General features: G+C 54.0%; 109 protein-coding genes, 2 tRNA genes, 2 pseudogenes and 1 riboswitch (2 of these 114 running past the window's edge). Of the genes and pseudogenes, 66 read left to right on the forward strand and 47 right to left on the reverse strand.

What is annotated here, in order from left to right; all coding sequences use genetic code 11:
• The 4 genes from mukB to ACLHV9_RS08200 form a co-directional block, all read left to right on the forward strand.
• Positions 1-3,841: the 3' portion of a chromosome partition protein MukB gene (gene mukB, locus ACLHV9_RS08185; RefSeq protein ID WP_108090341.1), read on the forward strand. The gene continues 611 nt to the left of window position 1, outside the view; only the last 3,841 of its 4,452 coding nucleotides appear in the window; its start codon lies off the left edge, out of view; it ends in the stop codon at positions 3,839-3,841.
• Between the two features lie 178 nt (positions 3,842-4,019).
• Complete coding sequence (gene ldtD, locus ACLHV9_RS08190; RefSeq protein WP_108090340.1) at positions 4,020-5,843, forward strand: L,D-transpeptidase; 1,824 nt, start codon at positions 4,020-4,022, stop codon at positions 5,841-5,843.
• 175 nt (positions 5,844-6,018) lie between these two features.
• Entirely contained in the window at positions 6,019-6,570 is a 552-nt protein-coding gene (locus ACLHV9_RS08195) for a YcbK family protein (protein ID WP_028019233.1), read from the forward strand.
• Between the two features lie 20 nt (positions 6,571-6,590).
• Positions 6,591-7,238: an MBL fold metallo-hydrolase gene (locus ACLHV9_RS08200; protein ID WP_025755996.1), complete on the forward strand. Its 648-nt coding sequence runs from the start codon at positions 6,591-6,593 to the stop codon at positions 7,236-7,238.
• 48 nt (positions 7,239-7,286) lie between these two features.
• On the opposite strand, the gene aspC is transcribed toward ACLHV9_RS08200, so the two are convergent.
• From aspC to pncB, 6 genes and pseudogenes are all read right to left on the reverse strand, one after another.
• Positions 7,287-8,477 (reverse strand): aspartate transaminase, encoded by a 1,191-nt coding sequence (gene aspC, locus ACLHV9_RS08205; protein WP_008499949.1) that lies wholly within the window; start codon positions 8,475-8,477, stop codon positions 7,287-7,289.
• Between the two features lie 184 nt (positions 8,478-8,661).
• A pseudogene (locus ACLHV9_RS08210) lies at positions 8,662-8,961 on the reverse strand (porin); the annotation flags it as partial.
• Positions 8,962-9,104: 143 nt separating this feature from the next.
• A complete protein-coding gene (locus tag ACLHV9_RS08215) occupies positions 9,105-10,085 on the reverse strand; it encodes an IS5-like element ISKpn26 family transposase (protein ID WP_407220155.1) in 981 nt (326 codons plus the stop codon).
• 55 nt (positions 10,086-10,140) lie between these two features.
• A pseudogene (locus ACLHV9_RS08220) lies at positions 10,141-11,022 on the reverse strand (porin); the annotation flags it as partial.
• Between the two features lie 605 nt (positions 11,023-11,627).
• Positions 11,628-13,028, reverse strand: coding sequence for an asparagine--tRNA ligase (gene asnS, locus ACLHV9_RS08225; protein ID WP_028019231.1), 1,401 nt, complete (start codon positions 13,026-13,028; stop codon positions 11,628-11,630).
• Positions 13,029-13,194: 166 nt separating this feature from the next.
• Entirely contained in the window at positions 13,195-14,397 is a 1,203-nt protein-coding gene (gene pncB / locus ACLHV9_RS08230) for a nicotinate phosphoribosyltransferase (RefSeq protein WP_049005483.1), read from the reverse strand.
• A 254-nt stretch (positions 14,398-14,651) separates the two neighbouring features.
• Here pncB and pepN point away from each other — a divergent pair, with 254 nt between their 5' ends.
• Positions 14,652-17,264: an aminopeptidase N gene (gene pepN, locus ACLHV9_RS08235; protein ID WP_108090339.1), complete on the forward strand. Its 2,613-nt coding sequence runs from the start codon at positions 14,652-14,654 to the stop codon at positions 17,262-17,264.
• Positions 17,265-17,313: 49 nt separating this feature from the next.
• Here the strand turns inward: pepN and ssuB are convergent, their stop codons facing one another.
• From ssuB to ssuE, 5 genes are read right to left on the reverse strand one after another with little or no spacing between them, the layout of a single operon-like run.
• Positions 17,314-18,084, reverse strand: coding sequence for an aliphatic sulfonates ABC transporter ATP-binding protein (gene ssuB / locus ACLHV9_RS08240; RefSeq protein ID WP_028019228.1), 771 nt, complete (start codon positions 18,082-18,084; stop codon positions 17,314-17,316).
• Complete coding sequence (ssuC, locus tag ACLHV9_RS08245; protein ID WP_108090338.1) at positions 18,081-18,872, reverse strand: aliphatic sulfonate ABC transporter permease SsuC; 792 nt, start codon at positions 18,870-18,872, stop codon at positions 18,081-18,083. The genes ssuB and ssuC overlap by 4 nt, the downstream gene beginning before the upstream one ends.
• A 9-nt stretch (positions 18,873-18,881) precedes the next feature.
• Entirely contained in the window at positions 18,882-20,027 is a 1,146-nt protein-coding gene (gene ssuD / locus ACLHV9_RS08250; protein WP_108090337.1) for an FMNH2-dependent alkanesulfonate monooxygenase, read from the reverse strand.
• Positions 20,024-20,986, reverse strand: coding sequence for a sulfonate ABC transporter substrate-binding protein (locus ACLHV9_RS08255; protein ID WP_108090336.1), 963 nt, complete (start codon positions 20,984-20,986; stop codon positions 20,024-20,026). The genes ssuD and ACLHV9_RS08255 overlap by 4 nt, the downstream gene beginning before the upstream one ends.
• A complete protein-coding gene (gene ssuE, locus ACLHV9_RS08260) occupies positions 20,979-21,554 on the reverse strand; it encodes an NADPH-dependent FMN reductase (protein WP_108090335.1) in 576 nt (191 codons plus the stop codon). The genes ACLHV9_RS08255 and ssuE overlap by 8 nt, the downstream gene beginning before the upstream one ends.
• Before the next feature lie 248 nt (positions 21,555-21,802).
• On the opposite strand from ssuE, the gene pyrD reads away from it, so the two are divergent.
• Together pyrD and zapC are read left to right on the forward strand one after the other, a co-directional pair.
• Entirely contained in the window at positions 21,803-22,813 is a 1,011-nt protein-coding gene (gene pyrD, locus ACLHV9_RS08265; protein WP_108090334.1) for a quinone-dependent dihydroorotate dehydrogenase, read from the forward strand.
• 165 nt (positions 22,814-22,978) lie between these two features.
• Entirely contained in the window at positions 22,979-23,521 is a 543-nt protein-coding gene (gene zapC / locus ACLHV9_RS08270) for a cell division protein ZapC (RefSeq protein WP_028019222.1), read from the forward strand.
• On the opposite strand, the gene ACLHV9_RS08275 is transcribed toward zapC, so the two are convergent.
• Positions 23,518-24,627, reverse strand: a complete 1,110-nt coding sequence (locus tag ACLHV9_RS08275) for a YcbX family protein (protein WP_108090333.1) — start codon at positions 24,625-24,627, stop codon at positions 23,518-23,520. The genes zapC and ACLHV9_RS08275 overlap by 4 nt on opposite strands.
• 98 nt (positions 24,628-24,725) lie before the next feature.
• Between ACLHV9_RS08275 and rlmKL the strand changes: the two genes are divergently transcribed.
• The 6 genes from rlmKL to rmf all read left to right on the forward strand — a co-directional run bounded on the left by rlmKL (position 24,726) and on the right by rmf (position 32,652).
• Entirely contained in the window at positions 24,726-26,834 is a 2,109-nt protein-coding gene (rlmKL, locus tag ACLHV9_RS08280) for a bifunctional 23S rRNA (guanine(2069)-N(7))-methyltransferase RlmK/23S rRNA (guanine(2445)-N(2))-methyltransferase RlmL (RefSeq protein WP_108090332.1), read from the forward strand.
• 12 nt (positions 26,835-26,846) lie between these two features.
• Entirely contained in the window at positions 26,847-28,754 is a 1,908-nt protein-coding gene (locus tag ACLHV9_RS08285; protein ID WP_028019219.1) for an ABC transporter ATP-binding protein, read from the forward strand.
• 13 nt (positions 28,755-28,767) lie between these two features.
• The gene (pqiA, locus tag ACLHV9_RS08290; RefSeq protein ID WP_028019218.1) at positions 28,768-30,021 is read left to right on the forward strand and encodes a membrane integrity-associated transporter subunit PqiA; all 1,254 of its coding nucleotides are present in this window, start codon (positions 28,768-28,770) and stop codon (positions 30,019-30,021) included.
• A gap of 4 nt (positions 30,022-30,025) precedes the next feature.
• Positions 30,026-31,666 carry an intermembrane transport protein PqiB gene (gene pqiB / locus ACLHV9_RS08295; RefSeq protein WP_028019217.1) on the forward strand — a complete coding sequence of 547 codons (1,641 nt, stop codon included), beginning with the start codon at positions 30,026-30,028 and terminating at the stop codon, positions 31,664-31,666.
• The gene (gene pqiC, locus ACLHV9_RS08300; RefSeq protein WP_028019216.1) at positions 31,663-32,229 is read left to right on the forward strand and encodes a membrane integrity-associated transporter subunit PqiC; all 567 of its coding nucleotides are present in this window, start codon (positions 31,663-31,665) and stop codon (positions 32,227-32,229) included. Before pqiB ends, pqiC begins: the two co-directional genes overlap by 4 nt.
• A gap of 255 nt (positions 32,230-32,484) precedes the next feature.
• A complete protein-coding gene (gene rmf, locus ACLHV9_RS08305; protein ID WP_013097261.1) occupies positions 32,485-32,652 on the forward strand; it encodes a ribosome modulation factor in 168 nt (55 codons plus the stop codon).
• Between the two features lie 71 nt (positions 32,653-32,723).
• On the opposite strand, the gene fabA is transcribed toward rmf, so the two are convergent.
• Positions 32,724-33,242 (reverse strand): 3-hydroxyacyl-[acyl-carrier-protein] dehydratase FabA, encoded by a 519-nt coding sequence (gene fabA / locus ACLHV9_RS08310; RefSeq protein WP_008499931.1) that lies wholly within the window; start codon positions 33,240-33,242, stop codon positions 32,724-32,726.
• A 68-nt stretch (positions 33,243-33,310) separates the two neighbouring features.
• Complete coding sequence (locus tag ACLHV9_RS08315) at positions 33,311-35,071, reverse strand: Lon protease family protein (RefSeq protein WP_108090331.1); 1,761 nt, start codon at positions 35,069-35,071, stop codon at positions 33,311-33,313.
• Between the two features lie 185 nt (positions 35,072-35,256).
• Here ACLHV9_RS08315 and matP point away from each other — a divergent pair, with 185 nt between their 5' ends.
• Complete coding sequence (gene matP, locus ACLHV9_RS08320) at positions 35,257-35,709, forward strand: macrodomain Ter protein MatP (protein ID WP_008499929.1); 453 nt, start codon at positions 35,257-35,259, stop codon at positions 35,707-35,709.
• A gap of 63 nt (positions 35,710-35,772) precedes the next feature.
• On the opposite strand, the gene ompA is transcribed toward matP, so the two are convergent.
• Positions 35,773-36,828 carry a porin OmpA gene (gene ompA / locus ACLHV9_RS08325; protein ID WP_108090330.1) on the reverse strand — a complete coding sequence of 352 codons (1,056 nt, stop codon included), beginning with the start codon at positions 36,826-36,828 and terminating at the stop codon, positions 35,773-35,775.
• Between the two features lie 352 nt (positions 36,829-37,180).
• Positions 37,181-37,690, reverse strand: coding sequence for an SOS-induced cell division inhibitor SulA (sulA, locus tag ACLHV9_RS08330; RefSeq protein ID WP_028019212.1), 510 nt, complete (start codon positions 37,688-37,690; stop codon positions 37,181-37,183).
• Positions 37,691-37,906: 216 nt separating this feature from the next.
• Between sulA and ACLHV9_RS08335 the strand changes: the two genes are divergently transcribed.
• Entirely contained in the window at positions 37,907-38,533 is a 627-nt protein-coding gene (locus ACLHV9_RS08335; protein ID WP_028019211.1) for a TfoX/Sxy family DNA transformation protein, read from the forward strand.
• On the opposite strand, the gene yccS is transcribed toward ACLHV9_RS08335, so the two are convergent.
• The gene (gene yccS / locus ACLHV9_RS08340) at positions 38,490-40,652 is read right to left on the reverse strand and encodes a YccS family putative transporter (protein ID WP_028019210.1); all 2,163 of its coding nucleotides are present in this window, start codon (positions 40,650-40,652) and stop codon (positions 38,490-38,492) included. The genes ACLHV9_RS08335 and yccS overlap by 44 nt on opposite strands.
• 19 nt (positions 40,653-40,671) lie before the next feature.
• Positions 40,672-41,118 carry a YccF domain-containing protein gene (locus ACLHV9_RS08345; RefSeq protein ID WP_023335159.1) on the reverse strand — a complete coding sequence of 149 codons (447 nt, stop codon included), beginning with the start codon at positions 41,116-41,118 and terminating at the stop codon, positions 40,672-40,674.
• 123 nt (positions 41,119-41,241) lie between these two features.
• Between ACLHV9_RS08345 and helD the strand changes: the two genes are divergently transcribed.
• A complete protein-coding gene (helD, locus tag ACLHV9_RS08350; protein WP_134707404.1) occupies positions 41,242-43,296 on the forward strand; it encodes a DNA helicase IV in 2,055 nt (684 codons plus the stop codon).
• 58 nt (positions 43,297-43,354) lie between these two features.
• On the opposite strand, the gene mgsA is transcribed toward helD, so the two are convergent.
• Positions 43,355-43,813 carry a methylglyoxal synthase gene (gene mgsA / locus ACLHV9_RS08355; protein ID WP_049006707.1) on the reverse strand — a complete coding sequence of 153 codons (459 nt, stop codon included), beginning with the start codon at positions 43,811-43,813 and terminating at the stop codon, positions 43,355-43,357.
• 80 nt (positions 43,814-43,893) lie between these two features.
• A complete protein-coding gene (gene csgI / locus ACLHV9_RS08360) occupies positions 43,894-44,556 on the reverse strand; it encodes a curli synthesis inhibitor (protein ID WP_028019207.1) in 663 nt (220 codons plus the stop codon).
• Between the two features lie 173 nt (positions 44,557-44,729).
• On the opposite strand from csgI, the gene ACLHV9_RS08365 reads away from it, so the two are divergent.
• On the forward strand, positions 44,730-45,143 hold the full coding sequence (locus ACLHV9_RS08365) for a CoA-binding protein (protein ID WP_407220371.1): 414 nt from the start codon (positions 44,730-44,732) through the stop codon (positions 45,141-45,143).
• A 36-nt stretch (positions 45,144-45,179) separates the two neighbouring features.
• Here the strand turns inward: ACLHV9_RS08365 and hspQ are convergent, their stop codons facing one another.
• Positions 45,180-45,497: a heat shock protein HspQ gene (gene hspQ / locus ACLHV9_RS08370; RefSeq protein ID WP_008499919.1), complete on the reverse strand. Its 318-nt coding sequence runs from the start codon at positions 45,495-45,497 to the stop codon at positions 45,180-45,182.
• 60 nt (positions 45,498-45,557) lie between these two features.
• The gene (gene rlmI / locus ACLHV9_RS08375) at positions 45,558-46,748 is read right to left on the reverse strand and encodes a 23S rRNA (cytosine(1962)-C(5))-methyltransferase RlmI (protein ID WP_407220372.1); all 1,191 of its coding nucleotides are present in this window, start codon (positions 46,746-46,748) and stop codon (positions 45,558-45,560) included.
• A gap of 173 nt (positions 46,749-46,921) precedes the next feature.
• Here rlmI and ACLHV9_RS08380 point away from each other — a divergent pair, with 173 nt between their 5' ends.
• The 3 genes from ACLHV9_RS08380 to yccX are packed head-to-tail and all read left to right on the forward strand — an operon-like array spanning position 46,922 to position 48,571.
• On the forward strand, positions 46,922-47,479 hold the full coding sequence (locus ACLHV9_RS08380) for a kinase inhibitor (protein WP_049006713.1): 558 nt from the start codon (positions 46,922-46,924) through the stop codon (positions 47,477-47,479).
• 10 nt (positions 47,480-47,489) lie between these two features.
• Positions 47,490-48,278 (forward strand): AraC family transcriptional regulator, encoded by a 789-nt coding sequence (locus ACLHV9_RS08385; protein WP_108090326.1) that lies wholly within the window; start codon positions 47,490-47,492, stop codon positions 48,276-48,278.
• Between the two features lie 11 nt (positions 48,279-48,289).
• Positions 48,290-48,571: an acylphosphatase gene (gene yccX / locus ACLHV9_RS08390; protein ID WP_108090325.1), complete on the forward strand. Its 282-nt coding sequence runs from the start codon at positions 48,290-48,292 to the stop codon at positions 48,569-48,571.
• Here the strand turns inward: yccX and tusE are convergent.
• On the reverse strand, positions 48,568-48,897 hold the full coding sequence (tusE, locus tag ACLHV9_RS08395) for a sulfurtransferase TusE (RefSeq protein WP_028019201.1): 330 nt from the start codon (positions 48,895-48,897) through the stop codon (positions 48,568-48,570). The genes yccX and tusE overlap by 4 nt on opposite strands.
• 87 nt (positions 48,898-48,984) lie before the next feature.
• Positions 48,985-49,644: an FtsH protease modulator YccA gene (gene yccA, locus ACLHV9_RS08400; protein ID WP_023335168.1), complete on the reverse strand. Its 660-nt coding sequence runs from the start codon at positions 49,642-49,644 to the stop codon at positions 48,985-48,987.
• A 268-nt stretch (positions 49,645-49,912) separates the two neighbouring features.
• Here yccA and ACLHV9_RS08405 point away from each other — a divergent pair, with 268 nt between their 5' ends.
• The 3 genes from ACLHV9_RS08405 (at position 49,913) to ACLHV9_RS08415 (ending at position 52,307) form a co-directional block, all read left to right on the forward strand.
• Positions 49,913-51,541, forward strand: coding sequence for an ABC transporter substrate-binding protein (locus tag ACLHV9_RS08405; RefSeq protein ID WP_407220373.1), 1,629 nt, complete (start codon positions 49,913-49,915; stop codon positions 51,539-51,541).
• A gap of 130 nt (positions 51,542-51,671) precedes the next feature.
• Positions 51,672-51,759: transfer RNA gene (locus tag ACLHV9_RS08410), tRNA-Ser, on the forward strand.
• A gap of 290 nt (positions 51,760-52,049) precedes the next feature.
• Complete coding sequence (locus ACLHV9_RS08415) at positions 52,050-52,307, forward strand: YjhX family toxin (protein WP_028019199.1); 258 nt, start codon at positions 52,050-52,052, stop codon at positions 52,305-52,307.
• Between the two features lie 44 nt (positions 52,308-52,351).
• Here ACLHV9_RS08415 and ACLHV9_RS08420 read toward each other — a convergent pair whose 3' ends face one another.
• The 5 genes from ACLHV9_RS08420 to ACLHV9_RS08440 form a co-directional block, all read right to left on the reverse strand.
• Positions 52,352-53,188: an alpha/beta fold hydrolase gene (locus ACLHV9_RS08420; RefSeq protein WP_028019198.1), complete on the reverse strand. Its 837-nt coding sequence runs from the start codon at positions 53,186-53,188 to the stop codon at positions 52,352-52,354.
• 249 nt (positions 53,189-53,437) lie between these two features.
• On the reverse strand, positions 53,438-53,656 hold the full coding sequence (locus tag ACLHV9_RS08425) for an acyl carrier protein (protein ID WP_008499867.1): 219 nt from the start codon (positions 53,654-53,656) through the stop codon (positions 53,438-53,440).
• Between the two features lie 17 nt (positions 53,657-53,673).
• A complete protein-coding gene (locus ACLHV9_RS08430; RefSeq protein WP_407220374.1) occupies positions 53,674-55,107 on the reverse strand; it encodes an AMP-binding protein in 1,434 nt (477 codons plus the stop codon).
• Positions 55,104-56,222: an MBOAT family O-acyltransferase gene (locus tag ACLHV9_RS08435; RefSeq protein ID WP_407221175.1), complete on the reverse strand. Its 1,119-nt coding sequence runs from the start codon at positions 56,220-56,222 to the stop codon at positions 55,104-55,106. Before ACLHV9_RS08435 ends, ACLHV9_RS08430 begins: the two co-directional genes overlap by 4 nt.
• Positions 56,223-56,350: 128 nt before the next feature.
• Positions 56,351-57,487: a D-alanyl-lipoteichoic acid biosynthesis protein DltD gene (locus ACLHV9_RS08440; protein WP_028019195.1), complete on the reverse strand. Its 1,137-nt coding sequence runs from the start codon at positions 57,485-57,487 to the stop codon at positions 56,351-56,353.
• Between the two features lie 279 nt (positions 57,488-57,766).
• Between ACLHV9_RS08440 and ACLHV9_RS08445 the strand changes: the two genes are divergently transcribed.
• Positions 57,767-57,854, forward strand: a tRNA-Ser gene (locus ACLHV9_RS08445).
• 542 nt (positions 57,855-58,396) lie between these two features.
• On the opposite strand, the gene ACLHV9_RS08450 is transcribed toward ACLHV9_RS08445, so the two are convergent.
• Complete coding sequence (locus ACLHV9_RS08450; protein WP_176691071.1) at positions 58,397-59,056, reverse strand: Crp/Fnr family transcriptional regulator; 660 nt, start codon at positions 59,054-59,056, stop codon at positions 58,397-58,399.
• A gap of 714 nt (positions 59,057-59,770) precedes the next feature.
• Between ACLHV9_RS08450 and ACLHV9_RS08455 the strand changes: the two genes are divergently transcribed.
• From ACLHV9_RS08455 to ACLHV9_RS08505, 11 genes are all read left to right on the forward strand, one after another.
• Positions 59,771-60,334 (forward strand): fimbrial protein, encoded by a 564-nt coding sequence (locus ACLHV9_RS08455; protein WP_108090319.1) that lies wholly within the window; start codon positions 59,771-59,773, stop codon positions 60,332-60,334.
• 55 nt (positions 60,335-60,389) lie between these two features.
• Positions 60,390-61,121, forward strand: coding sequence for a molecular chaperone (locus ACLHV9_RS08460; RefSeq protein WP_238934090.1), 732 nt, complete (start codon positions 60,390-60,392; stop codon positions 61,119-61,121).
• 64 nt (positions 61,122-61,185) lie between these two features.
• Positions 61,186-63,714 (forward strand): fimbria/pilus outer membrane usher protein, encoded by a 2,529-nt coding sequence (locus ACLHV9_RS08465; protein ID WP_256125018.1) that lies wholly within the window; start codon positions 61,186-61,188, stop codon positions 63,712-63,714.
• The gene (locus ACLHV9_RS08470; RefSeq protein WP_256125017.1) at positions 63,711-63,842 is read left to right on the forward strand and encodes a hypothetical protein; all 132 of its coding nucleotides are present in this window, start codon (positions 63,711-63,713) and stop codon (positions 63,840-63,842) included. Before ACLHV9_RS08465 ends, ACLHV9_RS08470 begins: the two co-directional genes overlap by 4 nt.
• A 103-nt stretch (positions 63,843-63,945) precedes the next feature.
• A complete protein-coding gene (locus tag ACLHV9_RS08475; RefSeq protein WP_108090318.1) occupies positions 63,946-65,025 on the forward strand; it encodes a fimbrial protein in 1,080 nt (359 codons plus the stop codon).
• A 107-nt stretch (positions 65,026-65,132) separates the two neighbouring features.
• Complete coding sequence (locus ACLHV9_RS08480; RefSeq protein ID WP_133175281.1) at positions 65,133-66,251, forward strand: fimbrial protein; 1,119 nt, start codon at positions 65,133-65,135, stop codon at positions 66,249-66,251.
• Between the two features lie 36 nt (positions 66,252-66,287).
• Entirely contained in the window at positions 66,288-67,052 is a 765-nt protein-coding gene (locus tag ACLHV9_RS08485) for an EAL domain-containing protein (protein ID WP_108090317.1), read from the forward strand.
• Positions 67,053-67,062: 10 nt separating this feature from the next.
• The gene (locus ACLHV9_RS08490) at positions 67,063-67,647 is read left to right on the forward strand and encodes a hypothetical protein (protein ID WP_108090316.1); all 585 of its coding nucleotides are present in this window, start codon (positions 67,063-67,065) and stop codon (positions 67,645-67,647) included.
• A gap of 136 nt (positions 67,648-67,783) precedes the next feature.
• The gene (locus ACLHV9_RS08495; protein ID WP_108090315.1) at positions 67,784-68,659 is read left to right on the forward strand and encodes a transcriptional regulator; all 876 of its coding nucleotides are present in this window, start codon (positions 67,784-67,786) and stop codon (positions 68,657-68,659) included.
• Entirely contained in the window at positions 68,649-69,140 is a 492-nt protein-coding gene (locus ACLHV9_RS08500; RefSeq protein WP_108090314.1) for a hypothetical protein, read from the forward strand. The genes ACLHV9_RS08495 and ACLHV9_RS08500 overlap by 11 nt, the downstream gene beginning before the upstream one ends.
• 598 nt (positions 69,141-69,738) lie before the next feature.
• Positions 69,739-70,644, forward strand: coding sequence for a LysR substrate-binding domain-containing protein (locus ACLHV9_RS08505; RefSeq protein ID WP_049008330.1), 906 nt, complete (start codon positions 69,739-69,741; stop codon positions 70,642-70,644).
• Between the two features lie 47 nt (positions 70,645-70,691).
• Here the strand turns inward: ACLHV9_RS08505 and cobO are convergent, their stop codons facing one another.
• The 10 genes from cobO to glmS form a co-directional block, all read right to left on the reverse strand.
• A complete protein-coding gene (gene cobO / locus ACLHV9_RS08510; RefSeq protein WP_108090313.1) occupies positions 70,692-71,294 on the reverse strand; it encodes a cob(I)yrinic acid a,c-diamide adenosyltransferase in 603 nt (200 codons plus the stop codon).
• Positions 71,295-71,303: 9 nt separating this feature from the next.
• Positions 71,304-72,959 (reverse strand): class I fumarate hydratase, encoded by a 1,656-nt coding sequence (locus ACLHV9_RS08515; protein ID WP_407221176.1) that lies wholly within the window; start codon positions 72,957-72,959, stop codon positions 71,304-71,306.
• Between the two features lie 79 nt (positions 72,960-73,038).
• Entirely contained in the window at positions 73,039-74,040 is a 1,002-nt protein-coding gene (gene glsA, locus ACLHV9_RS08520; RefSeq protein WP_108090311.1) for a glutaminase A, read from the reverse strand.
• Between the two features lie 54 nt (positions 74,041-74,094).
• On the reverse strand, positions 74,095-75,387 hold the full coding sequence (locus ACLHV9_RS08525; protein WP_049008338.1) for a dicarboxylate/amino acid:cation symporter: 1,293 nt from the start codon (positions 75,385-75,387) through the stop codon (positions 74,095-74,097).
• Between the two features lie 165 nt (positions 75,388-75,552).
• Positions 75,553-75,870 carry a DUF4387 domain-containing protein gene (locus ACLHV9_RS08530; protein WP_108090310.1) on the reverse strand — a complete coding sequence of 106 codons (318 nt, stop codon included), beginning with the start codon at positions 75,868-75,870 and terminating at the stop codon, positions 75,553-75,555.
• The gene (locus ACLHV9_RS08535; protein WP_108090309.1) at positions 75,867-77,237 is read right to left on the reverse strand and encodes an acyclic terpene utilization AtuA family protein; all 1,371 of its coding nucleotides are present in this window, start codon (positions 77,235-77,237) and stop codon (positions 75,867-75,869) included. Before ACLHV9_RS08535 ends, ACLHV9_RS08530 begins: the two co-directional genes overlap by 4 nt.
• A 3-nt stretch (positions 77,238-77,240) precedes the next feature.
• Entirely contained in the window at positions 77,241-78,482 is a 1,242-nt protein-coding gene (locus ACLHV9_RS08540; protein WP_028019187.1) for a methylaspartate ammonia-lyase, read from the reverse strand.
• Positions 78,482-79,927 carry a methylaspartate mutase subunit E gene (locus tag ACLHV9_RS08545; RefSeq protein WP_028019186.1) on the reverse strand — a complete coding sequence of 482 codons (1,446 nt, stop codon included), beginning with the start codon at positions 79,925-79,927 and terminating at the stop codon, positions 78,482-78,484. Before ACLHV9_RS08545 ends, ACLHV9_RS08540 begins: the two co-directional genes overlap by 1 nt.
• 18 nt (positions 79,928-79,945) lie before the next feature.
• On the reverse strand, positions 79,946-81,334 hold the full coding sequence (glmL, locus tag ACLHV9_RS08550; protein WP_407220375.1) for a methylaspartate mutase accessory protein GlmL: 1,389 nt from the start codon (positions 81,332-81,334) through the stop codon (positions 79,946-79,948).
• Positions 81,334-81,783: a methylaspartate mutase subunit S gene (glmS, locus tag ACLHV9_RS08555; protein WP_028019184.1), complete on the reverse strand. Its 450-nt coding sequence runs from the start codon at positions 81,781-81,783 to the stop codon at positions 81,334-81,336. Before glmS ends, glmL begins: the two co-directional genes overlap by 1 nt.
• Positions 81,784-81,868: 85 nt before the next feature.
• Between glmS and ACLHV9_RS08560 the strand changes: the two genes are divergently transcribed.
• From ACLHV9_RS08560 to ACLHV9_RS08575, 4 genes are all read left to right on the forward strand, one after another.
• Positions 81,869-82,000 (forward strand): hypothetical protein, encoded by a 132-nt coding sequence (locus ACLHV9_RS08560; protein ID WP_255660306.1) that lies wholly within the window; start codon positions 81,869-81,871, stop codon positions 81,998-82,000.
• Positions 82,001-82,302: 302 nt separating this feature from the next.
• On the forward strand, positions 82,303-83,073 hold the full coding sequence (gene cobA / locus ACLHV9_RS08565; RefSeq protein ID WP_108090307.1) for a uroporphyrinogen-III C-methyltransferase: 771 nt from the start codon (positions 82,303-82,305) through the stop codon (positions 83,071-83,073).
• A 38-nt stretch (positions 83,074-83,111) separates the two neighbouring features.
• A complete protein-coding gene (cobD, locus tag ACLHV9_RS08570; protein WP_108090306.1) occupies positions 83,112-84,182 on the forward strand; it encodes a threonine-phosphate decarboxylase CobD in 1,071 nt (356 codons plus the stop codon).
• 3 nt (positions 84,183-84,185) lie between these two features.
• Positions 84,186-84,833, forward strand: a complete 648-nt coding sequence (locus ACLHV9_RS08575) for a bifunctional precorrin-2 dehydrogenase/sirohydrochlorin ferrochelatase (protein WP_108090305.1) — start codon at positions 84,186-84,188, stop codon at positions 84,831-84,833.
• Here ACLHV9_RS08575 and ACLHV9_RS08580 read toward each other — a convergent pair.
• Complete coding sequence (locus ACLHV9_RS08580) at positions 84,825-85,691, reverse strand: L-threonine kinase (protein WP_108090304.1); 867 nt, start codon at positions 85,689-85,691, stop codon at positions 84,825-84,827. The two genes, ACLHV9_RS08575 and ACLHV9_RS08580, sit on opposite strands and share 9 nt — an antisense overlap.
• Before the next feature lie 452 nt (positions 85,692-86,143).
• A riboswitch (cobalamin riboswitch) is annotated at positions 86,144-86,319 on the forward strand.
• Positions 86,320-86,418: 99 nt separating this feature from the next.
• On the opposite strand from ACLHV9_RS08580, the gene ACLHV9_RS08585 reads away from it, so the two are divergent.
• From ACLHV9_RS08585 to cobT, 21 genes are read left to right on the forward strand one after another with little or no spacing between them, the layout of a single operon-like run.
• Positions 86,419-87,798, forward strand: a complete 1,380-nt coding sequence (locus ACLHV9_RS08585; RefSeq protein ID WP_108090303.1) for a cobyrinate a,c-diamide synthase — start codon at positions 86,419-86,421, stop codon at positions 87,796-87,798.
• The gene (gene cbiB, locus ACLHV9_RS08590) at positions 87,795-88,754 is read left to right on the forward strand and encodes an adenosylcobinamide-phosphate synthase CbiB (RefSeq protein ID WP_108090302.1); all 960 of its coding nucleotides are present in this window, start codon (positions 87,795-87,797) and stop codon (positions 88,752-88,754) included. Before ACLHV9_RS08585 ends, cbiB begins: the two co-directional genes overlap by 4 nt.
• Positions 88,755-88,766: 12 nt before the next feature.
• Positions 88,767-89,399, forward strand: a complete 633-nt coding sequence (locus ACLHV9_RS08595) for a cobalt-precorrin-8 methylmutase (protein ID WP_049008368.1) — start codon at positions 88,767-88,769, stop codon at positions 89,397-89,399.
• Positions 89,396-90,535 carry a cobalt-precorrin-5B (C(1))-methyltransferase CbiD gene (gene cbiD, locus ACLHV9_RS08600; RefSeq protein ID WP_108090301.1) on the forward strand — a complete coding sequence of 380 codons (1,140 nt, stop codon included), beginning with the start codon at positions 89,396-89,398 and terminating at the stop codon, positions 90,533-90,535. The genes ACLHV9_RS08595 and cbiD overlap by 4 nt, the downstream gene beginning before the upstream one ends.
• Positions 90,529-91,134 (forward strand): cobalt-precorrin-7 (C(5))-methyltransferase, encoded by a 606-nt coding sequence (locus tag ACLHV9_RS08605; RefSeq protein WP_108090300.1) that lies wholly within the window; start codon positions 90,529-90,531, stop codon positions 91,132-91,134. Before cbiD ends, ACLHV9_RS08605 begins: the two co-directional genes overlap by 7 nt.
• Entirely contained in the window at positions 91,124-91,693 is a 570-nt protein-coding gene (locus ACLHV9_RS08610) for a decarboxylating cobalt-precorrin-6B (C(15))-methyltransferase (protein WP_108090299.1), read from the forward strand. Before ACLHV9_RS08605 ends, ACLHV9_RS08610 begins: the two co-directional genes overlap by 11 nt.
• Positions 91,686-92,459, forward strand: a complete 774-nt coding sequence (locus ACLHV9_RS08615) for a cobalt-precorrin-4 methyltransferase (RefSeq protein ID WP_108090298.1) — start codon at positions 91,686-91,688, stop codon at positions 92,457-92,459. Before ACLHV9_RS08610 ends, ACLHV9_RS08615 begins: the two co-directional genes overlap by 8 nt.
• Complete coding sequence (gene cbiG, locus ACLHV9_RS08620; protein ID WP_108090297.1) at positions 92,440-93,495, forward strand: cobalt-precorrin 5A hydrolase; 1,056 nt, start codon at positions 92,440-92,442, stop codon at positions 93,493-93,495. Before ACLHV9_RS08615 ends, cbiG begins: the two co-directional genes overlap by 20 nt.
• Positions 93,495-94,220, forward strand: a complete 726-nt coding sequence (locus ACLHV9_RS08625; RefSeq protein ID WP_108090296.1) for a precorrin-3B C(17)-methyltransferase — start codon at positions 93,495-93,497, stop codon at positions 94,218-94,220. The genes cbiG and ACLHV9_RS08625 overlap by 1 nt, the downstream gene beginning before the upstream one ends.
• Positions 94,217-95,002: a cobalt-precorrin-6A reductase gene (locus ACLHV9_RS08630; RefSeq protein ID WP_108090295.1), complete on the forward strand. Its 786-nt coding sequence runs from the start codon at positions 94,217-94,219 to the stop codon at positions 95,000-95,002. Before ACLHV9_RS08625 ends, ACLHV9_RS08630 begins: the two co-directional genes overlap by 4 nt.
• Positions 95,003-95,012: 10 nt before the next feature.
• Positions 95,013-95,807, forward strand: a complete 795-nt coding sequence (cbiK, locus tag ACLHV9_RS08635; RefSeq protein ID WP_108090294.1) for a sirohydrochlorin cobaltochelatase — start codon at positions 95,013-95,015, stop codon at positions 95,805-95,807.
• Positions 95,804-96,517 (forward strand): cobalt-factor II C(20)-methyltransferase, encoded by a 714-nt coding sequence (locus ACLHV9_RS08640; RefSeq protein ID WP_108090293.1) that lies wholly within the window; start codon positions 95,804-95,806, stop codon positions 96,515-96,517. Before cbiK ends, ACLHV9_RS08640 begins: the two co-directional genes overlap by 4 nt.
• Entirely contained in the window at positions 96,514-97,251 is a 738-nt protein-coding gene (gene cbiM / locus ACLHV9_RS08645) for a cobalt ECF transporter S component CbiM (RefSeq protein ID WP_108090292.1), read from the forward strand. The genes ACLHV9_RS08640 and cbiM overlap by 4 nt, the downstream gene beginning before the upstream one ends.
• A 1-nt stretch (position 97,252) precedes the next feature.
• Entirely contained in the window at positions 97,253-97,534 is a 282-nt protein-coding gene (locus ACLHV9_RS08650) for an energy-coupling factor ABC transporter substrate-binding protein (RefSeq protein WP_108090291.1), read from the forward strand.
• Positions 97,521-98,198, forward strand: coding sequence for an energy-coupling factor ABC transporter transmembrane protein (locus ACLHV9_RS08655; protein WP_108090290.1), 678 nt, complete (start codon positions 97,521-97,523; stop codon positions 98,196-98,198). The genes ACLHV9_RS08650 and ACLHV9_RS08655 overlap by 14 nt, the downstream gene beginning before the upstream one ends.
• Positions 98,199-98,209: 11 nt before the next feature.
• Complete coding sequence (locus tag ACLHV9_RS08660) at positions 98,210-99,028, forward strand: energy-coupling factor ABC transporter ATP-binding protein (protein WP_108090289.1); 819 nt, start codon at positions 98,210-98,212, stop codon at positions 99,026-99,028.
• Positions 99,025-100,548: a cobyric acid synthase gene (locus tag ACLHV9_RS08665; RefSeq protein ID WP_108090288.1), complete on the forward strand. Its 1,524-nt coding sequence runs from the start codon at positions 99,025-99,027 to the stop codon at positions 100,546-100,548. Before ACLHV9_RS08660 ends, ACLHV9_RS08665 begins: the two co-directional genes overlap by 4 nt.
• The gene (gene cobU / locus ACLHV9_RS08670; protein WP_407220376.1) at positions 100,545-101,096 is read left to right on the forward strand and encodes a bifunctional adenosylcobinamide kinase/adenosylcobinamide-phosphate guanylyltransferase; all 552 of its coding nucleotides are present in this window, start codon (positions 100,545-100,547) and stop codon (positions 101,094-101,096) included. Before ACLHV9_RS08665 ends, cobU begins: the two co-directional genes overlap by 4 nt.
• Complete coding sequence (gene cobS / locus ACLHV9_RS08675; RefSeq protein ID WP_407220377.1) at positions 101,087-101,845, forward strand: adenosylcobinamide-GDP ribazoletransferase; 759 nt, start codon at positions 101,087-101,089, stop codon at positions 101,843-101,845. Before cobU ends, cobS begins: the two co-directional genes overlap by 10 nt.
• Before the next feature lie 3 nt (positions 101,846-101,848).
• Positions 101,849-102,457: an alpha-ribazole phosphatase gene (gene cobC, locus ACLHV9_RS08680; protein ID WP_028019162.1), complete on the forward strand. Its 609-nt coding sequence runs from the start codon at positions 101,849-101,851 to the stop codon at positions 102,455-102,457.
• A gap of 10 nt (positions 102,458-102,467) precedes the next feature.
• Positions 102,468-103,523, forward strand: coding sequence for a nicotinate-nucleotide--dimethylbenzimidazole phosphoribosyltransferase (cobT, locus tag ACLHV9_RS08685; protein WP_108090285.1), 1,056 nt, complete (start codon positions 102,468-102,470; stop codon positions 103,521-103,523).
• A 113-nt stretch (positions 103,524-103,636) separates the two neighbouring features.
• On the opposite strand, the gene ACLHV9_RS08690 is transcribed toward cobT, so the two are convergent.
• Complete coding sequence (locus tag ACLHV9_RS08690) at positions 103,637-104,494, reverse strand: AraC family transcriptional regulator (RefSeq protein ID WP_108090284.1); 858 nt, start codon at positions 104,492-104,494, stop codon at positions 103,637-103,639.
• Between the two features lie 228 nt (positions 104,495-104,722).
• Between ACLHV9_RS08690 and ACLHV9_RS08695 the strand changes: the two genes are divergently transcribed.
• Genes ACLHV9_RS08695 through ACLHV9_RS08710 form a run of 4 tightly spaced genes read left to right on the forward strand, consistent with a single transcriptional unit; the run spans position 104,723 to position 109,637 of the window.
• On the forward strand, positions 104,723-106,561 hold the full coding sequence (locus ACLHV9_RS08695) for a DUF2264 domain-containing protein (protein ID WP_108090283.1): 1,839 nt from the start codon (positions 104,723-104,725) through the stop codon (positions 106,559-106,561).
• Positions 106,558-107,838, forward strand: a complete 1,281-nt coding sequence (locus tag ACLHV9_RS08700; protein WP_108090282.1) for an oligosaccharide MFS transporter — start codon at positions 106,558-106,560, stop codon at positions 107,836-107,838. The genes ACLHV9_RS08695 and ACLHV9_RS08700 overlap by 4 nt, the downstream gene beginning before the upstream one ends.
• Positions 107,839-107,851: 13 nt before the next feature.
• Entirely contained in the window at positions 107,852-109,042 is a 1,191-nt protein-coding gene (locus ACLHV9_RS08705; protein ID WP_108090281.1) for a glycoside hydrolase family 88 protein, read from the forward strand.
• Positions 109,043-109,064: 22 nt separating this feature from the next.
• Entirely contained in the window at positions 109,065-109,637 is a 573-nt protein-coding gene (locus ACLHV9_RS08710; protein ID WP_108090280.1) for a DJ-1/PfpI family protein, read from the forward strand.
• Between the two features lie 37 nt (positions 109,638-109,674).
• On the opposite strand, the gene ACLHV9_RS08715 is transcribed toward ACLHV9_RS08710, so the two are convergent.
• From ACLHV9_RS08715 to hpxO, 3 genes are read right to left on the reverse strand one after another with little or no spacing between them, the layout of a single operon-like run.
• Positions 109,675-110,610: a PDR/VanB family oxidoreductase gene (locus ACLHV9_RS08715; RefSeq protein ID WP_134707505.1), complete on the reverse strand. Its 936-nt coding sequence runs from the start codon at positions 110,608-110,610 to the stop codon at positions 109,675-109,677.
• An 11-nt stretch (positions 110,611-110,621) separates the two neighbouring features.
• Positions 110,622-111,656, reverse strand: a complete 1,035-nt coding sequence (hpxD, locus tag ACLHV9_RS08720) for a molybdenum cofactor-independent xanthine hydroxylase subunit HpxD (RefSeq protein ID WP_108090278.1) — start codon at positions 111,654-111,656, stop codon at positions 110,622-110,624.
• A gap of 17 nt (positions 111,657-111,673) precedes the next feature.
• Positions 111,674-112,828: an FAD-dependent urate hydroxylase HpxO gene (gene hpxO, locus ACLHV9_RS08725; RefSeq protein WP_108090277.1), complete on the reverse strand. Its 1,155-nt coding sequence runs from the start codon at positions 112,826-112,828 to the stop codon at positions 111,674-111,676.
• Positions 112,829-112,997: 169 nt separating this feature from the next.
• Between hpxO and uraD the strand changes: the two genes are divergently transcribed.
• Positions 112,998-113,498, forward strand: a complete 501-nt coding sequence (gene uraD, locus ACLHV9_RS08730; RefSeq protein WP_028019152.1) for a 2-oxo-4-hydroxy-4-carboxy-5-ureidoimidazoline decarboxylase — start codon at positions 112,998-113,000, stop codon at positions 113,496-113,498.
• A complete protein-coding gene (uraH, locus tag ACLHV9_RS08735; RefSeq protein ID WP_028019151.1) occupies positions 113,495-113,818 on the forward strand; it encodes a hydroxyisourate hydrolase in 324 nt (107 codons plus the stop codon). The genes uraD and uraH overlap by 4 nt, the downstream gene beginning before the upstream one ends.
• Here the strand turns inward: uraH and guaD are convergent.
• Together guaD and ACLHV9_RS08745 are read right to left on the reverse strand one after the other, a co-directional pair.
• Positions 113,798-115,114: a guanine deaminase gene (gene guaD, locus ACLHV9_RS08740; RefSeq protein ID WP_108090276.1), complete on the reverse strand. Its 1,317-nt coding sequence runs from the start codon at positions 115,112-115,114 to the stop codon at positions 113,798-113,800. The genes uraH and guaD overlap by 21 nt on opposite strands.
• Before the next feature lie 102 nt (positions 115,115-115,216).
• Positions 115,217-115,343, reverse strand: the final stretch of a protein-coding gene (locus ACLHV9_RS08745; RefSeq protein WP_108090275.1) for an NCS1 family nucleobase:cation symporter-1. 1,370 nt of this gene lie beyond the right edge of the window; 127 of the gene's 1,497 nt are visible here — the last part of the coding sequence; its start codon lies off the right edge, out of view; it ends in the stop codon at positions 115,217-115,219.

The raw sequence follows: 115,343 nt of genomic DNA on the forward strand, positions 1-115,343 counted from the left end.
GCTGTACGGTGGTATCTCCAGCGCCATTACCCGCTCGCTGCGAGACTACCTGCTGCCGGAAAACAGCGGCGTGCGTAAGGCCTTCCAGGATATGGAAGCCGCACTGCGTGAAAACCGCATGACGCTGGAAGCGATTCGCGTTACCCAGTCTGACCGCGACCTGTTTAAACACCTGATCAGCGAAGCTACTAACTACGTGGCTGCGGACTACATGCGTCACGCCAACGAGCGCCGCGTGCATCTCGATCAGGCATTAGAGTACCGTCGCGAGCTGTTTACCTCCCGTAAACAGCTGGTGGCCGAGCAGTACAAGCACGTCGAAATGGCACGCGAGCTGGGCGAGCACACCGGTGCTGAGGGCGATCTGGAAGCGGATTACCAGGCCGCCAGCGATCACCTGAATCTGGTGCAGACCGCACTGCGCCAGCAGGAGAAAATCGAACGCTACGAAGCGGACCTCGATGAGCTGCAAATTCGTCTCGAAGAACAGAATGAAGTGGTGGCTGAAGCTGCCGACATGCAGGAAGAGAATGAAGCCCGCGCTGAAGCCGCCGAACTGGAAGTCGATGAGCTGAAAAGCCAGCTTGCTGATTATCAGCAGGCGCTGGATGTGCAGCAGACGCGTGCAATTCAATACACCCAGGCATTGCAGGCGTTACAGCGTGCAAAAGAGCTGTGCCACCTGCCTGATCTGACACCAGAAAGCGCTGATGAGTGGCTGGATACCTTCCAGGCTAAAGAGCAGGAAGCAACCGAGAAGCTGCTCTCTCTCGAACAGAAAATGAGCGTCGCGCAAACGGCACACAGCCAGTTTGAACAAGCTTATCAGTTGGTGGTGGCGATTAACGGTCCGCTGGCGCGCAATGAAGCATGGGACATCGCCCGCGAATTGCTGCGCGACGGCGTGAACCAGCGACATCTGGCCGAGCAGATGCAGCCACTGCGTATGCGTCTGAACGAGCTGGAACAGCGCTTGCGCGAGCAACAGGAAGCGGAGCGTCTGCTGGCGGAGTTCTGCAAGCGTCAGGGTAAAAATTACGATATCGACGATCTCGAGGCTCTGCATCAGGAGCTGGAAGCGCGTATCGCCGCACTCTCCGACACCGTCTCCAGCGCCAGTGAACAGCGTATGACCCTGCGTCAGGAGATGGAGCAGCTTCAGTCTCGCTCTCAAACTCTGTTGCAGCGTGCGCCTGTCTGGCTGGCGGCGCAAAGCAGCCTGAACCAGATCAGCGAGCAGTGCGGCGAAGAGTTTACATCCAGCCAGGAAGTGACCGAATACCTGCAGCAACTGCTGGAGCGCGAGCGCGAGGCCATTGTTGAGCGTGATGAAGTGGGCGCGCGTAAGCGTGACGTTGATGAAGAGATTGAACGCTTAAGCCAGCCGGGTGGTGCGGAAGATCCGCGTCTGAATACCCTGGCTGAACGTTTCGGCGGTGTGCTGTTGTCCGAGATTTACGACGATGTCGGACTGGACGATGCCCCGTACTTCTCAGCACTCTATGGCCCATCGCGTAACGCGATTGTGGTGCCGGATTTGTCGCTGGTTTCCGAGCAGCTTGCTGGTCTGGAAGATTGCCCGGAAGATCTCTACCTGATCGAAGGGGATCCGCAGTCGTTCGATGACAGCGTCTTCAGTGTCGACGAATTGGAAAAAGCGGTGGTGGTGAAAATCGCTGACCGTCAGTGGCGTTATTCCCGCTTCCCTGAGCTGCCTCTGTTTGGTCGCGCTGCACGTGAAAGCCGCATTGAAAGTTTGCACGCCGAGCGAGAAACGTTGTCTGAACGTTTTGCGACGTTGTCGTTTGACGTGCAGAAAACCCAGCGCCTGCACCAGGCATTTAGCCGCTTTATCGGCAGCCACCTGGGCGTGGCGTTTGATGCTGACCCGGAAGCGGAAATCCGTAAGCTCAATACCCGTCGTGGTGAACTGGAACGCGCCATTGCCAGTCATGAAAATGACAACCAGCAGAGCCGTGTTCAGTTCGAACAAGCGAAAGAGGGCGTTGCTGCTCTTAACCGCATTTTGCCACGCCTGAATCTGCTGGCGGATGAAACCCTGGCCGACCGTGTGGATGAGATCCAGGAACGTCTTGATGAAGCCCAGGAAGCTGCGCGTTTCATTCAGCAGCATGGTAATCAACTGGCGAAGCTGGAGTCGGTTGTCTCTGTTCTGCAGAGTGACCCGGAACAGTTTGAGCAGTTAAAAGAAGACTATGCCTGGTCGCAACAGGTGCAGCGCGAAGCGCGTCAGCAGGCATTTGCCCTGACGGAAGTCGTGCAGCGTCGTGCACATTTCGGCTACTCCGATTCGGCTGAAATGCTGAGCGGCAACAGCGACCTGAATGAAAAGCTGCGTCAGCGTCTTGAGCAGGCTGAAGCGGAACGTACGCGTGCTCGCGAAGCGATGCGTAGCCACTCGGCACAGCTGAACCAGTACAACCAGGTGCTGGCCTCGCTGAAAAGCTCCTTCGACACCAAGAAAGAGCTGTTAAACGACCTGCAGAAAGAGCTTCAGGACATCGGCGTTCGTGCCGACAGCGGTGCAGAAGAACGGGCGCGTATTCGCCGTGACGAACTGCATTCCCAGCTCAGTAATAACCGCGCACGCCGCAATCAGCTGGAAAAAGCGCTGACCTTCTGCGAAGCAGAAATGGATAACCTGACGCGTCGCCTGCGTAAACTGGAACGCGACTACCATGAAATGCGCGAGCAGGTCGTGACCGCGAAAGCGGGCTGGTGCGCGGTAATGCGGATGGTGAAAGACAACAACGTTGAGCGCCGTCTGCACCGTCGCGAGCTGGCGTATCTCTCTGCCGATGAACTGCGCTCTATGTCGGATAAGGCGTTGGGTGCGCTGCGTCTGGCGGTCGCGGACAACGAGCACCTGCGCGATGTACTGCGCATGTCAGAGGATCCGAAACGTCCTGAGCGTAAAATTCAGTTCTTTGTGGCCGTTTATCAGCACCTGCGTGAACGTATTCGTCAGGATATCATTCGTACCGACGATCCGGTCGAAGCCATCGAACAGATGGAAATTGAGCTGGGTCGTCTGACGGAAGAACTGACCTCCCGTGAGCAGAAGCTGGCGATCAGCTCTCGCAGCGTGGCGAATATCATCCGCAAAACCATTCAGCGCGAGCAGAACCGTATTCGTCAGTTGAACCAGGGTCTGCAGAGCGTATCGTTTGGCCAGGTAAACAGCGTGCGTCTTAACGTCAATGTGCGTGAAGCCCACTCGACGCTGCTGGAAGTGCTCTCAGAGCAGCACGAACAGCATCAGGATCTGTTCAATAGCAACCGTCTGACCTTCTCTGAAGCCCTGGCGAAGCTGTATCAGCGTCTGAACCCGCAGATTGATATGGGGCAACGCACGCCGCAAACCATCGGTGAAGAGCTGCTGGATTACCGTAACTATCTGGAAATGGAAGTTGAGGTTAACCGTGGTTCCGACGGCTGGCTGCGTGCGGAATCGGGGGCGCTCTCTACGGGTGAAGCAATTGGTACCGGGATGTCCATTCTGGTGATGGTGGTACAGAGCTGGGAAGATGAAGCACGCCGCCTGCGCGGCAAAGACATCTCCCCATGTCGACTGCTGTTCCTGGATGAAGCGGCGCGTCTTGATGCCCGCTCTATTGCTACGCTGTTTGAGCTTTGCGAGCGTCTTGATATGCAGCTCATCATTGCGGCACCGGAAAACATCAGTCCTGAAAAAGGGACCACCTATAAGCTGGTGCGTAAGGTGTTCCAGAACAGCGAACACGTTCACGTTGTTGGGCTGCGTGGTTTTGCCCCTCAGCCGCCAGAGTCATTACCGGAAACCACGGCGGACGCTTCCTGAAGCGTCTCCTGATCAGGAGCGGCGCATTGGCGCCGCTTTTTTTTTAAACTTAACTTGTGCTTAGGGCTGCGTTATCTTTAAACTTCTTTACATAAGGTAAGGCAACTGATTTGCCGTCTACCTATAATAGAAGAAAGCCCCACCGTGATGGGCATGTCGTGAAAACAGGGGGCAAGGGATGTTGCTAAAGAAAAAATGTGGTCGTCAGCTGTCTGCGCTCAGCTTATGCCTGGCAGTGATGTTTGCTCCGCTGTTAACCGCTCAGGCCGATGAGCCTGAAATTGTGCCGACTGACAGCTCCGCAACGACAGGCGCACAGCCAACGTCGTTGTCTCAACCGCTGGAACAGTCACCTGCAACGGCTATTATGGCCGGTATTAAGCCGTTGCCCGAAGGCATTGACGTCGACTCTCTCCGTCAGCAGCTACACGCTGGGCTGCCTTCAGGGTACACACCTGTCTATATCAATCAGCTCACTCTGCTCTATGCTGCCCGCGATATGAAACCGATGTGGGACAACCGTGACGCAGTACGTGCCTTTCAGCAACAGCTTGCGGAAGTGGCGATTGCCGGGTTCCAGCCTCAGTTTACAGCGTGGGTTGAGCTGTTAACCGATCCTGCAGTCACCGGGCAAGCGCGGGACGTGGTGCTTTCTGATGCGATGATGGGCTACCTGCAGTTTGTGGCAGGTATTCCGGTCAATGGCAACCGCTGGTTGTACAGCGACAAGCCGTATAAGCTGGCAACGCCGGCGCTGTCGGTGATTAATCAGTGGCAGTTGGCCCTCGATAATGGCGATCTACCCCGCTTTATAGCCAGTCTTGCGCCAGCGCATCCGCAATATGCCACCCTGCACCAGTCGCTTCTTGAACTGGTGGGGGATTCGCGTCCGTGGCCGCAAATGCGTGGCAGTGCGACACTGCGTCCGGGGCAGTGGAGCAGCGATGTTCCTGCCCTGCGTGAGATCCTAAAGCGTTCCGGTATTCTGGACGGTGGGCCAAAGATTGCACTGCCCGGCGATGATCCGCAAAACGTCGTGGTCAGTCCATCAGCCTCTGTGAAAGAGAAGAAAGCGGTGGTCGTGAGCGCCAAACCGGCGGCTTACGATCGCGAACTGGTTGCGGCAGTTAAACAATTCCAGGCCGCTCAGGGGCTGGGGGCCGATGGCGTCATCGGCCAGACGACGCGTGACTGGCTGAACGTATCACCTGCGCAGCGGGCAGGGGTGCTGGCGCTGAATATCCAGCGTTTGCGCTTACTGCCGGGAACGCTCTCTACCGGGATCATGGTTAACATTCCTGCGTATTCGCTGGTCTATTACCAGAACGGTAGTGAAGTACTGGCGTCGCGCGTGATTGTCGGACGTCCCGATCGTAAAACACCGATGATGAGTAGTGCGTTGAATAACGTGGTGGTTAACCCACCGTGGAACGTACCGCCGACCCTGGCGCGCAAAGATATTCTGCCTAAAGTCTGGAACGATCCGGGTTATCTGGAACGTCATGGCTACACGGTTATGCGGGGATGGAACAGCAAAGAGGCAATCGATCCGTACATGGTCGACTGGTCGACGATTACGGCGTCTAATTTACCGTTCCGCTTCCAGCAAGCTCCAGGGGCGCATAACTCGTTGGGACGCTACAAATTCAATATGCCGAGTTCAGAAGCTATCTATCTGCACGATACGCCGAACCACAACCTGTTCCAGAAAGATACTCGCGCCCTGAGTTCTGGCTGTGTGCGCGTGAACAAAGCCTCAGAGCTTGCCAATATGCTGTTGCAGGATGCGGGCTGGAACGATACGCGTATTTCTGACGCCCTGAAACAGGGGGATACGCGGTACGTTAATATTCGACACAATATTCCGGTCAATCTTTACTATCTGACCGCGTTTGTTGGCGAAGACGGGCGTACTCAGTATCGTACAGATATTTACAATTATGATCTCATCGCGCGATCCGGCGCACAAATTTTGCCAAAAGCTGAACAATTAATCAGGTAAATGAAGCAGTTCGGGAGAAATGATTGTCGTAAGTTATGGTGAATAAGGGGCAATATCGCTGAAAGCCGCGTATTCACTGGGGTTGGGCGCCTTGACGTACCCGGTTTTGCCAGTTAAGGTGCCCTTCGTGCGCTAAGCATATTACGATAAACATTGACCTGTAGACCTGATTATCATGGACAAATTTGACGCTAATCGCCGCAAACTGCTGGCGTTAGGTGGTGTTGCGCTCGGCGCAGCGGCCATCTTGCCGACGCCAGCATTTGCCACCCTCTCGACACCTCGTCCGCGAGTTTTAACGCTCAACAATCTCCATACCGGTGAGTCGCTAAAAGCGGAATTCTTCGATGGCAGAGGCTATATTCAGGATGAATTAGCAAGACTTAACCACTTTTTCCGTGATTACCGCGCGAATAAAATAAAAGCCATCGATCCAGGACTGTTTGATCAGCTTTTCCGCCTTCAGGGCCTGCTGGGTACCAGCAAGCCGGTGCAGCTTATTTCTGGTTATCGCTCAATTGATACTAATAATGAACTGCGCGCCCATAGCCGTGGGGTAGCCAAAAAAAGCTACCACACCAGGGGACAGGCAATGGATTTCCACATTGAAGGCGTTTCGTTAGCCAATATTCGCAAAGCTGCGTTATCTATGCGTGCAGGTGGTGTAGGATATTACCCCAGCAGCAACTTTGTGCATATTGATACCGGTCCAGTTCGGCACTGGTAATAACGAAACACAGGAGCAGTATGAACTATCGTATTATTCCGGTTACGGCGTTCTCCCAGAATTGTTCATTAATCTGGTGTGAACAAACCAAACTGGCCGCGCTTGTCGATCCCGGCGGCGACGCTGAGAAGATCAAACAGGAAGTTGCAGATAGCGGTGTGACGCTGATGCAGATATTACTGACGCATGGTCACCTTGACCATGTCGGCGCAGCGGCGGAACTGGCACAGCACTATGGTGTGCCGGTGATCGGTCCGGAAAAAGAAGATGAGTTCTGGCTGCAGGGTTTGCCAGCCCAAAGTCGCATGTTTGGCCTTGATGAGTGTCAACCTCTGACACCCGATCGCTGGCTGAACGAGGGAGAGCGCGTTAACGTAGGGAATGTGACTTTACAGGTGTTGCATTGTCCTGGGCATACGCCAGGCCATATCGTCTTCTTTGATGACCAGTCTCGTCTGCTGATTTCCGGCGATGTGATTTTCAAAGGCGGCGTAGGACGCAGCGATTTTCCGCGTGGTGACCACGGGCAACTGATTCAGTCGATAAAACAGAAGTTATTGCCGCTGGGTGATGACGTGACGTTTATCCCTGGACACGGTCCGATGTCGACGCTGGGCTATGAACGGCTCCATAACCCGTTCCTTCAGGATGAAATGCCTGTCTGGTAACCCGAATAAAAAAAGCCTGCATAACGCAGGCTTTTTTATGGGCGCAAATTACAGTACAGCGACAATCGCTTCGCACAGTGGCGCCATGTTGTCAGGCGTCATGCCTGCTACGTTCACGCGGCCAGACGCCACGGCGTACACACCGAACTCTTCACGCAGACGCAGAACCTGCTCTTTGGTCAGGCCGCTGAAAGAGAACATGCCGTTCTGTTTGATGATAAAGCTGAAGTCGCGGTCCGCGCCTTTCTCAGCCAGGGTGTTCACAAACAGCAGGCGCATGCGCTGAATACGCTGACGCATGTCATTCAGCTCTTGTTCCCAGATGGCGCGCAGCGCATCGTTGCTCAGGATAGTGGCAACAACAGACGCACCGTGTGCTGGTGGGTTAGAGTAGTTAGCACGGATAACCGATTTCATCTGGCTGAACGCACGATCGACGGTCTCGTCGTTTGCAGCGACCAGCGTACAAGCACCTACACGCTCATTGTACAGACCGAAGTTCTTGGAATAAGAGCTTGCGACAATCAGTTCCTGATGCACGGCTGCGAACGCGCGCAGGCCTTCTGCATCTTCTTCCAGACCACGGGCGAAGCCCTGGTAGGCAAAGTCAAACAGCGGCAGCCAGCCTTTTTCTACGGACAACTTCGCCAGATGTTCCCACTGCTCAAGCGTCGGATCGATACCGGTTGGGTTATGGCAGCAACCGTGGAACAGCACCACGTCACCTGCCTGTGCTTCGCTCAGGCTCGCCAGCAGACCGTCAAAGTCGAGAGAGTGGTTTGCTGCGTCGTAGTAAGCGTATTCACGCACTTCCAGACCCGCAGAGTTAAAGACGCTCTTGTGGTTCGGCCAGCTTGGGTTGCTTACCCAGACACGCTTAACAGAGGTGTTTTTCGCAAGGAAATCCGCCGCCACGCGCAGCGCACCGGTACCGCCAGGGGTCTGTGCTGTACGGGCACGTTTGTCACTCACAATTGCGCTGCCTTTACCGAACAGCAACTCCTGGGTGCAGCGACCAAATTCAGGGATACCATCAATACCGAGGTAGTTTTTGGTGGTTTCGTTTTCCAGCAGATACTGCTCAGCTTTTTTTACGCTGGTCAGTACCGGAGTTTTGCCGGTTTCATCTTTATATACACCAATACCCAGGTTGATTTTGCCAGGGCGGTCGTCGGCACGAAACAGATCGGCCAGACCCAGAATAGGGTCGGCAGGAGCGGCGGTAATGTTCTCAAACATGACGAAGTTCCATTGTGATTACAGAAGTGAAATCCGCTATCAGGTTAACGGTAGATTTACAAAATGCCAACCGTTTGCGACGAAAAGCGTGCGGCTTTTCAAAAGTCGCCATTATTTTCTGTCAGGCATAAAAAAACAGGGCCGAAGCCCTGTTCATTAAGCATATAACAAAGTGGTGTACTGATTAGAACTGGTAAACGATACCAACTGCTGCCTGATCGTCTGTTGCCAGTTTGGCAGATTCAGAGTAATCGTTGTCGTTCAGCAGGTTGAATTTGTACGCAGCGTACACGTTCATGTTCTTGTTGAAGTAGTACCAGGTACCGAGTTCGATGTATTTCACCAGGTCAGCATCGCCACCGTTGAAGGTTCCACGTGCTTTCAGGTCCTTACCTTTAGACTGGACGTAGCCCAGGGATGGACGCAGACCGAAGTCGAATTGGTACTGAACAACAGCTTCGATGTTCTGGGTTTTGTTAGGGAAGGTGCGAATAAGCAGGTCATTTCTTCCCAAGCTGACTCGCTGATTAAAATTTCGCGGATCTGGGCCGATTTTTTTCCCGCAAACACATCGAATCAGCCTATTTAGGCTATTTTTTCCACCATTTCTGGCGTTATTTCCGGTTTTTACTGAGATCTCTCCCACTGACGTATCATTTGGTCCACCCGAAACAGGTTGGCCAGGGTGAATAACATCGCCAGTTGGTTATCGTTTTTCAGCAGCCCCTTGTATCTGGCTTTCACGAAGCCGAACTGCCGCTTGATGATGCGAAACGGGTGCTCCACCCTGGCACGGATGCTGGCTTTCATGTATTCGATGTTGATGGCCGTTTTGTTCTTGCGCGGATGCTGCTTCAAGGTTTTTACCTTGCCGGGACGCTCGGCGATCAGCCAGTCCACATCCACCTCGGCCAGCTCCTCGCGCTGTGGCGCTCCCTGGTAGCCGGCATCGGCTGAGACAAATTGCTCCTCTCCATGAAGCAGATTACCCAGCTGATTGAGGTCATGCTCGTTGGCCGCGGTGGTGACCAGGCTGTGGGTCAGGCCACTCTTGGCATCGACACCAATGTGGGCCTTCATGCCAAAGTGCCACTGATTGCCTTTCTTGGTCTGATGCATCTCCGGATCGCGTTGCTGCTCTTTGTTCTTGGTAGAGTTGGGTGCCTCAATGATGGTGGCATCCACCAAAGTGCCTTGGGTCATCATGACGCCTGCTTCGGCCAGCCAGCGATTGATGGTCTTGAACAATTGACGGGCCAGTTGATGCTGCTCGAGCAGGTGGCGGAAATTCATGATGGTGGTGCGATCCGGCAGGGCGCTATCCAGGGATAATCGGGCAAACAGGCGCATGGAGGCGATTTCGTACAGGGCATCTTCCATGGCACCGTCGCTCAGGTTGTACCAATGCTGCATGCAGTGAATACGCAGCATGGTCTCCAGCGGATAGGGCCGTCGGCCATTGCCCGCCTTGGGATAAAACGGCTCGATGACAGCGGTCATATTCTGCCATGGCAGAATCTGCTCCATGCGGGAGAGGAAAATCTCTTTTCGGGTCTGACGGCGCTTAGTGCTGAATTCACTATCGGCGAAGGTGAGTTGATGGCTCATGATGTCCCTCTGGGATGCGCTCCGGATGAATATGATGATCTCATATCAGGAACTTGTTCGCACCTTCCTTAGCGAAGTTGTTATCAGCTTCACGAGTCATGTTAGTGGTTTCAGCATACTGAACTGCTGCGTAGATGTTGTTCGCATCGTATTTCGCTGCAGTAGACCATGCTTCTGCACGATCGCCGCCGGCGCTTGCCCAATCAGCGGAGTTGCCAGCAGCAACCTGCTCGTTGGTGCGGTCAGCAGTTTCATAACCCGCTGCCAGTGCGAAGCCTTCACCCAGTTCGTACTGAACAGAGGAGCTGAAGCCATCACCGTTACCTTTAGCGCCGTTACCACCACGACCCACGTTGATCAACTGACCATCGGCGGTGTAAGTTGCAGCGACAGCGTTGCTGCGCTCGTTTTTACCCTGATACTGAAGGGCGAAGCTCAGGCCATCAACCAGACCGAAGAAGTTCTTGTTACGGTAGGTCAGCAGGCCAGAAGCACGACCGTTCATGAAGTTATCAGTCGCAACCCAAGAGTCGCCACCCCATTCAACCAGCATATCGGTATATGCTGCCGCGTCATAGATAGCGCCATAGTTACGGCCGTAGTCCAGAGAGCCCGCGTCACCGAAGTTCAGACCAGCAAATGCCAGACGGGTTTTAGTACCCTGAGAACCTTCTGCGTTGGACGCGTCCATGTTGTATTCCCACTGACCGTAACCAGTGATCTGGTCGTTGATCTGGGTTTCACCTTTGAAGCCGATACGGGCGTAGGTGGTATCTTCGTTGCTGGTGTCACCGTTGGTGGTCCAGATGTGTTCACCTACAGCTTTACCGTAGAAGTCCAGCTTGTTAGCGTTTTTGTTGTAGATTTCTGCAGCGTTAGCTGCACCAGCTACCAGCAGAGCAGGGATAACCACTGCCAGAATATTGCGCTTCATCATTATTTATTACCCTCATTGGTTTTTTTATGACACTCGCCACTGCCGTCAATAAATTCTGTCAATAAATATTTCCGGAACTATTGATGAGAGTTTGGTGTCTTTATGTATCTGACAGGCATCTTTCCATTCACCGAAGCGTTTCGCTAGCCTGAAAGTGCTACAATTCTCAAGATTAAGTAACCGAAAGAAAATATGTGTAACTAAATGTGTATTTTTCGGAACTTTGTGAACCACCTCAAACTTCAGAACTCCCTGGCGAATTAAGCGGCAGTGTTTATCCTATATATATGAATTCCTTATGATTAATTTGGATAAAGGCAATTCATATAAACAGAGGCTAAACGACTTGTTTTTTCTTATGATGCAAAAAAGACATCCGGATGGCTAAAAAAATGGTTGAAATTTGTGCTATTGCTTGAGGATGTAATAATCGCAATAAGAATGGAGTTTGTTTTTTGTGGCTGGATATTTCACGGAAACAATACGTAACAGGTAGCGGTTGTGACGGGGTGATGGTTTAAAAATGCTGACTTTACGCTGACGTAAACTGACAATGCAGAATAAAATAATGGCCAGCATTCGCTGGCCATTGACGTTTTTGTGGATTAGAAGCTAGCGTTACGTGGTGTGCGAGGGAACGGAATAACATCACGTACGTTCTGAACACCGGTCACGTAGGCGATCAGACGCTCGAAGCCCAGACCAAAACCAGCGTGCGGTACGGTACCGTAACGACGCAGATCGCGGTACCAGCTGTAGTCAGCCGGGTTGAGACCCATCTCTTCCATGCGCGCGTCAAGTACGTCGAGACGCTCTTCACGCTGAGAACCGCCGATGATTTCACCAATGCCCGGCGCCAGTACGTCCATCGCTGCAACGGTTTTACCGTCTTCGTTAAGGCGCATATAGAAGGCCTTAATGTCTTTCGGGTAGTTTTTCACGACAACCGGTGCTTTGAAATGTTTCTCGGCCAGATAGCGTTCATGCTCAGACGCCAGGTCAACGCCCCAGTAAACCGGGTTCTCGAACGTCTCACCGCATTTCTCAAGGATCGCTACCGCGTCGGTGTAATCCACCTGTGCAAAGTCAGCGGAAACGAAACGCTCCAGACGCGCTACAGCATCGCTGTCTACGCGCTCGGCGAAGAATTTCATGTCGTCAGGACGCTCTTCCAGCACCGCTTTGAACACATACTTCAGCATCGCTTCCGCCAGGCCGGCAACATCGTCCAGGTTGGCGAACGCCACCTCAGGCTCCAGCATCCAGAATTCTGCCAGGTGACGGCTGGTGTTGGAGTTTTCGGCACGGAAGGTAGGGCCAAAGGTGTAGATTTTAGACAGCGCGCAGGCGTACGTTTCGCCGTTGAGCTGACCGGATACGGTCAGGAAAGCCTCTTTGCCGAAGAAGTCTTTGTCATAGTCCACTTTACCTTCTGGCGTACGCGGCAGGTTTTCCATGTCCAGCGTCGAAACACGGAACATTTCACCTGCACCTTCTGTATCAGAAGCAGTAATTAGCGGGGTAGACACCCAGAAATAACCTTGTTCGTCGAAGAAGCGATGCAGCGCCTGGGCCAGCGTATGACGCACACGCGCCACTGCACCAATCAGGTTGGTACGCGGGCGCAAGTGAGCGACTTCGCGCAGATACTCAATGCTGTGACGTTTGGCCGCCATTGGATAAGTATCCGGATCTTCAACCCAGCCGGTCACTTCGATTGCGGATGCCTGAATTTCGAAACTCTGGCCCTGGCCCGGTGATGCCACAACCACGCCGGTAACGATAACGGAACAACCCGTCGTCAGATGCAGAACGTCATCATTGTAATTGGGCAGAGAATTATTAATGACGGCCTGTACAGGATCAAAGCAGGAACCGTCATAGACGGCAAGGAAGGAGATGCCAGCTTTAGAATCTCGGCGGGTACGCACCCATCCGCGCACGGTGACTTCCTGGTCAACGGCGACACGGCCCTGGAGTACGTCGGCTACAGGCACAACGCTCATAATATTCTCTCTGTTAATAGTCGGAAAAAATAGACACTTGTCCACCCTTATGGGGGGATATCTATGTTACCTGCCATCTGCCATCAGACAAGTAAATTTCGCAGTCAAAAGAGAAGAATTGAGAAATAAATAAGGTGAGGGGAGCCATGAAGGCTCCCGTAAGCGTTTAGCTGGCTTTTTTAATCTGTGGGAGATCGAACGCTTTGCGCAATGCGCGGACAAACGCTTTGTCATGGCAGATGGTTTTACCCGGGCTATCGGAGAGCTTAGCCACCGGCTTGCCGTTACATTCCACCAGTTTTATAACAATATTCAGCGGTTTCACCTGAGGGATGTCACAGGTCAAACGGGTACCAATCCCGAAGCTCAGGTTAACCCGGGTGTTGAACTGGCGATAGAGCTCAACCGCTTTCGGCAGGTCAAGATTATCGGAGAAGACCAGAACCTTGCTCATTGGATCAATACCCAGCTTTTCATAGTGGGCAATGGCTTTCTCACCCCATTCAACCGGATCACCGGAATCATGGCGTAACCCCTGGTAACGCTCAGCGAACTCGGGACCAAAATCGCGCAGGAAGGCATCCATCGTAATACAGTCGGTGAGGGCGATCCCCAGTTGATTTGGGTACTCCTCTAGCCATGCGGCCAGTGCTGCACGCTGGCTGTTCGCCAGGTCTGGGCTTATCTGCTGATGCGCCTGGAACCATTCATGCGCCTGGGTGCCCATAGGCGTGAGATTAAGGCGACGGGCCAGATCGTAGTTGCTGGTGCCCACAAACCACGGTTCCTGCTGCAGACGCTTAACGATGGCCTCCTGAACGTCGCGAGAGAAACGGCGACGGGTGCCAAAGTCCATCAGGCGGAAGCGGGACATATCCAGCCCTTCGGTCAGCGTGGTGAAGCCCGCGAGCTTGGTTTCCAGCGCTGCGACCGCCTGTTCAACACCGGTTTCCGGCGAGCGGTAGCGGTGGGCCAGTTCACTGATCACCGCCAGAAGCGGCACTTCCCACATGATCACTTCACGCCACGGGCCTTCGAGACGAATATCCAGCTTACCATTATCGTTAAGTACAGTGACCTGCTCTGGCTTATAGCGGAAGTCGCGCAGCCAGTTCAGGTAGTCAGCTTTGAAGAAAGGCAGGCCTGAAAGCCACTGATATTCATCGTCCTGCAACGTCAGATGCTGCATAGCATCGACCTGTTCACGAATAGCGTCTGCGTAGATACCGAGCAAGTCGTCGCCACGGCAGCGGAATTCGGCCGCGACATGAACGTCATAGTAATGGTGGAAAACGGCTTGCTGCATATGCAGTTTATACGCGTCAGTATCCAGCAACGTATGCAGAACAGGAGAAACGAATTGAGTCATAGGTGCGCAGTAGCATCCTCTCACAGGAGCGTTTAGTACAATAAACAACTCCGGAGTATACCTTGTTTAGTGATTTATTGAACCCCGATCACAACATAAGCGCGTTTTATGGTCGAGGGCATTTTGTGCCCCGTGTTATATAAATGTAGCAAAAAAGGGTTTTGTACCTGAAAAGATGAACATTCTGCGTAGCGCGTTTTACACAACAGGAATATATTGAAACGTTACTCGACAAACGATGCATAAGGTTTTCTATGACACAACAGCCACAAGCCAAATACCGCCACGACTACCGTGCGCCGGAATACCTGATTAGCGATATCGATCTGACTTTTGACCTGGATGCCACTAAAACCGTTGTGACGGCGGTAAGCCAGGTGACGCGCCACAGTGCGACTGCTGTGCCACTGCGTCTTGATGGTGAAGACCTGACGCTGGTCTCCCTGCATATTAATGATGAAGCCTGGTCTGACTATAAAGAAGAAAACAACCAGCTGGTGATCGACAACCTGCCGGAACACTTTACGCTGCGCATCGTGAATGAAATCAGCCCGGCCGCTAACACGGCGCTGGAAGGACTTTACCAGTCTGGTGTGGCGCTGTGCACTCAGTGTGAAGCGGAAGGTTTCCGTCACATCACCTGGTATCTCGATCGCCCGGATGTGCTGGCACGCTTCACAACGAAAATTATCGCCGATAAAACGCTCTACCCATTCCTGCTCTCCAACGGTAATCGTGTGGGCGAAGGCGAACTGGAGAACGGCCGTCACTGGGTGCAATGGCAGGATCCGTTCCCGAAACCATGCTATCTGTTTGCGCTGGTGGCGGGTGATTTCGACGTGTTGCGCGATACCTTTAAAACACGCTCCGGCCGCGAAGTGGCACTAGAGCTGTTTGTTGACCGTGGCAACCTGGACCGTGCTCCGTGGGCGATGACGTCGCTTATCAACTCCATGAAGTGGGACGAAGAGCGCTTTGGTCTCGAATATGATCTCGACATCTATATGATCGTGGCTGTCGATTTCTTCAACATGGGCGCGATGGAGAATAAGGGTCTTAACATCTTTAACTCCAAATACGTGCTGGCGCGCACCGATACCGCTACCGATAAAGATTATCTCGATATCGAACGCGTTATCGGTCACGAATATTTCCACAACTGGACGGGTAACCGCGTCACCTGCCGCGACTGGTTCCAGTTGAGTCTGAAAGAGGGACTGACCGTCTTCCGTGACCAGGAGTTCAGCTCCGATCTGGGTTCTCGTGCGGTTAACCGCATCAACAACGTGCGTACTATGCGCGGCCTGCAGTTTGCGGAAGATGCCAGCCCAATGGCGCACCCGATCCGCCCGGATAAAGTCATTGAGATGAACAACTTCTACACCCTGACGGTGTATGAAAAAGGTTCTGAAATTATCCGCATGATCCACACTCTGCTGGGTGAAGAGAACTTCCAGAAAGGCATGCAACTCTACTTCGAGCGTCATGACGGCAGCGCGGCCACTTGCGACGATTTTGTGCAGGCGATGGAAGATGCTTCCAATGTGGATCTCTCTCACTTCCGCCTCTGGTACAGCCAGGCCGGTACGCCGATTGTCACCGTCAAAGACGATTACAACCCGGAAACCGAGCAGTACACCCTGACCATCAGCCAGCGCACGCCGCCGACAGCGGAGCAGGAAGAGAAACATCCGCTTCACATTCCGTTCAGCATTGAACTGTATGATAACGAAGGCAAAGTCATTCCTCTCCAGAAGGACGGCCACCCGGTACACCACGTGCTGAATGTGACCCAGGCAGAGCAGACCTTCATCTTCGACAACGTTTACTTCCAGCCGGTCCCTGCGCTGCTGTGTGAGTTCTCTGCACCAGTGAAACTGGAGTATAAATGGAGCGATCAGCAGTTGACGTTCCTGATGCGTCACGCGCGCAACGACTTCTCCCGTTGGGATGCCGCGCAAAGTCTGCTGGCGACCTACATTAAGCTCAACGTAAACCGTCATCAGCAGGGCCAGCCGCTGTCGCTGCCTGCCCATGTGGCTGACGCGTTCCGCGCGGTCCTGCTGGATGAGAAGATTGACCCGGCGCTGGCCGCTGAAATTCTGACCCTGCCGTCAGCGACTGAAATCGCCGAGTTGTTTGACATCATCGACCCAATTGCCATCGTCGCGGTGCGTGAAGCGTTGACCCGTACGCTGGCTGCAGAACTGGCCGATGAGTTCCTGGCGATTTATAACGCCAATAAACTTGATACTTATCGCGTAGAGCACGCGGACATCGGTAAACGTTCTCTGCGTAATACCTGCCTGCGCTATCTGGCGTTTGGTGAGGCTGAGTTGGCGAACACGCTGGTAAGCAAGCAGTATCATGAAGCGGATAACATGACTGACGCGCTGGCTGCCCTGGCTGCAAGCGTCGCCGCCGAACTGCCGTGCCGTGATGCGCTGATGCAGGAGTATGACGACAAGTGGCATCAGGATGGCCTGGTGATGGACAAATGGTTCATCCTGCAGGCGACCAGCCCGGCGCAAGACGCGCTCAGCAAAGTACGCAGCCTGCTGAAGCACCGTTCGTTTACCATGAGCAACCCGAACCGCGTACGTTCCCTGATTGGCGCGTTTGCCAGCAGCAACCCGGCCGCATTCCACGCCGAAGACGGCAGCGGTTATGAGTTCATGGTAGAAATGCTGACCGAGCTGAACAGCCGTAACCCGCAGGTGGCATCACGTCTGATCGAGCCGCTTATCCGTCTGAAGCGCTACGATGCTAAGCGCCAGGCGAAAATGCGTGCCGCGCTTGAGCAGCTGAAAGGACTGGAAAACCTGTCTGGCGATCTGTACGAGAAGATTGCTAAAGCGTTAGCGTAATAAAAGATAACCCTCCCTCTCCCTGCGGGAGAGGGTCGGGGTGAGGGCATCAGGCATTAGCCTTAGCTCGCTGTAACTCCGTGCCCCCGCGCTTCATCACCCGATCCAGCACTTCTGCCTCCAGCTCCGCCAGTCTTGCCGAACCTACGCGGCGAGGGCGCGCAATATCCACCGTCAGATCCAGACCCATTTTTCCTTCTTCTATTAACAGCACGCGATCGGCCATCGCTACCGCTTCAGACACGTCATGCGTCACCAGTAGCACCGTAAAGCCATGCTTCTGCCACAGGGATCCAATCAAATCCTGCATTTCGATTCGTGTCAGGGCGTCGAGTGCGCCGAGCGGCTCATCAAGCAACAACAGACCCGGACGATGGATTAACGCCCGCGCCAGTGCAACGCGCTGCTTCTGCCCACCTGACAGCGCCGCAGGCCATTCATCCGCGCGATTTTCCAGCCCTACGGCGGCAAGCGCCTGGCGGGCCTCCTCTCGCCAGTTGCCTTTAAGCCCCAGCCCGACGTTATCAATGACTGTTTTCCAGGGCAGCAGGCGCGCATCCTGAAACATCATGCGGGTGTCGTTCTGAATCTTTGCCAGCGGCGTTGTACCGGCAAGAATTTCACCGCCGTTTGGGGCCTCCAGTCCAGCTAACAGGCGCAACAGCGTGCTCTTACCGCCGCCGCTACGCCCGACAACGGCTACGAATTGTCCGGCAGGAATGTGCAGATCCAGCGCATTCAGAATGGTGTTTTCGCCGTAGCGTTTGGTCACGCCGTTCAGCAGTAACGGCGTCCCCTGGTTCAGTCGGGCTGTATTCATGCTTTCGCCTCCTGAAGGGAATAGGCCGGGTTCCAGCGCAGCCAGCTGCGTTCCAGCCACTGGGCGCTGACATCGGCGAGTTTGCCGAGCAGGGCATAAAGGATGATCGCGACTACCACCACGTCCGTTTGCAGGAATTCGCGAGCGTTCATCGCCAGATAACCGATGCCAGAGTTGGCCGAGATGGTCTCAGCCACTATCAACGTTAGCCACATCAGGCCGAGCGCAAAACGCACCCCCACCATAATGGAGGGCAGGGCACCCGGCAGAATCACGTGGGTAAAGAGGGCGAAACCCGATAAACCATAGCTGCGTGCCATCTCGACCAGACCGCGATCGATATTGCGGATCCCATGCCAGGTATTGATGTAAATCGGGAACAGGGTGCCCAGCGCGACGAGAAATATTTTGGCGCTCTCATCAATACCAAACCACAAAATCACCAGCGGGATCAGCGCCAGATGCGGCACGTTGCGCAGCATCTGAATGGAGGTATCCAGCAGCCGCTCGCCCCAGCGTGAAAGACCGCTGATCAAACCCAGAATCAGGCCGATGCTGCCGCCGATGGAAAACCCAATCACGGCGCGCCAGGAGCTGATCGCCAGATGTTGCCACAGCTCTCCGCTGACGCTCAGCGACCAGAACGCTTCGATAACGCCCATAGGTGCGGGCAGAATGCGGCTCGACAGCCAGCCGGTGGACGACGCGAGCTGCCAGACGGCCACGATACCGACGGGCAAAAACCACGGCGCGGCGCGCAGGAGCCATTTTTGTGAGATGGCAGACATGGTCACTCCTTAGCTTTGTGCGGCTTTTCGTGGAATAAATTCATTCGCCACGGCTTCGCCCTGAAGCTGGAGCGGTTGCGGCTGAGGAATTTCCGGGATGGCGACATCCAGATGCGGGAACAACAGCTCGCCCACTTTGTACGCCTCTTCGAGATGCGGATAACCGGAGAGAATAAAGCTGTCGATGCCCAGGTCAGCGTATTCATTAATACGGGCTGCCACGGTCGCACCGTCGCCAACCAGCGCCGTGCCCGCACCGCCGCGAACCAGACCGACACCCGCCCACAGGTTTGGGCTGATCTCCAGGTTCTCGCGCTTGCCGTTGTGCAGGGATGCCATCCGGTGCTGCCCGACGGAATCGGTTTTGGCAAATGCAGCCTGTGCTTTCGCGATGGTGGCATCATCCAGATGGGAGATGAGACGATCGGCCGCCTGCCAGGCTTCTTCGTTGGTCTCACGCACAATCACATGCAGGCGGATACCGAAGCGTACCTTGCGGCCATGGGCGGCCGCTTTAGCGCGTACCTGGGCTATTTTTTCTTTCACCAGCTCTGGCGGCTCGCCCCAGGTCAGATAGAGATCAACCTGCTCTGCCGCCAGGTCCTGCGCCACGTCCGATGACCCGCCAAAATAGAGAGGAGGGCGTGGCTGTTGGACTGGTGGGAAGTAGAGTTTCGCGCCACGAACGTGAATATGTTTACCTTCGAACGTCACGGTTTCACCTTCCAGCAGACGTCGCCAGACGCGGGTGAATTCGGCGGAGGCTTCATAGCGCTCAGTGTGATCGAGGAACACGCCGTCGCCCGCCAGCTCCTGCGGATCGCTGCCCGTCACCAGGTTAAACAGGGCGCGTCCGTTAGACAGTCTGTCCAGGGTTGCCGCCTGACGCGCCGCCACGGTGGGGGAGATAACGCTCGGACGCAAGGCCACCAGAAACTTCAGACGCTGGGTGACCGGGATCATCGACGCGGCGACCAGCCAGGCATCTTCACACGAGCGTCCGGTCGGGATCAGTACGCCAGTGAAACCAATTCTGTCCGCTGCCTGTGCAATCTGCTGCAGGTAGCCATGGTCAACCGGGCGTGAACCCTCTTCCGTACCAAGATAGTGGCCATCACCATGGGTGGGTAAAAACCAGAAAAGATTCAGACTCATGATTTTGTTCCTTCTTTACCGGCGGGCTGCCAGATACGTTCGCGAATAGTGACCTGTTTTGGCACCAGGTGGTTTTGATAGAAGAGGTCAGCCGTTTGTTGCTGAAGTGCGGCGACGTGCGCGTCTACGGGCGTGATGGTGGTCGGTGGACGGTGGTTGAGATAGCTCGCGATCACCGGCTCAGGTAAGCCCATGGTTTTCGCCAGCAGGGTAATGCTCTCCTGACGCTGGCTTTGAGTCAGTGCATCCGCCTGAGTAAAGGTATCAAGAACCTCTTGCACAAAGGCGCCGTTCTTTTCCGCATAAGGGCGAGCAGCCAGATAGAACGAGCCGGTCTGTTTAAGCGTGGTGCCATCTTTTAGCACCCGTACACCGCCCTGCAGTAATGCGGCGGAATAGTACGGATCCCAGATGGCCCAGGCATCAACGTTCTTCTGCTGGAACGCGGCGCGCGCGTCGGCAGGCGTCAGGTAAACGGGCTGAATGTCGGTAAACTTGAGTCCGGCCTCTTGCAGAGCACGCAGCAGCAGGTTGTGTGAGCTGGAGCCTTTCTGGAAAGCAACTTTATGCCCTTTAAGGTCGGCGACGTTTTTAATGTCGCTATTTTCAGGTACCAGAATCACTTCGGCCTTCGGTTTGGGCGGTTCAACACCTACATAGAGCAGGTCTGCTCCCGCGGCCTGGGCGAATATCGGCGGGATATCGCCTGTACTGCCCAGATCAATACTGCCCACGTTCAGCGCTTCCAGCATCTGAGGACCAGCCGGGAACTCAACCCAGGAGAATTTTGTGTCCGGGAAGCGTTTTTCCAGAAGCTGGTGGCTTTTTGCCAGCACCATGCTGACGCTGCCTTTCTGGTAGCCAATGCGTAAGCTTTCTGGTGACGTTTGCCCGGCATGGGCCAGCGACGTCAGCGCCATCAGTCCGGCTAGTCCAATATGGGTTAAGGTTTTAAACATGTGCAACTCCTTGCGGATGACCAAAAGCAGGTGCCTGGATATCCCTGCGATGCAGGGCATGCCAGAAGGTTTCCAGGGCGTTATCGAGGCGGGTTTGCAGATTCGGTGTAAAGTGCGGTTTATGTTGATAGTCGATGATCTGGGAGTCGTCCGCGAACACACCGTGGAGGATCTCCTGTGCTTTCAGTGCGTTCAGCACCGGCTTCAGGGCATAATCCACCGCCAGTAAATGCGCCACCGTACCGCCCGTTGCCAGAGGCAGCACCACTTTGCCATCCAGCGCACGTTCAGGGAGCAGGTCAAGCAGGGTTTTCAGTGCCCCGGAAAAAGAGGCTTTATAAATGGGGGTCGCCACGATTAACCCATCAGCGCCTTTAAGCTGCTCCGTCAGGGTGTGAAGCGCCGGGCTGTCAAAACGGGCATAGAGCAAATCTTCAGGTTCGAAGTTATGCAGGTTCCAGTGGCACACTTCCACATCCAGGGCATTAAGTTTTTCACGGGCATATTCCAGCAGGGCGCTGGAGCGTGAAGGGAATCGTGGACTTCCGGCCAGAGTAATGACGCGCATACGTTCTCCTTATAACCAATTGTTTGCTTTTATCTAACATTCATAACAATTTTCAGGAGTGTGACACTGAGCGGTTATTCCACTAAATGATTTATCTGCAATTTAAATGCGAAAAAGTGAATAAGAAATGAGCCGGGAGGTAAACGATTGCGTTTTACGCTGATTTTTTGCCGCAGGTCAATTCCCTTTCGGCGTCGGATCGCCCATAATCCCCTCCCGGTTTGCACACCGGGAATCCAGGAGAGTTCATGTACTACCCCTTCGTTCGTAAAGCCCTTTTCCAGCTCGACCCTGAGCGTGCTCATGAAATTACATTCCAGCAATTACGTCGTATTACAGGAACGCCGCTGGTCGCTCTGGTGCGTCAAAATGTGCCGGAAAAACCTGTGCAATGCATGGGATTGACCTTTAAAAACCCGCTGGGTCTTGCGGCAGGTCTGGACAAAAATGGCGAGTGCATTGATGCCCTGGGCGCGATGGGCTTTGGCTCTATCGAAATCGGTACCGTCACGCCGCGCCCACAACCGGGAAATGACAAGCCGCGCCTGTTCCGTCTGGTCGAAGCTGAAGGCTTGATCAACCGCATGGGCTTTAATAACCTCGGTGTCGATCACCTCGTTGAGAATGTAAAAAAAGCCCATTTTGATGGCGTATTAGGTATCAATATTGGCAAAAATAAAGACACGCCGGTAGAGCAAGGTAAAGATGACTATCTGATTTGTATGGAAAAAGTCTACGCCTATGCTGGTTATATTGCGGTGAATATTTCCTCACCCAATACCCCGGGACTGCGTTCTTTGCAATATGGTGAAGCGCTGGACGATCTTCTGAGTGCCATTAAAAATAAACAAAATGAGCTGCAGTCGATCCACCATAAATATGTTCCCGTCGCGGTTAAGATCGCTCCGGATCTTTCTGTCGAAGAATTGATCCAGGTTGCCGACAGTTTAGTTCGCCATAATATTGATGGTGTGATTGCGACCAATACCACACTCGATCGCTCCCTGGTTCAGGGAATGAAAAACTGTGACGAAGCGGGTGGGTTAAGTGGACGTCCGGTACAATTAAAAAGCACCGAAATTATTCGTGCATTGTCAGCGGAATTAAAAGGTCGTTTACCGATTATCGGCGTCGGTGGTATCGACTCTGTGATTGCTGCACGCGAGAAGATGGCGGCAGGTGCGTCACTGGTGCAAATCTATTCCGGCTTTATTTTTAAAGGACCGCCGCTGATTAAAGAAATCGTTACTCATATCTAATCTTTTCTCTTAATCAGACAACCAGGGCTTTATTTCCGGCCCTGGTTGTTTTATATTCCGTCATTGTTGCTTATTTAGACATTATAGTCTTTTATTAAATGGTGTTAAAAACGAAGCGACGAGCAGGACATTTTTAGTACAGGACGTTTGGGACGGGAGAGAAACATGCGAATTAAACCTGACGATAACTGGCGCTGGTATTTTTGCGACGAGCATGACCGTATGATGCTCGATTTAGCCAATGGTATGTTGTTTCGTTCTCGTTTTGCCCGCCGAATGTTAACCCCGGACGCTTTTTCTCCGTCAGGATTCTGTGTTGACGATGCTGCGCTTTATTTCTCCTTTGAAGAAAAATGTCGCGATCTGGTGCTCTCTAAAGAGCAGCGTGCCGAACTGGTATTAAATGCGCTGGTGGCTATCCGTTTCCTGAAACCACAAATGCCAAAAAGCTGGCATTTCCTGCCGCATGGTATGAGCTGGACACCGGCGACGGGCGACGCGGCCAGCGTCAACCTGAGTGACAGCGCCGAAGAGGTGAGTCTGCTGGTGGTTGAGCCGGGCGAAAATGCTGCGCTCTGTCTGCTGGCTCAGCCCGGCGTGACAATTGCCGGGCGTACGATGCAACTTGGGGATGCCATCAAGGTCATGAACGACAGGCTGAAACCCCAACTTCGGGTGGATTCTTTCAGCCTGGAACAGGCTGTTTAAGCTTCCAGTTGTACTGAAGTTGTCGGGATGCAGCTACAGCACAGAATTGTCCCGTCGTCGGCTATTGCGGATTTTTTCAGCACACTGACTTCACCCTCAACCAGCTTGATTCGACAGCAGCCACAGATCCCCGCGCGGCAGGAATACGGTATGCGGATCCCTGCTTGCTCCAGCTGTTCAAGTAAAACCTGCTGATTATTTCCCCGGATGATGTTGCCCTGCCAGTGAATATCCACTGATGAACTGACCTGCGTCTCGACCTCGACAAACTCGTCTTCCTGACCGGAGCCATAAACTCTTGCGGGTCCACGGGCAAGAATTTCTACCTCGTCACCGACACGGATCACGCCGCTGGAACGTGGGATCAGGTTCAGGCCAAAATCCACGTCGCCATTGTCCTGTGCAGTGCGGAAGGATTGCAGGGTTTTCAGCGGCTCACCGGAAGGGTGCTTCTGGCCTTTCTCAGGGCTTACGGTGGTGAAGATACAGCGACTGCATGGCTTCGCGACATCGAAAATCACACTGCCGATGCGAATCACTTTCCAGGTGTCTTCTTCCCAGGCTTTTGTACCGGTTACCACCAGATTGGGGCGAAACTGCTCCATCTGAACGCTGGCTTTACAACGGTGCTGCAGGTCGCGCAGGGAGGCTTCACTGGTCAGCAGGAAAGGAAACCCATCCGCAAATGAGAGCGGAACTGCGTCGTGACGCTTCACGCGGCGCGTCAGCGACGGGCCTACCCAACGTAACTGCACATCGCGGGAGAAGAAGCCGCTAAGCCAGCGGTTAATCTCGTCAGTGGCAATACGCGCGGTAAAATGATTGCCCCACACTTCTGTTGGCGCATCCACAGGCGCAAAATCAGCAAAGCGGATCACCACGCTGGAACCATCCGGCGCGGTAAGATGCAAACCGTCATGAAGGGGGGAAGGGATAAAGCGAACCATCTGCGGGAACTGGCGTGCAGTAATGAACGTACCGTCAGGCTCGGTGATCATAAAGATACGATCGAAGGCAAATCCGCTCATGTCGGCAAGTGCGTGAGAAATGCCGATGCCGCGCATGGATTTCACCGGATGAATAAAAAGCCTGGATAACGTCGCCACTGCACACTCCCTCGAATGAAAATAAGCCTTCAACTTTATGACATACACGCCATATTAGCTATAATGCGCGACAATTTTCTAAGAGTAAAAGTGACGATATGAATTCTCTGTTTGCCAGTACGGCCCGTGGGCTGGAAGAGCTGTTAAAAACTGAACTGGAAGCCCTGGGTGCGCAAGAGTGCCAGGTAGTTCAGGGTGGTGTCCATTTTGAGGGCGACACGCGGCTTATTTACCAGAGCCTGATGTGGAGCCGTCTGGCGTCGCGCATCATGCTGCCGATGAAAGAGTGCAAGGTCTATAGCGACCTTGACCTCTATACCGGCGTACAGATGATCGACTGGACAGAGATCTTCACTCCGAATGCCACCTTTGCGGTGCATTTCAACGGCGTGAATGATGAGATCCGCAACAGCCAGTACGGTGCCCTGCGCGTTAAAGACGCCATTGTTGACTGCTTCACCCGTAAAAATAAGGAACGTCCAAACGTCGATCGCGAAAATCCGGATCTGCGTATTAACGTCTGGCTGAACGGCGACACCGCTAGCATCTCTCTGGATCTGAGCGGCGCAGGCCTCCACCTGCGCGGCTACCGCGATCGTACCGGTATGGCACCAATCAAAGAAACCCTTGCCGCAGCCATTGTGATGCGCTCTGGCTGGCTGCCGGGTACCCCGCTGCTGGACCCGATGTGTGGTTCTGGTACATTGCTGATTGAAGCTGCCATGCTGGCCACCGACCGTGCCCCAGGCCTGCACCGTGGTCACTGGGGCTTCAAGGGCTGGGCACAGCACGATGAAGCACTGTGGAAAGAGGTCAAAGATGATGCGCAGACCCGTGCGCGTAAGGGCCTGGCGGAATATACCTCCCATTTCTATGGTTCGGACAGCGACCCGCGCGTCATTGAACGTGCCCGCAGCAACGCCCGTCGCGCCGGTATCGGCGAGCTGGTCACCTTCGAGGTGAAAGACGTGGCGAACCTGACCAACCCGTTGCCAAAAGGTCCGTACGGTACCGTTATCAGTAACCCGCCATACGGTGAGCGTCTGGACAGCGAACCGGCGCTGATTGCCCTGCACAGCCTGTTGGGCCGCAATATGAAAGATTACTTTGGCGGCTGGAATCTCTCCCTGTTCAGTGCTTCACCTGAATTGCTGAGTTGCCTGCAGCTGCGTGCCGATCGCCAGTTTAAGGCGAAAAACGGCCCGCTGGACTGCGTGCAGAAGAACTACCATCTGGCTGAGAAAGCGGCGGACAGCAAACCGTCGGGCGTGGCGGAAGATTACGCCAACCGTCTGCGCAAGAATCTGAAGAAATTCGAGAAATGGGCGAAGCAGGAAGGTATTGAATGCTACCGCCTGTACGATGCTGATCTGCCGGAATACAACGTGGCGGTAGACCGCTATGCGGACTGGGTGGTGATTCAGGAATACGCGCCACCGAAAACCATTGATGCGCAAAAAGCGCGTCAGCGTATGCTGGACGTCATTGCGGCAACCATCGCCGTGCTGGGTATTGCGCCAAACAAGCTGGTGCTGAAAACCCGCGAACGTCAGAAAGGCAAAAACCAGTATCAGAAAATGGGTGAAAAGGGCGACTTCATTGAAGTGGGCGAGTACAACGCTCGTCTGTGGGTTAACCTGACTGACTACCTTGATACCGGTCTGTTCCTTGACCACCGTATCGCCCGCCGCATGCTCGGACAGATGAGCAAGGGCAAAGATTTCCTCAACCTGTTCTCCTATACCGGCAGCGCCAGCGTGCATGCGGGTCTGGGCGGCGCGCGGAGCACCACCACGGTGGATATGTCCCGCACCTATCTGGAGTGGGCGGAGCGCAACCTGCGCCTTAACGGTTTAACTGGGCGTCAGCATCGCCTGATGCAGGCCGACGTGCTGGGTTGGCTGCGTGATACCGACGAGCAGTTCGATCTGATCTTTATCGATCCGCCGACCTTCTCTAACTCCAAGCGTATGGAAGATAGCTTTGATGTGCAGCGCGACCACCTGCGCCTGATGACCGACCTGAAGCGCCTCCTGCGTAAAGGCGGCACGATTATGTTCTCGAACAACAAACGCGGCTTCCGTATGGATCATGACGGTTTAGCAGCCCTGGGGCTAAAAGCACAAGAAATCAGCCAAAAAACGCTGTCTCAGGATTTCGCCCGTAACCGTCAAATCCATAACTGCTGGTTGATTACCGCGGTCTGAAAGGAAAAATAAATGTCTTTAATTAGTATGCACGGCGCGTGGCTCTCTTTCAGCGACTCACCGCTTCTCGATAATGCAGAGCTGCATATCGAAGATAACGAGCGTGTCTGTCTGGTGGGCCGTAATGGCGCGGGCAAATCCACGTTGATGAAAATCCTCAACCGTGAACAGGGTCTGGATGACGGGCGTATTGTTTACGAGCAGGATCTTATCGTTTCTCGCCTGCAGCAGGACCCGCCGCGTCATGTGACCGGCAGCGTTTACGATTTCGTGGCTGAAGGTATTTCTGAGCAGGCTGAATACCTGAAGCGTTATCACGAGATTTCACATCTGGTGATGACTGACCCGAGCGATAAGAACCTCAACGAACTGGCGAAAGTGCAGGAGATGCTCGATCACCACGGTCTGTGGCAGCTGGAAAACCGTATTAATGAAGTGCTGGCACAGCTCGGTCTGGAAGCCGATATGGAGCTGTCAGCGCTCTCCGGCGGCTGGCTGCGTAAAGCGGCACTGGGCCGTGCTCTGGTCAGCGGACCGAAGGTGCTGCTGCTGGACGAACCGACGAACCACCTGGATATCGAAGCGATTGACTGGCTGGAAGGGTTCCTGAAAACCTTCAGCGGCACCATCATCTTTATCTCTCACGACCGTTCGTTTATTCGCAATATGGCGACGCGCATTGTCGATCTCGATCGTGGCAAACTGGTTACCTATCCTGGCGATTACGATACCTATCTGCTGGAAAAAGAAGAAAACCTGCGCGTGGAAGAGCTGCAGAATGCGGAGTTTGACCGCAAGCTGGCACAGGAAGAAGTCTGGATCCGTCAGGGCATCAAAGCCCGTCGTACACGTAACGAAGGCCGCGTTCGTGCGCTGAAGGCGATGCGCCGTGAGCGTAGCGAGCGCCGCGAAGTGATGGGCAGCGCCAAAATGCAGGTGGAAGAGGCGTCCCGTTCCGGCAAGATTGTCTTCGAAATGGAAAACGTTAACTATCAGGTCGACGGTAAAGTGCTGGTGAAAGACTTCTCGGCGCAGGTTCAGCGTGGGGACAAAATTGCACTGATTGGTCCGAACGGTTGCGGCAAAACCACGCTGTTGAAACTGATGCTGGGTCAATTGCAGGCTGACAGCGGTCGTATCCACTGCGGCACCAAGCTTGAAGTGGCCTACTTCGATCAGCACCGCGCAGAGCTGGATCCGGACAGAACGGTGATGGATAACCTCGCTGAAGGTAAGCAAGAGGTGATGGTAAACGGCAAGCCGCGCCATGTGCTGGGCTACCTGCAGGACTTCCTGTTCCATCCGAAACGTGCGATGACGCCGGTACGCGCGCTGTCAGGCGGTGAGCGCAATCGTCTTCTGCTGGCACGTCTGTTCCTGAAGCCAAGTAACCTGTTGATTCTCGATGAACCTACGAACGACCTGGATGTCGAAACCCTGGAATTGCTGGAGGAACTGATCGACGGTTATCAGGGGACGGTGATGCTGGTTAGCCACGATCGTCAATTCGTGGATAACACCGTGACCGAGTGCTGGATCTTCGAAGGTGAAGGGCGAATTGGTCAGTATGTCGGCGGTTATCACGATGCAAAAGGGCAGCAGTCGCAGTCTCTGGCGCAGAAACAGTCAAAGTCCAAAATAAGTTCTGAACCTGCTGTAACAAAAGCAGAAACTGTCAAGAAAAGCTCGGCTAAACTAAGCTATAACCTGCAGCGCGAACTGGAGGGGCTACCTCAGCGTCTGGAAGAGCTGGAGGCCACGCTTGAAGATCTACAAGCTCAGGTTGCTGATGCGACATTCTTTACCCAATCGCACGACTATACTCAGAAAATACTGGCTGAACTGTCCGCGGCTGAAAAGGCCCTGGAAGAAGCATTTGAGCGCTGGGAGTACCTTGAGTCTCTGAAAAACGGCGCATAAACAGGGATAACATATGTGTGACCAGCACCATGCCGACAGGCATATATTATGCTCGCAATGCGACATGCTCGTGGCGTTGCCAGAGCTTGGTCACGGACATAAAGCGCTGTGTCCACGTTGCGGCGCAACGTTGACAACCGAGTGGGACGCACCGCGGCAGCGTCCCACTGCTTACGCTCTGGCAGCATTATTCATGCTGCTGCTCTCCAATCTCTTCCCGTTCATCTATATGAAGGTGGGCGGAATTACCAGCCAGGTCGATTTGCTCGAAATCCCGGGCGTGATGTTCTCAGAAGATTACGCCAGCCTCGGCACCTTTTTTCTGCTCTTCGTCCAGATAGTCCCGGCTTTTTGCCTGGTCGTTATCCTGCTGCTGGTGAACCGTGTCAGGATGCCGTCGTCACTGAAAATCAAACTCGCGCGTATCCTTTTTCAGCTTAAAAGCTGGGGGATGGCCGAGATCTTTCTGGCGGGGATTCTGGTCAGTTTCGTGAAGCTGATGGCGTATGGCGACGTGGGGATTGGCAGCAGCTTTATCCCCTGGTGTCTGTACTGCGTCCTGCAGCTGCGCGCCTTCCAGTGTGTGGACAGGCGCTGGGCGTGGGACGATATCGCACCAGCGCCGACGCTTGCGCAGACGGTAAAGGTCGGGGTGCCCGGTATTCGTCAGGGGCTACGCTCGTGTCCGTGCTGTACCGCCGTGCTGCCCGCCGATCTCGACGTTTGTCCGCGCTGCGAAACGAAAGGGCACGTACGGCGTAAAAACAGCCTGCAGTGGACGATGGCACTACTGGTGACCTCTGTCATGCTGTATCTGCCAGCCAATATCTTGCCGATTATGATCACCGATCTGCTGGGCGACAAAATGCCCTCGACGATCCTGGCCGGGGTGATATTGCTGTGGGGTGAAGGTTCGTATCCGGTTGCCGGTGTAATCTTTATCGCCAGTATTATGGTGCCAACCCTGAAAATGATCGCGATCGCCTGGCTCTGTTGGGATGCGAAAGGTCACGGTAAACGCGACAGCGAACGCATGCACCTGATTTATGAAGTGGTCGAGTTTGTCGGACGCTGGTCAATGATTGACGTGTTTGTTATTGCCGTTCTCTCTGCACTGGTGCGGATGGGCGGATTGATGAGTATTTATCCCGCGATGGGGGCTTTAATGTTTGCACTGGTCGTGATTATGACTATGTTTGCGGCCATGACCTTCGACCCTCGTTTATCGTGGGATCGTGAGCCTGAATCAAGCCATGAGGAAGAGTAAGAGCATGGAAAATAAGAGTGGAGAGGCGAAAGTGCAGAAGGTCAAGAACTGGTCACCGGTGTGGATTTTCCCCATCGTGACGGCGCTGATCGGGGCATGGATCCTGTTTTATCACTACAGCCATCAGGGGCCGGAAGTGACGCTGATTACCACCAATGCCGAGGGGATTGAGGGCGGTAAAACGACCATCAAGAGCCGCAGCGTGGATGTGGGTGTAGTTGAAAGCGCAACCCTGACTGATGATTTAACGCATGTGGAAATCAAGGCGCGCCTCAATGCTGGCATGGAAAAACTGCTGCATGGCGATTCCGTGTTCTGGGTGGTTAAGCCTCAGGTGGGACGTGAGGGGATCAGTGGCTTAGGGACGCTGCTTTCGGGCGCCTACATTGAGCTGCAACCTGGCGCGAAGGGTAACCCGCCAGCCAAATACCAGCTTCTGGATTCACCGCCGCTTGCACCGCCTGATGCCAAGGGTATCCGCGTGATCCTCGACAGCAAAAAAGCAGGTCAGCTCACGGCGGGTGATCCGGTCCTGTTCCGTGGCTACCGCGTCGGCTCGGTTGAGAAAAGCACGTTTGATCCGCAGAAACGCGCGATCAGCTATCAACTCTTCATCAATGCACCAAACGATCGACTGGTCACCAGCAACGTCCGTTTCTGGAAAGACAGTGGGATCGCGGTGGATCTGACATCGGCAGGCATGCGCGTTGAAATGGGCTCGCTGACCACCCTGTTTGGTGGCGGCGTGAGTTTTGACGTGCCGGAAGGCCTGGATTTGGGGCAGCCAGTTGCAGAGAACACCGCTTTCCGTCTCTTTGACGATCAAAAAAGCATTCAGGATGCGCTCTATACCGATCATGTTGACTTCCTGATGTTCTTTAAAGATTCCGTTCGCGGCCTGCAGCCGGGGGCACCGGTTGAGTTCCGCGGCATTCGTCTTGGTACGGTTGGGCAGGTTCCGTTCTTCGTTCCGGGACTTCAGCAGGTGCTGGATGATGATTACCGCATCCCGGTGCTGATCCGCATTGAGCCAGAGCGTCTGGTCAATCAGATTGGCGAAAATCAGGATATTGGCACGCACATCTCTCAACTGATGGAACGCGGTCTGCGCGGGTCGCTGAAAACCGGTAACCTGGTGACAGGTGCTCTGTATGTGGATATGGACTTCTACCCGAAAGCTCCGCCGATTACCGGTATCCGTGAATTCGGTGGCTACAAGATTATCCCAACGGTGAGCAGCGGCCTGGCGCAGATCCAGCAGCGCCTGATGGAAACGCTGGATAAGATTAACAATCTGCCACTGAATCCGATGATTGAAGCCGCGACAAACTCTCTGAGCGAAAGCCAGGCAACGATGCGCCGTCTGCAAACCACGCTGGATAACATCAACAAGATCACAGCGAGCCAGAGCATGCAGCAACTGCCGCAGGATATGCAGAAAACGTTGCGTGAGCTGAACCGCAGTATGCAGGGCTTCCAGCCTGGTTCTGCGGCTTACAACAAGATGGTGGCTGATATGCAGCGCCTTGATCAGGTCCTGCGTGAACTGCAGCCTGTTCTGAAGACGCTCAATGAGAAGAGCAACGCGCTGGTGTTCGAAGCGAAAGATAAAAAGGATCCTGAGCCTAAGAGGGCAAAAGAATGAATAAGTGGCTATTGATGGTTGGCGCTCTGCTATTAACGGCGTGCAGTTCAGGGGTAGAGAATAAAAGCTACTACCAGTTGCCTGTTAGTACGCAGAATAGCGGGCAAAGTACGGCCAGTCAGGGAAATCGTCAGCTCTGGGTTGAGCAGGTTGCCGTGCCAGATTATCTGGCAGGTAACGGTGTGGTCTATCAGACCAGCGATGTGAAATACGTGATTGCGACAAACAACCTGTGGGCCAGCCCGCTGGATCAGCAACTGCGCAACACGCTGGTGGCCAATCTGGGCAGCCAGCTTCCGGGCTGGGTTGTCGCTTCGCAGCCGCTTGGTAACGATCAAGATACGCTGAACGTCACCGTAACAGGCTTCCACGGCCGTTATGACGGTGCGGTGGTGATCAGCGGTGAGTGGCTGCTGAATCATCAGGGGCAGCTGATTAAGCGTCCTTTCCATCTGGAGCTGAAGCAGCAGAAAGATGGCTATGACGAAATGGTGAAAGTCCTGGCTCAGGGTTGGGCACAGGAGTCGGCCAGTATCGCCAGGGAAATTTCCCGGCTGCCATAAGTAAAATTCATCGTCAAAAACCGCAATCGGTCTGCCACTGATTGCGGTTTTTTTTTCGTTTTCACTTCAGGTTGTTACTTGTGCCGGGTCACAATTTTTGTACAAATGATCTTCCAGCTAGCTCACAAATATGACACCCGTATGAATTTTGAACATTGACGCTGCGACTAATTCGGGGTATTCGTTATCTGTGCCTGTGCATTTGTGCAGACACTGTTTTCTTTCCACCAGACAAAAGAATGAGGGAAACGAGGCATGAAGAGACAGAAACGAGATCGCCTGGAACGGGCTCATCAACGTGGTTATCAGGCCGGCATCGCTGGACGTTCTAAAGAAATGTGTCCTTATCAGACGATAAACCAAAGGTCACAATGGCTTGGAGGCTGGCGAGAAGCCATCGGCGACAGGGCACTCATAGCCTGATAACGTCTCTTTAAAAAAAGAAACCTCCGCAATGCGGAGGTTTCGCCTTTTTGAGATTGCGAAAAGCAATATCAGAACGCGGAAGTGTCCTGGAACAGACCCACTTTCAGGTCGCTCGCGCTATAGATCAGGCGACCATCGACCAGCACTTCGCCATCCGCCAGGCCCATAATCAGGCGACGGTTAACAATGCGTTTGAAGTGAATACGATAGGTCACTTTCTTCGCAGTAGGCAGAACCTGACCGGTGAATTTCACTTCGCCAACACCCAGTGCGCGGCCTTTACCTTCGCCACCCAGCCAGCCCAGATAGAAGCCAACCAGTTGCCACATTGCATCCAGGCCCAGACAGCCAGGCATTACCGGATCGCCAATAAAGTGGCAACCGAAGAACCACAGGTCCGGGTTGATATCGAGTTCTGCTTCTACGTAACCCTTATCGAAGTTGCCGCCGGTTTCGGTCATTTTCACGACACGGTCCATCATCAGCATGTTCGGGGCCGGTAACTGTGGGCCTTTCGCACCAAACAGTTCACCGCGACCAGAGGCAAGAAGATCTTCTTTTGTATAGGATTCGCGTTTATCTACCATGTTCTCAGTAAGCCTTATTTTAGTGAAGGACGCAGGATAGCTAACACGTGTACGCTGAACAAGTCCGATCAGTTCGAACCAAACCAGCCTAACCAGCGTAACGGCCATGGATAACGATGACGAGCATCCTGCTGTGTCGCCTGAGCAATACGCTCCTGAATAGTCTGCATCAGGGTGGTTTGCCCTTCGCCATCCCATATCAGGTTTGTCAGTAAGGGTAGTGCATCCTCAATCCCTTCGATGGCCCAGATGGCGAATTGCTCTTGCTCCACCGCATCCAGAATATCCTGACTGAGGCTCAAATGGCGTGCATTGGGAGCAGGAATAATCACACCCTGTTTGCCATTTAAACCGCGCTGCTGACAGATAGAGAAGAAGCCTTCAATTTTTTCATTGAGGCCTCCCACTGGCTGGGCACGACCGAATTGGTCCACCGAGCCGGTGATCGCGATGTTCTGATTGATGGGCACTTCGGCCAGGGCGCTGATTAGGGCGCACAGTTCTGCCATAGAGGCGCTATCACCATCGACTTCGCTGTAGGACTGCTCAAACGTCAGCGAGGCGGAGAAGGGGATCTGTTGCTCGAGCTGCAGCTCTGACATCAAAAACGCCTGCATGATCATCATGCCTTTCGCGTGAATGTTTCCGCCCAGCTCGGCTTTCCGTTCGATATCGGTGAACTCACCATCGCCAATATGGACAACGCAGCTGATACGGGACGGTTCGCCGATTGCGCGAGGATGGCCCGGAAATTCAATCACCGACAGGGCGTTAATCTGTCCGACGCGTTCGCCTTCTGTCTCGACCAGAATTTGTTCCAGCAGAATTTCATCCTGCATACGGTCAGCAAGATAGCCTTCTCGCCACTCACGCTGAGCCAGCATCTGTGTGAGCTGTTCTCCGGTGAACGCACCGTTACCGCTGATCATCCCCACTTCACGCAGCTGTTTGCCGATCCAGAGCGGACAGAGGGGCAGCGTTTCCTGGTCACCGGTATAGCGCACCGCTTCGCGAATCAAGCCTGGCCACGCGTCAGCCGCAGGTGTTGGCAGCGAAAAGCGTTCAGCTACAGCCATTACCCACTGGCACCACTGCGCCATATCGTCGGCATCGGCAATCTGGATGTTGTCTTCGTACTCGCTGTAGACCGCCTGCTCAGCCAGTTCCGGTTCCATCTCCTGGAAGTCTGCCAGAGATTCGCGGTCACCCGTCAGCACGACGGTCAACGACAGAGGCATAGAGGGAACAGAGACAGGCAGAGGACGGGACTCATCGTAGCCGACCCAGTCAAAACGTTGCTGGTTCACAATCGTTTTCAGACGCATCCACAACAGCGGCTGCGAGAGTAGGGTACGCAGTGAGATGATAAGTACACCGCCATTGGCGCGATGCACCAACCCCGGTTGCAGCGAAAGTTCACCATTAAACTGGCGCAGACAACCAAAGAGTTGTTCCGCTTCGACCCAGTTAGCGGTAATCACTTCGCCTTTAGCGGCAAAACGGCCATCCGCCTGAACTGCCGGTTCGAAAGTGACATCATGTCCCGCGATACGATATTCGCCGCCAAAGAGGGCATTCGTTTCCGGCTGCAACTGGCGCATGGCGTCCCCGACAAGCGTCAGGTACTCCGCTTCTTCCGGGGCTTTAAGCAACATGAAAGGTGCCGTTGCCCATGGGCTTAACACCTGCTCCAGCGCATAATGCAAACGTGGTTGCGTATCGCTAAGGATGAATTCGTGTTCTTTTGCGAGATCTGGCTGTGCAAACAGTTCCTGATAGCTCTCGGTATCCGGAACAAGGTCACGCCATGCAAGTTTCGTAATGGTCAAAGTTGATGTTTTTTAGTCAGATGTAAAAGCGTGGAGTATACCGTAAGCGAGGGGGACTACCCAAGCAGGATTGGGGATTTCGACAGGGGGATTGCCTGCATTCACTCACATATATGATTTCTTTTCAGCAGATTGCTAAAAAACTGATATTCTGAACAGAGTTACGTGGTAACACTGAGATCGCAATGAAATATCAACAACTGGAAAATCTCGAAAGCGGCTGGAAATGGAAGTACCTGGTCAAAAAGCACCGTGAAGGGGAGTTGATCACCTGCTACATCGAAGCCAGCGCTGCGCAAGAAGCCGTGGATATTTTGCTGACCCTCGAAAATGAACCGGTACAGGTTAACGGCTGGATTGAGAAGCACATCAATCCTGCGTTGTTGAACCGAATGAAGCAAACTATCCGCGCGCGACGCAAACGACATTTTAATGCGGAGCATCAACATACTCGCAAAAAATCAATCGACCTTGAGTTCGTGGTCTGGCAGCGCCTGGCGGGGCTGGCACAACGGCGTGGTAAAACGCTGTCGGAAACGATTGTGCAGTTGATTGAGGATGCGGAGCATAAAGAGAAGTACGCTAACCAGATGTCGACGCTGAAGAACGACCTTCAGGCATTGTTGGGCAAAAAATAGACTTTTGTTTTCTTCAGATAATAAAAAACCCCGCATTGCGGGGTTTTTTTATAAGACGATAACTTATGCCGCTGGCTGAGTTACAACGTCTTTGATGCCTTTAACTTCGATCTCAACGCGACGATCTGGAGCCAGGCAGTCGATCAGTGCAGCGCGAGCTTTCACGTTGTCACAGGTGTTGCCAGTAACTGGGTTAGATTCGCCCATACCACGTGGGGAGATCTTGTTAGCTGGGATACCTTTAGAGATCAGGTAATCAACAACAGACTGAGCACGTTTCTCAGACAGTTTCTGGTTGTAAGCGTCAGAACCGATACGGTCGGTGAAGCCCAGAACCACTACAGAACCGTCTTTAGGATCCAGGTTGCTCAGCTGAGAGTACAGCTGATCCAGTGCCTGCTGGCCTTCTGGTTTCAGAGTTGCCTTGTTGAAGTTGAACAGAACGTCAGACTTCAGAGTGAAGTGCTTGGTCTGTACTTCTGGAGCTGGAGCCGGCGCTGGAGCAACAACTGGTGCTGCTTCTTCCTGCTGGCCGAAACGGTAGGAAACACCTACGCTCAGCATGCCGTTGTCAGGACGAACACCAACGGTGCCAGCGTCGCCGATGTTATTAACCCACTGGTATTCCAGACGGGTAGCGATATCACGGGTCATAGCCCACTCAACGCCACCAGCGAATACTGGGGAAACACCGGTGTCATGGTCGCTGCCAGTCTGGTTGTTGCTGGAGTCAGCGCGCCATACCATGCCGCCCAGACGGGTGTACACGTCCAGATCGTCAGTTACTGGGTAACCCAGTTTAGCGGTCAGCTGAACGCCCTGTGCTTTGAAAGCGCCGTTTACGGTGTCGCCTTTGTATGGCATACGACCTAACCAGTCGTAACCCATTTCAAAACCAACATACGGGTTAACCTGATAGCCACCGAACGCACCTGCACCAAGCTGGCTCTCGTGAGTCGGGCCATCGTTGTTCAGTTTGCTGTTGTACCAGCCGGTGTCGTGGAACTGAGACCAACCCAGTTTACCACCTGCATACCAGGTATTATCTTTCGGAGCGGCCTGCGCTACGGTAGCGAAGCCAGCCAGTGCCACTGCAATCGCGATAGCTGTCTTTTTCATTTTTTGCGCCTCGTTATCATCCAAAATTCGCCATGATAGTCTCAAAGAGAATCACGGTTAAATCCTTCACCGGGGGCGTGGTCAAATATAAATCTACCGATATCTTCGGCTTAGGCCGAGCACCCCTGGCGATGTAAAGTCTACAACGTAGCTGAAAACTTACAAGTGTGAAGTCCGTCAGGCATATGAAAAAAAAAGTTCCGTATACCTATTATTTAACATTTTTCGCGCGAATTTTGTGCAATAAAATTAAGGAGAACCGCACCAGACAAGCCTTGCCGCAATTTTGTGGTCGGGAACTAAAAGCACATCTTGTGGTCGAAAAAAATTCCAGGAAAAATCCTAATTTCACTCAATGATACAAATTTGAGTGAATTTTTAGCCCAGAAAGTTGTCCTCTGCGGTAAGAATCTGGACGAACCGGGCGCATTATAAACCCGATCGCATTCCCTTCTTCAGCCGCTTCAGTCAGACGAAAGTGTTCCTCTTCCGTCAATTCCTCTGGTAACCATCCAATCACTACACTGTAATTTCCGGTGCGTAAAGCCCGGATCATCGACTCAACAGTATCGCAAGGAGAGAGTTGATTAATTTGCATGACCTTTGCCAGCGGAAGGCCAGCGGACTGAACCCATTCCCGGCTCAGTTTTTGCTGTGGCGTCAGCCAAAGCTGCCAGCGAGACTGCTGACCAAGCTGCTGTAATAACGGCAGCAGCAGTAGTTGAGTTAACAGAGGCTGATCCTCACGATAAACCACTTCGCTGATAAGCCCTGTCGAAACACTGCCGACGGTGTTCTGCGCTACGTTGCCAGCGGTAGAAGTGATAAAGGTTGAGCGATTTGCATAGCTTGAAGTGTGCATATTCATTCCAGCCCTGTAGTTACTGTATGAATATACAGTAACTCCTGTATGCATAAAGATCAACCTCATTTTCGGAAAGCGACTCGCAAAATTCATTCAATATTGATGCCCCTTGAAAAATCATCTTGCCCAACAGCGATAAGTTGCCTATTTTCCTGCTAACGGATCCGCTAGTAAGAAACATCGTTGTTAATTTTTGATTTATAAGGAAATATCATGAAAAAGATATCTTATGAACGGATCTATAAATCCCAAGAATATCTGTCTCCGCTGGGGGACATTCAACATCGGGCACTGTTCGGAGGCTATACCCTGGCAGTGGATGATGCAGTCTTTGCCATGGTGTCAGAGGGAGAACTCTACCTCCGCGCCTGTGAGGAAAGTGCGAAATACTGTGTAAAGAATGCCGCCTCGTTTTTGACACTCATGAAACGGGGGCGTCCAGTGCTTCTGAACTATTATCGCGTGGATGACGGATTGTGGCAGGACAGAGAGCGGCTGCTTCAACTCTCCTCGTTCGCACTGAGAGCGGCAAGAAAAGAGCGCTCTCAGCGTCATCAACGAAACCGGCTTAAGGATCTCCCGAACCTGACGTTTCAGCTTGAAGTCTTGCTTTTTGAAGCGGGTATTACCGATGAAGAAACGCTTCGGACGCTTGGTGCGAAAGCGAGCTGGCTGAAGATGCGGGCAAGAAATAAAGCACTCAGTATTAAAGTGCTTTTCGCGCTGGAAGGTGCCATTGAGGGACTTCATGAAGCGGCACTCCCGGCGGGAATACGCCGGGAGCTGACGGAGTGGTTTAATGCGCTGCCTGAGCCACAGGAGAATCACTCCTCCAGGTAGCGATTTGCTGTTGCAGTCGGCAAATTTCTGGCAGCAGAGCGATAAGCAGACCAATTTGCTGAAGAACCAGTGGCGCTTTGCTGTCGTTTCCTGGATCAAGATGGGCAATGCGTTGAGCCAGTTCATCCAGAGCCTGTTGAACACGCGGTTCATCGGCTGGCCGGTGATGAAGTGCGTCATCGACATAACAGACTGCGTCATCCAGCAAGGCGAGGATACCCGGGTTGGTGAGTTTCTCACGGTGGGCACCCAGCGTAGAAATATAGCTGGTAAAGGTATGATTCAGACAGAGCAGGCGGAATGCCGTCTCACGAATTTCTGCGGTGGCACGAGGCTCCGTTGACATGTTAGAGACAACCGAGGCCAGTTCTGCATCGCTGTTGTGCGCATCCCGGCGTGCGATCCGGTAAGCCAGACGGTTATCGCGGCCCTGATGGTACTGTTCAAGGATGGCATCAAGATACCGGCAGTTGGCATTCATAGCCCGGTCTAACACGCGCGGCAAATTACGGAAACGCCAGTCTGGCCAGATAAAGCTGACAGCCGCCCAGGCGATCGCACAGCCAATCAGGGTGTCAATCACGCGGGGCAGGGCGACTTCAAACCCTTCACCCAGCAGGTTAAAGCAGAGCAGAACCAGCAGCGTGATGAACATGGTGGCATGGGCGTACTGCACATTGCGAAAGGCGAAGAACAACACACCGGTGATCACGATCAGGATCAGTTGGCCTTCAACGGACGGCACGAAATAGAGGACCGGCAGTCCAATGGCGACACCGACCAGCGTGCCGAGAATACGCAGCGCAAGGCGGTGTCGGGTGGCATTGTAGTTCGGCTGGCAAACGAACAGGCTTGTCAACAGGATCCAGTAGCCATGTTGCAACCCGGTTATCTGGATAAAGGCATAACCGACGCACAATACCAGCGACATTCTCACCGCGTGGCGAAAGAGAGCCGACTCCGGCGTAAAGTTGCGGCTCAGCCGCAGCCACATATCGCTAAAACTGTGGACGCTGTCATCCGCAAGCTGATTTTCCGCATCACTACCGGGTAGCGCCATCGCCTGTTCTGACTCAATGGTCGCCAGCTGAGCATCTATCGCCCGCAGGTTATTCAGCAGATATCCCAGAGCTTTAATATGTTCCGGTGATGTTCCGCTGGCCTGAACGCGGTCAATGGCTGCATCAAGATGGCTAAACACACGTTCAAAACGGGGGTCATGTTGATAAGGCGTGCGCAGCAGAATAGAGCGTGCGAGCTGCTGGCATGCCTGGGACTGCATGGACAGCAGACGCTGGAAGCGGAACATCACGTCGCTGTAGCGAAACTTTTCTCGCAGGGCGGCATACTGAACATGCGAGGAGCTGGCACGCTCATGTATATCCTGGGCGGCAAAGTAGTAGTGTAAGGTTCTTCGCGTCCCACGCTGGCCGCGATCGCCGCGCAGACGGGTAAGCAGTGACGCTTTGGTCTGGTTAAGGGTGGCAACCAGTTGGCCGTTTGCCAGAGCCAGATCGTAGAGCGGGGCCTGGCTTTCTTCCTCGATATCCGGGTCGAAAAGCCGGGATTTTAGCTCCAGATAGTGAGCTAACTGTTCATAGCTGCGGGCAAGGTTATCCTGCAGAGGGCGTACCGGGAAGATCAGATGACCGGTTAGCGTCAGCAGGTTATACCAGATGGCGCCCAGCAACAGCAGAACCGGCTGCTGGTACCACTGGTCGTACAGGGAAACGCCCAGCATGGTGTAAATGGCGATCAGCAATGCACCAAACGCGATGGTGGCATAGCGCTGCCCAAGGCCGCCCAGCAAAATAAAGCCACTGGTTGAGAGCGTAAGACCCAGGGCAAACAGCCAGGGCCACGGAAAGAGCAACTCAACGGAAGCGGACGCAATAAAAAAACAGACCAGCGTAATCACCAGGTTACGCAAACGTCCGGCCAGACGATCGTCCAGATCCGCCAGCGCCCCCGCAACCACCCCCAGCGTGAGCGGAATGGTGAGCTTGACATCATTCAACCACCACGGCAGAGCTACAGTGCCGCAAAGCGCGATAAAAATCCTGACGTTATAAAGCCAGGTGCTGTTCCAGGTATAACGGCGAAGCAGTGGGCTTAGCATAAGCGCGGCCAGTCCTTATTTACTGAAAACGACGACGAGCATTTGCTTCACGTGCTGCCTGAGCCACTTCAACCGGAACAACCCTGCGCCCGACGGGCCAAAGGGCGATCGCGGCGATTTTAAAGTTCGCGATCCCGACCGGAATACCAATAATCGTGATGCACTGGGCAATACCCGCAAAAATATGCATGATGCACAGCCACCAGCCGAAGAATATCAGCCACAGAATGTTGAGCAGGGTGCCGCCCGTGTTCATCAACGCGTTTTTGCTCTCGGGATTCAGCTCGTCAACGTGGATGGCTTCATTTCCATACGGGATGAAGGAGAGTTTGGTGATTTCCCAGCATGAGCGGGTCAGAGGGAGTGTGAAAATCAGGACGATGCTCACCAGCGTGGCAAAAAGCCAGGAAAGGGTGGTGGCAAAACCCCCCAGTACAAAATTCAACACATTCAGAACGGTACGCATAAATCCTCACTTCCTTTCGATAAAATTAACGCCTGATGATTGTAACGTTTTTTTAGGCTGGAGCACCTTAAAACTGGCAGTTAAACTGTCAGGTAAATTATCTCTTCGTGGATTTGGCGGGACATGGAACTTAAAGCAACTTCATTAGGCAAACGCCTGGCGCAACACCCCTATGACAGGGTTGTTCTCCTCAATGCCGGGGTGAAAGTCTCCGGAGAACGCCATGAATACCTTATTCCGTTTAATCAACTTCTGGCTATCCACTGCAAACGTGGGCTGGTGTGGGGGGAACTGGAGTTCGTTCTGCCTGATGATAAAGTCGTGCGTCTTCACGGCACCGAGTGGGTGGAGACCCAGCGTTTCCATCATCATCTGAATGCGCTCTGGCAGCAGTGGAGCCAGGACATGAGCGTGATTGCCGCCCAGGTACTGCAGCAGGTGCTGGATGATATTGCGCAAAGCAACGCGCAGCAAACATGGCTTACCCGCCAGCAGACCGCCGGGTTACAGCAAAAAATCAGGCAGGCGCTCTCCGCGCTGCCGGTATCCGTGACGCGTCTCGATGAGTTCGACAATTGCCGCGATGCCTGGCGTCAGTGTCAGGCCTGGCTAAGCGATATGGATAAGAGCCGGTTCGCCCATAACCAGGCCTGGACTGACACAATGCTCACCCGATACGCCGATTTTTTCAGTACGGTTGAATCTTCACCACTCAATCCCGCCCAGGCACGTGCGGTGGTTAACGGTGAGCAGTCCTTGCTGGTGCTCGCAGGGGCCGGGAGCGGTAAAACATCGGTGCTGGTGGCGCGCGCGGGCTGGCTGCTGACAACCGGGGAAGCCGTCGCTGAACAAATTCTGCTTCTGGCTTTTGGCCGCAAAGCTGCCGAGGAGATGGACGAGCGTATCCAGGAACGCTTGCACACCCGGGATATTACGGCCAGAACCTTCCATGCTCTGGCGTTGTACATCATTCAGCAGGGCAGCAAAAAAGTGCCTGCAGTGAGTAAACTCGAAAACGACACGCAGGCGCGTCAGGCTTTGTTTATCAAAACATGGCGCCAGCAGTGCAGTGAGAAAAAGGCGCAGGCGAAAGGATGGCGTCAGTGGCTGGAGGAAGAACTCAACTGGGAGGTGCCTGAGGGCAGTTTCTGGCAGGATGAAAAACTGGCGCGTCGACTGGGCTCGAGACTTGACCGCTGGGTAAGCCTGATGCGAATGCACGGCGGATCGCAGGCTGAAATGATTGAAAGTGCGCCGGAGGAGATCCGCGATCTGTTTTCAAAGCGGGTTAAACTGATGGCTCCGATGCTAAAAGCCTGGAAAACTGCTCTGAAGGCGGAAAATGCTGTCGATTTCTCTGGCCTTATCCATCAGGCCATTATCATTCTTGAGAAGGGGCGCTTTGTCAGCCCGTGGAAACATATTCTGGTGGATGAATTCCAGGATATCTCACCGCAACGCGCAGCATTGCTTTCGGCGTTACGGGCGCAAAATAAACATACCTCTCTGTTTGCCGTAGGGGATGACTGGCAGGCCATCTACCGCTTTAGCGGCGCGCAGCTTTCGCTGACCACCGCGTTTCATCACTATTTTGGTGAAGGCGATCGTAGCGATCTGGATACCACCTACCGCTTCAATTCCCGTATTGGTGAAATCGCCAATCGCTTTATCCAGCAGAACCCGCATCAGCTGGCCAAGCCGCTTAATAGCCTGCGGCCAGGAGATAAAAAAGCGGTCACCCTGCTGGCGGATGACCAACTTGAACCGCTGCTGGACAAGCTCAGCGGCTATGCGAAGCCCGATGAACGTATTCTGGTGCTGGCCCGCTACCATCATCTGAAACCCGCAGCGCTGGAGAAAGCGGCCACGCGCTGGCCGAAACTGCAGCTTGAATTTATGACGATCCACGCCAGTAAAGGCCAGCAGGCCGACTATGTGATTGTGATAGGGCTGAAAGACGGTAGCGACGGTTTTCCGGCTCCGGCTCGTGAGTCAGTCATGGAGCAGGCTTTACTGCCGATGCCGGAAGATTTCCCGGATGCCGAAGAGCGGCGTTTGCTGTATGTGGCCATCACCCGCGCGCGTCACCGCGTGTGGCTGCTGTTCAATAAAGAAGAGCCGTCGGTGTTTGTTGATATTCTGAAGAATATTGATGTGCCGGTAGCGCGCAAGCCATAACGACGTCAGGCTTGTTTTTGTGAGCCGGGTAAGGCGTAGCCGCCACCCGGCTTAAAATTTACTTTAATCTTTCAGACAGATAACGCTGGTAGTCCGGAATAAGGATATCAACCGGCGAGTTAAACTGCGGCGATTCGATGATAAAATCCGCCGTTGAAAGGTTAGTCGCCACTGGAATATTCCAGACGGTGGCAAGGCGCAGCAGTGCCTTCACGTCCGGGTCATGCGGAACCGCATTCAGCGGATCCCAGAAGAAAATCAGCACATCAATTTTCCCCTCAGAAATCTGCGCACCTACCTGCTGATCGCCACCCATCGGGCCGCTCAGCATGGCATTGACCTCAAGACCCGTTTCGCGCTGGATCAGGTTACCGGTTGTACCGGTCGCCGAGAGGGTGTGCTTTTCCAGCAAAGACTGATGGCGGCGAACCCAGTTAAGCAGCATTTGTTTACAGTGGTCGTGCGCAACCAGCGCAATGTGTTTGCGTTCAGGTAGCGTGCGTGTTGTCAGTTCCATAATCGTATCCATCAGGTTAACTGGCTACACGATGACGGGAACTGTCTGACGCTGCAAGAGAAAGGCGAAAAAAATGTGGCTTATGATGAAGGTTGTTGCTTCGCCCATTGTAAAAAGCGGGCTCGCGTATCCGGATCGGCCTGCTGGAACCAGAATTTAAGGCGTTGTTCCGTCAGGGTTTGGGACTGAGGAGGAATGACATCCAGTTCAGATACACCGGATAACAGCGTACTGTCGTCTGCCATCATAGTGGCAAACTGGGGAAGCGATGCGCGTTTACCTGCTTTGTTATAGGTCTGGGTTGCGGCCTCATAATCCGGCCCTTTAGGGGATGTGGTCAACGCCAGAATATCAAGCTTCACCGGAATGGGCATCGCATCGCCATCCAGCAGCTCAACGCGTGGCGAGGTGTCAAAGGCCGCAGACTCTTTCTCCGTTTCAAGGCGGGGCAGGGTGATGTTCACCTGACTGATTTGCCGGGTATTAAAACTGACGATCAGCGGCGGGGAGATGTACATCCGTTGTTCATGATTAGCAAGGCCGATCGACTTTTCTACCCGGAAGACCAGCTGATGAGGCCCGTTATCTAGCTCGATGCTGTCTGCGCCGCGTAATAATGAGCTGGAGACTTTTTTTCCGTCCAGAACCAGCAGATCAATGTCGGTAGAGAGCCGGAGCGTGGTCGCAAAGACGCAAACCGGCATCACTAATGCAATCACAGCAGTGGCAATTCCGGTTTTCATAGAAGGCTCCTGTCAGAAATACTGATGTTGCATTAATGTATCTAAATCTTTCGAAAATCATCTTTACTAACATATAGACATATTTCACGGTTTTGCCCTCATACATCTGTATGGGATGGATGGTTGAGATGTGCGCTTTGGCGTACACTTTGAAAAAAACCAGGAGACAAACCATGAGAGAGAACGATATTGCCGAGATTTTGACCTCCACGCGCACCATTGCGCTGGTGGGCGCGAGCGATAAACCGGATCGTCCAAGCTATCGGGTCATGAGATACCTTCTCGATCAGGGTTATCACGTTATCCCGGTGTCACCGAAGGTGGCCGGTAAAAGCTTACTGGGCCAGCAAGGATACGCCACCCTAAACGACGTACCTGAGAAAGTGGATATGGTTGATGTTTTCCGCAATTCTGAGGCGGCGTGGGAAGTGGCGCAAGAGGCCATCGCTATCGGCGCGAAAACGCTGTGGATGCAGTTAGGGGTTATTAACGAGCAAGCTGCTGTGCTGGCTCGCGAGGCTGGTTTGAACGTGGTGATGGACCGCTGTCCGGCGATTGAAATCCCCCGCCTGGGGCTGGCGAAGTAATAAAAAAAAGCCCGATAATCGGGCTTTCTTACACGCTTAGTTCCGCAGGCGTGGAGCCTGTAACTGTTTGCGGATAGTCTGAGCAAGTTCATCCATCGTGGGTTGCTCCGGATGTTCTTCCTGTAGTTCGCTACTCAGCTGCGCTTCAGCAAGATAGGTGTGAACGGGTTGTCCATCGTCACCTTCCATCACCACATGATACCAGGGCGCAGCGCGAAGCTCGGCGTTTACCGCCAGCTCGTCTGCAGACGGTTCATCAAGAGAATACTCCGGGTCGATATCCACGACCACACCCAAATACCCTAGCAAAGTGTGGCGGACCTGCTGGCCGATACCGAATTTGCTGGCAATCATAGTCACCTCCCGGGAAATACGACTTACACGTTATGTGCGGGCAATATTTCTCTTTTCAAGTTACATGACGCGACAGGCAAACCCTTTCAGATAGAGCCCTTCCGGGTAGGTAGCAATCACCGGGTGATCGGCTGCCTGACGGAACTGCTCTATAAATTGTACATCACGGCCAGCATCTATTGCGGCATCGGCGATGATTTTCTGAAATAAATCTGTGGTCATCAGGCCGGAGCAGGAGAATGTAAGCAGCACGCCGCCCGGGTTCAGTAGCTGAATGGCCAGCATGTTGATGTCCTTATAGCCACGGCAGGCACCCATCAGCTGGCTTTTGTTTTCCACAAACTTAGGGGGATCCATGACGATAACGTCGAATTTCTCGCCCTGATCGCGATACTTACGCAGCAGTTTGAAGACGTCATCGCGAATAAATTCGGCTTTGCTCACATCCAGCTTGTTCAGCTCAACGTTCTGCTTTGCCACGTCCAGCGCTTCCTGCGAAGTGTCCACGCTCACCACCTGAGCACAGCCGCCCATTAACGCTGAAACGGCAAAACCACCGGTATAGGAGAAGCAGTTCAGCACGCGTTTATTGGCAACGTACTGACGCGTCGCCAGACGGCTGTCGCGCTGGTCGAGGTAGTAACCCGTTTTGTGGCCGCCCTGAATATCCACCAGCAGCTTCATGCCGTGCTCTTCAATCGGCAGCAGGGCAGGCGGCAACTCGCCTGTCACTGGACCTTGGGTCAGCTCCATGCCCTCTTTTTTGCGCACCGCCACATCGCTGCGGTCGTAAATGGCGCATTCCGGGAACCGCGTTTGCAGCGCGCTAATCAACGCCGCACGTTGATATTCAGCACCAGCACTCAGAAGTTGTAGCACCAGGAAGTGACCAAAGCGGTCAATGGTGACGCCCGGCAGGCCGTCGGACTCACCGGCAATCAGGCGGTAGCTGTCCAGTCCGTCGCGTTTTGCCAGCCAGTCGCGCCACTGCTGCGCCTGCTGCAGGCGGCGGACGAAGAAGTCGATGTCGATGGTTTCATCTTTATCGAAGGTCCAGACGCGGGCACGGATCTGGGACGCAGGTGAGTAAGCACCTCGCGCTAACCATTTCCCCTGATGGTCAACTATATCAATGGTTTCACCGAGGCTGGCTTTACCTTCCATACGGGCAACCGCGCCGGAAAAGACCCAGGGATGACGGCGCAGTAATGACTTCTCGCGCCCTTTGGCTAACACTAAACGTACACTCATAATTTGCTGTTCTGTCGATTTCAGGAAATGGCGCGTAGAGTAGCACATTCAGCAAGTCGCAATCATCTGCGGATACCGTTGAGCGTTTCGGCACAAAATCAAATCGCTTAAGCACATTACGGCATTGTCGCATGCTTTACCTTAGGGCTTCCGGTTCAGCAAAGGAAACCCTCATGAAAAAGCGCAGTGCAATCGCAATAACCGCTCTGGCGGCAATGAGTTTTCAGGTTTTAGCAGCAACGCCTTTCCGCATTACCAGCCAGGATATCTCTGGCGAACGCCGGTTGGCGCAACAGCAGGTGTTTGAGGGATTTGGCTGCCACGGTGGAAATAGCTCTCCACAGCTGGCATGGAAAAATCCGCCCGCCGCGACGAAAAGCTTTGCCGTCACGGTATATGATCCGGATGCGCCCACCGGTAGCGGCTGGTGGCACTGGACCGTAGCCAATATACCGGCGAAGACAATGACGCTGCCCGCTGATGCCGGTAACCCGAACGGCGAGAAATTACCTGCCGGCGTTGTGCAGGGACGTAATGATTTCGGCTATTCTGGTTTCGGCGGTGCATGTCCACCCGCAGGGGACAAACCTCACCGTTATCAGATTACCGTCTGGGCCCTGGACGTGGATAAACTGCCCGTCGACAAAAATGCCAGCGGCGCGCTGGTCGGCTTTATGATCAATAGTCACGTGCTGGCAAAGGCTGAGTTAACAGCGACCTACAGTAGATAAGGATGGCGGAGTGCAGGAGTTCCATTTTCGACATAAACATCTCACGGCGGGTGAAGTGAGTGCCAGCAAAATGCATCGCCTGCATCAGGTTAAACTCTTTTTTCCGGCTATTTGTCATATCACGCACGGCAGTAAGATAATTGTTCAGGATGACAACCGGCTGGTGGCGACACGGGATGAGCTCATCATTATCCCTGCTAATACGGTGATGGAGATTATCAATCAGCCCGCGAACGGCATGTTTCGATCGGACTTGCTGATGTTGTCTCCGGAGATCGTTGCCGAGTTTAAAGCGCATTATCTGAAATCCTGGCCGCGCACGACGCTACATTCGCTCTGTGCCCCACTGAGCGAGGGGCTGGCGTTTATGTGGGATAACCTGCTGCATGCCGTGCGTCAGGATTTACCAGAGGCGCTACAAAAGCATCAGGCCTTCGGTCTTTTACTTGCCTTGCTGCATGATGGCGTGGCAGGTCCGCTGCTTATTGAGCGAAATATTAACCTGACCGAACAGGTGCGGCAGTTCATTATGCTGTCGCCCGCCAGAGCCTGGACCGCGCAGGACATCGCCAGCCGTCTGGCCTTGAGCGTGCCGACGCTTCGCAGACGGTTACGTGAAGAGTCGCAGAGCTTTCGCCAGATTGTGGAGGAGGTGAGGATGGCCGTTGCGCTGTCACAGTTACAGTCAACCCGATTACCGATTGGCGAAATCGCATTACAATGTGGGTATCTTTCCAGTTCTCGTTTCACCGCCCGTTTCCGGCAACACTATGGCTGTTTACCGAAAACGCTACGTTAAGGAGAAGCAAAATGGCAAAAGTCTGCACCATCGCCTGGGTTCACGGTGTCGTTCAGGGCGTCGGCTTCCGCTACAGCACCCAGCGCGAAGCGATTGAGCTTGGGCTAACGGGATACGCGCGAAACATGAATGACGGCAGCGTTGAGGTGGTGGCCTGCGGCGAAGCGGAGCAGGTCGATAAGCTGGTGGCGTGGCTGAAAGCGGGCGGTCCGCGCAGCGCGCGGGTTGATAAGGTGTTAACAGAACCGCATCAACCCGGTCGGGAATACGTTAATTTCGGTATTCGCTACTAAATACACTTCACCGGTTTTGGCAGGCCGGCAATTTTGGTGGCCTGCTTTGCCGGGCCTTTAGGGAACAGGCGATAGAGATAGCGGCTGTTGCCTTTCTCTTCGCCGAACTTATTGGCCATGGCTTTGACCAGCATGCGGATAGCCGGAGAGGTGTTGAATTCAAGATAGAACTCGCGGACAAAACGCACCACTTCCCAGTGTTCGGGGGAGAGGGTGATGGCTTCTTTCTCTGCAATCACTTCCGCCAGCGCTTCGCTCCACTGGCTGCTCTCTTTCAGATAACCGTCGTTATCGGTCTCAATCTCTTTGCCTTCAAAACTCAGCATAATCATTCACACGTCAGTCAAAAACCGCAACAGTGTACCAAAAAACAAAGCCCCGCATAAGCGGGGCCAGGTTCACAGCGCTGTGGCTTAATCGCGGCTGGCGAAGCCCAGGATGCTCAGCAGGCTGACGAAGATGTTGTACAGCGACACATACAGGCTCACGGTAGCGCGGATGTAGTTCGTCTCACCGCCGCGAATGATGTTGCTGGTTTCAAACAGGATCGCGCCTGAAGAAATCAGAATAAACACGGCGCTAATCGCCAGATGCAGGGCCGGCAGCTGCAGGAAGATGTTTGCCACCATACCCACCAGCACCACCACGACACCCGCCATCAGCATGCCGCCGAGGAAGGACATGTCCTTACGGGTGGTCAGCACGTAGGCCGAGCAGCAGAAGAACACCAGCGCGGTACCGCCCAGCGCCATGCCGATAAGGTCACCCATTCCGGCAGACAGATACGCGTTCAGCATCGGCCCCAGGATGTAGCCCAGGAAGCCGGTGAAGGCAAACGCGGACAGAATACCGACGGGTTTGTCAGCGGTTTTGTAGGTCAGGAACATCAGACCATACATGCCCACCAGCGTCAGGATCAGCCCCGGAGACGGCAGCATCAGCACGGTGCTGGCGGTTGCGGTGATCGCTGAAAACGCCAGCGTCAGGCTAAGCATGAAATAGGTATTGCGCAGCACCTTGTGGGTACTGAGTAGCGATGTGCGGTCGCGTGAGGAAGTAATTATACGATCCATGAGTCACTCTCTTATGACAGATGTAATTAACGGAAAGAATAGGAAACGGCGCGCCAGTCTCAAAGTGGTTTTACCCATCTTTACTCAGTACGTTAGCGCTTGAGGTGGTTATTTCATCTACAGAAGTCCGTTTCACCAGTATGAACAGCGGATTGCAAGGATTTATCAGATCAACCTCTTATAGGTTACTGAAAAATATTGCGTTATTACCATTAGAACGCTAAGAGTTATCTCCGGATCGTCATAAACAGACAATAAGGCGAAGGACATGAAACCACAAACACGCACTCACTTTACGCTCTCTTTGCTAACCGCCGGGATTCTGTGCGCCAGCACGGCATCCTGGGCGGCTAACGTGCCAGCAGGAACCCAACTGGCAGAGAAACAGGAACTGGTCAGGAATAATGGCAGCGAACCGGCTTCGCTCGACCCCCACAAAGTCGAAAGCGATGTCGAATTCAATATTATCAGTGATTTATTCGAAGGACTGGTAAGCGTCTCCCCGACAGGCGAAGTCCAGCCCCGACTGGCGGAAAAATGGGAGAACAAGGACAATACCGTCTGGACGTTCCATTTGCGCCCGGGCATCACCTGGAGCGACGGCACGGCCATTACCGCAGAAGATGTGGTCTGGAGCTGGCAGCGCCTGATCGACCCGAAAACCGCTTCACCGTATGCCAGTTACCCGGGGAACATGCATATCGCTAACGCGGCCGATATCGCCCAGGGAAAAAAAGCGCCGGATACGCTGGGCGTAAAAGCAATCAATGACACGACGCTGGAGGTGACGCTCACGCAGCCAAACGCGGCTTTCCTCGCGATGCTGGCGCACCCGTCGCTGGTGCCGGTGGATAAAGTGCTGATTGGTCAGTTCGGCGATAAGTGGACCAAACCGGAGCATTTCGTCGGCAGCGGGGCGTATAAGCTGTCGCAGTGGGTGGTCAATGAACGCATCGTGGCGGAGCGCAACCCGCGCTACTGGGATAACGCACACACCGTCATCAACAAAGTAACCTATCTGCCCATCACGTCTGAGGCCTCGGATGTAAACCGCTATAAAGCGGGCGAAATTGATATTGTATATACGGTGCCGATCAACCAGTTCGCTCAGCTCAAGAAAACCCTGGGCACTCAACTGGATGTCTCTCCGCAGTTGGCGACCTATTACTACGAATTCAATACCACCCGGCCGCCGTTCAACGACGCCCGCGTGCGTAAGGCGCTGAACATGGCGCTGGATAAAGACATCATTGCCGGGAAAGTATTAGGGCAGGGGCAGCGCCCGGCGTGGCTCATCAGCCAGCCCGATATCGGCGGTGTTAAGCTACAGAATCCGGATTACGCCAGCTGGCCGCTGGACAAGCGCATCGCTGAGGCGAAAAAACTGCTGAACGAGGCCGGGTATAACGCCAGCCATCCGCTGAGCTTCAACCTGCTCTACAACACCTCTGAATCGCACCAGCGTATCGCCATTGCGGCCAGCTCCATGTGGAAGAAAAATCTCGGCGTGGACGCGAAGCTGCAAAATCAGGAGTGGAAAACCATGCTGGATACCATGCACACCCACAACTTTGATGCGGTGCGCTACGCGTGGATTGCCGATTACGACGATGCGGCGACTTTCCTGAACAACTTCCGCACGGGTGACAGCGAAAACACCAGTCAGTACAGCAACCCGGAATACGATCAGGCCCTGGTTAACGCTGCAAAAGCCAAAACCACGGCTGAGCGCGGCAAATTCTACCAGCAGGCGGAAGATTTACTGGGACGCGATGTGCCGGCTATTCCGGTTTATCACTACGTCCGTACGCATCTGGTAAAACCCTGGGTAGGGGGATTTACGCCGGATAAGCTGGGGTACTATTTCACTAAAGACATGTACATCAAAAAACATTAAGCCAGTGCTGATAAAATCGTCGATGTGTCGTCAGTTCAACCGATTAAACACATTTTGACTATTTTTACAGCGAACGAATGGCTGTACTCTTTACAGCACACGGTGAGGTGTTTATAGTTCGCCTCACTTAGGAAGTGTGGCCGAGCGGTTGAAGGCACCGGTCTTGAAAACCGGCGACCCGAAAGGGTTCCAGAGTTCGAATCTCTGCGCTTCCGCCAGATATAAACCCCAGGTTACTCGTTGACCTGGGGTTTTTCTTTTTGATTGAACGATCCTGCTCACACTTTTAAAACCTCGTTATTTCCCGGTAAAAACCAGACGTTATCATTCATCTCGTAAATATTTTTTCATCTCTTACCGAGGCTTTGATGCTGGAGAATGTGTTCATCAGATAATCAGTTTCCCGCCCTTCTCAGGACGGACTGATTATCGCTGCGCTTAAACCTTACGCACGCACCTGTGGGTGTGGGCTCGTTTTTACGCATGATGATTACACAGGTTTTCCAGTATGAATTTATCCCGTCAGGAACAACGTACCTTACACGTTCTCGCCAAAGGTGGACGTATTGTGCACGTCCGCGACAGTTCAGGCCGCGTTACTTCCGTTGAGTGCTATACCCGTGAAGGACTGGTGCTGAGCGACTGCACGCTTAACGTCTTTAAAAAACTTCGCACTAAAAAGCTGATCCGTTCCGTGAACGGGCAGCCTTACCGCATCAATACCACCGGGCTGAACAACGTCCGGGCCGAGTTGGATAATCGCTAAGCGAAATAAACAACGCCACCTTTGGGGGGCGTTGAACGTGACGTTTAAGAGCGAATAAAGGCCAGAATATCAGCGTTGATGGTGTCCGCATGGGTGGTATGCATCCCGTGCGGGAAGCCCGGATAAATTTTCAGCACGCTGTTCGCCAGCAGCTTGTCCTGCAGAAGGGCTGCATTTTTATAGGGCACGACCTGATCGTCGTCGCCCTGCATCACCAGAACGGGGACCGTGATGGTTTTTAAATCTTCCGTCTGGTCGGTCTCAGAAAACGCCTTAATTCCCTCATAGTGGGCCCTGGCGCTTCCGATCATTCCCTGACGCCACCAGTTCTGGATCGTACCCTGCGAAACGTCTGCCCCGTCCCGATTAAAACCGTAGAAAGGACCGCTGGCGACGTCGAGGTAAAACTGAGCGCGGTTAGCCGCCAGCGCTTTGCGGAAGCCGTCGAAAACCTCGATGGGCGTTCCGCCGGGGTTCGTCTCCGTTTTTACCATCAGAGGTGGCACGGCGCTGACGAGTACCGCTTTGGCGACGCGGCCCTGCGGTTGACCGTACCGGGCGACATAGCGGGCGACCTGGCCGCCGCCGGTGGAGTGACCGACGTGCACGGCATTGTGCAGATCGAGGCTTTCAACCACGGCTGACGCATCTGCCGCATAATGATCCATATCGTGACCTTCACTCACCTGGTCCGAACGCCCATGACCACGACGATCGATAGCGATAACGCGATAGCCTTCTGCAAGGAAGAAGAGCATCTGGTTATCCCAGTCATCGGCACTCAACGGCCAGCCGTGGTGGAAAACAATGGGTTGAGCCTCTTTTGGGCCCCAGTCTTTGTAGTAAATGTTGACGCCGTCTTTCGTGGTTACGAATGCCATACAGCAGACTCCTCTGTGATAGACAACACGATCGCATGCCGAGTGCAAAGCGAATCATAATGTCTTAATTAAGTTGGCTTTTTATGTTTTCCGTACCGACAGTACTCCTAAAGTGTAGGAGAAAATAAAAGCAGTAGGTTTCATTTCTGTGAAAGGCATTCATTTTGCCTGGAGGCCAGAGGAGGGAGCGAATGATGGCCCTGGAGCAACCCTCCAGAGCCTTCAGAACAACGCTAATGTCAGGGGCGTTTAGCGGTTTTCTTCAATATAGCGGGCCAGATCCGCCGGGGTTTTCAGCACCGTTGCGACGTCTGTTGGAGGGATCATACAGCCGTAAACGTCCTGCACTTCCAGTACCATGTCGACCGCCAGAATGGAGTCGAGAATGTCGGATTCAATCAGTTCATCGTGAAAGCCCACCTTGCGGGATAACACTTTTTCGAACAGGGCGAGAATTTCTTGTTCCATAATTTTTCCTGGAGTTATTAATTTGTACGGGCGTAAGCGTCCAGCAACTTGCGGTCAATTTTGCCGTTAGGATTCAGCGGCAAAGCGTCTTTTACGATAATTTGTGAAGGCACCATATAGGGTGGAACTACCTTCGACAGCGAGGTTTTGATCGCCTCCGGCGCCATATCCGTCACGCAGAATGCGGCAATGCGCAGCACGCTGCCGCAGGATTTCATCAGCGGCAGCACCACGGCTTCGTTGATGCCGGACATAGCCAGCAGGCGGTTTTCAATCTCGTTGATTTCAATACGGTAGCCATTCAGCTTGACCTGGCTATCGTTGCGGCCCTGGCAATAGATGAGCCCATCTTCATAGCCCAGATCGCCTGTCCGGTAACCGCGGAACATTTCACTCTCCCGACGCAATAATTTTGCTGCGTTCTCCTGAGGGAGACCGAGGTAGCCGCGCATGACGTTTTTACCCCAGATAATCAGCTCGCCCTCGGCGGAAATTTCCATTCTGCTGTCGGGCATCATGACCCCAACCGGCAGCACGGCGCTGTCGCTGTTGAGGATCTCATCCGTTATCTCGACCACGGTTGTCGCGATGGTTGCTTCCGTTGGGCCATAGGAGTTAATGATTTTGGCCTGCGGGAAACGGCGGCGTAACTGTTTAACCAGCGCTTTATTTAACACTTCACCAATAAAAATAAAGACGTTCAGTGCAGGCAAATACTCACTGTTGAACTGCGGTGAAAGCAGCTGCTGGTATGCAAAAGAGGGGGTGGAAACCCAGGCTGAAACGGCGTTGATTTTCAGTCGCTCCAGCCAGTTCTCTTTCTGAATATCGTCTTTGGCGTTCAGCACGATATGTCCGCCCATTGCCAGATTCGCCAGCAAAGGGATCAGGGAGAGATCAAAGCTGAACACCGCGTGGTTCATCAGGACCGGTTTTTCCGGCAGTGAAAAGTCCTGGCTGACCCACTTCATGAAGTGCCACACGCTTTCACGCCCAATCTGCACCCCTTTAGGCTTGCCGGTGCTGCCTGAGGTAAACATGATATAGGCCAGATCCTGCTCCTCCAGAATCTTGCCCGCCTCGCCGGTGGCAATGAACTGCTTTGTTGCCACGTCATAGTAGTAAGGGGCACTGGCCAGATGGCAGATCTCACGCAGTCGTTCCTGCGGATAAATACAGTCCACCGGGATGTACGGAATGTTGTGCAGCAGGCAGCTATAAATAGCCACCGCGAACTCAGCCTGCTGATGACCGTACAATACCACCGGTGTGCCGTCGCCAGGCTGGCAGCGTCGATAACGCTGCGCCCAGTCCGCCACGGCGGAGGAAAGTTGCAACCAGCTTAAGGCTTCGTCGCTGCCGGTGATGGCCAGCTGCTGCGGAGAGGCAGGATCGAACAATGCTGCACGTAAGAAATCCTGCAGTTCCTGAAGATCAGAGTGATTTTTCATAGAGGTGACATTCCACTAAAGATGTAAAGGGAGCCCGCGGCGCTTCCCAGCGTCAGAATTCGCCCCAAAAACGCAACAGCCGGATACTGCAAGCCGCGGTTCAATGCCGGGCTGCGTTTGGCTGACCACAGCAGCATGTTATGAGCAACAGAAATTGCGCCAAACAGCGCGCCGCTAATGACGTAATGGCGTTCCAGGCCATTCCATGCCCCCATACAGAACAGGGTGCAAAAAATACCGATATTTTGCGCCAGCGTTTTGTTCTGGCGGAAAAAATTGACCTTCATCAGGTTCATATAGACGGGCATAAAGACCACATCACGCAGCCATTCAGACAGGCTGATGTGGAAGCGACGCCAGAAATCCTGCGGGTTTTTCGCAAGAAGCGGCATATTGAAGTTTGCCGGAATATTCAGCCCGAACAGGCGGCCTGCGCCGATGGCCATATTGCTGTAACCTGCAAAATCAAAGTAGAGGTAGGCGCTATAGGCAATCGACATCACCACGCCCACGGTCAGCGTAAACGGCTTATGGCTCCAGGGCTGCACGACAAGCGAATCGATCAGCATGGCAAACAGGAACTTCTGGATAATGCCGGTAATGATTTGCTCTAAGGCCACTAAAAACTGTTCACGGTTAAGTGCAAACACGGGCTTGCTGACATCATTCATCCATGTCCGCCAGCGGTACATAGGGCCAGCCAGGATAATAAAAGGCATAAAGAGATAGCAGAAATAATGCAGGAAATTCTGGCCTTCTTTTTTACTGCGATAGAGCAATACATCAATTGCGCGGAACGTCATAAAAGAGAGGCCAATCATGCCCCAGTGGTTATTTAAGTGTAATTTCACCAGGAACATCGGCAATAATGTTAAAACGACCGCCTGCCACGTTTTTAACCATCCTTTGGCTTTTAACGTGGCGAAAACATAAAAACTGAAAAAAACGGCTACGGGAACAAGGTAATCACCCTGAAAAATATAGCCCCAACCTAATGCTGTCAGTATGGAGAATGCTGATAACCAGGTCAGACGATGGCGTAATACGCGGTTAACCGCCGCAAACACCAGGGCGGATGAAAACAAATAGACAAAAAACATTCCTGAGCTATACATCATTCGGCCTCAGAACTTTTGATATTCAAAATGCAGCTGCATGCTCATGCTGTCATCAACAGAGGTCCATGCGACAACGGTGATTGCCAACAGGAGATAAAGGAAAAAAAGACGGATCGCGATTTTCATCATTTAAAACTCTGTGCAATAAAGCGAATCATAGGAACCCAGGCCAGTTCGGAAGGGTGCAAACGATCCCAGTTCCAGCCATTCTGATAAGGCATGGCGTACATATCTAAATAAGGGATCTGGTTCTTTTCCAGAATGGTTTTAATTTGCTTATCAACCGGGCGGAAGGTATCGGTATTGTAAAGTGCCCAGGGATTAACCGGGTCGACGATAGCAATCACCTGCACGTGACGTTCTTTCAGCAGCTGGACGGTTTTACTGAACGCGGCGATTTGCGCAGGCACGACCGGCGTGTCATCCCACTGTTGCGGTTTACCGTCCTCTTCGTAAATCGTTTTGTCCATCCACAGCGTGGCCGCGCTCTGCTGGCGTTTTTTATTTAACTCGCGCGCGTTCGCCAGCTCTTTATCCCAGTCTGGGGCGATGTGGGTGGTTGGCTGCTGCGGCCAGGGCTGTACCGTCTGGGGCGTGATGTTGAGCAGCGCCAGCCAGTCGTTTTTTATCAGGGTGCAGACGTTCGCAAACTGGAAGCTCAGCTCGTCCCACATCAGATCGGGGTGCCAGCCAAAGACACGCATTTGGCCAAAGGTTAAATGGCTTATGTCTTTACTATCAATATGCTTTAAATAATTAACCAGCAGCGGTCGCGCCTGCGGATCTTTCATCAGCGGATTAAAAATAGAACCGGGGAAATTATCGGCATAGATAGCAGGAGGCAGACCTTTTGAGTAAAAACTGTCAGGTGCCAGAAGCAACACAACTTTACTGTTTGCGTTAAGGCTATTTTTAAAACGTGAGAACAGTAAGAATTGCGTTTCGTCATCGACAAATGCATCGCCATACGCCACGACGGGCTTGTGCAATTGCTTATTAAAGTAATTATATACAGCGTAATGTTCATCTTCAGAGGTGGCGACCTCTGATGCACCGATGAAGAAAATAGCATTCCCTTCTAAGGCATGGGAAATGGTGGCTATTTTTTCCGCTTGTTCTTTAGGTGTGCCCGCCATTGATTTAATCAGTGGCTGAAAGGCGAGGGGCGGATCGAAGCTTGTCACCAACGGGTGAACACACAGGAACAAAATGGCCAGTGTCGCCATCAGGATGTGTAAGCAAAGCGTATTTTTGATTTTCATCATCAACCAGTAAGATTACATGACAGTAATTTTTTGAAGTCTGTTGTCATTTCGATTTATAACAATTACACAACAAAAGGCCATCTGTTTATGTGGCATTCTATACCAGAGCGATTTAAACGGATGAGCGTTGCTGTGTTACGGTATGTACAAGGGTGCAGAGACTGATGTGAGGTAAGCACCTGGGTGACTTTTTGCGCAGTTAAACGCCTGTGGGGAAAAATAGAAAAATTCCTGCTTTACAAGGCGCTAATAGATGTTTATAGTGCGCCTCACTTTGGAAGCGTGGCCGAGCGGTTGAAGGCACCGGTCTTGAAAACCGGCGACCCGAAAGGGTTCTAGAGTTCGAATCTCTACGCTTCCGCCAAATTCGAAACCCTGCGATAGTAATATCGCAGGGTTTTTTTGCTTTATCTCATGAAGCCATGACCGTCCGGCATACTTACAGAGGGTATCTGATCACTCATACCGCCCAATACAGAAGCATAAAGACAGGGTCTGGGTTAGTGGTGATAGTCCGGCCAGTACACAGACTCAGAGTGGTATCCGTTCCTGGAATCACAACTGTTGGGGGATCATGGACCATTGCGGTAACTGACACGACAATGTGGTTGCTAAAGGCATTTCCCGCGACAGCAGCATGAAAATATAAAGAATGTTTTGCATCTTTTCGAGAGATTGAAGATTTACCGCAGCCACGTCGTATGCAAGAACGGGCTGCGGCAAGCTGGCTATATTTCGATAGTGCGAGTATTGAATGGTAGCCAGCCGGAATGCATTCTAAATAAAAACTATTTCTTCGCAATTGATTTTATTGTTATTAATACTTTTTGGGAACTTTCTCCACAATAGTAAAAATCATCCGGAGCTTGCCCCATTGGATAATGAAAGACAGGGCAGGGATTGACTCTAATCATTGCTCTGATCAATGCGGCTTTTGCTATGAAACACAGTGCTATTTCGTAACATTTCTGCATCGTTGATCAATATTTTTCGAGATTTAAGGGCAATACATTTTTCCGCTTCCAGTTTTGCAATAGAACGACGTAAAGTTGAAGTGGTTATGCCCAACAGACTGGCAATCTCTTTTTGCTGGAGAGGAAGGGAAAAGGGTGTTGCTGTAAAAGATTTTGCTTTATTCCTTTCTGACATAAGCAGAATAAACATTGCCACTTTCTTGAAAGCATCATGTTGAAGCAGAACCTTTATCATTTTTAGATTGTCATCAGCTGTTTCAGACAATAATTTTATGGTGTGGCTAAATGTTCCCAGCGTCAGCTGTGATAAACCATACATTGCCGAGTAATCTATCATACATACTTCCGCATCCTGCACGGCAATGGCCGTAGTGTGGTAATGGCTATGATACAAGTTTTCACCACCAATAAGCTGGCCGGGTGTGTAAACGGCGAATAAAGTCTTGTCCTCATCAACCACGGTGAAGCATCCGCTGCGAACGGCGATAAGGTGCTTTACTTCTTCCCCTGCGGTGAATAAACATTGCCCCTGCCTGATTTGAACTCTTCGCTGCAATGCGTGCGTAAAAGCAGGCACACTCTGTGTGAACATACATTCCTGACAGATCTCAGAAAATATGCAGTGCTGGCAGTCTACACAAAATTGAGTATTCATTTTTCCTGGCGTTATCTTGAAATTTTAGCAATAGCTTATCAGAACAACGATCAGTAAAGGGGGGATGATTCCGAAAGTCATTATTTGAAGCCTATGGCACCGACTTTATCGACACAGTCCAATAGCATTACAGACGGAAAATAACTAATGCAGCTATTTCCGGTTGTTCTTTTCAGTATGTCAGTCTGTCAGGAAAGAAATTATTTTCGCTTCATCATCGTTGTCGTTACTCCTTTAAGAATAGTTGCCTATATTTTTGCATCAATATAATAAACCATTAGTTATTTATTTTAACCATAAAATAACAATATAACATTTTTGGAAACAATTAAATTTAAATTAAAAAGCATTAACTCTTAATAATGATGTTTTTATTTTTCTTTATTGGTATGAAAACCTATAAAATACTAATTTTATGGTATGTATGTTTATATTGGTTGTATTTATCGGGATTATCTGTCGATAATTTTATTATATGTATAAGATTGTTCTGTCTTGATCGCCCGAGCATGAAGATGTAAGGCAGATGAAGTCAGTTCGGCAAGATACCTGAAAGGAAGACGCAGGAGTAAGCCTCATAGGGGAAAACCCATCCTGATTGAGGCTGTAGCCGTGTTTTATATCGTATGAAATAATTAATGGAAACAGAGTATGAAACTTAACAAATTTGCAGTCGCTATCAGCAGTGTAATGTTCTCTTTCGGCATGGTTTCAATGGCGAATGCAACCTCCACCGGCACCATCACTTTCAATGGTGAAGTCACTGACACTACTTGCGAAGTGAGTGTAAATGGTCAGGGGGCTGATGCTACCGTGGTACTGCCTACCGTACCTGCAACTGAACTTAAGACTTCGGGCATGACTACGGGGCGTACTAATTTTGATCTGCAGTTAACAAACTGCACCGTGGGCGCTGATGGTGCAAAAACGGTTGCCGCTTATTTCCAGACCGGGGCTACTGTTGATAACACGTCTGGTCGTTTAAAGCAGACGGATACTGCCGGTGCTAAAAACGTTTCCCTGCAGCTGCGTGACGGTACTAATACAAACGTTATCTTTGTGGGTAGCTCTACTCAACAAAACACAAATAACTTCGTTGATATTTCCAGCGCAACCAGCGTAACGATGCCATATTCCGTTGAATATTATGCAGAAGACACCGCATCTGCCGGGGCTGTTGCCTCCAGCGTTGTTTATAACCTGCAATACAAATAATCAACTTTACAGATGTCTATCCCGGCGTAATGCCGGGATAACAAGTGCATATACCATGATGAAATTATTATCTGCAATTAAATTTGCCATTAATACGCTGACTATTGGTACATTAACCCTCGGCGCTGCTCATGCGAATGTGGTGTTGAGCGGAACGCGTGTAATTTTTCCTGAATCAGAAAAAGAGGTGACATTAAAAGTCAATAATAAAGGCAAAACACCCGTTCTGATTCAGAGCTGGATTGATACAGGCGATGTGAATGCATCTCCGGAAACTATCTCATCTCCATTTTTATTAACGCCACCGATGAACAGAATCGATCCGGATAAAGGGCAGACATTACGTATTTCTTATCCCGGGGGGATGGGTTTACCGAAAGATCGTGAAAGCTTATTCTGGGTGAATGTTTTGGAAATTCCGCCGAGAGCGCATGATGCTGTTACACCCAATCATTTACAGGTGGCTTTTCGTTCCCGAATAAAATTGTTTTTCCGACCTGCTGAACTCACAGGTGATGCATATCATTCTGCAGAGTCAGTTCGCTGGACTGCGCAAAGTAACACGTTGGTTGCGAAAAATGATTCACCGTATTACGTCAACCTTTTGGGCGTACATACCACAGGGGAGAACCACAAAATTCTTGCAGAAGGAGACATGATTCCACCCTATTCATCAATCACCGTGAAAGTGAAGAATGGTGTTGCGCTGCGTCCTGGTGAGAAACTGTCCTACGATTTTATTAATGATTGGGGCGCCGTAAAAACTGCAGAATTTATATTAAATTAATCCGAGTATTTCGATGATGAACAGGTCCCTGCCTTTTAGACTGACTCGTCTGGCAGCTATATTTATGGCGTCCAGCGGAAGCTTTTATAGTTATGCCCAACCCGATAATCATTCCGGTGCTTCTACCGTTGAATTTGATCCGATCTTTTTGAGCCCCGGTTCGGTGCATAAAGTCGATATTTCACGATTTGAACACGGGGCAACCGCGCTGCCGGGGATCTATAAAGCGGATGTTTTTGTCAACAATATGAATATTGGTACCGAAAGCATTCAGTTCAAAGAGCAGGAAGATAAATCTGTTCAGTTATGTCTGAGTCCATCGACGCTGATGCATCTCAATCTTGATACGGAGCAACTGCCGTCTGAAGTTCTCGCACAAATGAAAGCGGGTGATGAAAATTCATCATGCCTGCCTGTTAATCAGCTATTACCGTGGATGTCGAGTACCTATGACTCGGGGGCTCAGCGCCTCGATTTGTCGATTCCTCAGGCCAGATTGCAAAACCAGGGGCGGGGTTATGTTAACCCTGAGCTTTGGGATTACGGCGTTCCTGCTGCGCTACTCAGCTATAACGGTAGCTATTATTCCATGCGCTCTCACGGTAACACCACTGACTCCGCATGGTTGGGATTAAATGCCGGGATCAATGTCGGCCCCTGGCAGTTCCGCCATAACGGTAATTTGACCTGGCAGGAACAGACAGGTAAGTCATATCAGCGTACTAACACTTATGTGCAGCGGGATTTAACCGCACTGCGTGGCCGTGTGGTGGTGGGGGAAAATAATACCAGCGGCGCACTGTTCGACACGCTGCCGTTTCGTGGCGTGGAACTGGTTGATGATGAACGCATGCTGCCACAATCTGAGCGAGGCTATGCGCCGGTGATTCGGGGTATTGCGCGCACGAATGCCCGTATAACTGTGCGTCAGAATGGGCAGGTTATCTATGAAAATACCGTGGCCCCTGGCGCGTTTAACATTAACGACTTATACCCAACGGGCGCCGGTGGGGATTTGGATGTCACGGTAACCGAAGCAGATGGCGCAGTTCAAAATTTCAAAGTTCCATTTGCCTCAGTGAATCAGTTACTGCGTCCGGGAACACACCACTATGACTTTATTGCGGGCCAGCTTAACGATACGAGCCTGTCGTCGCATCCTGAACTGTACCAGTTATCCTGGCAGCAGGGGCTTAGCAATACCTTTACTGGCTATGGCGGCATACAGTTCAACAGTCACTACTATGCGGCCCAGTTAGGTACCGCGATAAATACTCTGGCAGGGGCAGTGGCTATCGACGCCACGCATGCAAGGACAAAACTGGACAGTAATCAGCCCGATTACAGTAAAGACCGCAGCGGTCAGAGTTACCGCGTGACATACAGCAAATTTGTTCCCGAAACCAACAGTAATTTTGCAATCGCTGCTTACCGTTATTCCACATCAGGATACCTGGATTATTACTCTGCAATGCAGATCCAGGATGCACTTAATAACGGGAGAACACCGGGTAATCTCTATCGTGCAAGAAACCGATTTACCGCGACGATAAACCAGGGATTGCCTGCGGGCTATGGGCAATTTTATCTGACCGGCTACGTACAGGATTACTGGGGTAAAGATACCCAGTCAGATCTGCAATATCAGTTTGGCTATAACAATGTATTCCACTCCGTTACCTACGGCATTAATGCCGGACGCACGCGTAACGGCAGCGGGAATATGGAAACGACTTATCAGCTCAACTTTTCCGTGCCGCTGGGCAGTATCGGAAGCTCAAATACGCCACAGTTGACCACCTCGTTCACGCGTGACAGCAACGGTAATACCGGACAACAGCTCGGCGTGGCGGGGTCTGCGGGTGAAGATCACCAGTACAGCTATGGTATGACTGCCAGCCATTACAGCAACGGCGCGGGTACCAGTGGTAGCGCGAACGCGCAGTATCGTAGTCCGGTAGCCAATATGACGGTTTCTACAGGGGTAGGCAAAAACTACCAGAGTAGTTCAGCGGGTCTGAGTGGAACCATTATTGGTTATCAAAATGGCATCATGATGACGCCATACATCAGCGATACATTCGCCATTATTGAAGCCGATGGTGCTGCGGGCGCGCGCGTGGGTGGCTATAGCGGTGTGCGGGTAGATCATTTTGGTCACGCAGCTGTGCCGTATCTTAATCCGTATGAAATGAATGAGGTCAGCCTCGATCCACAAGGACTGTCAGATACCATCGAGCTCGATAATACCAGCCAGAAAGTGGTGCCTCACGCCGGTTCAGTTGTGCTGGTGAAATACGGCACTCGCAAGGGATACCCGATTCTGGTTCACGTCACGCGAGACGGATCGCAGCCTCTGCCTTTTGGTGCCGATGTGCTGGACAGCAAAGGGGATAATGTCGGATCAGTAGGTCAGGGTGGGGTTATTTATGCCCGGGTTGCCAAAGAACACGACACCTTACAGGTTCGCTGGGGAAACCGTGAGAATCAACGATGCCTCATCCCTTATCGCATTATGCCAGGAACACAGGTCACCGGGAAAACAACAATATCCCGATTTGAGTCAACGTGCCAGGATTATAATCAGAGATGAAAGGGGGTAATCTTTTTGTGATGAAGGTCATCGCTGTATTTATTTACGCACTGCTGTGTTCATTCGTCGTATTCATTGAATCTGATGATGTCGGGATTGTTGATAACGATGAAGATGAGGCTGATTAATACATGTATCAATTAGCTGGTTTAATTAATAATCATAGAATGCTTTTGCAAATCCGGATTGGATTTTCATGCGTGCTGTCCTGATAAATTTTGAGAATCTAAAATGAAGAGTTTTTTTTACATTTGTATAATGCTGTTTGGCTTATTCTTGAAGCCCGCAATGGCAACTTGTGCATTTACTTCAGATAGCCCTATTCAGAAGGAAGTTATAGCATCGATACCTTTATCTGTTGGTAATATTACAGCAGGAGCAGAAATTCCAAATGGTACTGTGCTATACAGGCAGACGTATCGGCCTGGTTATAGTAATGCGGCGACATCATGTACCGATCGTATCTATGATACTCAGTTTTTATATACCAGTACGCCAAAGCCGCTTTCCTCCTGGAATGGCTCTCCATATGGAGGAAAGGTATATGAAACAGGGGTGCCTGGAATAGGTGTGGCATTCTGGCGTTCCGGGGACGCTTTTCCTAAAGTTTTCGGGGGAGGATGCAGCGGTTCATCGAATTGTATTATAGCAAATGGATTGCTTACCTGGGACATTTCTCTTATTAAAATCGGCAATATTACGCCGGGCACGATATTGGGCAGTAATTTACCCTGTATGAATGAGTCGCTTGGGAACGTAAACTCACCTGTTTCTCTATTAAAAGCGTGCTTTAGTGGCACAATCAACGTTGTTTCCAGGACGTGTACGACACCAGATGTGACGGTGAATATGAGTAAGCACGATATTTCGGTGTTTCGTGCTACCGGGAGTACAACGGAGTGGGTCGATGCCTCAATTAAACTGACTGACTGCCCTGTGTTTTATGGTACTGCTGATGATGGTGATAAAAATAGCTGGTCAGAAAATGGCACTATCAGTATCGGTGCGGTAACGGCCAATAAATTGGGAGTGACGTTAACGCCTAATACTTCAGTACTGCAATCCAGCAATGGGGTCTTTGCTTTATCAGAGTCGGCTGATAGCGCATCAGGTATTGGTATTCAATTGGCTTACGGGACCAGTGCCTCTCAAACTCCGGTCACTTTTTTACAGGAAAAACGCTATACCATGACGCTGGGTTCATCAGGCAGTGTCAATATTCCTCTGGTAGCAAGGTATATTCAAACGGAAAGTAGAGCACAACCGGGCAAAGCAAATTCAGCGGTAACATTTCTGATTAGCTATTATTAATCTATTCCTCCCGGCATTCAATATAGAGTAATTAAAGGTGCATTCAAAGTGTGATGCATTCATGGCTGCTCTGTTGCCAACATTTATATATTAAATGGTTAAATGTAATGAAAGTTTTTATTATAGCACTGCTGGCTATTGTTGTGCCTGTGACGGATGCTCTGGCTGATATCCCGTGCTCTGCCCTGACTCCGCAGTCAAATACAGTACCACTCTCTTCGACAATATTATCAGGTGCTGATTTGCCGATAGGTAGTGTAATATATCGCCTGACAATTACATCCAATGGGTTTGGCCTTAAATGCAATGGTGTAATGAGTGGCATTCCCCTATTATTTAGTGTGTCTAATGAACCGTCTACGCCAGTATCTGTTGCGGGATCTCCTTATAGTGGGGCGGTAGTATACCCAACGAATCTGCCTGGTGTAGGTGCGGTTGTGTGGTATTCAGGACACGCTTTTACGAAAGCATTACCGTATAAAACATTAACAATTAATTATAGTTCAAGCGCTAATCTTAACAATATTTATTATTTTTCAAGAAATGTTGATATATCACTGATTAAAACAGGTGCAATTTCTGCTGGTTTCGTTAATGGTTCATCGTTGCCTACGATAGTGTTGTATACACCTGAAACTGCTGGATATACCGGATTGCCATTGAATTACTGGACGCTGAAATTCTCTGGTGTCGTCGGTGTGACGACAGGAACCTGTACAACGCCCAATGTGAACGTAGATCTCGGAAAACACGACCTGCGCACAACATTTAAAGGAAAAGGGTCTGCTTCAGAATGGGTTGACTCGTCGATTATTCTGGAGGATTGCCCGGCATTTTTGGGGTACTACCCCACCAGTAACCCACAAAAATCATCAACCACCGGCGACACCAGTGGCGGCACTACGCCTTCAGGCAGCGCAACGGCAAATAGTCTGGTTGTTTCTCTGACGGCAAGTACCGGTATTATTGATAGCGCAAATGGGGTGATTGCACTCAATAACGAAGGCAGTGATTCAAGTGCGACAGGAATCGGTGTGCAAATTGGTTATAAAAACATGACGAATCCGACGCTATGGAATTTTTCAAATTCATGGACGTACAACACTGTGAGTGATGGTGCTGCAACAATTAAATTACCTCTCGCCGCGAGATATTATCAGTACTCAGATGTTGTGACGCCTGGAAAAGCAAGCTCGAGTGTTATTTTTACCATTAGCTACCAATGATAAATAATATAATCTATATTTTTTTGAGTTTAAAATATGAAAAACCTGACTTTAACCGATGGTGATGTCTTTACTTTTATGGGGGGACATATCGTTCCCTATATTCAGCCTGTTATTGATTCGTCTAATAATCAACTGGCAGGTGCAGAAGTTCTGATGAGGATAAAATGCGAAGATGGCACCATCATTCCACCGATTGATTTTATCGACAAGATAGAAGAAGAGGGTAAGCTGGTCTCTGCCACAAGAGTCATTATGCATGAAATTGTTGATTTTTTTGAAAGTAAAGTGGATTTGTTCCCTGACCGATTTTACTTTTCATTTAATATTAGCGCTGCACATTTTCACCATGACGGCTTTGTTGAAGATTGTCAGCGTTTTATTAATGCTTTCAATGGGCGTGTTGGTTTAGTTATCGAATTACTCGAATGTTCTGTTCTGCAATTTGATAAAACAACAGTGAAAGTTATAAAACTTCTGGCAAAGAAAGGGGTACGATTTGCGCTGGATGATTTTGGCAGTGGGCTTTCTCGGGTGATTTATTTCCATTATGCACCTATTTCAATTGTCAAGCTGGACAAGACTTTAATGAAGAATACAAAAAACAGAATGGAGTATGCTGATGTCTTAAAAGCACTCTATGCTTTTTCTCGCCAACTTAATATGACCATAATCGCTGAAGGCATTGAAACTGAAATTCAGAAGCGAAAGATGGAAGAAATTGGTGTGAATTACCACCAGGGGTTTTTATATTCCAGGCCGGTTCCGAAAGATGTTTTTTTTACAAACTTTCTTAATTGAGTAGAACTACATGAATCTGATTCATATCTATTTTGATAATATCGACCCCTATGCTAAGGCGGAGCTTTCAGGTTACCTCGAGTTTATGACTGGCAAGAGATTGGTTGTCATGAGCAACCTGAGTGAACTGATGTCGATGAACGACTCGCAGGAAGTTATCATCTTCGTGAACAAGCTCACGCATGGTGCTACGTGTTTTTGTCAATACGAACGTCTTAACATGAAAGTTATCGATGTGGTGGACGACCTGGTAACGTCATGTTCCGCTTTAAGGCGGATAATCAACCTGCGACAACCTGTATCTTGTATATTTGAAACAATCAGCCGGGTGATCAATAGCAACCATCATCGAACTGCTTGTCAGCTTTGTCATGTTCTTAGTGAACTCACGCCCGAAGAAAAAATGCTGATTAAAATAATCAGAGAGGGTAAGCACACGACAGAGGAGATGGCGTCAGAAATGGGTATCGGTAATAAAATTATCAGTAAACACAAAAGGAAAATTATGGATAAAGTAAATATCGATAACTCAATCTCTTTTTATAATTGGGTTATTAATATGGAATTCTTCAATTTGTCTGGTATTTCTGGGTGAATCATTCATTTTTGCAAAAGATGTAATCTGCTATCAACTAGATTTTCCGAATCAATCTGCTATATTTACCATGGGTTTAATCTGGATTCATATTGTATTCAATAGTTCCGTTTCTATTTTTTGAAGATGAAAATTAATGAAATATTTGATAGATAATATTGTTGCATTTGATGATAAGAACGGGGTGTTGGAAAATAAAAACTCTGGCACATCGATAGTTTTGTCCACTACAGCGATCAGGATTTTATCTTTTTTACTTAAAAACCAGGGTGTTGTACTTAGTCGTGACGAGTTTTTTGAGACTGTGTGGGATGCCTACGGACAAGAGGCTTCTAACAACTCTCTGAATCAATATCTTTCTGTTTTAAGAAAAGCGTTTCGGAATGTGGGTCTGGAGCATGAAATCATTATTACTGTGCCGAAGCAGGGTTTTCTGATTAAGGTCAATGTAGATTATGATGAAGAAGACGTATCAACGCTTAGTGAGCAAAGTTTTACCTATGTGAAGCCTGAACCTGAACCTTTGGATACAATAACCTCTCCAAATGATGTTGAAATAACTGAGGAAACAATACTTCATGATGACAGTGGTTCGAATGAGATACCAAAACAAAACAGCCCTGCTTTTGATAAAAAACATTATTTTCTTAATGCTCTTTTAGGGCTGGTGTTTATTTTTACGATAATATTTGTATTTCAGTACTGGCCATCGACTTCAAAAGTGATACCTACCGTACAACTGCATTCAATCGGAAAAGTAGAATCATGTTTGGTCTTTTCGCTTTACGAAAGTTCGGAGGAAATGACTCAGGTTAAAATGAATATTGCACGTGGAATGATACTTGAGCATAAACTGCCCTGTATTCCTAATGCAATTTATATCTTTCAACCTGATGATATGTTTGTTTATAATCAAATGGGACGTGTTATGCTAAGTCGATGCACGGCGAGAAAAAATGATCCACTACATGGATTGGCCGGTTGCAAGGATATTTATATTTATGAAAAATAAATCATATAAATTAATGGCTTTCATGTTCACTATGTTTTGCATAGTACTATGTAGTGTTACCTATTGGTTATATCAAAATAATGAGAATGACAAACGCTTTGAATGTTATTCTCTCACTACATTCCCTAAAGCCCCACCTGTTGGAAATTTAACGCTATTGACGCATTTTATTCTAAGTCAGAATGATGAGGGGGTCATTACGTTTACCGGTGAGAATGATAACTCTGAATCAAAGCTCCAGGTATCGAGAGAGGTCCACTTCGATTATCAATGGACGGAAAATGGTAAGCTTAATATTTTCAATGTTAATGTTGTCATAAACCAGTCTGATACAATCAGTAATGATGTGTTTAAAGCAAACGTTTTTAATTTTCAACGTCCAGAAATTCATATGTTTATACATCGTTTTAAAAACAGCTACGTTTTGGGAAGTTTGTCATCACCAATTTCCATGTGCGTTGATAAGGATAATATGCTATGAGTCTTTTACCAAATTTATCGAAGTTTTATGTTGCTTCTTAATTTTGGGAACGCTTGAGCTGAAAATTCGATGTGAGAAAAGTGGTCAACGCTTCCACCGAATTTGAAAACCAGGTCGTTATGCGGCCTGTTTTTTTTGAGCCGGTTTCAGCATGCGATTCAGTCGTGCTGATGTGACGCTGGAACGGCGTTCTGGCATACCAGTGAATATCAACCGCAGGGGCGGTTCCTGGCAACCTGGGTGCACAACGCGTTATCAACAGGACGGACAAAATCCTGCTCAATTTTTAGCATAATGATTTGTTTTATATTTTTTAACGTCCAGCCTTTGCTATTACTATTTTTAATGCCCATACGTTTTTTCGTATAATAAGATGCTGTCTCCATTACGTGAGACATCAAAGTGAACAGATTCTTAATAATTTTTCATGTTTCATTTAATTTTCTGCAAATAGTTTGGCCTGACGCGCAAAACTGATTAAATCATGGTGTGGATCACTGCCGACAGAGCGTAACTGAAATATAATGGCGGTATCGTTCTGAAGCAGGGTTTATTCGCTTCAAAAAATTACTATTATCCACCATGAATGGAAGACATGATGAGAGGAAAAATCCCCAAGAGCGAGTTGCTGGTGACGTTCGAAGTTGTGGCGCGTCACGAAAGCTATACCCGCGCGGCAGAAGAGCTGGCGTTAACGCAGAGTGCAGTGTTCAGACAGGTGACGGCCCTGGAGGAGTTTTTACACACCTCATTATTTAACCATGCCAAAAAACGGATTTTTCTAAATGCAGCTGGAAAGCATTATCTGAATATCGTGAAAGAGACTCTTAATAGGCTGGAGCGCGATACAAATATGATAATGAGCTGGCAGCCTGCCGTTCAGGTGGTGGAGTTAGCGGTAAATCCTACCTTCAGTACGCACTGGCTGATCCCCAATTTATGGGAGTTTAATAAATTAAATCCTGATATTATTGTCAACATTCACTCGCTGGCTAATATCGGCGATTTTTTAAATCGTGAATACGATGCGGCTATTATGCGCGCAGATTTTTGTCCTCCGTGGTCGGAGGTCGATTATTTATTTGAAGAGGAGATCCTGCCGGTCTGCAGCCGAAGCTTGCTCCCCAGTGCGGAGCAGAAACTGGGGGTTGAGGAGCTGCTAAGGGAATTTCCACTGTTACACCAAAGCACTCGCATCAATGGCTGGCAGGAGTGGTTTGCGCTTTCCGGTATTACCAGTCCGGATGTGAATCTTGGCCCGCGTTTTGACCTCCTCTCGATGCTGATTGCCGCAGTACGATCGAACCTTGGTGTCGCGCTGCTTCCCCGCTTCGCCATCCAGCATGACCTGGACTGTGGCGAGATGGTTATCCCCTGTGATGTTCCTATCCGCACCGGTAACCGCTTCATCATGACGTGGCGGGAGGAAAAGGCTCAGTCCCTGCCGTTACAGACCTTCCGCGAGTGGCTACTTCAAAAATCAGTAGTGTCTCCGGTGGAGTAAAAATACCGGATGGCGGCAGCATAGCGCGCCATCCGGTACCGACATGCTTACCAGTCAATGCCTTCCTGTGCCTGAATACCGCTGTCAAATGCGTGTTTTACCGGGCGCATTTCGCTAACTGTGTCGGCAAGCGCCAGTAATTGCGAGTGGCAGCCGCGTCCGGTGACGATCACGGTCTGCTGCACCGGACGATTCTCAACCGCCGCGATCACTTCCTGAGTATCCAGATAGTGATAAGCCAGCATATAGGTGAGCTCATCCAGAACCACCAGGTCGTAACTCGGGTCAGCCAGCATGCGTTTACTCTCCTGCCACACAGCCGTTGCGGCCTGAATATCCGTCTCCCGGTTTTGTGTCTCCCAGGTAAAGCCGGTGCCCATAATGTGAAACTCGACGCCGAGCGGATGCAGGGTGTTGTATTCGCCATTATCCCACTGACCTTTAATAAACTGCGCGACGCCAACGGTTTTACCGTGTCCGACGGCACGCGTTGCCGTGCCAAAGGCAGCAGTGGACTTGCCTTTTCCGTTGCCAGTGAAGACGATCAGAATTCCTCTCTTCTCTGTCGCCGCCGCTACGCGGGTATCAACCTGCTCTTTACGCTTTTGCTGCCGTTGGCGGTGTCTGTCTGCGTTAGCTCGCGCTTCCATAATGGCTCCTTAATGTCCGGCAGGGCAGGATGCACAGCGATGCTGCTGTTCAAACTGGCTGAAGAAATTATTCCCTTTGTCGTCAACCAGCACAAAGGCGGGCAGGTTTTCGACCTCCATCATCCACACCGCCTCCATGCCCAGTTCGGGATACTCCAGGCAGCGCAGGCTTTTCACGAACTGCTGTGCCAGCAGAGCCGCCGCACCCCCGATACTGCCGAGGTTGAAGCCACCGTGTTTATGGCAGGCATCGGTGACCTGCTGGCTGCGGTTACCTTTGGAAAGCATGATCAGGCTTCCGCCCGCGGCCTGGAACGTATCGACATAGCCGTCCATGCGCCCGCCGGTGGTTGGGCCGAGGGAGCCGCAGGCCTGATTCTCCGGTGTTTTCGCCGGCCCGGCGTAATAGACGATATGGTTTTTCATGTACTCCGGCATCGGCTCGCCGTTATCCAGCCGCGCTTTGATTTTTGCGTGGGCGATGTCGCGGGCGACCACAATCGGGCCGCTTAACGACAGCCGGGTGCCGATCGGCAGGGCGGACATATCGCGCAGGATCTCACGCAGCGGGCGGTTCAGGTTAATCTGTACGGCTCGGGCGTCGTTTTCATCACGGCTGGCCTCCGGGAGATATTTCCCTGGGTTATGTTCCAGCTTCTCCAGCCAGATACCGTGTTTGTTGATTTTCGCTTTGATATTGCGGTCGGCGGAGCAGGAGAGTGCCATGGCGACAGGGCAGGAACCGCCGTGGCGCGGCAGACGGATGACGCGGATATCGTGCGCGAAGTACTTGCCGCCAAACTGGGCGCCGATGCCGAATTCGCGGCTGGCGTTGAGCAGCGTGGCTTCCAGCGCCGTATCGCGGAACGCCTGGCCCAGCTCGTTCCCGCTGGTAGGCAGGTTGTCATAATATTTTGTTGAAGCCAGCTTCGCCACCTTCAGCGCCTGGTCTGCAGAGAGGCCGCCGACCACAAAGGCAATGTGATACGGTGGACAGGCCGCGGTACCGAGCGACTTCATCTTCTCGATCAGGAACGCGGTGAGCTTCTCCGGCTGCAGAATGGATTTCGTTTCCTGGAACAGCGCGGCTTTGTTAGCCGAACCGCCGCCTTTATTGACGAACAGGAAGCGATATTCGCTCCCCGGCGTGGCGCTGATGTCTATCTGCGCCGGCAGGTTGGTTTGGGTGTTGACCTCGGTATACATGTCCAGCGGTGCGTTTTGCGAATAGCGCAGGTTACACTCGCTAAAGGTGGCATAAACCCCTTTGCTCAGCGCTTCGGCGTCATCACCGCCGGTCCAGACGTGCTGGCCTTTGCTCGCCACAACGGTGGCCGTGCCGGTATCCTGACAGTTTGGCAGAACGCCTTTTGCCGATACCTCGGCGTTACGCAGCAGCTGCAGGGCGACATACTTATCGTTACTGCTGGCCTGCGGGTCGTGCAGGATGCTGGCTATCTGCGTTAAATGTCCGACGCGCAGGAAAAATGAGGCTTCATAAAAGGCCTGCTGGGCCAGCAGGGTCAATGCCTCAGGCGCCACCTTAATGACCTCCTCGCCCTCTAACTCCGTCACCGTAACGTGTTGCGTGCTGAGGAGTTCATATTCCGTCGTATCGTTACTTTGAACAAACAATTCCTGCCAGACAAATGGTTTAGACATAATACTTCTCACTTTGTGGTCGTTTTTGCCGGGCGCTGGCGCAGCTGCCACGCCCGGCTTACAAAATCACAGCCGGTTGGGATCAATGGGCTAAAAAGAGATTGGCCTGCGTCGCCTCAGCGACGTACGCAATCGTCTGCTGGGCGCGGACGCTATTCCCGGCGACATCCAGCGGTGGCGAATAGACCGCGATGGCGTATTGCCCGGGCACGATGGCAACCATGCCGCCGCCGACACCGCTCTTCGCCGGGATCCCAACGGTGTACAGCCATTTGCCGCTACCGTCGTACAGCCCGGCAATCGCCATTTCCGCCAGAACCTGCGGTACGTAGCGTTCATTCAGCAATTGCTTACCGTTGAAAGGTGATTTGCCTTTGTTTGCCAGCACTGCGCCCATTTTGGCGAGCTGCTCAACGGTGATATCTACGGAACACTGGCGGGTATAGATTTCGACAGCTTCCCGGGTATCGTCATAAAAGCTGTTGTAGGACGCCATCAGCATCGCCAGCGCCTGGTTATGCTGATTGGTCTCCATTTCAGATTTGAACACCGGTTCGTTGACGGTCAGCGAGGCATCGGCCCACGCATTCAGGTTATTGAGAATTTTGTTCCAGCGGTCGGTCTTATCTTTCGCCTCAATCAGGCTTACCGTGCTCATCGCACCCGCATTAACCAGCGGGTTTTCCGGCGCACCTTTGGTCAGCTCAACCGCTAAGCCGGAGTTGAAGGGCAGACCGGTTGCACTGGCACCGAGTTTATCCAGTACCTCCTGCGGGCCACGCTGCTCCATCGCCAGCGCCAGGGTGAACACTTTACTCAGCGACTCCATTGGGAACGCTTTTTTGACATCGCCAACCTGGTAAATGTTGCCGTCGACCGTGGCAAGGGTGATGGCGAAATTGTTGGGGCTATAGGTCGCCAGGGCGGGGATGTAATCGGCGACTTTCCCCTCATGATTACCTTTAAATTTTTGGTGAGCCTGCTCAAGCAGCTGCGCGTAGTCCGGGGCGGGTTGCGCCAGCGCGGCGGCACTAAATAACAGGCTGACGGATAAGAGGCTGACGCCGAAAATATTTATCTTCATGGGGCTATCCTGTAAATCGGAAGATAAAAGGCCAACGACGGTTGGCCTTTGTAATCAATACATGGCGATTTCTGTGTCTGAAGTGGTACTTTCTTTGGCCGGAACCTTGCCGCGGCAGCCGACGCCGAAGTGTTCGCCTTCCCAGCGCCCGACGATGGCGGCACCCATCGCGTTACTCATTACGTTGGTGGCGGAACGGCCCATGTCAAGGAACGGATCGACGCCCATCAGCAAAATCAGGCCCGCTTCCGGAATGTTGAACTGGTTGAGCGTGGCGGCAATAACCACCATCGATGCACGCGGCACGCCCGCCATCCCTTTCGAGGTCAGCATCAGGATCAGCAGCATGGTAATCTGCTCGCCAATGCTCAGTTCGATGTTGCACGCCTGGGCGATAAACACGGTAGCAAACGAACAGTAGGCCATTGAGCCGACCAGGTTAAAGGAGTAGCCGATGGGCAGGACAAAGCTGGCAATCCTGGAGGAGACGCCGAATTTTTCCAGTTTGTTCAGCGTGCCCGGGAAAGCCGCTTCTGAACTTGAGGTCGTAAAGGCCAGCAGCGCAGGTTCGAGGATCGCTTTTGTCAGACGACTGATGCACGGACCGACAATCATCGTGGACAGGCCAATCAGAATCGCCCACAGCAGGCCGAGCGTCATGTAGAACTCGCCCATGAAAATACCGGCGCTGACCATCACACCCAGACCGCGTTCGGCAATCAGTCCGGAGATCGCGGCAAACACGGTCAGCGGTGCAAACAGCATGACGTAGCCCGTCAGCTTCAGCATCACATGCACCAGAGAGTCGAGCACCTTAATGATGGGCTCGGCTTTCTCGCCAATGGCCGCCAGGCTGCAGCCGAGGAAAATCGAGAACACCACGATTTGCAGGATCTCGTTGCGGGCCATAGCATCAACGATGCTGGTCGGTACCGCGTGAGAGATAAACACTTTCAGCGTGAACGGCTCGGACTGAACGGCCGCGACGGCCCCGGCGTCATGGGCGACAAAGTTAATGCCTGCGCCAGGCTGGAAGATATTGACGATAACCAGCCCCAGCGCGATCGACAGCAGCGAGGCACAAATAAAAAGGAAAAAGGTTTTGGAGAATATACGGCCGAGTGTTTTAGCATCACCCATTTTGGCTATGCCGACCACCAGGGTTGAAATGACCAGTGGGGCGATAATCATTTTCACCATGCGTAAGAATATGGTGGTGAAAATAGAAATATCTTGTGAATACGATTTTGCTGTATCTGCTGATGCCATATTATTAATGACCACCCCGGCTATCATGCCGAGTATCAAACCTAATATGATCATTTTCGTTAAGCTTATTTTTTTCATGTTTACTCCATCGGATAAAGGTTGGTTAATGTGTAGGGTCGCGTGCGTCTGAGCCATGACGAACCGCTCAGACGCACGTTTTTTGTGACCAACCGCATGAATTATCTGGAATACAGTGATACAGCAAATATCTATATCCCAATGGACGTTGTTGTATTTGTAGTGTTACAGCTCAAACTCAATACTTAATAACGGCGCATGCTGCTGGGCACCATAAACATCATTGTCACCGACGTTGCCGGAGATAATATCGCGAGGCATGACGATTTTGACCGCATTGGCCGGGTCGAACCAGATAATGCGATGTATAAAGTCAGGCTTAACGTTATATAAACGGGCAATAAGCTGTGGCGTTAATTGCTCCGAGGATTTTACCCGCTGATAGTCTTCACGCGTTTTAAATAAAATATCCAGAACCAGCTCATACGGCCCCGCATTTTTAGAACGAATGACCTGCGCCAGTGAGCAAATACCGTGTTTCATAACTGAACTCCTTCTGGCGTGACCTGTTCGAGGTGGAAATCAAAACGCAGTTCGTCGCTCGCTTCGATCAGGTGGTAGATTGAGAACTCATACACCGGGCCGCTCTGAATATCGGAAGGGGAGAACGGGAACGCGAGGTTGCCCGCTGTGGCGATCCGGTTTTCATAGCCGTAGTGCAGCAGGGTAGAGCGCACCAGCGAACAGACGCTGTTGGCGATATCTTGGGTGGGGGCCACCACGTCCAGCAAAATTCCCAGCTCGTGCCCGGCAGACTGCATTGGCTCATGGTTGCCCATCACGCCATTCTTTCCGTACAGGTGGAACGTCATGCGGATGCTGTCGTCATTCAGCGAGAGGTTGCGCTTCACGCTGACCTGCACTTCTTCGAGGATATTATCGATCCCGGCAATCATGATCGGGTCGTGCGTACCGGCAATGGTCAGGCAGCGGAAGCCAACCCGGCGGGCGCCTTCCAGCTTCAGCGCATACGGCGTTTCTTCGTGACGGGAACCGCTGACGTACACTTCGCCCTCGTTGACCGCTTTGAAGCTGCACCCTTTCAGGTTCAGAACGCCGCCCGGTCCCGGCAGGAAATACGGGTCGGATTTCTCATACAGGGTGTGCGCCGCGGCCGACGTTTCGGTGAATTTACGCTTCGGATTAAACGTTTTCAGCGTAAAGCCGTTATCGTCAATGATGCCCATCGCGCAGTCGGAGCCAGATCCCGGCGTAGCAGCAATCGCCGCGCACTCAAGGATCTTACCGCAATGCAGCGCCAGACCTTCATCGAAGCCCTGCATGATAGGCAGTGCGGCAAAGCAGGCCGGATCGTATGCCCGTCCGCCCAGCACCACCTGCGCCCCGGCCGCAAGAGCCCGCTGGAAAGGCTCGATACCCATCTGCGCGACAATATAGGTGCTCTCCTCGATGGCCTCGTGGGTCAGCTCCGGGACGAAATCCAGGGCAGTGATTTTCCCGTTGTCCAGCGCCTGATGCACAGTGGCTTTATCGACATCCGAGGGGATCAGCGCCATAGAGAATGAGAGTTTCTCTTCCTGAGCAATCTCGAGGATTATCTGCCGGCACCACTCCAGATGCGGCGCGGCACCGGAGCCACCCGCGGTACCGATCACCACCGGAATATTGTGCTTAACGCCAGCCACGATCATATAGCGCAGATCGCGTTTTACCCCCGCCCGGTCGGTGAAAGGTTTACCTGCCCCCAGGTAGTGGGGGCCAGGGTCGGAAGAGCCCGCGTCAACCGCAATAAGATCCGGCGATTCTTCCATAGCTTTACGAAAACTCTCTTCCGGGAAGCCATAGCCCAGGATTGCCGTTGGCGATAAGATCTTAAATGTACGTGCCATCTTTTAATCCTTAGTTTGCAACAGTGCTATGGTGCGGTTCATTTCGTTAAACACGATGTTAAGACCTTCATCGAAGCCCATGCCCGGTTTGATCAGCATGCGCATCGGGCGAGCGGCGAGGGCGACGTGCACGCAGGTGCGGGCGCTGATTTCCGTCTCGTTACAGGTACCGCCCTGATAGGCTTCCATGCCGTGTTTGTTGCAATACAGCACCGCATCAACGATGTTGTGAATACCGCCCAGGTCCGGGGTTTTTATCTGCACCATGTGGCAGCTGCCCGCATCGGTGAAGTCCACAATGTCCTGATAGGTGTTACACCACTCATCGGCAACGATTTTCACGCCGGAACCCAGGCGCATCAGCTCGTGGGTGATGGCGGTCAGCAGGCGGATCTGATCCGGCTTGTTACCCGCATCCACCGGCCCCTCGATGTACAGCGGCAGGCCCTGGGCCTCTTTTTCGAGGCTGGCGATATACGCGGCGCAACGTACCGGATCCATATCGAAAATCAGACCGATAGTGCCGTACACGTCAATGTGCAGCGTCGGGCGATAGCGCGGGCTGGTGCGCAGGCTTAAGATGCGGTCGGATAACCAGCGCACATACTCACGCAGTTTTTCCCCCTTCAGGCCCAGCTTCTCTTCCACGTTGTTGATAAGCGCATGCGGCAGTACGTCAACGCCTTTGAGGATCATCTTGTCGACGGCGATATAGCGGTCGTCGCCGCTCTGACCAAATAACGGAATGGCTTCCGGGACGCACGGCAGTTGCCACTCGTCACAAACAACTTCCGTTTTCAGACGGCCGGTCGCCAGTGCCGCCGCGTCGAGCAGCGCCTGCGACAGGCCATAACGGACGGCGGTATGCAGCAGATGGCCGTCTATACGCAGTTCGTCAAAGAAACGGGCGTTCGTCAGGAACCGGTCAACGTCACGGCCTTCCAGCAGCGGTTTGATGTGATCGTTAAGGAACGGAATGAAGTGTTCAGCCAGGAACAGCGGATCGCGGCCGCCTGCACCTGAATATTGCACCGCTGCACAATCGCCCACCGCCACCGCGCCGTTTTCCAGAATCAGCTGTACGGATACGCATTCACCCGCCTGACGAACAGACGTAAATCCAGGCGTTACCGGAGCGCCGGTATAGATAAACCCGTCATGCCCGGCACCGTTTTTGATGGCCTGCTGATCGTCGAAATAGAATGAGGAGTAGCCTGCGGTGAAAAGGGCCTGTTTAATTTTCATTATGGTCTTCCTATTAATTTACTGTGGGATACCGCGTTGATGTCATCAACAACCATCTGGAATGAGGGCTTACGTCCTTCAAAACGCGCGCGCTCGGCGACGTAATCGTGATGCAGGGCGAGAATATCTTTCGGCAGCGGAACCGCGCCGGCTTCCAGCACGCGAATCGCACCGGCGTTATCACGCACCGGCAGGATTTTGCCCGCGTTGCAGGAGGCGGGAGCAAACGGTACGTCCAGCACGCCAGCTTCAAACGCCAGCACCGTTCCGCGCGCGACATCGCCGTTGCCCAGCTCGAAGACTTTCTTCAGCACGGCGCGAACTTCGCTCTTAATGAGCTCGACTTCCTGCTCAACGGCGGCGCACGGAGGGAATTTCTGATCGCTGACCATGTTGAGCATCTGACGCGAGGCCTTCAGCCCCTGGGCGTTTGCGGCAGCGGTCGGAATACCGAACGCTTCGTGCGGGCTCTTGGTGATCACTTTGGTCGCTCCGGACATACCGGCAACCGCTGCACCCCAGGAGATAATGGCAAATGCTTTTGACTCATCTTCCGGGAAGCCGCCCATCCACTGGTGGAAGACGGTACTCAGCTCGTAATCGTCAAAGCCGTGGTTATGGAAATATTCGTGGGAGAGTTCGCGCAGAGCCTGAATGGCGGCGATATCCTGCGTCAGGCTACCAACCTGGCCGTAGCCGACGGTGATTGACTTCACGCCCTGTTCCAGCGCCAGCAGACCTTCGATAATCGCCACAGAGTGGGACACAAACGGCGGGATCAGGGTGCCGGTCAGCGGGCCAAACGGTTCACGGTTGATACGGATGCCGTTCTCTTCGTACAGGCCCATCAGGCGGTCGCAGTACTGCCAGTCGCGGATGGATTTTTCCAGAGTGACGCGCTTAGCGTACGGGATGTTGTACGAGATACCGCCGCCTTCGTAGCTGGTAAAGCCGCTGGCCATTGCGATCTCTGCCAGCAGGCGCGCATCCGGCGTGCCGTGACGTACCTGAATCGGTTTCTCCAGCGCTTCAGTCATGCGACGGCAGGCGGCGACGCCGTGGTTAACGACCGGTAAGCCGTTAAGCTTGGAGGTGCCCGCTTCGATGGATTTTTGGATCCCTACCGCTGCCTCTTCATAGCGATTCAGACGGGTGTAGGCATCAATGGTGCTGGGCAGCAAATCGCAATCTTCCTGCAGCGTTTTGAGCAGGGCGATATGTTCATCCATGAGCGCTACGCCTGCGCGCGGCTGGCTCAGGGTTTTACCTTCCTGGTCGGCCTTCAGTAGTGCGTGAGAAAAGCGTTTTTGCTCAGGAATGGTTTGCTGGTACTTCACGCCATCTTCGAAGTTCTCAACGTCCTTGCCGGTATGCCAGGTTTGTAAGACCTGTTGCCGCTCAGTCATGAATTCGTCATGGGTTAGCTTTTTATTTCGAAGTTCCATTCGTTGCTGCCTTAGGTTTTATAGGGTTAAACAATGAATACTGGTGCGAGCCGCCGCCTGCGGGTCCAGCCTGGCGACATTCGCCAGCAGAGGAAGCAGACCTTTTGCATCGCGGTAATAATCAAACTGCCCGGGTAAAAGCACGCGTCTGCTGCTGTCGTCCAGCTCGCGGTACTTCAGCCAGCGGTGAACATCAAACTGACTGGCGCGGGAGAGCCATCCCCCGGAGCCCACCACTTTGCGCACGGTGGTCAGATCGCGCCCCACCTGCAAATCGACGTTACCTACGCAGGTGCAGACCTGTTTTTTGGTGCCAGCGTGGCGCTCGCTGGCGTACCCAACGCACAGCCCGGCCAGCAGCGTGTCGAAATGTTTTTCTTCTTCGGTGACAGGCAGATAATCCGGATGTGCGACCAGATGGTGCAGATAGCCATAAAACGCTTCCTTGCGCTGAGGCTGATGGGCAAACACCGCGTTCACCAGTTCGTGTGTACTTTCGCCGACCACCACCGCCGAGACGCGCATACCGAGGTCTCCCTCGACGGTGCGTTTCACAAACGGCTCAGGCACGCCGTGCAGAACGGTATCCGGGGAGAGCATGTTGGCGCTGGCGGAATAGACGTCGGTGGTGGCACCGCCCATGTCGATCAGCATGAATTCTTTCCACGCGCTGTCGACGTCGCTGATCGCTTTCACCAGCTCGTAGACGGTCCACGGTGTTGGCATCGGCTCCTCGCCGGTTTCCCCGACGATAACGTCCAGTCCTTTCCCCTTAACAATGCGGGACAGAAAGACATCGCAGATGGCCTTGCGGGCGGCATACGGATTCGGGTGATCGAGGTCAGGCAAAACGTTGTCGACCGTAATCAGATCTTTGTGGCCAAGAATAGCCTGCACGTCGTCCTGAATATCGCGGTTTCCAGCGTAGATAATGGCGCAATCCAGCGTTGACGCTGCCAGCGCGCGGGCATTGGCAAGACCGTAGCTCTCTTCTCCGCCGTCCGTACCGCCAGTGAACAGCAGAATGTCCGGTGGAGAATCCTCCAGCGCCCGGATATCGTGGCGGTTCAGTTTGTAGGAGTAGTACTGGGCGATTTTGGCACCTGCCGAATGGGCGGTGACTTTGGCCGATTCCAGGGTTATCGACGGCACCAGACCCATTGCGGCAACGGCGAGCCCACCTTTTGCCGACGAGGAGTATTTCAGCGAAACGTCCCCGTTGTTCAGCAAAGGTCGCGCATCGGCAACGTTTAGCACCTGGTTCAGGCTGGTAAAGAACCCCTCCGCCAGGTGGTGGGTCGTCGTCGGGGTCAGAACGTGGTTGACCAACGTTAGCGCATCACCCTCCGGCGTGAAGAGCGCTGCTTTGGTCCACGTCGAACCAATGTCGACTGAGACGATTTGCATCAGAAGCCCTCTTCGAGACAAAGCTCTTCAACGCGCTGACGCTGCTGTATATCGTTCGCCATCAGCTGACAGACGTCTTCCAGGTCGTGGCTTGGGGCGAAAACGCGGTTGAAACCCATCTCTTTGAATTTGGCTTCGACGTCGGCAAAATCGTGCTTACCCACGACCAGATTACCGCCAACAAAAAGCAGGATGTCGCCGATACCGCGTTCGATGCAGCGCTCGCGCAGCCCCAGACAGTCGATGTCGCCATGGCCGTAGATGGATGAAACGACAATAGCATCAGCCCCGGTTTCGATGGCCGCATCAATATATTCATCCTGGCTCACCATCACACCAAGATTGATTACGTGAAAATTATGGGAAGTAAAAACGCGGTCCAGAACTTTATTGCCTACCGCATGGCAGTCAGCACCAATGACGCCAATAACAAGTGTTGATTTCTTCATGGGTAATCCTCTGTAGGGCTGATTGTAAAAATATTATGGGTATTAAAAATAGTTAATGGGTATTCGGACTGTTAATGGTATTGGAGTGTCTTTTGAAGACGAAAAGGAAGCAATTGATCTATTTTCAAAAAATCCTTCCAAAAATGATGATGGTAATGGTGTTTTGATGAAAGTCATTGTTATTCAATGTGTTGGTGTGGGTTTATTTTGGCTTTGATATTTATCTGTAAACGTTGGTGACAAAAGCATTGTAATATTTGTGATCGAGCGCCTGTTTTATTTCTGATGCTGGTAAATATGTTTTTTAATTTTTATGAGGGGAGGAGGGGTATTGCCATGTGGGCAGATAGAAGAAGCTATTTACTGTTTTATTGATATTGGTCATAAATGCCACTCGTGCAATTAAGGGAGAGTGATAAATACATCAAATTTTTGGCATCTGGAGGTGGGTATAATTCAGCGCTAATTTTAATTACCCGCTTTCTTACGTCTTTGAATATTTAATCTGAGGATATAACGATGAGTAAAGGGAAGGTTTGGCTTGTAGGGGCAGGGCCTGGCGATGCGTCTTTAATTACGGTAAAAGGTCTGCACTGTATCCGCCATGCGGAGGTGATTGTTCACGATCGCCTGGTTAACCCTGAGCTTCTGGCTCAGGCTCCGGCAAGCTGTCTGATTATTGATGTCGGTAAAACCCCAAGTCATCATCCGGTACCTCAGGAACAAATCAATGCCTTGCTGGTCAAGCACGCCGGGGAAGGGCGGCAGGTAGTGCGTCTGAAAGGCGGTGACCCCTACGTTTTTGGCCGCGGGGGTGAAGAGGCCGAGCAGCTGGCAAAAGACGGCCTGGCGTTCGAAGTCGTGCCGGGGATCAGCTCCGCGATTGGCGGATTGGCCTATGCCGGGATACCGGTCACGCACCGTCATTACGCCTCCAGTTTTCATATTGTGACCGGTCATATGTGCCAGGGGAACGACCCGCAAAACTGGCATGCGCTGGCGCAAATCAACGGAACGCTGATCGTTCTGATGGGAATGACCCGGCTGACGGAAATCTGCCAGCAGCTCATCGAGGGAGGCATGTCCACTGAGACGCCGGTGGCGGTAGTGATGTATGCCAGCCAGTCTCGTCAGCAGATTGCCAAAGGTACGCTGACCGATATCCACCTCGAGGTTGAGCGTCAAAAACTGCATGCTCCTGCGCTGATTGTCGTCGGTGAGGTGGTCAACCTGCAGGAGATACTGGCGTTTTCTGCATCGCATATCGCGCTGAATCAGGTTGTTGTCTGATGTTATCCTGACATTTTCGAAATGGCCGAGTGAAACGAATGAGTGAGCATGGTGGTAATGTCCTGGAAACGGGGCTGCAGTTGGGGATCGATCCCGAGTTGCTGTTGGATTTTAGTGCGAATATCAATCCGTTAGGGCTACCCGAGCGCGTCAGGTCGCTCATTGTGTCCCATCTGAATATCATCATGCAGTACCCGGACGTTGAATACCGTCATCTTCATCAGGCGTTGGCCAGCGCCAGTCGGTGTGACTATGACCAGACGATTGCCGGGAATGGCGAAACGGAGCTGATCTATGGCCTGGTGCGAACGCTTGCCCCTCGCCGGGCGATGCTGCTGGTGCCGGGGTTTGCCGAATATCGCCGGGCATTACAGCAGCAGGGTTGCGAGATAATCGACTATGCGCTGAGTGAGCAGAACGGGTTCCAGGTGGATTTCGCAATACTGGACGCCGTTCGCGCGCACAGGCCCGATTGCCTGTTCATCGCGACACCAAACAACCCTACCGGACTCATGCCTGATGCCGCTCTTCTCGATCGGCTGGCCTCGCTGTGCGAAACGCTGGAGATTTCGCTGATTGTGGATGAAGCGTTCATCGATTTTCTGCCGCAGGGCTCCACGCTGGCGCCACGGCTGGCTGAGTCACGCTATCTTTACCTGCTGCGTTCTCTGACCAAGTTTTTTGCTATTCCCGGGCTGCGCCTTGGGTATCTGCTGAGCGGAAATACGCAAACTATTCGCCAGCTGAAACGCACCCGCGAGCCCTGGTCCGTGAATGCCTTCTCGGCGCTTGTGGGGCAACATTTGCTGTTGGATGAAGACTATATTGCTCGCAGCCACGCCTTTATCGCCCGGGAGCGGGATTTCCTGTGGCAGGCGATGACGCGTTTTTCATCGCTGGTGGTCTGGGAGCCGCAGGCCAACTTTATTTTCTTCCGCTGCCTGCGTCAGGGTTTCGACCTGAAGGCGGCACTGCTTGGTCATCATATCCTTATTCGCCACTGCGAAAACTATCCCGGGCTCGATCGCGACTACTATCGGATTGCTGTGCGTACTGAAGCGGAGAACCGTCGGTTTATTGCCGCGCTGACTGACGTTTTACAAGGCTAGGCGATGGACTATTTCCCGATTTTTTGCAATCTGAAGGGTAAGCTCTGCCTGATCGTCGGTGGCGGGCAGGTGGCGACGCATAAGGCAAAGGGGCTGCTGGCTGCCGGGGCTGAGCTGCGTCTGGTTGCGCCCTCCCTGACGCCGGAACTCGCCAGCCTGCACGCGTGCGGTGACATCAAGTGGGTCCCGGCGACGTTTGCGCCGCAGTATCTGCAGTCATGCTGGCTGGTCATTGCCGCAACCAGCGATCCGCAGGTGAACCGTCAGGTCGCAAGGGCCGCCAGCGCGGAGCGTCTGTTTTGCAATGTCACAGACGACCCTTCTGCTGCCACCTTTATCTCGCCGGCTATTATTGACCATTCGCCGATCATTATTGCGCTGAGCTGCGGGGGCAATGCGCCGGTGTACAGCAAGATCCTCAAAGCGCATGTCGCAGCCCATCTTCCTCCGGGCATGCGGGAAATCGTGCGGCTGGCGGGGGTGCTGCGTGAAAGGGTAAATAGCGCGTGCAGTGATCGGGAGCGCAAGCGTGCATTTTGGGACGCGTTTTTCCGGCATGTTCCGCTGCAACAGGCTTTAGCGCAGGAACACGAGCAAGAGGTTAAGCAGCAGGTCGAGTGGCTCATTCAGCACAAGTTGCTGTCAGAGTAGCGTCACGCCGCCTTTTACCATCCGCAGCAGGTGTTGTTCAGGCCAGTGGCGGGTGAGCTGTTTTTTCGCTAACAGCCATTTCACATACTCGACATCGTCTTTATTTCTGTCCAGCATCAGCCCCACGACGCTGCCGCTGTGCGCCACGTTCACCCCGTAGATACCGCACTCCTCCACCAGTGAGAGCAGTGCGTCAAAATCCGGTTTAGGCAACAGCGTCTGGCTGGCGATGGCGCTGAGGGTTGCCGCTTCTCCCATCCGGTAAGGGTTTTGCGTCATACACGATTCCTGTACTTTTTCCCATGCGCGCTTCAGCGCTGGCGCACCGGCATGTAACCCCGCCTGACGCGGGATGCGGTGGTAATCGGCCGTGCGCAGCGTTTGCGGACTTTCGAGAACAAGCAGATCGAGATTGGGCTGGGCGTCGCAGGCAATCTGCGTGGAGGCGTCGTTATGATCGAAAAGGGTCAACTGGCGAAACACGGTACTGTCGGTGGGTTCGAGCGAAACGCAAAGCGTTGCCAGTGTGCTTTCGTCAAGCTGATGCCCCAGATGGTGGGCGGTGGCGACGGCGGTGGCGGCAATATCTGCGGTGCTGCTGGCCATCCCTTTGGCAATCGGGATGGTCGAATGAACATCAATGCGGATATCCTGGCTCAACTGCGCCGGGTAGTGCCAGTGCTGCAATAACCGCTCGACCATCGCGCGCGACAGCGGGCGTTCATCCGCCAGGGCTGAGCCGTAGCTCACCTCAACCGTGCTGTACCATTCGACAGGGCAGGAGACCAGTTTCTCACTGCCCAAAATCCAGCCCTGGATAAGCTCACCGCATGACGCGGGGCATTGCGCAACAGCCACGTTTCCACCTTTCTGGTCTGCAAATTCTGAAGCATAGTGTCATGAGAATATCCCTCGTACCTTGATATACCGCAAATTCCCGCCTGGATAATCTACATATTATTCTGCGATTCTGCTGAATACGTAACGCATCAATAAAGCCACACGAACTTACGTTGAATAGCAATATTATGTGATAGCCAGGTTTTAATGCCTTAATGAATTTTGATCACGATAAAATGAAAAAATATCAAGTGGTGCAATAACTTGTCATAGCGCAATAAATATTGAGATTTTAAGCGTAATTATCTTTGCTTTTAATTTTTTGTGATAAAACGTTGAGTTATTGAGGAAGGCGTCAATTATTCTGGCGCCACATTTTACTTAGCGTGTATTTCATTACGGTTAAGTATTTGCCTAAGGTGAAGTGAAACGCCGTAAATAGCATTGCTGTTTTATAACGCGCTATTTTCTCATTATGTAAGCCGACCGGTTTGCCACATTTGTGGTAGGGAAGGGGGTGACAATCCCCCGCAGCCCCCGCTGCTGTGATGCTGACGACCCCGTAATGACCACTGATCGTGAGATTGGGAAGGACGGGCGAGGAGGACGCTAAGCCAGAAGACCTGCCTGTCGGGAACGTTCAACAACTTCGGTGGGAAGTGGGTTGTACTGATGCATCATACAGTCGAAAGACTGGGGTTACGTGTATCTATACCTCCCGACCACCCTGGACAGGATCAGGGCCATGGCGGCAAAGCAGTACGCGTTTGTTCTTGCAGGTACCGGAAGCGGTTGTGGTAAAACCACGGTGACGCTAGGCCTGTTGAGTCTGTTAAAACAGCGTGGGTTAAGCGTCCAGCCATATAAAGTGGGCCCTGACTATCTTGATACCGGCTGGCATACCAAAGTCAGCGGTACATCCTCCCGCAACCTCGACAGCTTCATGCTTCCTGAGCCGATACTCAACGCGCTGTTCTGCGAGCATATGCAGCAGGCGGATATCGCGGTGATTGAAGGTGTGATGGGGCTGTATGACGGCTACGGCACCGACCCGAACTATTGCAGCACCGCCGCGATGGCAAAACAGCTGGGCTGCCCGGTGATTCTGCTGGTGGATGGCAAGGCGGTCTCGACTTCAATTGCCGCCACGGTAATGGGCTTTCAGCGATTTGATCCCACCCTCAATATTGCCGGGGTGATTGTCAATCGCGTCAACAGCGAATCACATTATCAGTTGCTCAAAACGGCAATTGAACACTACTGCACGGTACCCGTCCTGGGTTATGTCCCCCGCGTTGAAGGCGTCGGTTTGCCCGAGCGCCATCTGGGACTGGTCACCGCCCGGGAGTCGGTCGCGGACCTGCAGACCTGGCAGAATTTTTCCGCCATTCTCGAACGTACGCTGGACATCGGGCAACTTCTCTCGCTCAGCCAGATGGCGTCGCTGCCGCAGGGCTCCTGGCCCGCGCTCCCTGACGGGGACGCCGGGCGCGGGTTGACGCTCGCGATGGCCGATGACGAGGCCTTCAACTTCTATTACGCGGATAACATCACGCTGCTCGAACGTACCGGGGTCGACATTATCCGCTTTAGCCCGCTGCGCGATACCCATTTACCTGACTGCCAGATGGTCTGGCTTGGGGGCGGTTACCCGGAGCTGTACGCGGCACGGCTTGCGGAAAACACCACGATGCTGGCCAGCCTGCGGGAGGCGCACCGGCGAGGCGTAGCGATTTACGCCGAATGTGGTGGGCTGATGTATCTCGGCAGCACGCTCGAAGATAGCGAGGGGGCCACGCACCGGATGGCCAATGTTATCCCCGGCCACAGCAGGATGGGTAAACGGCTGACCCGTTTTGGCTATTGTGAGGCGCAGGCGCGCCAGCCCACGCTGCTGGCCGATAGCGGAGAGGTGCTGCGTGGGCATGAATTTCACTATTCCGACTTCTCTCCCCAAACCCCCGCGGTACTGGCGTGTCGCAAAGTACGCGATGGCGTAACGATGCAGGAGTGGGCGGGCGGCTGGCAGGTTGGCAACACGTTCGCAAGCTATCTGCACCTCCACTTTGCCCAACGCCCCATGATGCTCAACCGCTGGCTGACGGCGGCGAGGGGGGCGCTATGACCCTGCTGGCCTGGTGCGTCGCGTGGCTGCTCGATGTCATCATCGGCGACCCGCAAAACTGGCCGCATCCGGTGCGCTGGATAGGCAACCTGATCAATGCGATGCAGCGGAGTATTCGCCGCTGCTGTCATAGCGACACGGCGCTACGCGTTGGCGGCGGCGTCATGTGGCTGGCGGTAGTGGGGCTGACCTGGGGCATATCCTGGGGTGTGCTGGCGCTCGGACGGATGGTTCATCCCTGGCTGGGCTGGGCGATTGAAGTGTGGATGATGTTTACCGTGCTGGCCGGGCGCTGTCTGGCAAACGCTGCACGGGACGTTGAACGCCCTCTGCGAGCGGGCGACCTTGATGAAAGCCGCGAAAAACTCTCCTGGATAGTGGGACGCGATACGTCTCAACTTCAGCCGGAACAGATCAACCGGGCGGTGGTGGAGACCGTCGCGGAGAACACGGTCGATGGCGTTATCGCCCCACTGTTTTTCCTCATGCTGGGCGGTGCGCCACTGGCGATGGCCTATAAGGCGGTGAATACCCTCGATTCAATGGTGGGCTACAAGCACGAAAAATACCGTGCGATCGGCATGGTCAGCGCCCGTATGGATGACGTGGCGAACTATATCCCCGCTCGTCTGAGCTGGCTTCTGTTGAGCATCGCGGCGTGGCTATGCCGTGACGATTTCTCCCGCGCGCTGCGCGTCGGCTGGCGCGACCGCTACAACCACAGCAGCCCCAACTGCGCGTGGGCAGAAGCGACGGTCGCCGGCGCGCTGGGCATCCGGCTTGGCGGACCCAATGACTATTTTGGCCAGCGCGTAGAAAAGCCGTGGATTGGCGACGCGCAGCGCCCGATTGCGGTAGACGACATTTCCCGAACGATTCGACTGATGTGGGTTTCCTCCACCCTGGCGCTGGCGCTGTTTATCGCAGCACGCTGGTTGATGGTTGGCGTGGCCTGAGGACAAGAGACAATGCAATACATCCAGCAACCCCAGGCGATTGAAGCCAAAAGTTTCGACATCATTGGCGAAATCATTCGCGAAACGCGGCCGGAATACCGGTTTGCCAGCCCGCTGCATGAGGCGATCGTCAAGCGGGTGATCCATACCACCGCAGATTTTGACTGGCTGGATATTCTCTGGTTTTCAGATGATGCGCTGGAACAGCTTTGCGCGGCGCTCCGTCGCCCGTCAGTTATCTATACCGATACCACGATGGCGCTCTCCGGGATCAACAAAACGCTGCTGGCGACATTCGGGGGTGAATGTCGCTGCTATATCAGCGACCCGCGGGTGGTGGCGCAGGCAAAAGCGCAGGGAATAACCCGCTCGATGGCGGCGGTGGATATCGCGGTGACGGAAGAGAGCGAGAAGGTCTTCGTCTTTGGCAATGCGCCAACGGCGCTGTTTCGCCTGCTTGAGCATGATGTTGCTGTCAGCGGCGTGGTGGGTGTTCCGGTGGGGTTTGTGGGAGCGGCGGAATCGAAAGAGGCGCTGACGCACAGCAACTTGCCCGCGATTGCGGCCCTTGGGCGCAAAGGCGGCAGCAATGTGGCGGCGGCGATTGTGAACGCCATGCTCTATTACCTGCAGGGGGCGCGATGAGCGATTCAACCTTCGATGCCCCGGTATGGCATAACGGAAAGGCGTTACGTAAAGGCTACACCACCGGTTCCTGCGCGACCGCGGCAGCGAAAGTCGCCGCACTGATGGTGCTGCGCCAGCATCTTATTCATCAGATCTCCATTGTGACCCCCTCCGGCGTCACGCTATGTCTGAACGTGGAGTCGCCGCACATTGAAGGTCAGCAGGCGATTGCGGCCATCCGCAAAGACGGGGGGGATGACGTCGACGCCACACACGGCATGCTGATTTTCGCCCGCGTGACGCTCAACGACAGCGGCGAGATTACGCTTTCGGGTGGCGAAGGCGTGGGGACCGTCACGCGTAAAGGCATTGGCCTGCCCATCGGCAGTGCGGCGATCAACCGCACGCCGCGTCACACCATTGAGTCCGCAGTGCGCGAGGCGATTGGTCCGACGCGTGGGGCTGACGTTGAAATCTTTGCGCCTGAAGGCGAAGCGCGGGCGCAGAAAACCTACAACTCACGCCTCGGGATCCTGGGCGGGATTTCGATCATCGGCACCACCGGTATTGTCACACCGATGTCAGAGGAGAGCTGGAAACGCTCGCTCTCTCTGGAGCTGGAGATTAAACGCGCGGCGGGGCTGGAACGGGTCGTGCTGGTGCCGGGCAATCATGGCGAGCGTTTTGTCCGCGAGCAGATGGGCATTGATGAAGATGTCGTGGTCACCATGAGCAACTTTGTCGGCTACATGATCGAAGAGGCGGTGCGGTTGGGGTTTCGCCAGATAGTGCTGGTTGGCCATCCCGGCAAACTCATCAAAATTGCCGCCGGGATTTTCCACACCCACAGCCATATCGCCGATGCGCGCATGGAAACGCTGGTGGCGCATCTGGCGCTGCTCGGCGCGCCGCTGGAGTTACTGACCCTTGTCAGCGATTGCGATACCACCGAGGCGGCGATGGAGCATATCGAAACCTGGGGTTTTCAGCCTATTTACGGCCACCTCGCCAAACGTATCTGCCTGCGCGTGATGCAGATGTTGCGCTTTACCAAAACTCCGCCGACCTGTGACGCCATTCTGTTTTCCTTTGATAACCAGGTGCTGGGTAGCAACCGCCCGGTCGAGGCGATTGCCCGGGAGCTGCAATGTTAACGGTCGTGGGAATGGGGCCTGCGGGATTGCATCTGATGACGCCCGCTGCGCGTGAAGCCATTGAGTGTGCCGATGCGCTGGTCGGCGGAAAACGCCATCTGCTGCAGTTCCCGGCGTTTTGCGGCGAGACGTTTGTCCTGGGCGCTAACATTCCGGCGCTGCTGGCCTGGATTGAGGCGCGTCAGACGAAAAAGGTGGTGATTGTCGCCTCCGGCGATCCGCTGTTTTACGGTATCGGAACGCGAATGGTGGCGCATTTCGGTATTGCGCGCGTGCGCATTATTCCCGGCATCAGCGCGGTGCAGTACCTGTGTGCGCAGGCGGGCATTGATATGAATGAGATGTGGCTCACCAGCAGCCATGGTCGCAGCGTAAATGTTGATGAGCTTGCACGGCATCGCAAAGTGGCGATGGTCACCGATAGCCAGTGCGGGCCGAAAGAGATTGCCGCGCAGCTGGTGGCACGCGGTAAGGGCCATCGCTGGATGGTGATTGGTGAAAACCTGGCAATGGAAAACGAACGGATCCACTGGCTGCCCGTCAGTGAGGTCAGTGCCGACTATGAAATGAATGCAGTGGTGATCCTCGATGAAAGATGAACTGTTTTTGCGCGGCGAAACTGTGCCGATGACCAAAGAGGCGGTACGCGCCCTGGCCATCGCGAAGCTTGCGCTGCACCGCGCCAGCCACCTGATTGATGTCGGCGCGGGGACCGGAAGTGTGTCGATAGAGGCGGCGCTGCAGTTTCCCTCGCTGCGCGTGACGGCCATTGAACGTAACCCTGCAGCTCTGCAGCTGCTTGCAGAAAATCGCCAGCATTTTGCCTGTCACAATATCGCGATTTTGCCGGGCGTAGCGCCGTTGCCGGTGGCGGATAAGGCCGATGCCGTATTTATGGGCGGCAGCGGCGGCCATCTGACCTCGCTTATTGACTGGTCCATGCGCCAGCTACATCCAGGCGGACGTCTGGTCATGACGTTTATCCTGATGGAAAACCTCACAACCGCGCTGGCCCATCTGCAGCAGATCGGCGCGCAGGACATTGATTGCCTGCAAATGCAGGTCTCCGCACTGGCCCCGCTTGGCAGTGGCCACTATTTCAAACCGAACAATCCCGTTTTTGTTATCGCCTGTCAGAAGGAAGAACACCATGTCTGAGACGTTTGATTCCCGTTGCGTGTGGTTTGTCGGTGCTGGTCCCGGCGATCGAGAGCTCATTACGCTCAAGGGATACCGGCTGCTGCAGCAGGCGCAGGTGGTCATCTATGCCGGTTCGCTTATCAATACCGAACTGTTGGCCTATTGCCCAGAGGGAGCCGAATGCCACGACAGCGCGGAACTCCATTTAGAACAGATAATCGACCTGATGGCGGCTGGCGTAATGGCCGGAAAAACGGTGGTACGTTTACAGACCGGTGATGTTTCGCTCTACGGCTCCGTCCGGGAACAGGGTGAAGAGTTGACCAAACGCGGAATCGCCTGGCAGGTGGTGCCCGGCGTCAGCGCCTTCCTCGGCGCTGCGGCGAAGCTTGGGGTGGAGTACACCGTGCCTGAAGTCTCGCAGAGCCTGATTATTACCCGCCTCGAAGGTCGTACGCCGGTGCCGGAGCGTGAACAGCTGGAGTCATTTGCCAGCCATCAGACCTCAATGGCGATTTATCTTTCGGTCCAGCGTATTCATCGGGTGGCGGAACGCCTGATTGAAGGTGGTTATCCAGACACCACGCCCGTTGCCGTCATTTATAAAGCGACCTGGCCGGAAAGCCAGACCGTACGCGGCACGCTGGCGGACATCGCCGACAAGGTACGCGAGGCGGGGATCCGCAAAACGGCACTCATTCTGGTCGGGAAATTCCTGGGCGAGGAGTATCACTACTCAAAACTCTATGCCGCGGATTTTAGCCATGAATACCGTAAAGCCTGAGTCCATCGCGCTTTTTTGCCTGACCCCGGGCGGCGTGCGGCTGGCGAAGCGGCTGGCGGCGATGCTGCCGGTAACCTGCTTTACCAGCGAGCGTTTGCAGGAAGAGGGCTTTGTTCCCTTCGACGGCGGCTTTGCCCCGGCGGTTCGCGAGGCGTTCATGCACTACCCGTCGCTGATTTTTATCGGCGCAACCGGCATTGCGGTGCGCGTCCTGGCACCGTTAATCCACGACAAACTAAGCGATCCGGCGGTCGTGGTGATCGATGAGCGCGGGCAGCACGTTATCAGCCTGCTCTCTGGTCATGCGGGAGGCGCAAATGCGTTAACCCGCTATCTGGCGGGGATGATCGGGGCTGACCCAGTGATTACCACCGCCACTGACGTTAATGAGATGGCGGCGCTGGATACCCTCGCGTTCCAGCTAAACGCCCGGATGACCGACTTCCGGACGGCGGTAAAAATCGTCAACCAGATGCTGGTCAGCCGCCAGCGGGTCGGTCTGTGGTGGGATGAGGCGTTGACAGAAGACGTCAGCCGTTGCGATCGCCGGGGATTTATCACCGTGACCAGCCTGCAGCAGCTTCCCGAACTGGATGCGCTGGTGTGCATCACGCTGCGAAACGAGCTGCCGGAACTTCCGCTACCGCACTGGAAGCTGGTGCCCCAGCGCGTGGTGGCGGGTATTGGCTGTCGTCGCGACACGCCGTTCCCGCTGCTGGCCGCGCTGCTGGCGCGCCAGCTTGAGGCCCAGCGGTTCGATCCGCTGGCGCTGAAAGCGATCGGCAGCGTCTCGCTGAAGAAAAACGAAGCGGGGCTGATTCAGCTTGCCTCCAGCTGGCGCGTGCCGTTTGAAACTTTTACCGCTGACGCGCTGCGTGAGCATGAACACCGCTTCCCGACGTCATCGTTTGTGCGCCAGACGGTTGGGGTGGGGAGCGTCTCGGGTCCGGCAGCCTGGCTGCTGAGTCATGGGCAACTATTAGGCGAAACCCTGCGTGAACAGGGCGTCACTATTACTTTGGGAGTTTCACACTGATGTTAACCGTAATTGGGATCGGCCCTGGCTCGCAGGCCATGATGACCATGGAAGCTGTGGACGCGCTGCAGGCGGCAGAAATCATCGTTGGCTACAAAACCTATACCCATCTGGTGAAGGCCTTTACCGGCGACAAGCAGGTGATCAAAACCGGCATGTGCAAAGAGATTGAACGCTGTCAGGCGGCGATTGAGCTGGCGCAGGCCGGACATAACGTGGCGCTTATCAGCAGCGGCGACGCCGGAATTTATGGCATGGCCGGGCTGGTGCTGGAGCTGGTCAGCAAACAGAAGCTGGATGTTGAGGTTCGCCTGATTCCCGGGATGACCGCCAGTATCGCCGCCGCGTCCCTGCTCGGCGCGCCGCTGATGCATGACTTTTGCCACATCAGCTTAAGCGATCTGCTGACTCCGTGGCCGGTCATTGAAAAACGCATTATCGCCGCCGGGGAAGCGGACTTTGTTATCTGTTTCTATAACCCGCGCAGCCGGGGTCGCGAAGGTCATCTGGCGCGCGCATTTGAGCTGCTCTGCGCCAGTAAAAGCGCGCAGACGCCGGTGGGCGTGGTGAAGTCCGCCGGGCGGAAAAAGCAGGAGAAATGGCTGACCACGCTGGGCGATATGGATTTTGAACCGGTGGATATGACCAGCCTGGTTATCGTGGGGAATAAAGCCACCTATGTGCAGGACGGACTGATGATTACACCACGAGGTTACGTGCTGTGAATGATGGCGATGTGCTGGTCATCGGCGGCACCAGCGACGCCCGCGCGCTGTGCCAGCAGCTGGATGCGGCCGGAGTGGCCTACACCCTGTCGGTGGCGACGCCGACCGGGGAGCGCCTGGCGGGCGACATTAAGGGCCAGGTCCGCTGTGGCCGCATGGAGCAGCAGCAGATGGTTGCCTGGCTTACGGAGAATGCGACCCGCTGGGTGATTGACGCGTCGCATCCGTATGCCGAAGTGGTAAGCCGCAACATCATGCTGGCCTGTAAGGCTGCGGGCGTTGCGCTCAGCCGCTATCAGCGCCCCGAGCAGCTCAGCGGCCTGACCCATCCGCTGCTCTACAGCGTGCCGGGAATCGAAGAGGCCTGCGATATCGCGCGGCGGTTTGGCGAGCGCGTGCTGCTGACAACCGGCAGTAAGGATCTGGCGCGCTGGCGCGCGGGGCTGCCGGAGAAAACGCTGCTGGCCCGGGTACTGCCGGTGCCCGATGTGATTGAACAGTGCGCCGGTCTCGGCTTTGGCGTCGCAGAGATCTTCGCGATGTGCGGGCCCTTCAGCGCTGAATTTAACGCCGCGTTTTATCGCCAGTGTCGGGTTGACGTCGTGATTACCAAAGCCTCCGGCGCAGAAGGCGGCTATCAGGAAAAGGTTCAACCCTGTCTGGATGCAGGTATTCCCTGCATCGTGATTTCACGCCCGGCGCCGCTGGTGACGGGAGACGAGTTACTGGAAAGTCAGGCCGCATTTAAACAGCGTTTGTCGCGCTGGCTGGCCGCTGCTTAAGGAGTTAGAGATGAAAAAGGCGCTTCTGGTGGTCAGCTTTGGCACCAGCTATCACGATACCTGCGAGAAGAACATTGTGGCCTGCGAACGTGCGCTGGCGGCAAGCTGCCCTGACCGCCACCTGTTTAGGGCGTTCACCTCCGGGATGATCATTCGCAAGCTCAAGCAGCGCGACGGTATTGATATTGATACGCCGCTGCAGGCGCTGCAAAAGCTCGCGGATCAGGGATATCAGGATGTGGCGATTCAGTCCCTGCACATCATCAACGGCGATGAATATGAAAAAATCGTCCGCGAAGTACAGAGTATGCGTCCGCTGTTTACCCGCCTGACGCTGGGCGTACCGCTGCTGAGCAGCCACGACGATTACGCGCAGCTGATGCGCGCATTGCAACAGCAGATGCCGACGCTCGGGGCGACGGAAAAAGTGGTGTTTATGGGCCACGGCGCCAGCCACCACGCCTTTGCGGCCTATGCCTGCCTTGACCACATGATGATGGCGCAGGGTTTCCCGGCTCGCGTTGGCGCGGTGGAGAGCTACCCGGAAGTCGATATCCTGATTGACAGTCTTCGCAAAGAGGGCGTCACCGCTGTGCATCTGATGCCGCTGATGCTGGTGGCAGGCGATCACGCCATCAACGATATGGCCTCTGATGACGAGGACTCCTGGAAGACGTTGTTTAACGCCGCCGGGATCCCGGCGACGCCGTGGCTGAGCGGGCTGGGTGAAAACCCAGCGGTACGCGCAATGTTCGTCGCCCATTTACAGCAGGCGCTAAGTATGGCGTTGGAGGAGGCGGCATGAGCGGCAAACTGTACGCCCTGAGTACCGGGCCGGGCGCGTCGGATCTTATCACCGTGCGTGCCTCACGGATCCTTGGTTCGCTGGATATTCTCTACGCCCCGGCGGGCCGCAAAGGCGGCGATAGCCTGGCGCTTTCTATCGTCCGGGCGTTTATCGGCGAACAGACCGAAATCCGCTGCTGCCACTTTCCTATGAGCGCCGACAGTGCTGAAAAGGAGGCGGTGTGGGATGCGGTGGCCGACGCGTTAGTGCGTGAGGTGAACGACGGGAAACAGGTTGGTTTTATCACCCTTGGTGATGCCATGCTGTTCAGCACCTGGGTGTTCTTACTTCAGCGCATTGGCAGCCCGGACTGGCTGGAGATTGTGCCCGGCGTGACGTCGTTTGCCGCGATTGCCGCGCGTTCAAAAATGCCGCTGGCGATGGAACAGCAGTCGCTGGCGGTGATTTCCTGTACTGCGCCGGAAGCAGAAATTGCACTGGCGCTGCAGCAACACGACAGTCTGGTGCTGATGAAGGTCTATGGCCGGTTTGCGCGCATCAAAGCGCTACTGACGCAGGCCGGGCTGCTGAACTGTGCACTGATGATGTCAGAGGCCACGCTCCCTGGCGAGCAGTGCTGGCGGCATCTGGATGAGGTTGCTGATGACCAGCCGTTACCCTATTTCTCGACCATTCTGGTCAACAAACAGTGGGAGTATGCGCAATGAAACTCGAACAACAGCTTAAACAGCTGTCATTAAGTGGCCTGGCGGCGGCGCTATTGCTGATGGTGGTGCCGGAGCAGGCGTTCGCGATGCATATCATGGAAGGGTTTTTACCGCCGATGTGGGCGCTGGCGTGGTGGCTGCTCTTCTTACCGTGTCTATGGTACGGGCTGGTGCGCCTGCGTCGTATCGTGCAGGAGGATAATCACCAGAAAGTTCTGCTGGCGCTGTGCGGGGCGTTTATTTTCGTGCTGTCGGCGCTGAAGATCCCATCGGTAACCGGCAGTTGCTCGCATCCGACCGGCGTGGGGCTCGCCGTGATTCTGTTCGGGCCGGGCGTCGTCGCCATTCTTGGCGCCATCGTGCTGCTGTTTCAGGCGCTGCTGCTGGCGCACGGCGGGTTAACCACGCTTGGCGCGAACGGCATGTCGATGGCGGTGATTGGGCCGGTTGTCGGGTACATGGTGTGGAAGATGGCCTGCCGTGCCGGGCTTCGCCGTGACGTCGGGGTATTTTTGTGCGCCATGCTGGCGGATCTGGTGACCTATTTTGTCACCTCGGTCCAGCTTGGCGCGGCGTTCCCGGACCCGGCGACGGGTGCCGCGGGCTCGATGGTGAAATTCATGGGCATTTTCTGCCTGACGCAAATCCCCATCGCCATCGCGGAGGGCTTGTTAACCGTCATGATTTATGACCAGTTGACCAAACGTCAGCTGATTACCGCACAAGGATACTGAGATGAAAAAGACACTGATGCTGTTGGCGATGGTGCTCGCCCTGATCGTAATGCCATTTTTTATCGATCACGGTGGCGAATTTGGTGGCTCGGATGGTGAAGCCGAAAATCAAATCCAGGTTGTGGCACCTCAGTACACGCCATGGTTCACGCCACTCTATGAACCCGCCAGCGGTGAAATTGAAAGTCTGCTGTTTACGCTCCAGGGGTCCATTGGCGCAGCGGTGATTTTCTATATTTTGGGCTACACCAAAGGCAGACAGCGCCGTGATGACCGGGCTTGACAGGCTGAGCTACCAGAGCCGCTGGGCTCAGGTTGCGCCGGAACGCAAGTTTCTGCTCTGGCTGGCGCTGATGACTCTGGCGTTTGCGCTGCCGCCGCTGGGGCAGGGGATCGTCCTGGCGCTGACGGCGGGACTGACCTGCTGGCTGCTGCGGATGACCTTCTGGCGCTGGTGTCGCTGGATGTCGCTGCCGTTTGGCTTTCTGCTGGTCGGGGTACTGACGATCCTCTTTAGCGTCACCCGTGATCCGCATACGCTGGCGATGAGCGTTCCGGTGGGGCATTACTGGCTGGGGATAACCGCTTCCGGGCTGACCGCCGCGAATGAAACCTTCTGGCGCAGCCTTACCGCGCTGGCGGCAACTTTCTGGCTGGTGCTGAACTTGCCGTTTCCGCAGCTGATTGTGCTGCTTAAGCGGGCGCGCGTGCCGCGCCTGCTTACCGAGCAGATCCTGCTGACCTGGCGCTTTATTTTTATTCTGTTAGACGAAGCGCTGGCGATTCACCGCGCGCAGACGCTGCGTTTTGGCTATCGTAGCCTGCCAAAAAGTTATCGCTCGCTGGCGATGCTGGTCGGTTTGCTGTTTACCCGGGTGCTGATTCGCTATCAGCAGATGGCGACCACGCTGGATATTAAACTCTACCAGGGTGATTTTCCCCTGTAAGGAATCGCACCATGCTGACCACCGCCGATCTCTGGTTTCGCTATCAGGAGACGCATGTACTCAAAGGGCTGACGCTGGATTTTTCGACGCATGCCGTCACCGGGCTAGTGGGAGCTAATGGCTGCGGAAAGTCGACGTTATTTATGAACCTGAGCGGTCTGCTGAAGCCGCAGCAGGGGGCGGTGCTGTGGCAGGGGAAGCCGCTGGACTACAGCAAGCGCGGACTGCTGGCGCTCCGTCAACAGGTCGCAACGGTGTTTCAGGATCCCGATCAGCAGATCTTTTATACCGATATTGATAGCGACATCGCCTTCAGCCTGCGTAACCTGGGCGTAGCGGAACCGGAGATTGCGCGGCGCGTCGACGATGCGCTGACGCTGGTCGACGCGCAGCGTTTTCGCCAGCAGCCGATCCAGTGCCTGAGCCATGGGCAAAAGAAGCGGGTCGCCATTGCCGGGGCGCTGGTGCTGGGGGCGCGCTATCTTCTGCTGGACGAACCCACGGCCGGGCTTGATCCTTCAGGACGCTCGCAGATGATCGAGATCATCAGGCGCATTGTGGCGCAGGGGAACCACGTGGTGATCTCCAGCCATGATATTGACCTGATTTACGAAGTCAGCGATGCCGTCTACGTGCTGCGCCAGGGAGAAGTACTGGCTCACGGCGCGCCGGGTGAGGTCTTCGCCCGCGGCGAACTGATGGAACGGGCCGGATTAACGCAGCCCTGGCTCGTCAAACTGCACGCGCAGCTTGGCCTGCCGTTGTGTAAAACCGAAGATGAATTTTTCAGCCGCATGCGAAAACAAAACGCAATGAAGGAGGCCTCATGACGCAGGCAATTATGTTGCAGGGCACCGCTTCTGACGTCGGCAAAAGCGTCCTGGTGGCGGGGCTGTGCCGGATTTTTTATCAGGATGGCCTGCGTACCGCGCCGTTTAAGTCGCAGAATATGGCGCTCAATTCTGGTATCACGCCGGAGGGAAAAGAGATGGGTCGCGCGCAGATCCTTCAGGCGCAGGCGGCGGGGATTACGCCGGACGTACGGATGAATCCGGTATTGTTAAAACCAACCAGCGACCGTAAAGCGCAGGTGGTGCTGATGGGGCAGGTGGCGACCGATATGGACGCGGTCAGCTACCACGAGTACAAACCGCGCCTGCGGGAGCAGATCCGCGATGTCTATAACAGCCTGGCCGGGGAGTATGACGTGCTGGTGCTGGAAGGTGCGGGCAGCCCGGCGGAGATCAACCTGCGCGATCGCGATATCGTCAACATGGGCATGGCCGAAATGGCGCAATGCCCGGTGATCCTCGTGGCGGACATTGACAGAGGCGGCGTATTTGCCGCCATCTACGGTACGCTGGCGCTTCTGCACGACCACGAGCGGGCGCGCGTGAAAGGGGTCATCATCAATAAATTTCGTGGCGATGTTGCGCTGCTTTACTCGGGCATTGAGCAGATTGAAAATCTGACCGGCGTGCCGGTACTGGGCGTTATGCCGTGGCTGGATGTCGATCTGGAAGATGAAGACGGCGTGGCGCTGCAAAAGGGAAAATACCTGCGAACCGCGCGGCGCGATATCGACATCGCCGTGGTGCAGGTACCGCATATCTCCAATTTCACCGATTTTAACGCCCTGGCGGCGCAGCCCGATGTTCGCGTGCGCTATGTCCGTTATCCCCAGGAGCTGGCGGGGGCTGACCTCGTGATTCTACCCGGCAGTAAAAATACGCTGGGGGATCTGGCCTGGCTGCGGGAAAGCGGTATGGCGCACGCGGTGCTCCAGTCACACCAGCAGAACGTACCCGTCATGGGCATTTGCGGCGGCTACCAGATGCTTGGCGACACCATCATCGATGAGGTGGAATCTGGTATGGGAACCCAGCCAGGGCTGGGTCTGCTCCATACCGTGACCCGCTTCGCGCAGCGAAAAACCACGACGCAGGTTTCGGCGCAGATGGCGTCGGCGCTCCCGGCGTGGCTTAAGTCGGCGGCGGGCATTAAGGTGCAGGGTTATGAGATTCATATGGGAGAGACCCGTCTGACAGCCGACGATTATCCGGCACTGTTTCTGGAAAAAGAGGGCGAGCGCATAGCGGACGGCGCCATCAGCGCGGACGGGCAGGTGATAGGGACGTATCTCCACGGGTTGTTCGATAACGATGCCTTCACGCGCGCGATGGTGGATGGCTTACGCCAGCGCAAAGGATTGGCACCATTAGACGTTGCGGTAGATTACGCGGGCTACAAAGCGCAACAGTTTGATCTCTTAGCCAGCGCGATGAGAGAACACATTGATATTAAAAAGATCTATCAAATAATGCAGGAGCATCAGGAGGTGGGGGCATGATTTTAGTCACCGGAGGCGCGCGCAGCGGGAAAAGTGCGCACGTCGAACAGCTGGCGGCGGCGCAGTGCGAGCGTGTGCTGTATATCGCGACGTCGGTGATTACCGATGAAGAGATGGCGCTGCGCGTTGACAAGCACCGCGCACAGCGTCCTGCGCACTGGCGAACCTGGGAAGGGTATCGCGATCTGGGCGACGTGATTCGCCATCAGGTGCAGCCGGGCGAAGGCGTGGTTCTGGAATGCGTCACCACTCTGTTGTCGAACCTGCTCTATGACGCCAGCGGCGGCGCTTCGCCGGAGACCCTCGATTTTTCCGCGCTTGAGGCGGTGCTGCAACAGCAGGTGGACGACCTGATTGCGGCCTGCCAGCAGTCGGCGGGGCAGGTTTATATTGTGACCAATGAGCTGGGCATGAGCATCACGCCCGAGAATCGGCTGGCGCGTCATTTTGTTGATATTGCCGGTCGCGCGAACCAAAGGCTGGCGCAGGCGGCGCAGGAAGTGTGGCTGGTTGTCTCGGGAATTGGAGTAAAGATTAAATGCCGTTAAAAATGTTGTGGGCGACGCTGGGATTTATTACCCGCATTCCGGTGCCGCAAAAATGGAGCGACGGCGTTGAATTTTCACAGTATGGCCGTGGCGTCCCCTGGTTCCCCGTAGTGGGCCTGATCGTTGGGGTTTTGGCCGCCTTAGGCTATCTGGCGGTGAGCCAGACCGGCGGGGGGATTTATATCGGTGCCGTCGCCTGGGTACTGGCACTGGTGCTGCTGACCGGTGGGTTTCATCTGGACGGTCTGGCGGACACTTGTGATGGCGTGTTTTCTGCCCGCACCCGCGAACGGATGCTGGAGATTATGCGCGATAGCCGGTTGGGGACCTACGGCGGTCTGGCTATCGTATTCTGCATCCTTATCAAGGTCGCAGCGGTGATCTCTCTGGCTCACCTTCCGGTTCATACCCTGTTTGCGCTGCTGGTGTGCGCGCCGATCGTCGGGCGAACGGGAATGGTGTTGGTCATGTACCGGCAGCACTACGCGCGCGAAGGTGCAGGGATGGCAAACGCCTATCTCGGCCATATCAGCGGCAAAGAGACGCTCATCACCCTCTGCATCGGCGTGGCGCTCGTGGGGCTGCTGGCGGGGATGCAGGGGCTGGTCGCCAGCGTTATCACCTGGATTGTCGTCAACGCCGTAAAGACCTTTTTAAGCCGCCGACTGAACGGGCTGACGGGGGATACCCTGGGCGCGATGGAGGAGATCGGCGAAATGGCCTTCCTTCTGGCGCTTCTGTGGTTCTGATGTATGCGTATTTTTCTGGTTCGGCACGGTCAAACAACCGCTAACATCAGCGGCGTGTTTTACGGGAGCACCGATCTGTCGCTCTCGCCGCAGGGCATTGCGCAAAGCCAGCGTGTTGCCGGGTACCTGTCCGGGGTCGCGTTCGGGCAAACGCGCGTCAGCGCGCTCCAGCGTTCGCAGCAAACGGCGCGGCTTATCGTGCCGACAGCCCATGATATCCATGTTGATGCGCGTCTTAATGAGCTGGATTTTGGTGAATGGGAGATGCGGCACTTCAGCGACATCGAAAAAGAACATCCCGCGTCGTGGCAGAGCTGGATGGATGACTGGCAAAACGCCACGCCCGACGGCGGCGAGGCCTTCCCGCATTTCGCCGCGCGCGTCAGGGCGGCGGCGGATGAGATGAGTCAACTACAGCAGCGCGAAGACACGCTTATTGTGGCGCATCAGGGCGTGCTGAGCCTGCTGCTGGCAACCTGGTTAGGGATGCCCGTGGCGGCAATGTGGCATTTCCCGTTCAGTCACGATGCCTACACGGTCGTTGAAAATCGGGCCGGGCATTGGGTGTTACGCGTATTTAATGGCAGAAACGTTTGGCAAACTGAGGAATGAGGGTGTGAGGATGGGGACAGTGAAGGAGCTGGCGGCGGCCATCAGACCGCTTGATAAACAGAAGATTCAGGCGGCCTCGCGGCATGTTGATGGCTTAATAAAGCCGACAAACAGCCTCGGTCGGCTGGAGAGCCTGGCTATACAGCTTTCGGGAATGTGGGGAATCGACAGGCTCGATAATCTGCAAAAAGAGATTATCGTCATGTGCGCCGACCATGGCGTATTTGATGAAGGTGTGGCCGTGACGCCGAAAGTGGTGACCTGGCTTCAGGCCGTCAATATGCAAAAGGGGGTGACCGGGGTGTGCGTGCTGGCCCGCAATAGCCAGACGTCGGTACTGCCCGTTGACATCGGTATTGACGGTGAGCCTATCGACAATATGCTCAGCCTTAAACTCTCGCGTGGCAGCGATAATATTGCTCAGGGTCCGGCGATGAGCCGTCAGGATGCCGAGCACCTGCTGCTGGCGAGCGCCAGCCTCGTTAAAAAACGCGCTCAGGAGGGGATCTCCATCTTTGGCGTTGGCGAGCTGGGTATTGCCAACACGACACCGGCTTCGGCAATCATCAGCGTACTGACCGATAGCGATCCGCATGATGTGGTGGGGATTGGGGCCAATTTACCTCAGGATCGGGTCCAACATAAGGAAACCGTTGTCCGTCAGGCGATACGCATTAACCAGCCGGATGCGCGAGATGCGGTTGATGTTCTGGCCAAAGTCGGCGGCTATGACCTGGTGGGCATGACCGGAGTGATATTGGGCGCTGGCGCATGTGGATTGCCCGTGGTGTTAGACGGTTTTCTCTCGTATGCCGCGGCCATCGCCGCCTGTCAGATTGCACCAGAAGTTAAGAGCTACTGTATTCCCTCTCATTTTTCCGCCGAAAAAGGTGCCAGACGTGCGCTGGAGCACCTTGGGCTGGCGCCCTTTATCCATCTTGACATGCGTCTTGGCGAAGGGAGCGGCGCCGCGCTGGCTATGTCTATCGTCAGTGCGGCCTGCGCAATGTACTGCGAGATGGGGCAACTGGCGCAAAGCGGCATTGAGTTGCCGGTTCCGGCATGACGGAAAAGTAAAAACCTGCGATAGCAATATCGCAGGTTTTTTTGTGTACAGGAAACCCCAGCCCGGCAGGTAGCCGGAAAGCGTTCAGCTTTGGGCCAGTCATCAAAACCCCGTTAACAGGGCATTCTGGTGCTGAGGATACGACGTCGATACTGCAGCGGCGTCTGACGCATCATCTTTTTAAAGCAGGTGATGAAATAGGTCACCTCGCTAAACCCGACGGCCAGGGCAATAGTGTCAATACTCTCATCGCTGTACCGTAACAGATCGCAGCTGCTTTTTATCCGCCGGGTCAGCAAATATTCGTGGATGCTGCCCCCGGTCTGCTGGCGGAAAATGCGTGAGGTATAGCTGCGCGAAAGCCCCAGGTCGTGCGCTAGCTGGTCGAGCGAAAACTTGTTGGCATAGTGGGCTTCTATCCAGCTCATAATCCGCGAGGCGACGGTCTGCTGGCGCGGCGGGTAGGGCTGAGGTTGCTCGGGAAGAAATGTCATGAGCTGCATCACCAGAAATGCCACCTCGCAGGCCTCGGTCTGCTCGTTGCCCTCCAGGCGCTGGAACTGCTCAAGGATCCTCTCGATAAACGCCGCGTGCTCGCTGAGATCGTAGATTTGCGCGGGCAGATTGCTGGCGGCCAGCGCGGCGAACCTGGCCTGATGGCGCGGGAAGGCGCTAAGCGCACTTTCGACGACCGCTTGCTCAATGTGCATAGTGGTGCGGTGATAGGGGTTTTTATCGCTATGATCGACTTGCACTTTGTGCAAACGGAAGGGCGGGAAGATAAATAATCGCCCCGGACGGGCGGTGTAGTGCTGATTATCCACCACCACGATGCCGTAGCCGCTGGAAATGTAGAGCAATTCAACGCATTGATGCCAGTGGTAGTAAATCGCGCTGCTGGCGTACAGGCGGTTAAAAGAAATGGCCTGCCGATCGAGCGTAATGCGTTCCAGCAGCTGCGTTTCACCCATTTTACCTCCAGGACAACAGATTTAAATTTTTAGGCCATCTTTTGTAATTTATCCTCCTCACGATCGATAAAATCCAGCAAAAATGAAATGGTGGTTCAATTTTGTGAGTCTGCTCACTCAGTGCCGGGAATAAAAGCAGTTACTCTTCATCCAGACGTCGCACTCGTGGCTTTAAAAAGCCTAATAACAATAAGTTATCTCTACCCTCGTGTAATGCGGGAGGACCCTGTGCAACCTGAAAATATTAATCTGGATAATCCACTGACAAGTCGTGAAGAGGTGCTACGGCTGGTTAACGATATGCTAAACGCAGTGGCGCCTTACTTTAAAAACGACGCCAGCCGCATTGATTTAGCGAACTTTACCGCTCACTACGGCCAGCAGGTCGCGAGCATGGAAACGTTTTCCCGTCTCCTGTGGGGCGTGACGCCGTTGTTGGCTGGCGGCAGTGAGCCGCAACATTTCTCCTTTTATTTACAGGCGATCAAAAACGGTACCAATCCGCAACATGCCGATTACTGGGGCGACGTCGCGCCTTACGATCAGCGAATCGTCGAGATGGCGGCCTACGGGCTGCTGCTGGCGCTGGCGGGCGATACCGTACTGGCACACTTCTCTGAGACCGAGAAAGAGAATTTATGGCGCTGGCTAAAGCAGTGCGAGACCCAGGAGATCCCCGATAACAACTGGCACTTCTTTCCGATTCTGGTGCAGGTCGGCTTCCATTATTGCGGCATGCCGGCCAACTCGCAGGTGCTGGAAAATCATTTTGCTGCCATGGAGCACTACTATCTGGGCGATGGCTGGTACGCCGATGGTCCGGGGCGGCCGCGCGACTATTACATCTCAATGGGCTTTCATTTCTATGGCCTGATTTACGCGAAGCTCATGGTCGATGTCGATCCAAAGCGTTGTGCAACGCTGCGTCACCGGGCCGCGCGTTTCTCCTCTGACTTCATCCATTTCTTCGCCGAAGACGGCGCGGCGATCCCGTTTGGCCGGAGCCTGACCTACCGCTTTGCCGAGGCGGCGTTCTGGAGTGCGGCGGCCTTCGCCGGGCTGGAGGTCTTTTCGCCCGGCGTCATAAAGGGCATCGTTCTGCGTCATCTGCGCTGGTGGCTGAAGCAGCCGATGTTCGACCGCGACGGCGTACTCAGCGTCGGTTACAGCTACCCGAACCTGGCGATGGCGGAAGACTACAACGCGCCGGGTTCGCCGTACTGGGGCCTGAAGACCCTGCTGGTGCTGGCATTAGAAGAGGGCGATGCCTTCTGGCAGGCGGCTGAGCTGCCGCTGCCGCCGTTGCCCGTCCAGCACACGATAGCCCACGCGGATCAGGTGGTGGTGCGTCAGGCCGATCACCTGTGGATGCTGACTTCCGGCCAGCTGGAGCTAAACAACTTCGTCAATACCGAAGCGAAATACTGCAAATTTGCCTATTCCACCCGCTTTGGCTTCACCATCGAACGCGGGCGCTACGGCCTGAACCACGCCGCGCCCGATTCGATGCTGCTGCTGGCCGAAAAAGATAACTACTGGCGTGGCCGCCGCGAATGCCAGCACGTGGTCACCGCAGACGGCACCATTTACAGCATCTGGCTGCCGTGGCGCGATGTGGTGATTGAGAGCTGGCTGCTGGCGCTGGGCGACTGGCAACTGCGCGTCCATCGTATCAATACCCGGCGCGCGCTGGATTGCGCGGAGGGTGGCTTTAGCCTGGCGAACCGCCCGCAGCCGCAGGTACACGAGAGCGACAACGCCTGCTGGTTACGCAATCCCCAGGATGTATCAGCCATTTTCTGTCTGCATCCGCACGCCCGCCGCGGCGAGACGGTGTTGACGCCGCCAAACAGTAATCTGTTGTTCGCCGAGCGCGCGGCGGTGCCGCTGCTGCGCGGCGAACTCGACCCCGGTAAGCATGTGTTGATAAGCGCGGTGTGGGCGGGAAATGCCGCCGACTTCGATCCGCAACGCTGTCCACAGGCCATCATTAGCGATGATGCGGTACGCTTCGTGACGGCACGACAAGAAATGACGCTCGTTCTGGCCCAGGAGGCATCGCTATGAGCACATCATCGTCCGTACGCGCCGCACAGTGCAAAATGAGTACCTTTATTTTCCTTTACTTTTTCACGTGGTCATCCAGCTTTGGCCTGTACGCCCTGTGGCTGAGCCAGAAAGTGGGCCTGGATAGCATCACCATCGGCAGCGTGTTCGCCATCAATGGCGTCTTCGCGGTGGTCCTGAAGCCGGTGTACGGCTACATCATGGACAAAATCGGCATGAGCAAGTGGCTGCTCTATTTTGTCTGCACCATTTCTGCGCTGATGGCGCCGTTCTTTGCGCTGGTGTATCAGCCGCTGCTGCAAAGCCATGCGATGGCGGGGATTATCATCGGCGCGCTGTATCTGAGCCTGGGCTGGTACGCCGGCGTGGCGGCGTCTGAATCTTACGCCGACCGCTTTAGCCGCCTGTACGGGCTGGAGTTTGGCCGCATCAGAATGTGGGGTTCGCTGGGCTGGGCGATGGCGGCTTCGGTCTCCGGGCTGTTGTTTAACTTCACGCCGCTGGCCAACTTTCTGCTCAGCAGCGGTACCTCGGTACTGATGCTGCTGGTGCTGATTAGCCTCAAAATCGGTGATGAGCAGCTGCGCAATAACAGCGTCATCTCCGCCAATAAGATCGTTTTTGCCGATGTGTTGATGCTGCTGAAAAACCGCAAATTCTGGATGTTCAGCCTCTACGTCGCCGGGGTGGCGTGGATGATGTTTATCGCCGAACAGCAGTTCCCGCGCTACTTCGTATCGTTCTTCGCCACCAAAGAGCAGGGAAATGCCTGGTACGGCTACCTGAGCACCGTCCAGTCGGGGATGGAGTTCGTAATGATGATGTTTATCCCGTGGCTGGTGAACCACTACGGCGCTAAGCGCGGCCTGCTGTTCTGCGGCTGCGTGGTAGGAGCACGGCTGATCGCCTCCGGATTGACCAGCGACCCGATTGTTATCTCCATCATCAAACCGTTTTATGGCGTCGAGATCGCGCTGCTGCTGATATCGGTCTTCAAATACATCGCCGAACATTTCCATCGTCGGGTTAACGCCACGATGTACCTGCTGGGCTACCAGGCGATGATTTACGTTGGCTCGATTGTGGTCGCTCCGCCTGCCGGCTACCTGTACGACAGGATAGGCTTTGAGCATACCTATCTGCTGATGGGCTGCTGCGCCCTGATATTTACGCTGATTTCCGCCTTTACGCTGTCGCGCTGCCAGTCGACGCGCGATTCCTCACGCCCCTTTGCTCCGGCTTTAGAGACCGCCACGGTTGAACCGGCCAAACATTAATTCAGGAGTTGTTATGACCAAATCTGTTATCACCGAAGCGCTGCGGCCGATCGAACTGCATCAGGTCGATCGCCTGGCGCTGAGCCAGAAGCTGGAAGCGGCCTTAACCCGCGTAACGCGCAAGATCGACAACAATATTGTCGCCTTCGGCGATAAGTTCCCCGGCGAAGCCTGTGAGAATGGGGTCTGGCCGCGTACCGATAACGTGGAGTGGACCACCAGCTTTTGGCCTGGCCAGCTGTGGCTGGCCTGGGAGATGACCGGCAAAGCGCATTATCGCGAAGCTGCCGAGCGCTATTTACCGTCGTTCGCCAGGCGCATTGAGCAGCGTATCGACACCGCAACGCACGATCTCGGGTTCCTCTATTCGCTCTCCTGCATCAGCGCCTGGCGGCTCACCGGCAACGAAGCCGCTCGCCAGTCGGCGCTGCTGGCTGCCGAGCGTCTGATGGAGCGTTTTAACCCGACGGCCAACATTATTCAGGCATGGGGCGATTTAAACGATCCGGAGCAGCAGGGGCGAATGATCATCGACTGTAATATGAACCTGCCGCTGCTGTACTGGGCCAGCGAACAGACCGGCGACCCACGTTACGCGCAAGCGGCGACGGCTCACGCCGGACAGGCCGCGAACTATATCGTGCGTGAAGATGCCTCGACATATCACACCTGGTATATGGATGTGCAGACGGGCGAGCCGCGCTTTGGCAACACCCATCAGGGCTACAGCGATACCTCGTGCTGGTCGCGCGGCCAGGCGTGGGGCATTTACGGCTTCCTGCTCAGCTATCAGCATACCGGCGATAAGCAGATGGTTGAGCTGTCACGCAGCCTGGCGCATTACTTCCTCAACCGTCTGCCGGAAGATGATGTTTGCCACTGGGATCTGGCCCTGCTCGGTACCGACGCCGTGCGCGACAGTTCAGCGGCGGCGATTGCCGCCTGCGGCCTGCTGGAGCTGGTCAAGGCGCTGCCGACGCTCGACGCAAACCGTGCGTATTATGAAGAGATGGCGCTGCGCATTGCGCAGTCGCTGACCGATAACTACCTTGCTCGTGACGATGATCCGACCGAAGGGCTGCTGCAGCACTCGGTTTATCATATGGGCAGCGGTAAGGGCGTCGATCAGTGCTGTAGCTGGGGGGACTATTTCTATCTTGAGCTGCTGGCGCGGCTGCGACAGATTTGGCATCCGTACTGGTAACCCTTAAGCCATGGAGAGCAAGATGAAAAGCGTAGCCGTGCTATTAGCCCCCGGTTTTGAAGAGGGGGAAGCGATTGTCACTATCGATATCCTGCGCCGCCTGAATATTACGGTTCAGACGATTGCCTGCGGCGAGAGTTGCGAAGTGGTGAGTTATCACGCCATCTCGATGGTGGCGGATAGCACCCTGAAGGCCAGCGTTGATCAGACCTTTGACGCCGTGGTGTTACCGGGCGGCCCGGAAGGCGGCGTTAACATGAGGAAAAGTGCGGAGGCGATCGCCTTCATTCGGCGGCATGATGAAGCGGGCAAATATATCTGCCCGATTTGCTCCGCCGCCGCCCGCGTGCTGAGCGGCAACGGACTGCTCAAGGGGCGTCGCTATGTCTGTTCCGGCGATTTGTGGAAAACCGTCAGCGATGGCATGTACGTTGATGCCGACGTTGTGGAAGACGGCAATCTGCTGTGCGGCCGCGGGCTGGGTAACGTATTTGATTTCGCCTTTACCCTGGCGGCGCGATTACAGGGCGATGAGACATTGGCGCGCGAGCAGGCCAGTCATATTAATTACCCCTTATCCGGACGACTTGTTTGAAAACCCTCCGGCTATGCCGGAGGCTATTTATTTCGTTTTACAACCCGATCACCAGCTCCCCGGAATGACTCCGCGAACAGCACAGCGCCACATGCTGATTTACCGCGCTTTTTTCCGCTTCCGACTGCACGCTATCCCGGTGATCCACCACGCCGTCGATCACCGGCGTCAGGCAGGCCCCACAGATCCCCATTTCACAGGACAGCGGCACGTCCACGCCGTTTGCCTGTAACACCTGGGCGATAGTTTTATCCGCTGGCACCGGCCAGCGCTCGCCGGTGGAGGCCAGTTTGACCGTAAAAATCTCACCCGTTTCACCGCAGGAGAGAGGGGCAACAGGCTGGAACGCCTCGCTGTGAAGTTGGGCGTCCTCCCAACCCTTCGCCGTCGCGACCTCCCGCACTTTTTCCATGAATCCTGCCGGACCGCAGATCCAGGCGTGAAGTCCCGCCTCAGCCGCCGGGAGATGCTCTGCCAGCACTGTGCGCGGGCTGGCGGTATGAATGATGCACTCAGCAAACGGCGAGAGTTCGCGCGCAAACGCCGCGCTTTCGCGGTTTCTGACGTAATAGTGCAGCGTAAATGGCATTCCGGCCGCCTTCAGCTGCAGGGCCATCGCATACAGCGGCGTAATGCCAATGCCCGCCGCCAGCAGCAAAACCCGTTCTGCCGGAAGAAGCGGAAACAGGTTGCGTGGGGCAGAGATCAATAATTTCTGTCCGGGACGCAGCGTATCGTGCACATAGCGCGACCCGCCGCGCGAGGCGGTTTCCCGGCCCACGCAGATAAGATAGCTCTCGTCCTGACATGACCCGGTCAGGGAATACTGGCGCACCACCCCGCAGGGCAGGTGCACGTCAATATGCGCCCCGGGCTGCCATGCCGGCAGCGCTTCGCCGTTTTCAGCCACCAGCCTGACGGCGAGGCTTTTGTCGCCCTCACGCCAAATCCCGTCAACAATCACGCTCAACATATCGGCCTCCGTCATACCAGGAAAAATTCGCCAAAGCCCATTTTTTTCAGTCCACGGCGGTAGGCAATTGAGCTTTTATCTGCGGGAATATGGGCTTCCAGCGTCAGGTCCAGCGGCAGGCTTTCCGGGCGCTGAGTTTCGACCATCAGACGATCCTCTTCAAAAATGCGCAGATTGAAGGCATGCACATCTTCCACCGGAATATGCAGGTCAAAATTACGCGCGATAGGGGCGAACATGCGGGTGACGCGTGATGACACGGGCGACGCGGCATTCATGATCACCAGCCTCGATTCTCCCGGAAAATGAATCGTCAGGGTGGCGGTAAACGGCAGATGCATTTCAAAATGGCGTAGCCACTGAAACCCTTCCGGCGCCTGCACGTCCGAGCTGGCGGGATAGTTACTCACAGAACTCCAGTAATCCGCCATGAAGCCGAACGGCGTCTCCTGCGGCTGATAGGCGGGTACAAGCTGATTATTGGGATCGGCAAAGGTATCGGTGTGGATCCACGCAAAGTGCGCCACGTCCAGAAAGCCCTCCACCTGTCGTCCGGCGAAGCCGTTTACCTCAAACGCCGGGCAGTTGATCTGCTGAAATCCGTCGTCATCCCAGTGCGGCATGGTGGGCAGCGGCGCAGGATTGTCCGGGTCAAACGCCAGGCAGGTCCAGATCAACCCAAAGCGCTCCTCCACGGCGTAGTTAATCAGGTTCAGCTTCGCCGGAACGGGTTGGTCGGGGCTGGACGGAATGCGGTTACAGCGCCCATCTTCCCCAAAGCGTAAACCGTGATAAGGGCAGATGATCCCGTGCTCGTCGTGAAAGCCGAGCGTCAGCGGTACGCCACGGTGAGGACAAACGTCACGGGCGACCACGACCCGATCGTGGATCCGGTAAATCACCAGCTGTTCATCGAGCAGGGTCGCTTTGACCGGTGCCGGGCCGACGTCGCAGGCTCGGGCGACGGGGTGCCAGCATTTCGCCAGGCGCAGCCAGTCCTCAGGCTCAAAGGTACAATGGGCGGGTGGAGTCGGTTCTATTTTCATCGTTATCCCTCTTGTGTTCAGCCTAATGGTCCGCCCTGAATGGTGTCGCACAGACCCTTGATGATGCGCTCTCCGGTCTCCTCTTTGAGCTCCTGATACCAGGCCTGCGTCAGCGCCATATCTTTCCCGTGGGTGACGTCGCAGCGTTTGCGGGCTTTTAGCACCAGGTCGCGAACCCGGTCGCAGCGCAGCGCTTCGTACTGTCTCAGTGCCAGCATGATGTTATGGTTTTCACGCAGACAGTCCCCGAGCACCACTGCATCCTCCATGGCGGCGCAACCGCCCTGGCCGATATCCGGCGTGGTGCTGTGCCCGGCATCGCCGAGCAGCGCCACCTTGCCGCGTACCAGGCTGTCGAACGGTTCGATATCGTGAATTTCGATGCGGTTGGTCGTTTCAGGTTCCAGCGCCGCGATGAGCTTCTGCACCGGCGGCGCCCAGCCGCGGAAGTAGCCGGTGAGATCGGCCCGCACCGTCGTGCGATCTTCTGCCAGCCCGAGGGGAAGCGGAACATCAAAAAAGAAGTAGAAACGACCGCCGGAGACGGGCATCAACGACACGCGTTTGCCTTCCCCCACGAAGGTTGTCCACTGGTGAGCGGGAGCAATCTCTTCATCAATCTTCACCAGCCCGTTCCAGTTAACGTAGCCCGCATAGCGGCGCTCGGGCGTATATCCCAGCACGTACGGACGAACCGCCGAGTGGCTGCCGTCGGCGGCAATCAGGAAATCCCCGGTTGCGGTAGTGCCATCGGTGAAGGTCACCGTGACGCCAGCGTCATCTTCACTGACATGTTCGACGCGCTTGCCAAACCGAACCTTGTCGCGCCCCCAGAAGTCCAGCATTTCGCGCTGGAGTTCAGCGCGCGAGACGGGGCAGGGACGCCCTCCGGTACGCTCAACCAGCGGGGCAAGGCTAAAGCGGGTCAGGGTCTCGCCGCGTCGGTAATCCTTGTAGGCCATAAAACGCATCGGACCGCCGTAGGTCTCGATGATGTCGCCCATGCCGAGGTGCTGCATACATTTCACCCCATTAGGCCAGATGGAGATGGCCGCCCCGACGGGCCTGATCTCTTTTACGGCTTCAAACACGGTACAGTCGATGCCCGCTTTCTTCAGCGCGACGGCGGCGCTCAGGCCGCCAATACCCGCGCCAATGACGATTGCTCTCATGCTTCTCTCCTTTTGCAGGGTGTAATGAGAGTGAGCAATTTGCGTACCAGGCTGCAGAGCGGCGAAAAGGGCATTGTGAGAGGTGACGTTGCACTGCTAAGGTGCGCTGGCGCGGTAAAAGTGGCGCGATTTGTGCAACAGCCAGAAGGATTGTGATAAAGGAGCCACTATGATCGCACTGCACGACTTCAATCATCTTCCTGACAAAGATGCTCTTGCACTGCTACGCCCCTGCGTAGCCATTCCTGCCTGGGCCGAGGCGCTGGTTCGCGGTCGGCCTTACCCGAGCCGGGAGGCATTGTTCAACGCGGCCACGGCACAGGCGCAAACCTGGGATGATGCGGCGTTAGCGCAAGCCCTGAGCGCGCATCCGCGCATCGGGGAAAAACTAACCGGTTCACAGGCCGAAGCGGCGCTATCCCGTCAGGAGCAGGGGGCGGTGAATGACCGCGACGCAGCCCTGGCGCAGGCATTGCGCGAAGGTAATGCCCGTTATGAAGCCCGTTTCGGACGCGTATTTCTGATCCGCGCCAAAGGCCGCAGCGGAGAGGACATTTTACAGGCGCTGCACGCGCGGCTGGAGAACAGCGATGCGCAGGAAGTCCGTGTCGCGCTGGAACAGCTGCGGGAAATCACGCTACTACGGCTGGAAGGAGTCATAAACGAATGAGCACCTTAAGTACGCATATTCTGGATATTTCGACGGGAAAACCGGCACAGGGGGTGACGGTTTATCTGCAACAGGAAGGAAAAACGCTGGCTACGGACGTGACCAACGCGCAGGGGCGCATTACCACGTTCGTTCCCTTTCTGCCCGCAGGCCGCTATCGGCTGGTGGCGGAGATCGGTGAATGGTTTCGCGAAACTGGCCGCGACACCCTCTATCCCTGTGCGCAAATTGATTTTGTGACGGGAGGAACGGCAGAGGAGCACTTCCATCTGCCGTTTGTGATTGCGCCTGGTGGGTGGTCAACCTACCGGGGCAGTTGACCAGACCCGCTCGCCGTTGACCCAGGTCTCGCTGATATTGCGCTCGTCGCCCAGAGTCATCAGCACGAAAAGCTGCTCGTAGATATCTTTGCAGCGACGATTGCGCAGGCGTTGTAACGGCGTCACGTCAGGGTCAATCACGATGAAATCGGCTTCTTTACCCGGTGTGAAGTTGCCAATCTTGTCGTCCAGCCTGAGCGCGTGTGCGCCACCCAGCGTGGCGTGATAAAACGCTTCGCTGGCGCGCAGGCGGTAGCTCTGCAATTGACCGACTTTGTAGGCTTCCCCCAGGGTGCGCAGCATGCTGAAGGTGGTGCCTGCGCCAACGTCAGTGCCGATGCCCATCCGCACCTTGTGCTGCCAGCAGGCGGGCAGGCGAAACAGCCCGCTACCGAGAAACAGATTGGAGGTGGGGCAAAATGCGACAGCGGAGCCGGTATCATGCAGGCAGCGCCATTCGCTCTCATGCAGATGGATCCCGTGGGCAAACACGCTGCGCTCGCCGGTCAGGCCGTAGTGGTGATACACGTCCAGATAACGTTCGTGCTCTGGCCAGAGATCGCTCACCCAGGCTACTTCATTCGGGTTTTCGCTCAGATGGGTCTGCATCCACGTATCCGGAAACTCTTCTCTGAGTAAACTCACCGCCGCGAGCAGCTCGGGTGAAGACGTTGGTGCAAAACGCGGGGTAATGGCATACCCCAACCGTCCCCGGTGGTGCCAGCGCTGGATCAGCTCCCGCGTCTGCCGGTAGCTCTGTTTCGCGTCTTCGCTGAGATAGTCCGGGGTGTTCCTGTCCATCATCACCTTGCCGGCGATAAGGCGCATGTTGAGGCGCAGGGCTTCGGTAAACAGCGCCTCGACCGATTCGGGATGCAGCGTACAAAACACCAGCGCGGTAGTGGTGCCATGGCTCATCAGCTGGTTAATGAAAAATTCGGCAATCTCTTTCGCATACACCTCATCGGAAAACTGGCTCTCCACCGGGAACGTATAGGTGGTCAGCCACTCCAGTAGCTGCTCGCCAAACGCGCCGATCATCTCCGTTTGCGGATAATGGACGTGGGTATCGACAAAACCGGGCATCAGCAGTTTGCCGCGCAGGTCGGTGTAGCCTTTGTGAGGATCAAGATACTGCTCGCCATCCTGCCACGCCATTTGCGCCAGAATTTTACCGTTCTGTATGAACAGCAGTCCGTCCTCAAGATAGCGTGCGTGTTGGGCGATAGCGTCTGCACTGTCGCAGACCTGGGCAATATCAAAAAATGCACCGCGGATCGCTGTCTGGTATTCCATCATGGTTCCTGCCTTTATGTTTGCGTAGCGGAGTCATGAGAATGAGCAAAAAGGGTGCCAGCTTGAGGAAGGCCGCAGGAAACCTGCGGCCAGAAGGAAGGGTTACTCTTTTTGCGTCGCCACGCGGGAGTTAAATTGCGGGGCAGCAGCCACTTCGCGCTCTTCTCGCGCCAGCCAGCGGTAGGTCACGCCGCCGAGGAAGACGCCGATGAACCAGCTAAAGTTCGCC

Source organism: Enterobacter sp. CPE_E890 (genome assembly GCF_046521475.1).
GTDB classification, from domain to species: Bacteria; Pseudomonadota; Gammaproteobacteria; order Enterobacterales; family Enterobacteriaceae; genus Enterobacter; species Enterobacter adelaidei.

Bases quoted from the DNA above. Each gene is read 5' to 3' on its own strand.
- yccA (WP_023335168.1), bottom strand. From the start codon at position 49,644: ATGGATCGTATAATTACTTCCTCACGCGACCGCACATCGCTACTCAGT.
- ACLHV9_RS08650 (WP_108090291.1), top strand. From the start codon at position 97,253: ATGAAAAAGACACTGATGCTGTTGGCGATGGTGCTCGCCCTGATCGTA.
- glmL (WP_407220375.1), bottom strand. From the start codon at position 81,334: ATGCAAATCGTCTCAGTCGACATTGGTTCGACGTGGACCAAAGCAGCG.
- ACLHV9_RS08585 (WP_108090303.1), top strand. From the start codon at position 86,419: ATGGCGGCAAAGCAGTACGCGTTTGTTCTTGCAGGTACCGGAAGCGGT.
- ACLHV9_RS08285 (WP_028019219.1), top strand. From the start codon at position 26,847: ATGTCTTTAATTAGTATGCACGGCGCGTGGCTCTCTTTCAGCGACTCA.
- ACLHV9_RS08660 (WP_108090289.1), top strand. From the start codon at position 98,210: ATGCTGACCACCGCCGATCTCTGGTTTCGCTATCAGGAGACGCATGTA.
- ACLHV9_RS08500 (WP_108090314.1), top strand. From the start codon at position 68,649: ATGAAAAATAAATCATATAAATTAATGGCTTTCATGTTCACTATGTTT.
- ACLHV9_RS08605 (WP_108090300.1), top strand. From the start codon at position 90,529: ATGTTAACGGTCGTGGGAATGGGGCCTGCGGGATTGCATCTGATGACG.
- pqiA (WP_028019218.1), top strand. From the start codon at position 28,768: ATGTGTGACCAGCACCATGCCGACAGGCATATATTATGCTCGCAATGC.
- ACLHV9_RS08415 (WP_028019199.1), top strand. From the start codon at position 52,050: ATGAATTTATCCCGTCAGGAACAACGTACCTTACACGTTCTCGCCAAA.
- cbiK (WP_108090294.1), top strand. From the start codon at position 95,013: ATGAAAAAGGCGCTTCTGGTGGTCAGCTTTGGCACCAGCTATCACGAT.
- uraD (WP_028019152.1), top strand. From the start codon at position 112,998: ATGATCGCACTGCACGACTTCAATCATCTTCCTGACAAAGATGCTCTT.
- pncB (WP_049005483.1), bottom strand. From the start codon at position 14,397: ATGACTCAATTCGTTTCTCCTGTTCTGCATACGTTGCTGGATACTGAC.
- ACLHV9_RS08455 (WP_108090319.1), top strand. From the start codon at position 59,771: ATGAAACTTAACAAATTTGCAGTCGCTATCAGCAGTGTAATGTTCTCT.
- ssuE (WP_108090335.1), bottom strand. From the start codon at position 21,554: ATGCGCGTCATTACTCTGGCCGGAAGTCCACGATTCCCTTCACGCTCC.
- sulA (WP_028019212.1), bottom strand. From the start codon at position 37,690: ATGCACACTTCAAGCTATGCAAATCGCTCAACCTTTATCACTTCTACC.
- hspQ (WP_008499919.1), bottom strand. From the start codon at position 45,497: ATGATTGCCAGCAAATTCGGTATCGGCCAGCAGGTCCGCCACACTTTG.
- cbiD (WP_108090301.1), top strand. From the start codon at position 89,396: ATGAGCGATTCAACCTTCGATGCCCCGGTATGGCATAACGGAAAGGCG.
- ACLHV9_RS08710 (WP_108090280.1), top strand. From the start codon at position 109,065: ATGAAAAGCGTAGCCGTGCTATTAGCCCCCGGTTTTGAAGAGGGGGAA.
- cobC (WP_028019162.1), top strand. From the start codon at position 101,849: ATGCGTATTTTTCTGGTTCGGCACGGTCAAACAACCGCTAACATCAGC.
- ACLHV9_RS08535 (WP_108090309.1), bottom strand. From the start codon at position 77,237: ATGGCACGTACATTTAAGATCTTATCGCCAACGGCAATCCTGGGCTAT.
- ACLHV9_RS08345 (WP_023335159.1), bottom strand. From the start codon at position 41,118: ATGCGTACCGTTCTGAATGTGTTGAATTTTGTACTGGGGGGTTTTGCC.
- rlmI (WP_407220372.1), bottom strand. From the start codon at position 46,748: ATGAGTGTACGTTTAGTGTTAGCCAAAGGGCGCGAGAAGTCATTACTG.
- cbiG (WP_108090297.1), top strand. From the start codon at position 92,440: ATGAATACCGTAAAGCCTGAGTCCATCGCGCTTTTTTGCCTGACCCCG.
- ACLHV9_RS08700 (WP_108090282.1), top strand. From the start codon at position 106,558: ATGAGCACATCATCGTCCGTACGCGCCGCACAGTGCAAAATGAGTACC.
- mgsA (WP_049006707.1), bottom strand. From the start codon at position 43,813: ATGGAACTGACAACACGCACGCTACCTGAACGCAAACACATTGCGCTG.
- ACLHV9_RS08480 (WP_133175281.1), top strand. From the start codon at position 65,133: ATGAAAGTTTTTATTATAGCACTGCTGGCTATTGTTGTGCCTGTGACG.
- ACLHV9_RS08450 (WP_176691071.1), bottom strand. From the start codon at position 59,056: ATGTTCACACAGAGTGTGCCTGCTTTTACGCACGCATTGCAGCGAAGA.
- hpxD (WP_108090278.1), bottom strand. From the start codon at position 111,656: ATGAAAATAGAACCGACTCCACCCGCCCATTGTACCTTTGAGCCTGAG.
- ACLHV9_RS08440 (WP_028019195.1), bottom strand. From the start codon at position 57,487: ATGAAAATCAAAAATACGCTTTGCTTACACATCCTGATGGCGACACTG.
- rmf (WP_013097261.1), top strand. From the start codon at position 32,485: ATGAAGAGACAGAAACGAGATCGCCTGGAACGGGCTCATCAACGTGGT.
- ACLHV9_RS08465 (WP_256125018.1), top strand. From the start codon at position 61,186: ATGGCGTCCAGCGGAAGCTTTTATAGTTATGCCCAACCCGATAATCAT.
- ACLHV9_RS08215 (WP_407220155.1), bottom strand. From the start codon at position 10,085: ATGAGCCATCAACTCACCTTCGCCGATAGTGAATTCAGCACTAAGCGC.
- ACLHV9_RS08365 (WP_407220371.1), top strand. From the start codon at position 44,730: ATGAGAGAGAACGATATTGCCGAGATTTTGACCTCCACGCGCACCATT.
- rlmKL (WP_108090332.1), top strand. From the start codon at position 24,726: ATGAATTCTCTGTTTGCCAGTACGGCCCGTGGGCTGGAAGAGCTGTTA.
- ACLHV9_RS08335 (WP_028019211.1), top strand. From the start codon at position 37,907: ATGAAAAAGATATCTTATGAACGGATCTATAAATCCCAAGAATATCTG.
- ACLHV9_RS08470 (WP_256125017.1), top strand. From the start codon at position 63,711: ATGAAAGGGGGTAATCTTTTTGTGATGAAGGTCATCGCTGTATTTATT.
- cbiM (WP_108090292.1), top strand. From the start codon at position 96,514: ATGAAACTCGAACAACAGCTTAAACAGCTGTCATTAAGTGGCCTGGCG.
- ACLHV9_RS08655 (WP_108090290.1), top strand. From the start codon at position 97,521: ATGACCGGGCTTGACAGGCTGAGCTACCAGAGCCGCTGGGCTCAGGTT.
- fabA (WP_008499931.1), bottom strand. From the start codon at position 33,242: ATGGTAGATAAACGCGAATCCTATACAAAAGAAGATCTTCTTGCCTCT.
- hpxO (WP_108090277.1), bottom strand. From the start codon at position 112,828: ATGAGAGCAATCGTCATTGGCGCGGGTATTGGCGGCCTGAGCGCCGCC.
- aspC (WP_008499949.1), bottom strand. From the start codon at position 8,477: ATGTTTGAGAACATTACCGCCGCTCCTGCCGACCCTATTCTGGGTCTG.
- cobO (WP_108090313.1), bottom strand. From the start codon at position 71,294: ATGGAAGCGCGAGCTAACGCAGACAGACACCGCCAACGGCAGCAAAAG.
- cobA (WP_108090307.1), top strand. From the start codon at position 82,303: ATGAGTAAAGGGAAGGTTTGGCTTGTAGGGGCAGGGCCTGGCGATGCG.
- csgI (WP_028019207.1), bottom strand. From the start codon at position 44,556: ATGAAAACCGGAATTGCCACTGCTGTGATTGCATTAGTGATGCCGGTT.
- pepN (WP_108090339.1), top strand. From the start codon at position 14,652: ATGACACAACAGCCACAAGCCAAATACCGCCACGACTACCGTGCGCCG.
- ACLHV9_RS08405 (WP_407220373.1), top strand. From the start codon at position 49,913: ATGAAACCACAAACACGCACTCACTTTACGCTCTCTTTGCTAACCGCC.
- cobS (WP_407220377.1), top strand. From the start codon at position 101,087: ATGCCGTTAAAAATGTTGTGGGCGACGCTGGGATTTATTACCCGCATT.
- ACLHV9_RS08640 (WP_108090293.1), top strand. From the start codon at position 95,804: ATGAGCGGCAAACTGTACGCCCTGAGTACCGGGCCGGGCGCGTCGGAT.
- matP (WP_008499929.1), top strand. From the start codon at position 35,257: ATGAAATATCAACAACTGGAAAATCTCGAAAGCGGCTGGAAATGGAAG.
- cobU (WP_407220376.1), top strand. From the start codon at position 100,545: ATGATTTTAGTCACCGGAGGCGCGCGCAGCGGGAAAAGTGCGCACGTC.
- ACLHV9_RS08615 (WP_108090298.1), top strand. From the start codon at position 91,686: ATGTCTGAGACGTTTGATTCCCGTTGCGTGTGGTTTGTCGGTGCTGGT.
- glmS (WP_028019184.1), bottom strand. From the start codon at position 81,783: ATGAAGAAATCAACACTTGTTATTGGCGTCATTGGTGCTGACTGCCAT.
- pqiC (WP_028019216.1), top strand. From the start codon at position 31,663: ATGAATAAGTGGCTATTGATGGTTGGCGCTCTGCTATTAACGGCGTGC.
- ACLHV9_RS08715 (WP_134707505.1), bottom strand. From the start codon at position 110,610: ATGTTGAGCGTGATTGTTGACGGGATTTGGCGTGAGGGCGACAAAAGC.
- ACLHV9_RS08475 (WP_108090318.1), top strand. From the start codon at position 63,946: ATGAAGAGTTTTTTTTACATTTGTATAATGCTGTTTGGCTTATTCTTG.
- pqiB (WP_028019217.1), top strand. From the start codon at position 30,026: ATGGAAAATAAGAGTGGAGAGGCGAAAGTGCAGAAGGTCAAGAACTGG.
- ACLHV9_RS08485 (WP_108090317.1), top strand. From the start codon at position 66,288: ATGAAAAACCTGACTTTAACCGATGGTGATGTCTTTACTTTTATGGGG.
- asnS (WP_028019231.1), bottom strand. From the start codon at position 13,028: ATGAGCGTTGTGCCTGTAGCCGACGTACTCCAGGGCCGTGTCGCCGTT.
- ACLHV9_RS08495 (WP_108090315.1), top strand. From the start codon at position 67,784: ATGAAATATTTGATAGATAATATTGTTGCATTTGATGATAAGAACGGG.
- ACLHV9_RS08525 (WP_049008338.1), bottom strand. From the start codon at position 75,387: ATGAAAAAAATAAGCTTAACGAAAATGATCATATTAGGTTTGATACTC.
- ldtD (WP_108090340.1), top strand. From the start codon at position 4,020: ATGTTGCTAAAGAAAAAATGTGGTCGTCAGCTGTCTGCGCTCAGCTTA.
- ACLHV9_RS08195 (WP_028019233.1), top strand. From the start codon at position 6,019: ATGGACAAATTTGACGCTAATCGCCGCAAACTGCTGGCGTTAGGTGGT.
- ACLHV9_RS08200 (WP_025755996.1), top strand. From the start codon at position 6,591: ATGAACTATCGTATTATTCCGGTTACGGCGTTCTCCCAGAATTGTTCA.
- ACLHV9_RS08430 (WP_407220374.1), bottom strand. From the start codon at position 55,107: ATGAAAAATCACTCTGATCTTCAGGAACTGCAGGATTTCTTACGTGCA.
- ACLHV9_RS08420 (WP_028019198.1), bottom strand. From the start codon at position 53,188: ATGGCATTCGTAACCACGAAAGACGGCGTCAACATTTACTACAAAGAC.
- cbiB (WP_108090302.1), top strand. From the start codon at position 87,795: ATGACCCTGCTGGCCTGGTGCGTCGCGTGGCTGCTCGATGTCATCATC.
- ACLHV9_RS08625 (WP_108090296.1), top strand. From the start codon at position 93,495: ATGTTAACCGTAATTGGGATCGGCCCTGGCTCGCAGGCCATGATGACC.
- ACLHV9_RS08545 (WP_028019186.1), bottom strand. From the start codon at position 79,927: ATGGAACTTCGAAATAAAAAGCTAACCCATGACGAATTCATGACTGAG.
- ACLHV9_RS08425 (WP_008499867.1), bottom strand. From the start codon at position 53,656: ATGGAACAAGAAATTCTCGCCCTGTTCGAAAAAGTGTTATCCCGCAAG.
- cobD (WP_108090306.1), top strand. From the start codon at position 83,112: ATGAGTGAGCATGGTGGTAATGTCCTGGAAACGGGGCTGCAGTTGGGG.
- zapC (WP_028019222.1), top strand. From the start codon at position 22,979: ATGCGAATTAAACCTGACGATAACTGGCGCTGGTATTTTTGCGACGAG.
- ACLHV9_RS08490 (WP_108090316.1), top strand. From the start codon at position 67,063: ATGAATCTGATTCATATCTATTTTGATAATATCGACCCCTATGCTAAG.
- pyrD (WP_108090334.1), top strand. From the start codon at position 21,803: ATGTACTACCCCTTCGTTCGTAAAGCCCTTTTCCAGCTCGACCCTGAG.
- ACLHV9_RS08575 (WP_108090305.1), top strand. From the start codon at position 84,186: ATGGACTATTTCCCGATTTTTTGCAATCTGAAGGGTAAGCTCTGCCTG.
- ACLHV9_RS08435 (WP_407221175.1), bottom strand. From the start codon at position 56,222: ATGTATAGCTCAGGAATGTTTTTTGTCTATTTGTTTTCATCCGCCCTG.
- ACLHV9_RS08665 (WP_108090288.1), top strand. From the start codon at position 99,025: ATGACGCAGGCAATTATGTTGCAGGGCACCGCTTCTGACGTCGGCAAA.
- ssuB (WP_028019228.1), bottom strand. From the start codon at position 18,084: ATGAATACAGCCCGACTGAACCAGGGGACGCCGTTACTGCTGAACGGC.
- ACLHV9_RS08505 (WP_049008330.1), top strand. From the start codon at position 69,739: ATGAGAGGAAAAATCCCCAAGAGCGAGTTGCTGGTGACGTTCGAAGTT.
- uraH (WP_028019151.1), top strand. From the start codon at position 113,495: ATGAGCACCTTAAGTACGCATATTCTGGATATTTCGACGGGAAAACCG.
- ACLHV9_RS08540 (WP_028019187.1), bottom strand. From the start codon at position 78,482: ATGAAAATTAAACAGGCCCTTTTCACCGCAGGCTACTCCTCATTCTAT.
- guaD (WP_108090276.1), bottom strand. From the start codon at position 115,114: ATGGAATACCAGACAGCGATCCGCGGTGCATTTTTTGATATTGCCCAG.
- glsA (WP_108090311.1), bottom strand. From the start codon at position 74,040: ATGAAGATAAATATTTTCGGCGTCAGCCTCTTATCCGTCAGCCTGTTA.
- ssuC (WP_108090338.1), bottom strand. From the start codon at position 18,872: ATGTCTGCCATCTCACAAAAATGGCTCCTGCGCGCCGCGCCGTGGTTT.
- ACLHV9_RS08595 (WP_049008368.1), top strand. From the start codon at position 88,767: ATGCAATACATCCAGCAACCCCAGGCGATTGAAGCCAAAAGTTTCGAC.
- cobT (WP_108090285.1), top strand. From the start codon at position 102,468: ATGGGGACAGTGAAGGAGCTGGCGGCGGCCATCAGACCGCTTGATAAA.
- ompA (WP_108090330.1), bottom strand. From the start codon at position 36,828: ATGAAAAAGACAGCTATCGCGATTGCAGTGGCACTGGCTGGCTTCGCT.
- ACLHV9_RS08460 (WP_238934090.1), top strand. From the start codon at position 60,390: ATGATGAAATTATTATCTGCAATTAAATTTGCCATTAATACGCTGACT.
- ACLHV9_RS08690 (WP_108090284.1), bottom strand. From the start codon at position 104,494: ATGGGTGAAACGCAGCTGCTGGAACGCATTACGCTCGATCGGCAGGCC.
- ACLHV9_RS08610 (WP_108090299.1), top strand. From the start codon at position 91,124: ATGAAAGATGAACTGTTTTTGCGCGGCGAAACTGTGCCGATGACCAAA.
- ssuD (WP_108090337.1), bottom strand. From the start codon at position 20,027: ATGAGTCTGAATCTTTTCTGGTTTTTACCCACCCATGGTGATGGCCAC.
- ACLHV9_RS08255 (WP_108090336.1), bottom strand. From the start codon at position 20,986: ATGTTTAAAACCTTAACCCATATTGGACTAGCCGGACTGATGGCGCTG.
- tusE (WP_028019201.1), bottom strand. From the start codon at position 48,897: ATGCTGAGTTTTGAAGGCAAAGAGATTGAGACCGATAACGACGGTTAT.
- helD (WP_134707404.1), top strand. From the start codon at position 41,242: ATGGAACTTAAAGCAACTTCATTAGGCAAACGCCTGGCGCAACACCCC.
- yccS (WP_028019210.1), bottom strand. From the start codon at position 40,652: ATGCTAAGCCCACTGCTTCGCCGTTATACCTGGAACAGCACCTGGCTT.
- yccX (WP_108090325.1), top strand. From the start codon at position 48,290: ATGGCAAAAGTCTGCACCATCGCCTGGGTTCACGGTGTCGTTCAGGGC.
- ACLHV9_RS08380 (WP_049006713.1), top strand. From the start codon at position 46,922: ATGAAAAAGCGCAGTGCAATCGCAATAACCGCTCTGGCGGCAATGAGT.
- ACLHV9_RS08530 (WP_108090310.1), bottom strand. From the start codon at position 75,870: ATGAAACACGGTATTTGCTCACTGGCGCAGGTCATTCGTTCTAAAAAT.
- ACLHV9_RS08705 (WP_108090281.1), top strand. From the start codon at position 107,852: ATGACCAAATCTGTTATCACCGAAGCGCTGCGGCCGATCGAACTGCAT.